Raw genomic sequence first — 87918 nt, 5'->3', positions numbered from 1 at the left:
CATGGCGCGCTCCTACAGGGGGGCATCTGCGCAAGCTGGAACCTATCGCCACCTCGTCTCTTATAGGAGCGGGTTGCGTCCGCGATCGTGCGCATGGGCTGGGCGCCCCCGCGCGTCCTACAGGTTTCTTCCAGCGTCGGCGCGAAAACGCTCCGGCGTCGTCCCGGTAAATCGCTGGAAAGCCCGGTGGAAACTGGTGACGTGTTCGTAGCCGAGCAGGAAGGCGATCTCCTGCAACGCCATCCGGCTGGCCAGCAGGTAACGCTGGGCCAGCGCCATCCGCACCTCCAGCACTATTCCCTTGAAGGTCAGCCCATGCTCGCGCAGCCGACGTTGCAGCGTATGCGGCGGCAGGCGCAGCCAGGCGGCGGTCTGCTCCAGGTCCGGCAGGGGGATGCGCGCGTTCTGCAACAGGTAGTAGCGCACGTCGTCCGGCAGCGCCGGGCCGCGCTCGAAGCTGGCCAGCGTTGCCGCGCCCTGGGCCTGGCACAGCCGGCTCACCGAGGGGTTGGCGGTGGAGAAGGGGCGGTCATGGAATGCCTTTGGCATCCACAGCTCGGCCTGGCCGGCATTGAAATGGCAGGTGCCGGGGAAGAGCTCGCCATACAGCGCCGCATGGGCCGGCGGCGGGTAGGGCAGGTGCAGTTGCATGCCGGCGCAGGTCTCCAGGTCCGGCAGTCGCTGGCACAGCCAGCGCCAGGTGCTGCTCAGCCATTCCTCGCAGAGGGCGATGCGTTCCACCTCGCCGAACGGCGGTAGCTGGAGCGTCAGGCGGATGTGCTCGCCGACTTCCTCGCGATGGGTGTGGATCGGGTGCGGCATCAGGCTCGACGGCTGGCCGAGGGAGATGTCCCAGGAGCGCCGCAGGTTCGCCGCGCTGATCAGCGCGTAGCCGATCACCCCCAGGTCATAGAGGTTGTAGCGCTGGCCCAGGCGCAGGAAGAAGTCGCTGGGGCCAAGCAACCCGGCGGCCTGCTGCAGCAGGCGATAGTAGCGGGCGAAGTTCATGTCGGCGGCGGCCGCTTCGCTGTTGCTGGGCAGCCCGAGACCTCCCAGCAAGGGTGCAAGTGCCGGCAGGGCGGGGCGGGCGCGCCACTCGTCGAGGAAGTGGCGGAACAGCTGGCGCGCGGCGTAATCGATGTCGAAGGAAGCGGTGGGCATTCGCGCGGTCAACCTGTCGTTTAGTGCTAGCGAGTTGTCATCTTGTGCTAGTCAGTGGCTGAAAGTCGAGCCCTATACTGCGCCCACGGACAAGAACAACAAGGGCTTCCCATGACCGCTCCGGACCGCTTCCGCTCCTCCAACTCCCCCACCGGCCGTTTCGCCGAACTGCTGCTGCACAACGGCCGCTTCTACACCCTGGACCCCGCCCAGCCCTGGGCCGAGGCCGTGGCCATCCGCGATGGTCGGCTGCTGGCGGTGGGCCGTCGCGAAGAGATGGAGCACCTGATCGGCCCGGACACCCTGGTGCGCGACCTCGAAGGCGCGTTCTGCATGCCCGGCCTGCACGACATGCACACCCACCCGGACCTGGCGCTGAACCCGCGCTACGCCGACGACCTCGACGTCGGCATCGAGGACCCGACCCCGGAGCAGCTTGCAAAGGCCATTCGGGACTATGCCGACAGCCACCCGGGCGATGGCTGGGTCTACGGCCAGTACTGGGTGCGCTACACCTTCCGCGAAGCCGGGCTGAAGCCGGGCCGCGAGTGGCTCGACAGTATCCTGCCGGATCGCCCCGTGGCGCTGCTCGACCGCATGTGGGGCACCATGATGGTCAACTCCCGGGCACTGGAGCTGGCGGGCATCGACGCCAGCACCGCCGACCCGCGCAACGGTTACCTGGAGCGCGACGAACTGACCGGCGAGCCCAACGGACTGCTGATCGATGGCGCCTACGCGCTGATCCACGCGGCCATGCCGCCGACCCCGGCCAAGGTCCTGCGCCAGTCTTACCGCGAAGGCGTGCACTTCCAGAGCTCGCGCGGCGTCACCGCGGCCAAGTACCTGCACGTCTGCGAGAACCGCCTGGACGCCCTCAAGTACCTCGACGACGCCGGCCAACTGACCCTGCGCGTGGAGGCGGCGATCAGCTGGCAGGACGACATCTTCCCGGTGCGTCGCCGCTGGGAGCTGCTCGCCGGCGAGCGCCACTATTACCGCAGCGCGCGGCTGTCGGCGAACGCGGTGAAATTCCACTTCGACGGCACCGTCGAACCGCGCTCTTCCTTCCTCATCACCCCCTGGCCGGGCGAAGACGCCTGGCGCGGCAAGCTCAACCTGACGCCGGAGCACATCACCGACATGGTGGTGGACATGGATCGCCGCGGCATCCGCGTCATCGCTCACTGCACCGGCGACGCGGCTTCCGACGTGTTCCTCGATGCGGTGGCCGAAGCGCGCCGGCGCAACGGTTTCAGTGGCGTGCGCCATCAGTGCGCGCACAGCACCATCCTGCATCCGGGTAACCTCAAGCGCTTCCGCGAGCTGGAAGTGATCGCCGAGTTTTCCCCGGCGGCCTGGTACCCGACGCCCTTCGCCAGCGGGGCGCGCTCGGGTTACGGCATGGATCGCCTGAAGCGCATCTATGACTTCAAGGGCGTGCTGGCCGCCGGCGGCATTGCGGTGTTCGGCACCGACTGGCCAGTGGCGTCCATCGACCCGTGGCTGGCGCTGGAAACCCTGGTGACTCGGCAGAATCCCTGGAACGACGACCCGGCCTGCTTCGGCGAGCCGATCAGCCTGGAGCAGGCAATCCGCGTGGCGACGCTCAATGGTGCCTATGCCATGGGCCTGGAGAAGCTCACCGGCAGCCTGGAGACGGGCAAGTCGGCGGACTTCATCGTGCTCGACCGCAACCTCTTCGAGCAACCGGCGCGCAACTACATCCATCGCACCGAGGTGCAGCTGACGTTCGTCGAGGGCCGCCCCGTGTATGACCGCCTCGGCCAGTTCAGCGATACCGCCCTGGCAGCGGTGTGGCAAGGCGAGCCGCCGCGCATCGAAGGGGTCAACGCATGAATGCCGCGAGCATCCCGGTGACGGTGGTCGCCGGCTTTCTCGGCGCCGGCAAGACCACGCTGCTGCGCAACCTGCTGGAGCGCTGCGAAGGCAGGCGCCTGGCAGTGATCGTCAATGACTTCGGCGAGCTGAACATCGATGCCGGCATGATCGCCGAGCAGACCGAGGCGGTGTACAGCCTGGAGAACGGCTGCATCTGCTGCAGCGTGCAGGACGATCTGCTGGCGCAGCTGGAACGGCTGGCGAATATGCACCCGCCGCTGGAACAGGTGGTGATCGAGTGCAGCGGGGTGTCCGACCCGCAGCGCATCGTGCAGACGCTGGGCTACCCGAAGCTGCGCCGGCGCCTGCACCTGGATGCGGTGCTGACCGTGGTCGACGCTGCTCGCCGTGAACCGCTGGAAGGCGAGTATGCGCGGCTGGAACGCATGCAGGCCGCCGCCGCCGATCTGCTGCTGCTGAACAAGTGCGACCTGCTCCAAGCCGATGAGCTGGCTGCCCAGCGTGAGCGCTTCGGCCGTGGCGCGCGGGTGCTGGAAACCATCCAGGCACAGATTCCCGATGAGTTGCTGCTGGGCGAGCCGTCGCGCAAGCTCCGGCCCCATGGGCAGGAAGGAGTCGACCATGGCGACCTGTTCGACAGCTGGAGCTGGCAGGGCGATGAGAGCTTCGACGGCGCGCAGCTGAAGCACTGGCTGGAGGCGTTGCCGCGCGGCCTGCTGCGCCTCAAGGGGCTGATTCGCCTGGCGGGGCAGGGAGAGACGGTCTGGCTGCAATACGTGGGCGGGCGCTATCAGTTGCGCCCGGCCACGGCGGCTGAGGCGGCGCAGGGATCGCGGCTGGTGTTCATCGCGGAGAAGGATGCGGGGCTGCGGGCTGATCTTGAGGCTGGCCTGCATAGCTGCTCTTCGTAGGACCGAGGGGGACGCCCAGTCCTTGCTCGCGAACAGCCGAGCGCCGGAGCCGCCGGGAAGTGGTTCGCGAGCAAGCTCGCTCCTACAGGTTTGATCCACCCTGTGCGCGGACAATAAAAAACCGGCCACCAGGGCCGGTTTTTCATGGAACAGCCGAACTCAGCGGTATTCGCAGAGGTAGGCGGTGTCCTGGGCGACTTTCAGCTGGAACTTGCTGTTGGCCGGCACGGTGAAGTTGCTGCCGCCTTCGAAGGTTTCCCAGCTGTCGCTGCCCGGCAGCTTGACGGTCAGCGCGCCGGCGACGACGTGCATCACCTCCAGCTGGCTGGTGCCGAATTCGTATTCGCCGGGAGCCATCACGCCGATGGTGGCGGGGCCTGCGGTCATGTCGAAGGCGATGGATTTGACGGTGCCGTCGAAGTACTCGTTGACCTTGAACATGGGCTTCTCCTGCTAGAGGGGTGAAAAAGGGCCCGCCAGTATGCCCAAGGGCGCAGGCCCCGTCACTAGAGCGGCGCAGGCGACCGTGCGGTCAGTGCCAGGTCGGCGATATTCCGGCCTTTTCAGCCGGCCACGGGCAGGGTCAGCGGCAGCAGGCGGGCGGTATTGCGGGCGTCTTCCAGGGCGCGGTGCGGCTGCCCCTGGAAGTGCAGGCCGGCCAGGTGCAGCGCGGCATTCAGGCCAACCTGACGCTTGAGTTGACGGGCCTGGGCGAAGCGCTGCTTGAGGTTGACGTGGGGGACGCGGGACAGGTGGCTGTCCAGGTGCTGGCGGCGCCATTCCAGTTCCAGCTGGTGGCGGTCGTAGTCGCCCCAACTGGTCCAGCCGGCCAGTCGCGGGCTGTGCTGGGCAAGCCAGCGCTCGAACTGCGGCCAGACCTCGCGCAGCGGTGCGGCGGCATCGACGTTGGCCTGGGTGATGTGGGTGAGTTCGCGACAGAAGGTCGTCAGCAGCGGGCGCCGCTGCGGGCGGACGAAACGCTGGAAATGGTCCAGTTCGCGGCCGTCAGCCTCGGCTACCAGGCTGGCGCCGATCTCGATGATCTCCATTTCCTCGACCGGCCAGCCGCCTTCCTCGGTGGTGGCTTCCAGGTCGATCACCAGCCAGTGGGGCATAGTCGGTGCTCGTGGTTGGGTTCGAAAGTTGGGTTCGAATCGAGTATGGAAGGCGTTTGCGGGACCGGCAAACCGCTGTGCTAGGCTGAGCGACTGGATCGGACAAGGGGACTGCGATGGCGAAAGTGGCTTTTATCGGCCTGGGCGTGATGGGTTACCCCATGGCCGGGCACCTGGCGCGCGAAGGGCATGAGGTGTGCGTCTACAACCGCACCGCGAGCCGCGCCGCCCAGTGGGTCAGGCAGTTCGGCGGCCGCTCGGCCGATACCCCGCGTGATGCCGCGCAGTGGGCCGATTTCGTCATGTGCTGCGTGGGTAACGATGACGACCTGCGCAGTGTGGTGCTGGGCGAGGAGGGCGCGTTGGCCGGCATGCAGCCCGGCTCCGTGCTGGTGGACCACACCACCGCCTCGGCCGAAGTGGCCCGCGAGCTGGCGGTGGCGGCGGCCGAGCGCGAACTGGGCTTCCTCGATGCGCCGGTGTCCGGCGGCCAGGCCGGCGCCGAGAACGGTGCGCTGACGGTGATGGTCGGCGGCGATGCAAGCCTCTACGCCCGCGCGGAGCCGGTGATTACTACCTATTCGCGGATGGTGCGGCGCATGGGGCCGGTGGGCAGCGGTCAACTGACCAAGATGGTCAACCAGATCTGCGTCGGCGGCCTGCTTCAGGGGTTGTCCGAGGCGCTGCACTTCGCCCAGAGCGCTGGCCTCGACGGCATGGCTGCCATGGAAGTGATCAGCAAGGGCGCGGCGCAATCCTGGCAATTGGAGAATCGCCACCAGAGCATGCTGGAAGGGCGCTTCGACTTCGGTTTCGCGGTGGACTGGATGCGCAAGGACCTGGCGATCGTGCTCGACGAGGCTCGCCGCAACGGCGCGCAATTGCCGGTCACGGCGCTGGTCGACCAGTTTTATGCCGAGGTGCAGGCCGCCGGTGGCGGGCGCTGGGATACCTCCAGCCTGATCACTCGCCTCCAGGACTCGCCCGAGTCCTGACCCGCTCTATTCCCCGCAGGTGGCGCCATCGGTCGCAGAGATCGTCGTGCGCTGCTCATGCCCGCCTCAGGCGCGGAAGATAAAGTACACCGCGCCCAGCAGGCACAAGCCGGCCCACAAGTAGTCGAGCTTCAGTGGCTGCTGCATGAAGTACACGCTGAACGGCACGAAGACCGCCAGCGTGATGACCTCCTGCATGATCTTCAGTTGCCCCACCGACATCACCGTGTAGCCGATGCGGTTGGCCGGCACCTGCAATAAATATTCGAAGAGTGCGATGCCCCAGCTGACCAGCGCCGCGATGATCCACGGCTTGCTGCTCAGGGTTTTCAGGTGGCCGTACCAGGCGAAGGTCATGAACAGGTTGGAAAGCGACAAAAGAAACGCGGTTTGCAGCCAGACCGGCATGGCAGAGGCTCCAGAGGGGGACTGCGCCTGAGCCTAGTGGAGCGCCGCGCGACAGCCAAGGGGCGGGATAGTGATCAGATTCTTGTTGCGGGGAGGCGCGGTGTTGCTGGCGCTGGGTGTGCTGGCGTTCGGCGGCTGGAAAGGCTGGCAGTGGTGGCAGCAGCGGCCGGTCTGGGCGCAGCTGACGGTGGCGCCGGCCATGGCAGCCGGGCAGAGCTGGAAGCTGGGCGACTATCGCCTGGAGTGGGACGGCGCATCCTTCGCCCTGCTCGCGGGCGAGCACCCTGCGCAGACGCTGTGGCAGACCCGTGGAGGGTTCCTGGCCGCGGGCATCGGTCGCGTCGAGGCCGAAGAGCATCGCGGCGCGATGTTCATCCACGAACACCGCGAACGGCTGTGCCGCCAGCAACAGTTGACTGCCGTGCGCGCTGAAGCGGACCGGTTGCTGATCTCCGGAACGCTGGGTTGCGCTGACGGCCGACAAGCGCCTTATACACTGGCGCTGCGTGCCGACGGTGAGCGTGGCGTGGTGATGGACGTGAGCCTGGGCGATCCGGCGCTGAACCGTCTTTACCTGGCCTGGGCACGGGAGGCGGACGAGCAGTTCCACGGCTTCGGCGAGCAGTTCACCCGTTTCGACCTGAGCGGGCGCCGTCTGCCGATCCTGGTGCAGGAGCAGGGCGTCGGGCGCGGTTTGCAGCCGATCACCCTGGCGGCCGACCTGAGCGCCCGCGCCGGTGGCGACTGGTGGACCACCTATGCACCGGTGCCTTTCTATCTCACCTCGCGCCTGCACGGCTTCTTCAGCGAGGCGTCGGAGTACCAGGTCTTCGACCTGCGCGACGACCAGCGCGTGGCGCTGGAAGTGCACGCCGGCAAACTCAAGGCGCACTTCTATAAAGGAAACAGTCCCAAGGCACTGATCGAGGCGCACACCTCGGTAGTCGGGCGCATGCCGCCGTTGCCGGCCTGGACGCAGCAGGGGGCGATCCTCGGGCTGCAGGGCGGCACCGAGCGGGTGCGCGGTATCGTCCACCAGCTGGAGCAAGCGAAGGTGCCGCTGGCCGGCGTCTGGGTGCAGGACTGGGTCGGCCAGCGCACTACCAGTTTCGGCAAGCAACTGTGGTGGAACTGGGTGCTCGATGGCGAGCGCTATCCGGGTTGGCTGGCCTTCAATGCCGAGCTCCGGGCCAAGGGCGTTCGCAGCCTGGCTTACGTGAACCCCTTCCTAGTGGACACGGCGGAGAAGGGTGGAGCGACCCGCAATCTCTATCGGGAAGCGCTGGATCATGGCTATCTGACCCTGGATCAGCAGGGGCAACCGCTGCTGTTGCAGAACACCAGCTTCAGCGCGGGTCTGGTCGACCTGACCAATCCCCGGGCGGCTGACTGGCTGCGCGGGGTGATGCGCGAGGAAATGCTCGGTGCGGGCTTCTCCGGCTGGATGGCGGACTTCGGCGAGGCGCTACCCTATGAGGCGAAGCTGGCATCCGGTGAGCCGGCGTCCGTTCTGCATAATCGCTATCCGGAGCTGTGGGCGAAGCTGAACCGGCAACTGGTGGACGCGGAAGGGCCTGGCGAGCTGCTGTTCTTCATGCGCTCCGCCTACAGCCGCAGCCCGGGCCTGACCACCAGCCTGTGGCTGGGCGACCAGCTGGTGACCTGGGACGCCGACGACGGTCTGCACAGTGCGCTGCTGGGGCTACTGTCCGGCGGCGTCTCCGGCTTCAGCCTGAATCACAGCGATACCGGCGGCTACACCACCATCAGCAGCCCGATCCGGAACTACCACCGCAGCGAGGAGCTGCTGCTGCGCTGGATGGAGTTTTCCGCCTTCACCAGCCTGCTGCGCACCCACGAGGGTAATCGCCCGGACGACAACGTGCAGGCCTACAGCGCACCGGCCACCGTGGCGCAGTTGCAGCGCTTCGCCACGGTGTTCCGCGAGCTGGCGCCGTACCGTCGGCGCCTGATGGACGAGGCGGCGCAGCATGGCTGGCCGCTGGTGCGCCCGCTGTGGCTGGAATTCCCCGCTGATCCGGCCAGCTTGGCGGAAACGCCGACGAGCTATATGCTCGGCGACCAATTTCTGGTGGCCCCGGTGCTGGAGCCCGGCGTGCAGCGTCTGAGCGTGACGTTGCCCGAGGGGCGCTGGGTGCACCTGTGGAGCGGCAGCACCTTCGAGGTGGCCTCCGGCGGTGTGGTCGAAGTCCCCGCGCCGATTGGCGAGCCGGCGGTGTTCTACCGCGCTGGCTCCGCCGATGGCGAGCACCTGGTAGAGGCGCTGCGTGAGCAGGGACTGCTGCGCTCCAATCCTTGACGTCGAGTAGAGAGTTCATCCATGCAATGCCGTATCGGCTGTGGCGCCTGCTGCATAGCGCCGTCGATTTCCTCGCCCATCCCCGGCATGCCCGACGGCAAGCCGGCGGGCGTGCGCTGCGTGCAACTGGATGAACGCAATCTGTGCAAACTATTCGGCGATTCGCGGCGTCCAAAGGTCTGTGCGGCCTTCGAGGCGGACGCCGATGCCTGCGGCAGCAGCAACGAGCAGGCCCTGCTGATCCTCACCGAGTGGGAACGCATCACCGCCGCCTGATGTGACTTGGAAGTCACGTTTTCGCGGTCCATACTGACGCCCCGACCCGCTCAAGACCGCGGATTGCGACGGGGCGGCGGCATCTGCTGCCCCCCACGAGACCAAGAATAAAGAGAGGTAAGACGATGCGTGGTGTATTGCGTATGACCCTGCTGGCCACTGCCGTGATGGGCTTTGCCGGTGCTGCCCTGGCGGAAGACTGGAAGCTGGAGAAGGAAGAAGACGGCGTGAAGGTCTTCCTCAGCCCTGTGGCCGGCTCCAAGTACAAGGCCTACCGTGGCGTCGTCGACATCAAGGCCGATGTGGCCAAGATCAACGCCCTGCAGGAAGACGTGGCTGGTTCCTGCAAGTGGATCCACGCCTGCGCCGAAATGCGCCTGCTGAAAACCGAAGGCGACAACTCCTGGACCTACTCGAAGATCGACATGCCCTGGCCGGTGACCGGCCGCGACGTGGTGATCCATGTGACCACCGAGAAGACCGCCGATGGCGGCCTGATCCGTCACCTGAAGGCCGAGCCGACCTACATTCCGGAAGAGAAGGGTGAAATCCGCGTGCCGAAGCTGATCGGCGAGTGGAAGCTGGTACCCAAGGGCGCCGGCGTGACCGAAGTGACTTACCAGGTACAGACCGAGCCGGGCGGCAGCATCCCGTCCTGGCTGGCCAACAGCTTCGTGGTCGATGCCCCGATGAACACCCTGAAGGGCCTGCGCAGCGCTGCCGAGAAGTAAAAGCGCTGCATTCTGACCCACGAAAAGCCGCCTTCGGGCGGCTTTCTCGTTTCTGTATAAACAGGCCATGACCGCGGTCGCGTGCATGGCATGATCCTGCAATCGTGTGCCGGCCGGCTCTTCGTAGGAGCGAGCTTGCTCGCGAATGGGGTTTCCGGCCGCATTGGCGTCAAGGAGTTCGCGAGCAAGCTCGCTCCTACAGAAAAGCCGGGGCAATAAAAAGGCCGCCCGAAGGCGGCCTTTTCTTTTACGCCGTAGCGCTTAGCGGGCCTTGAGGTCCACGAAGTCGCGCTGGGTGGCGCCGGTGTACAGCTGGCGCGGGCGGCCAATCTTGTACGGGCCGGAGAGCATTTCCTGCCAGTGCGAGATCCAGCCCACGGTGCGTGCCAGGGCGAAGATCACGGTGAACATGCTGGTCGGAATGCCGATGGCCTTCAGGATGATGCCGGAGTAGAAGTCCACGTTCGGGTAGAGGTTGCGCTCCACGAAGTAGGGATCGTGGCGGGCGATTTCTTCCAGCTTCATGGCCAGTTCCAGTTGCGGGTCGTTGATGCCCAGCTCCTGGAGAACCTCGTCGCAGGTCTGTTTCATGACCTTGGCGCGTGGGTCGAAGTTCTTGTACACGCGGTGGCCGAAGCCCATCAGCTTGAACGGATCGTTCTTGTCCTTGGCCTTGGCCACGAACTTCTCGATGTTCGATACGTCACCGATTTCGTCCAGCATGCGCAGGACGGCTTCGTTCGCACCGCCGTGAGCCGGTCCCCACAGGGCAGCGATGCCCGAGGCGATACAGGCGAACGGGTTGGCACCCGAGGAGCCCGCCAGGCGCACGGTGGAGGTGGAGGCGTTCTGCTCGTGGTCGGCGTGCAGGATGAAGATGCGGTCCATGGCCTTGGCCAGCACAGGGCTGATCGGCTTGGTCTCGCAAGGGGTGTTGAACATCATATGCAGGAAGTTTTCTGCATAGTTCAGGTCGTTGCGCGGGTACATCATCGGCTCGCCCTTGGAGTACTTGTACACCATGGCAGCGATGGTCGGCATCTTGGCGATCAGACGATGCGCCGAGACTTCCCGGTGCTTCGGATTATTGATGTCCAGGGAGTCGTGGTAGAAGGCGGAGAGGGCACCGATCACGCCGCACATCACGGCCATCGGGTGCGCATCACGGCGGAAACCGTTGAAGAAGGTCTTCAGCTGTTCATGAACCATGGTGTGGTTCTTGATGGTACCGACGAACTTTTCCTTCTGCTCGGCAGTCGGAAGTTCGCCGTTGAGCAGCAGGTAGCAGGTTTCCAGGTAGTCGGACTTTTCGGCGAGCTGTTCGATCGGGTAGCCGCGATGCAGCAGTACACCTTTATCACCGTCGATGTAGGTGATCTTCGACTCGCAGGAGGCGGTGGACATGAAGCCGGGGTCGAAAGTGAAGTGACCCGTGGAGGTCAGGCCCCGCACGTCGACTACATCGGGACCCAGCGTGCCGGAGAGGACGGGCAGTTCGACGGGGGCAGCGCCCTCGATGATCAACTGCGCTTTTTTGTCAGCCATGATGGCCTCCTATTTATGCTTGAAATCATCTGTACGACCCCCCACGCAGGGCCCGCACCACTATAGAGAGATAAATCCGAATGTCAATTTGCACAATCGGAGAAGTTTGGCTCCTCCAAGCCCCTGTTTTGCCGGAAAAATTTGCCTGTTTACGCCTTTTCTGGGGGTGCGGCAATTAGTCCTTAGGTGGAGGTCTTTCCGTTGTCATTAGGAGCCTAACTGTCTATACTCGGCGACCAGCCGCCAAGGGCCGTCCGGCCTCGCTTGATTGGTGGTTGTCACTCCCGAAGGTGATGGGTACCTGACAAGTGCACCTCCCGACAACTAGCCCTGATCCATAGAAGGGCTCTCAGTGTGAAAAAAGCCGTGAATAGCAAACGACCCGTAAACCTAGACCTAAGGACCATCCAACTCCCTATCACTGCTTACACGTCGATTCTCCACCGTATCTCTGGCGTCATTCTGTTCGTGGGCATCGCAGTGCTGCTGTTCGCACTGGATCGTTCCCTCGCTTCGGAAGAAAGCTTCGAGCAGGTGAAGGCGTGTCTGACCCATCCGTTGGTCAAGCTTGTGATCTGGGGCCTGCTGTCTGCGCTCCTGTACCACCTGGTAGCCGGTATTCGTCATCTCGTCATGGACGCAGGTATTGGCGAAACGCTGGAAGGCGGTAAGCGTGGTTCGAAAATCGTCATCGCTGTCGCAGTGGTGCTGATCGTTCTGGCGGGGGTATGGGTATGGTAACTAACGTCACTAACTTGTCGCGTTCGGGTCTCTATGACTGGATGGTCCAGCGCGTCTCCGCGGTCGTTCTCGCGGCTTATGTTCTCTTCCTGCTGGGCTTCCTGATCGCTCACCCGGGTATTACCTACGCCGAGTGGCATGGTCTGTTCTCCCACAGCCTGATGAAGATTTTCAGCCTGTTGACGCTGGTTTCCCTGAGCGTGCACGCGTGGGTTGGTATGTGGACCATCACTACCGACTACCTGACTCCGATGGCGCTGGGCAAGTCCGCGACTGTCGTGCGTTTCCTCGTCCAGGCGGTATGCGGCATGGCCATGTTCGCATTCTTCGTCTGGGGTGTGCAGATTCTCTGGGGTAACTGATCCATGGCTAGCATTCGTACTCTTTCCTTCGACGCAATCATCGTTGGTGGTGGCGGCGCCGGCATGCGCGCTGCGCTGCAACTGGCCCAGGGTGGTCACAAGACTGCCGTGGTGACCAAGGTCTTCCCGACCCGTTCGCACACCGTATCCGCCCAGGGCGGCATCACCTGCGCCATCGCTTCGGCCGACCCGAACGACGATTGGCGCTGGCACATGTACGATACCGTCAAGGGCTCCGACTACATCGGTGACCAGGACGCTATCGAATACATGTGCTCCGTCGGCCCGGAAGCCGTGTTCGAACTGGAACACATGGGCCTGCCGTTCTCCCGTACCGAGCAGGGCCGCATCTACCAGCGTCCGTTCGGTGGCCAGTCCAAGGACTTCGGCAAGGGTGGCCAGGCTGCCCGTACCTGCGCCGCAGCCGACCGTACCGGTCACGCCCTGCTGCACACCCTCTATCAGGCCAACCTGAAGAGCGGTACGTCCTTCCTTAATGAGTGGTACGCCGTTGACCTGGTGAAGAACCAGGACGGTCATGTGGTTGGCGTCATCGCCATCGACATCGAAACCGGCGACACCGTTTATATCCGCTCCAAAGCCGTGGTCCTGGCCACCGGCGGTGCCGGCCGTATCTACGCCTCCACCACCAACGCCCTGATCAACACCGGTGACGGCATCGGTATGGCCCTGCGCGCTGGCGTGCCGGTGCAGGACATCGAGATGTGGCAGTTCCACCCGACCGGCATCGCCGGCGCTGGTGTACTGGTTACCGAAGGCTGCCGCGGTGAAGGTGGCTACCTGATCAACGCCCACGGCGAGCGTTTCATGGAGCGTTACGCTCCGAACGCGAAAGACCTGGCCGGCCGCGACGTGGTTGCCCGTTCCATGGTCAAGGAAGTGATCGCCGGCAACGGCGTGGGCCCGAACAAGGACCACGTACTGCTGAAGCTCGACCACCTCGGCGAAGAAGTTCTGCACAGCCGCCTGCCTGGCATCTGCGAACTGTCCAAGACCTTCGCCCACGTTGACCCGGTTGTCGCTCCGATCCCGGTTATCCCGACCTGCCACTACATGATGGGCGGCGTTGCCACCAACATTCATGGCCAGGCCCTGACCATGGACGCCAACGGCAACGAGCAGATCATCGAAGGCCTGTTCGCCGTAGGCGAAGTGGCTTGCGTATCGGTACACGGCGCCAACCGCCTGGGCGGCAACTCGCTGCTCGACCTGGTTGTGTTCGGTCGTGCCACCGGTCTGCACCTGGAGAAGGCGCTCAAGGATGGTATCGAGCACCGCCAGGCATCCGAGTCCGACCTGGAATCCGCTTTCAAGCGCCTGAACGGCGTGAACGAGCGCACCAGCGGCGAAGAAGTCGCTCCGCTCAAGCGCGAGCTGCAATCCTGCATGCAGAACTACTTCGGTGTATTCCGTACCGGCGAATACATGCAGAAAGGTATCGCTCAGCTGGCTGATCTGCGTGAGCGTATCGCCGCGGTCAAGATCAACGACAAGAGCCAGGCATTCAACACGGCGCGTATCGAAGCGCTGGAACTGCAGAACCTCCTCGAAGTGGCCGAAGCCACTGCGATTGCGGCAGAAGCCCGCAAAGAGTCCCGCGGCGCGCATGCCCGTGAAGACTTCGAGGAGCGCGATGACGAGAACTGGCTGTGCCACACCCTGTACTTCCCGGGTGAGAAGCGTGTAGCCAAGCGTGCCGTCAACTTCGCGCCGAAAACTGTTCCGGCATTCGAACCCAAGGTTCGTACTTACTAAGGGTGCCCGCCATGTTGCAAGTGAGTGTTTACCGCTACAACCCTGAGAAGGACGCTGCACCTTACATGCAGGACTTCCAGGTCGATACCGACGGCAAGGACATCATGGTCCTGGACGTGCTGGCGCTGATCAAGGAACAGGACGAGGGCTTCTCCTACCGTCGTTCCTGCCGTGAAGGCGTGTGCGGTTCCGACGGTATGAACATGAATGGCAAGAACGGCCTGGCCTGCATCACCCCCTTGTCGGCCGTGGGCCTGAAGGGTGGCAAGCTGGTTATTCGCCCGCTGCCCGGCCTGCCGGTCATCCGTGACCTGGTCGTCGACATGCGCATCTTCTACAAGCAGTACGAGAGCGTGAAGCCGTTCCTGCAGAACAAATATGCAGCTCCGGCCATCGAACGTCTGCAAAGCCCGGAAGAGCGCGAGAAGCTGGACGGTCTGTACGAGTGCATCCTGTGCGCCTGCTGCTCGACCTCCTGCCCGTCGTTCTGGTGGAATCCCGACAAGTTCCTGGGTCCCGCCGCACTGCTGCAAGCCTATCGCTTCCTGGCCGACAGCCGTGACACCGAAACTCAGGCGCGCCTGGCGAGCCTGGATGACCCGTTCAGCGTCTTCCGCTGCCGCGGGATCATGAACTGCGTGAACGTCTGCCCGAAGGGTCTGAACCCCACCAAGGCAATCGGTCACATCCGTAACATGCTGCTGCAGAGCGGCACTTGATCTGCGGGCCTTGCGCCCAAAGATCATGAAAGAGCGACACCTGTGCCGCCGGAATATTGTCCGGCGGTACAGTCCCTAGGACCCAAGCCCACAAAGCGGGGGTCCTGTTTTGAAAACGTATATATGACCAGCAGGGGCATCCGGGCTGGTACCCGGACTATCTGCGGGGATCGGTGGCTTGAAGTCGCTGTGTATGACTTCGCGCCAGAGATTCCACAGGTGGAGTCCCCTTACCGAGGGTGACCAAGCATGCACGAAAGCGTAATGCAGCGGATGTGGAACAGTGCCCATCTATCCGGTGGAAACGCTGCCTACGTCGAAGAGCTCTACGAGCTCTACCTGCACGACCCGAACGCTGTGCCAGAAGAGTGGCGCACGTACTTCCAGAAGCTCCCCGCTGACGGCAATCCTGCCCCCGACGTCTCGCATTCCTCTATCCGTGATCATTTCGTACTCCTGGCCAAGAACCAGCGCCGCGCTGCGCCTGTTTCCGCTGGCAGCGTAAGCACCGAGCACGAGAAAAAGCAGGTTGAAGTCCTGCGCCTGATCCTGGCATACCGTCTGCGTGGACATCAGGCAGCATCGCTCGATCCGCTGGGTCTCTGGGTGCGTACCGCTCCCTCCGATCTGTCGCTCGAACACTACGGGCTCACCGCTGCAGACCTCGACACTACTTTCCGTACCGGTGAGCTCTACATCGGCAAGGAAGAAGCGACCCTGCGTGAAATCATCGATGCGCTGAAGCAGACCTACTGCAGCACCATCGGCGCCGAGTTCATGCACATCGTCGATTCCGAACAGCGCCACTGGTTCGCCCAGCGCCTGGAAAGCGTGCGCGGCCGTCCGGCGTACTCCACCGACGCCCGTTCCCACCTGCTCGAGCGCCTCACCGCTGCCGAAGGCCTGGAAAAGTACCTGGGCACCAAGTACCCGGGCACCAAGCGCTTCGGCCTGGAAGGCGGCGAAAGCCTGATCCCGATGGTCGACGAGATCATCCAGCGCTCCGGCTCCTACGGTGTGAAGGAAATCGTCATCGGCATGGCTCACCGCGGCCGTCTGAACGTCCTGGTCAACACCCTGGGCAAGAACCCGCGCGAACTGTTCGACGAGTTCGAAGGCAAGAAGCTGGTCGAGATGGGCTCCGGGGACGTGAAGTACCACCAGGGCTTCTCCTCCAACGTCATGACCACCGGCGGCGAAGTCCACCTGGCCCTCGCGTTCAACCCCTCGCACCTGGAAATCGTTTCCCCGGTGGTCGAGGGTTCGGTACGCGCCCGCCAGGACCGTCGTAAAGACGGCACCGGCGACAAGGTCGTGCCGATCTCCATCCACGGTGATGCCGCCTTCGCGGGGCAGGGCGTGGTCATGGAGACCTTCCAGATGTCGCAGACCCGTGCTTACAAGACGGGCGGCACCATCCACATCGTGATCAACAACCAGGTGGGCTTCACCACCAGCCGCCAGGACGATGCTCGTTCCACCGAGTACGCGACCGACGTGGCGAAGATGATCCAGGCGCCGATCTTCCATGTGAACGGCGACGATCCGGAAGCGGTCCTGTTCGTGACCCAGCTGGCCGTCGACTACCGCATGCAGTTCAAGCGTGACGTGGTCATCGACCTGGTCTGCTACCGCCGTCGCGGCCACAACGAGGCCGACGAGCCGAGCGGCACCCAGCCGCTGATGTACCAGCAGATCGCCAAGCAGCGCACTACCCGTGACCTGTATGCCGACGCGCTGATCGCCGCTGGCGTGCAGACCACCGAACAGGCCCAGGAGAAAGTCGACGAATACCGCGACGCTCTCGACAACGGCCTGCACGTGGTGAAGAGCCTGGTGAAGGAGCCCAACAAGGAGCTCTTCGTCGACTGGCGTCCGTACATCGGCCACGCCTGGACCGCGCGTCACGACACCCGTTGCGATCTGAAGACCCTGCAGGACCTGTCCAACAAGCTGCTGGAAACCCCGGACGGCTTCGTCATGCAGCGTCAGGTACAGAAGATCTACGAAGACCGCGCCAAGATGGCTGCCGGTGGCTTCCCGATCAACTGGGGCTTCGCCGAGAACCTGGCCTACGCCACCCTGCTGTTCGAAGGTCACCCGGTCCGCATGACCGGTCAGGACGTCGGCCGCGGCACCTTCTCGCACCGCCACGCGGCGCTGCACAACCAGAAGGACGACTCGGTCTACATCCCGCTGGCCAACCTGTTCGACGGCCAGCCGCGCGTCAGCCTGTACGACTCCTACCTCTCGGAAGAAGCTGTACTGGCGTTCGAATACGGCTACGCCACCACCACCCCGGATGCACTCGTGGTGTGGGAAGCGCAGTTCGGTGACTTCGCCAACGGTGCACAGGTCGTGATCGACCAGTTCATCACCAGCGGCGAAACCAAGTGGCAACGCCTGTGTGGTCTGACCATGCTGCTGCCGCACGGTTACGAAGGCCAGGGTCCGGAGCACTCCTCCGCGCGTCTGGAGCGTTACCTGCAGCTGTGCGCCGAGCAGAACATCCAGGTCTGCGTGCCGACTACTCCGGCCCAGGTCTACCACATGCTGCGCCGTCAGGTGATCCGTCCGCTGCGCAAGCCGCTGATCGTGATGACTCCGAAGTCGCTGCTGCGTCACAAGCTGGCCATCTCGACCCTGGAAGATCTGGCCGACGGTTCGTTCCAGACTGTGATCAACGAGATCGACAGCCTGGATCCGAAGAAAGTCGACCGCATCGTGCTGTGTAGCGGCAAGGTCTACTACGACCTGCTGGAGAAGCGTCGTGCCGAAGGTCTCGAGAACATCGCGATCGTTCGTCTCGAGCAGCTGTATCCCTTCCCGGAGGACGATCTGGCCGAGGTACTGTCGCAGTACAAGAACCTCAAGCACATCGTCTGGTGCCAGGAAGAGCCGATGAACCAGGGTGCCTGGTTCTGCTCGCAGCACCACATGCGTCGTGTCATCGCCGCGCACAAGAAAGGTCTCAACCTGGAATACGCGGGCCGCGAAGGCTCGGCAGCTCCGGCTTGCGGCTACGCTTCGATGCACGCCGAGCAGCAGGAAAAACTGCTGCAGGACGCCTTCACCGTTTAACGCCAACGCGCAGTTGATACCGAATTTAAGGAAACACACATAATGGCTATCGAAATCAAAGCCCCAACCTTCCCGGAATCGGTTGCCGACGGCACCGTCGCAACCTGGCACAAGAAGGTCGGTGAAGCCGTCAAGCGTGACGAGCTGATCGTCGACATCGAGACCGACAAAGTCGTGATCGAAGTACTGGCCGAGGCCGACGGCGTCCTGGCTGAGATCGTCAAGAACGAAGGCGACACCGTTCTCTCCAACGAACTGCTGGGCAAGCTGAGCGAAGGCGGTGCTGCCGCTGCCGCTCCGGCTGCCGCCTCGGCTCCGGCTGCCGCTCCGGCCGCTGCTGCCCCGGCCGCCGCCGCTGGCGACGACAACATCCTCTCGCCGGCCGCCCGCAAGCTGGCCGAAGAGAACGGCATCGACCCGAACAGCCTGGCCGGTACCGGCAAGGGCGGTCGCGTGACCAAGGAAGACGTCGTAGCTGCCGTTGAAGCCAAGAAGAATGCCCCGGCCGCCGCTCCGGCTGCCAAGGCTGCAGCCCCGGCTGCCGCTGCTCCGGTGTTCGCCGCTGGCGACCGCGTCGAGAAGCGCGTTCCGATGACCCGCCTGCGCGCCAAGGTTGCCGAGCGTCTGGTCGAAGCCCAGTCCTCCATGGCCATGCTGACTACCTTCAACGAAGTCAACATGAAGCCGATCATGGACCTGCGCAACAAGTACAAGGACCTGTTCGAGAAGAAGCACAACGGCGTTCGCCTGGGCTTCATGTCTTTCTTCGTCAAGGCCGCCACCGAAGCCCTGAAGCGCTTCCCGGGCGTCAACGCCTCGATCGACGGCAACGATATCGTCTACCACGGCTACCAGGACATCGGTGTGGCAGTATCCAGCGACCGCGGTCTGGTCGTGCCGGTCCTGCGTAACGCCGAGTTCATGAGCCTGGCCGAGATCGAGAACGGCATCGCCACCTTCGGCAAGAAAGCCAAAGACGGCAAGCTGTCCATCGAAGACATGACCGGTGGTACTTTCACCATTTCCAACGGTGGCGTATTCGGTTCCCTGCTGTCGACTCCGATCGTCAACCCGCCGCAGACCGCCATCCTCGGCATGCACAAGATCCAGGAGCGCCCGATGGCCGTAAACGGCCAGGTCGTGATCCTGCCGATGATGTACCTGGCGCTGTCCTACGATCACCGCATGATCGATGGCAAGGAAGCGGTAAGCTTCCTGGTCACCATGAAGGATCTGCTGGAAGATCCGGCTCGCCTGCTGCTCGACGTCTGATACGTCAGTTCACACGACGGCCCCGTACTACACGACGGCCCCGAAAGGGGCCGTCCGCTTCACCGGAATAAGGATTGAGACATGAGCCAGAAATTCGACGTGGTTGTGATTGGTGCCGGCCCTGGCGGTTACGTAGCCGCCATCCGTGCCGCCCAACTCGGCCTGAAGACCGCTTGCATCGAGAAGTACATCGGTAAAGAGGGCAAGGTCGCCCTCGGCGGTACCTGCCTGAACGTAGGCTGCATTCCGTCCAAGGCGCTGCTGGACAGCTCCTGGAAGTACAAGGAAGCCAAAGAGAGCTTCGACGTTCACGGTATCTCCACTGGCGAAGTGAAGATGGACGTTCCGGCGATGATTGGCCGCAAGGCCAACATCGTGAAGAACCTGACCGGCGGCATCGCCACCCTGTTCAAGGCCAACGGCGTGACCTCCTTCGAAGGCCACGGCAAGGTCCTGGCCAACAAGCAGGTCGAAGTGACCGGCCTGGACGGCAAGACCCAGGTTCTGGAAGCCGACAACATCATCATCGCTTCGGGCTCCAAGCCGGTCGAAATCCCGCCGGCCCCGCTGACCGACGACATCATCGTCGACTCCACCGGCGCCCTGGAATTCCAGAGCGTACCGAAGAAGCTGGGCGTGATCGGCGCTGGCGTCATCGGCCTGGAACTGGGTTCGGTCTGGGCTCGCCTGGGCGCTGAAGTCACCGTCCTGGAAGCCCTGGACAAGTTCCTCCCGGCTGCCGACGAGCAGATCGCCAAGGAAGCCCTGAAGACCCTGACCAAGCAAGGTCTGAACATCCGCCTGGGCGCTCGCGTCACCGGTTCGGACGTGAAGAAGAAGCAGGTCACTGTCACCTTCACCGACGCCAATGGCGAGCAGAAGGAAGTCTTCGACAAGCTGATCGTGGCCGTGGGCCGCCGCCCGGTGACCACCGATCTGCTGGCTGCCGACAGCGGCGTCACCCTGGACGAGCGTGGCTTCATCTTCGTCGACGACCATTGCAAGACCAGCGTTCCGGGCGTCTACGCCATCGGTGACGTGGTCCGCGGCGCCATGCTGGCGCACAAGGCCTCGGAAGAGGGCGTGATGGTTGCCGAGCGCATCGCCGGCCACAAGGCCCAGATGAACTACGACCTGATTCCGTCGGTGATCTACACCCACCCGGAAATCGCATGGGTCGGCAAGACCGAGCAGCAGCTCAAGGGTGAAGGCGTCGAAGTCAACGTCGGTACCTTCCCGTTCGCCGCCAGCGGCCGCGCCATGGCTGCCAACGACACCGGCGGCCTGGTCAAGGTCATCGCCGATGCCAAGACCGACCGCGTACTGGGCGTCCACGTGATCGGCCCGAGCGCCGCCGAGCTGGTTCAGCAAGGCGCGATCGGCATGGAATTCGGCACCAGTGCCGAAGACCTGGGCATGATGGTCTTCTCCCACCCGACTCTGTCCGAAGCGCTGCACGAAGCGGCCCTGGCAGTGAATGGCCACGCCATCCACATCGCCAACCGCAAGAAGCGCTAAGGAACGGGACCACGGCGGGGAGGGCGGCAGTCTTTTGCGAGGGGCTGCCGTCCAGCCCGCCGGATCGTTTCTCCCCCGAGGGGGACTCGGTCACAGGTGGCGTGGTGCCACGAGCGCCGCGCCGAATGCGCAATACCCAAGACGAAAACGGTAGACAAGCATGAATCTCCACGAATATCAGGGTAAGCAGCTGTTCGCTGAGTACGGCCTGCCCGTATCCAAGGGCTTCGCCGTCGACACACCCGAAGAGGCCGCAGAAGCCTGTGAAAAGATCGGTGGTACCGAGTGGGTCGTTAAAGCCCAGGTACACGCTGGTGGCCGCGGTAAAGCGGGCGGTGTGAAGCTGGTCAAGAGCAAAGAGGACGCCAAGGCGTTCGCCGCCAACTGGCTGGGCAAGCGTCTGGTGACTTACCAGACTGACGCCAATGGCCAGCCAGTCAGCAAGATCCTGGTGGAATCCTGCACCGACATCGACAAGGAGCTGTACCTCGGCGCCGTTGTCGACCGTTCCAGCCGTCGCATCGTCTTCATGGCCTCCACCGAAGGTGGCGTGGACATCGAGAAGGTTGCGCACGAGACTCCCGAGAAGATCCTGAAGGCCACCATCGATCCGCTGGTTGGCGCTCAGCCCTACCAGGGCCGCGAGCTGGCTTTCCAGCTGGGCCTGAAAGGCGACCAGATCAAGCAGTTCACCCACATCTTCGTGGGCCTCGCCAAGCTGTTCCAGGACTACGACCTGGCGCTGCTGGAAGTGAACCCGCTGGTGATCAAGAAAGACGGCAACCTGCACTGCCTGGACGCCAAGATCAACATCGACTCCAACGCCATGTACCGTCAGCCCAAGCTGCGCGCCATGCACGACCCGTCCCAGGACGACGCTCGTGAAGCCCATGCGCAGAAGTGGGAGCTGAACTACGTCGCGCTGGAAGGCAACATCGGCTGCATGGTCAACGGCGCTGGCCTGGCCATGGGCACCATGGACATCGTCAACCTGCACGGCGGCAAGCCGGCCAACTTCCTCGACGTTGGCGGCGGTGCCACCAAAGAGCGCGTGACCGAAGCGTTCAAGATCATCCTGTCCGACAGCAACGTCGCTGCCGTTCTGGTGAACATCTTCGGCGGCATCGTTCGCTGCGACATGATTGCCGAAGGCATCATCGGCGCCGTGAAAGAAGTCGGCGTGAAAATCCCGGTTGTCGTTCGTCTGGAAGGCAACAACGCCGACCTCGGCGCCAAGGTCCTGGCCGAAAGCGGTCTGAACATCATCGCGGCGACCAGCCTGACCGACGCTGCCCAGCAAGTCGTCAAGGCCGCGGAGGGTAAGTAATGAGCGTCCTGATCAATAAAGACACCAAAGTCATCTGCCAGGGCTTCACCGGCTCGCAGGGTACCTTCCACTCCGAACAAGCCATCGCCTACGGCACCAAGATGGTTGGCGGCGTGACCCCCGGCAAGGGCGGCACTACCCACCTGGGCCTGCCGGTGTTCAACACCGTCAAGGAAGCCGTGGAAGCTACCGGCGCTGACGCTTCGGTCATCTACGTTCCGGCTCCGTTCTGCAAGGACTCGATCCTGGAAGCGGCCTTCGGCGGCATCAAGCTGATCGTCTGCATCACCGAAGGCATCCCGACCATCGACATGCTGGAAGCCAAGGTCAAGTGCGACGAGCTGGGCGTACGCCTGATCGGCCCGAACTGCCCGGGCGTGATCACTCCCGGCGAGTGCAAGATCGGCATCATGCCGGGTCACATCCACCTGCCGGGCAAGGTAGGCATCGTGTCGCGTTCCGGCACCCTGACCTACGAAGCCGTGAAGCAGACCACCGACGCCGGCTTCGGCCAGTCCACCTGCGTGGGCATCGGTGGTGACCCGATCCCGGGCTCCAACTTCATCGACATCCTGAAGCTGTTCCAGGAAGACCCGAAAACCGAAGCCATCGTCATGATCGGCGAAATCGGTGGTTCGGCCGAAGAAGAAGCAGCTGCCTACATCAAGGCCAACGTGACCAAGCCGGTGGTGTCCTACATCGCTGGTGTCACCGCACCGCCCGGCAAGCGCATGGGCCACGCCGGCGCTATCATCTCCGGCGGCAAGGGCACTGCGGACGAGAAGTTCGCCGCCCTGCAGGACGCTGGTGTGAAAACCGTGCGTTCCCTGGCTGACATCGGCAAGGCCCTGGCCGAGCTGACCGGCTGGCCGGTCAAGTAAGCGCCTCGCTTACTCAACCGTCCGTCCACAGAGGCCACCTTCGGGTGGCCTCTGTCGTTATGGCTGCGTCTACAAAGTGTCGTTCAGGCGACATCGCCGATCATTGCGCGGACGATCTGACGTATGTCAGTGCAGTTCATCGGAATAGATCGTTAGGCTAGCAACTATATGAAGCGTTGCGTTCCCCACAAGGGAAGGCTCGCTCACCGTCAATTCCTACCCGGAAGCGACGGCGATTCCTGACCGGCAAGGATGTCGGGATAACCAGAATGCAGGAGCAAACGGGCCACGAGCCCTTGGAAAACCTCTGCTATCGGACTTCCAAGAACAAATCACCGTACCGATGACAGCAGCATCACAGGATGCGCAGGCTCAGCCGCAGTGAGCCAGCCAGTCCCGTCCGATGCGGCTTTGTCACGTCCGTACGGTGTGCGTGCCTTGGGAGACCACGAAACCGTTTCAGCACTGTGGTATTTCCCTTCATGAAAGTCTTGAAAGGCCAGGACGTCCTGGCATTGGGTTTTATGACCTTCGCGCTGTTCGTCGGCGCGGGCAACATCATCTTCCCGCCGATCGTGGGCCTGCAGTCGGGGCCGCACGTATGGATGGCCGCGCTGGGCTTCCTGATCACCGCGGTCGGCCTGCCGGTGATCACCGTGGTCGCACTGGCCAAGGTCGGTGGTGCGATGGACACCCTGAGCCACCCCATCGGCAAGGTCGCCGGCGGGTTGCTGGCAGCTGTCTGCTACCTGTCGGTCGGGCCGCTGTTCGCCACCCCGCGTACCGCCACCGTTTCCTTCGAAGTCGGCCTGGCGCCGCTGACCGGGGAGGGCGCGCTGCCGCTGTTCCTCTACAGCCTGGTGTACTTCCTGATCGTGCTGGTGATCTCGCTGTATCCGGGCAAGCTGCTGGATACCGTCGGCCGCTTCCTCGCGCCGTTGAAGATCATCGCCCTGGCTGCCCTGGGCATCGCAGCCTTCATGCTGCCGGCCGGCCCCATCGGCGTTGCTGAGCCGGCCTACCAGGCCGCGGCGTTCTCCCAGGGCTTCGTCAATGGCTACCTGACCATGGACACCCTTGGCGCGCTGGTCTTCGGCATCGTCATCGTCAACGCGATCCGCTCCCGTGGTGTGGATTCGCCGCGCCTGATCACCCGCTACGCCATCATTGCTGGCCTGATCGCCGGTGTCGGCCTGGCGCTGGTGTACATCAGCCTGTTCCGCCTGGGCTCGGGCAGCCATGACATCGCTGCCGGTGCCGCCAACGGCGCTGCCGTCCTGCACGCATACGTGCAGCACACCTTCGGCTCGCTGGGCAGCACCTTCCTCGCCGTGCTGATCGCGCTGGCCTGCCTGGTCACCGCTGTGGGCCTGACCTGCGCCTGCGCCGAGTACTTCTGCCGCATCCTGCCGCTGTCCTACCGCAGCCTGGTGGTCATCCTGGCCGGCTTCTCGCTGCTGGTGTCGAACCTGGGCCTGACCAAGCTCATCCAGTTCTCCATCCCGGTGCTGACCGCCATCTACCCGCCGTGCATCGTGCTGGTGGCGCTGAGCTTCTGCGCCAGCCTGTGGCGTTCGCAGACCCGCATCGTTGCCCCGGTGATGGTGATTTCCTTCGTCTTCGGCATCATCGACGCGCTCAAGGGCGCCAAGCTCGACGCCTGGATGCCGGCCTGGATGGAACACCTGCCGCTGGCCGAGCAGGGCCTCGCGTGGCTGATCCCCTCGGTCGTCATGCTGGCCGTGATGGTGGTGATCGACCGCCTGCTGGGCAAACCCCAGGAAGCGCTGGCCTGATATCCCGCCATCGATGAAAAAGGCCGCCCACAAGGCGGCCTTTTTCATGCGGGTCGGTTTATCCCGTTCGCACAAGGTCAGCGGATGCCCTGGTTCCTCAGCGCCGTCGGGGTGTAGTCGACGCTGCTGGCCCTGAAGCCGAATTCCACCTGGGACTTCTCCTGGTTGGTCAGGCCCGAGACCAGGTAGCGGCCATTGATCAGGTCGTAGATGGCTTCCACGCCCAGCCAGGGAATCTGCTTGTCATACAGCGGCGTCATGAAGCTCTCGCCCACGCGCCAGAGGGTACCGCGGCCGTCGTAGTGGTCGGCGAGCACGGCCTGCCAGGTGTCCTCGTCGAGGAACAGCACGCGGCGCGCGTAGATGTGCCGCTCGCCGGCGCGCAGGGTGCCTTCGACTTCCCACACGCGGTGTTTCTCGTAGCGCACCAGGTCCTGGTTGAGGTGGCCGGGCTTGACCAGGTCGTCATAGCGGTGGGCGGTGGAGTCGAGGGCGAAGCTGTTGTAGGGCACGTAGATTTCCTTCTTGCCCACCAGCTTCCAGTCGTAGCGATCCGGCGCGCCGTTGAACATGTCCAGGTTGTCCGCCACGCGCAGGCCGTCCGAGGCCGGGTAGGGGCCGTCGTAGGCAATCTGCGGGGCGCGCCGCACGCGACGCTGGCCGGCGCTGTAGACCCAGGCCATGCGCGGCTCGCGGACCTGGTCGAGGGTCTCGTGGACCAGCACCACGTCACCGGCCAGCCGCGCCGGCGCGGTCACCAGCTGCTTGTAGTAGAAGAGGACGTTGTTGTCCTTGTCCGGGCTGTAGTCGGTGAGCTGGTCGCGGTAGCTGAACTGCTGCTGGAAGTAAGTGGGCGTGTAGGTGCCGTTGGCGGTGGGCGTCGCCTGTACGTGCAGGCGCTGGGCGCTGCCACCGCGGTAGCGGGTGATGTGGTTCCACAGCGCCTCGACGCCGCTCTGCGGAATGGGGAAGGGGATCGCCGTCTGGAAGTCCTTCAGGCCGTTGCCGCCCTCGACCAGGCTGGCATGCCGCGCATTCGCGGCCACGGCTTGCAGCACCGCCGCCGGGTAGGTGGCCGAACGGTGCGCGGGATACACGTTTAGGTGGTAGTCGGGGTAGCGCTTGAGCATCGCCTGCTGGCCGGGCGTGAGGTTAGCCGCGTACTGCGCCATGTTCTGCGCGGTGATGGTGAACAGCGGTTTGTCGGCGGCGAACGGGTCGCTCAGGCGTCCGTCTGCGCCGCGGCTGCCGGCGTTGGTCGGCAGGCCGCCATCCCAGGCGGGAATGCTGCCGTCGGCATTGCCGGCACGCTCCGCGCCCAGGGGCGTGAGGGCGTTGCCGAGTTTCGCCGCTTCCGCTTCGGGAACGGCGGCCTGGAGGTTGAAGGGCAGGGTCAGGAGGAGCAGGGAAGCGCACGCAAGTTTCTTGTTCATCGGGTTCTCTCCGCTTAGAACGACACGCCAAGGCTCAGGGCAAGGAAGTCCCGGTCGGTATTCACGTTGTACTTACCGCCGAAGAAGTTGGTGTAGGAAAGGCTCAGGTTGTAGGTGTTGAGGTAGGTGCCATCGACGCCGACGCTGATCGCCCGCGCGCCCTGGTTGAAGCCCGGTTCCGGGGCATAGCCGTGGACGTCGTGGGACCAGGCCAGGTTGGGCCGCACCGTGGCGCCGTCGATGAGGTCGGCGTACTCCCAGATGGCCCGCGTCTGGTAGCCCCAGGCGGTGCTGGTGACGAAGCCCGAGTCGTTGCAGTACTGCGGCGTGACGCTGTTGCCGGTGCACAGGCTGTTGTCCGGGTACAGCGCCCCCTGGCCGAATACCGGGCTGCGGCCGTAGCGCAGCTCGTCGTCGCCGCCCAGGCCGCCGACATGGGTGACGCCGATCTCGCCGATCAGGGTCAGGCGGTCGGCGCCCATCACCTGATCGAAGAAGTGCGTGGCGGTGACCTGTGCCTGGGTCACTTCCTTGCGCCGGTAGCCCTTGAGGATCGCGTCGTTGGCCGGTGCCGGCGCGTCGCCGTAGACCGGTGTGAGCGCTGGTATGCCCAGGGTCGAGGTGACCAGGTCCACCGGGTTGATCTGCACCGGCATGTTCGGCCGGTAGCTGATCTCGCCGGCCAGGGTGGTGCCGGTGGGCAGGCTGGTGCTGAAGCTCAGGCCGTAGAGCTGGATGTCTTCGGGGTAGTCGGCGAAGTACTGGGCACTGCCCAGGCGATAGGCCTGGGTCAGCTGCTGGCCGGCGCCGCTGCCGATCACCGCGCCGCAGAGGGCATCCGGAATGCCGAGGTTGCCGCACAGCTGCGGGGCGAAGCCCAGGTCGGCGGCGTGCGGGCCGCTGCGTACGCTGAGGTAGGGCTGGCGGCTGTGGTAGTTGATGAAGTAGCCGGCGAATTCGCTGTCCAGCTCCGGGGCGAACCAGCGCAGGGCCGCGCCCCACTGGCCGTCGTCGCGCGCTTCGCGGTCCTTGCCGCGGGGGATGACGATGCCCTCGTCGGTCAGGTTGATCCCCGCCGGTGCCAGGGCCTGGACCGCCAGCGGGTTCTGGTCGATCACCGGGCCGGCGGCCAGGCCATTGCAGCCATCGGCCATCACGTCGGTGGTGGAGAAGAAGGTGCCGCAGTTGTCGATCACGGTCTTCTGCCATTCCAGCTGGTAGAAGGCCTCGGCGGACAGGTGCTCGCTGAAGTTCTGCGAGACGTAGAACATGTTCACCGGGATCAGGCCTTCCTTGATCTCCGAGCCGGGCCGGCGGAAGGCCGCGACGTCGATCGGGTTGATCGCGTTGATGCCGCCCTGGATGAAGGTGCTCTCGCCCCAGCTCACCACTTGCTTGCCCAGGCGCACGGTGCCGGGCAGGTCGCCGATGCTGTAGTTGTGGTACAGGAAGGCATCGAGGAACTCGGCGCCGGAGGCCTTGGCGCCTTCCTCGCGGCCGTGGTCGTCGATGTCCTTGAAGTGCAAGTGCTCGTCCTTGAGCTTGAAGTCGTACCAGTACTTGCCGCGGACGAAGGCTCCGGAGTCGCCGTACTTCAGCTCCAGGTCGTGGATGCCCTTGAACACCTTGGAGAAGGTGTCGCCCTCGCGGAAGTTGCGTTTGCCGTCGTCGGAGCTGTGGCTGTGCAGCAGGCCGGCGTCGGCATTGCGCATGGCCCAGCTGGCGCCGACCGAGAGGCTGGAGTCGAACTGCCCCTCGATCTCGCCGAGGGAGAAGGTGAAGGCCTGCGCGCCGTCGCCGTAAACGGCCAGGCCGATGGCGGCGGGAAGCGCGAGCAGGTGCAAGGCGGGTGATCTGCGGTTCATCTGAAACGACCTCTTGTTGTTGTTCTGTCGTCTGCCGGCCCTTTTTCGGGCGCAGCGGGGCCCGCTGGCCCGCGGCGTGCGGGCCAGTTGATGAAGGTGGTGGTGGAAGGCGCTAGAGGCTCAGGTCGAGGACGTCCTCCCCGAGCGTGATCTCGCCCGAATACTCATCGGCCATGCCACTGACGAACATCCGTCTGGCGAGGAAGTTGTCCGGGGCCGGGATCAGGTGGGTGAGCAGCAGATGGCGCACGCCGGCGCGCTGGGCCATGCGTGCCAGCTCCAGGGTGTCGGCGTGGTAATCGAGTACGCGCACGGCCTGCTGGCCACGGTCCTTCTGCCCGGTGCGTTCGAGCGCGGCGGCGCCCTCGTGCACCAGATGCGCATTGATCGCCTCGTGCACCACCAGGTCGGCATCGCGCATGGCTTCCAGGTAGCGCTCGCTGACGCGGGTATCGCCGCTGATGAACAGCTTCCTGCCCTGGTAGCGCAGCACATAGCCGTACGCGGGTTCCACCGGATGGTGGTCGACGCGGTAGGCATCGATGGTCACGCCGTCCTGGTCATAGACGCGCACCGATTCCTGTCCCTCGGCGATCTCCACCTGGCGCGGCTCGGCGAATGCCAGGCGCCGGTCGGTGGCAGGCAGGGCATGGGCGCTGCGGTAGCTGGCGTCCTGGGCATAGGCCATGGCCAGTCCCTCGACGACCTGCTCCACGCCGGTCGGGCCGTAGACCACGAAGGGTGTCTGCCGGCCGTAGATCCAGCTGTGGTTGATCAGCGCGCCGAGGCCATTGAAATGGTCCGAGTGCCAGTGGGTGATGAACACCTGGTTCAGTGCCTGTATCGGCACGTGGCTGGTCTCCAGGTTGCGCATGGCGTTCTCGCCGGCATCGAAGAGGAACAGCCGGCCGCCAGCGGCCACCAGGGTGCAGGCCTGGCCGCGAGTGGCGTTGACCTGCGGCGTGCCGGTGCCGCAGAGGATGACGCGAATGGCGTTGCCGCCCTGGATCAGGGACTGGTCGGTGTGGTCCTTGACCATGGCATCCAGCGCCGCGTGCTGGATGCGTTCGCAACCGGGCAGGGCGAGGACGAGCAGCAGGGCAAGGGCTCGGGGCAGTCGGGGTCGCATGGCACTTCCTTCGTCTTGTTCTTGTTTTGTGTGCGAGCGCTGTGGTCGGGCTCAGCCGTGCCAGTCCACCGCGAAGCTGTAGCGGCCCAGCGCGCGGGCCAGTTCATCGCGCCCGGAGCCGGCGCGAACCTGCGCCACCAGTCCGCGACGGGCGTCCTGCACCACCTCCACGGCGATGCCGGCCAGACCCTGGTTGTCGGCCTCCTGGCGGATCACCCGGGCGATTTCGCGTTGCTGCAGCGCGGGTTTGAAGATCTTGCCCACCGGCGTGACCGGCAACGCGTCGAGAATCTCGATGCGCTTGGGCACCGCGGCGCGTTCGCTGATCCGCTGGTTGGCGAAATCCAGCAATGCAGCGCTGTCGGCACGTTGGCCGGCGGCGAGCTGCACGTAGGCCACGGGAATCTCGCCGGCGTGCGGGTCGGGGCTGCCCACCGCCGCCACCAGGGCCACTGCCGGGTGCGCCTGCAGCGCTTCCTCGATTTGCTTCGGGTCGATGTTGTGGCCGCCGCGGATGATCAGTTCCTTCTTGCGTCCGGTGAGCCAGAAGTAGCCCTGGGCGTCCTGCCGCCCGAGGTCGCCGGTGTTCAGCCAGCGCCGCCCGCCGATGTCGATCCACAAGCCCTTGTTGTGGCTGTCGTCGAGGTAGCCGAGGAACACGTTGGGGCCGTGGATGGCGATCACCCCGACCTCGTCGGTCTCGGCATCGCGCAGGTAGGCGCCGTGGTCGTCGAGGATCACCGCGCGCATGTCCTGGTAAGCCAGGCGCAGGCCGATGGAGCCGATCGGTCGTTCGCCGTCGGGCGGGTTGCTCGAGGAGACGCACGCGCCTTCGGTGAGACCGTAGCCTTCGAGGATGCGCACACCGACCACCCGCTCGAACTCGCGGAACAGTTCCACCGGCATCGGCGCGGCGCCACACAGTGCGTACTGCAGGCTGGACAGGTCGTGGCCGGCGGCGGGTTGCTGCAGCAGGGCCGAATAGACGGTCGGCACGCCGGAGAAGAAGTTGATGCCGAAGTGCTGGACCATTGCCCAGAAGGCCGGGATCACGCCCTCGCCGCGATAGCCCTGGGGCGTGCCGATGATCACCCGGTCGCCATGGGTCCAGGGCATCAGCCCGGTCACCAGTTGCCCGTTGACGTGGAACAGCGGCAACCCGCAGAAGATCACCTGGCCGCTCTGGCGTGGCTGCATGTTGGCGGCCATCGCCCAGGCGTTGAAGACTTCCGAGCCGTGGCTGCGCCGGGCGATCTTCGGCAGGCCGGTGGTGCCGCCGGTGCAAAAGTAGGAGGAGGGTTCCTCCGCGCGTATGACACGGCCGCTGCTGAGTTGCTTGCCGCTCTCGCGGCACATCAGGCGGCGCAGGTCATGGATGCGCAGGCGCGAGTGGCGCCCGCGTTCGCGTCGGGCCATCCAGCGCAGCGCAAGAGATGCCACGGTGCCGACGTAGGGAGCCATGCTCACCCAGAGCACATCGCGCACGCCGGGCAGGCTGTCGAGCTGGCTGGCCAGCTTGGGCCACAGGTCGCTGCCGGGCGTTGGCGCCAGGGTCACCACCAGCCGCGCATTGGCGGCGCGCAGCAGGTCGCCGATCTGTGCGGCCTCCAGCAGCGGGTTGATCGCCAGGACGATGCCCGCGGCTTCGCCGCCCCAGATGACGAAGTGGGTTTCCGGCAGGTTCGGCAGGAGGAAGGCGACCACGTCCTTCGGCCCGATGCCGAGCCGGTGGAAGGCGTTGGCGGCGCGGGTGATGTCGGCGAACAGCTCGGCGTAGGTCCAGTCGTGGGTGCGGCGGAACTGCTTCGCATCGAGGAAGAAGCTCAGCGCCGTCGACGTGGCATATTCGCCGGCGCAACGGCGCAGCGCTTCGTAGGTGCTGGCGGGCAACTCACGGCGTGCCAGCGCAACGCTTTCCAGCGCCTGGATATCGGCGAGGGTCTGCACGGCCATCAGACTTGCTCCACCACGCGGTTGCGTTGCACGCCCAGGTCGATCACGCCGTCGGCGCTGCGGATGCTGGCCTCGACCACGTCGCCGGCCTTGAGGTACTGACTGCGCCCCGCTTGCGTCTTGAGGAAGGCCTTCCACTTGATGTGCTCGGGCAGCAGCGCGGCGATGCGCTGCTTGGCCGGTGAGGGGACCGACAGCGCACAGCCTGCCGGCGTGCCGGTGGCGATCAGGTCGCCGGCGACGAAATCCTGCACGGCGGACAGCTCGCTCAGGGTCTCCGCCGGGCCGTGCACCAGGTTGGCGGTGCTGTCGCTCTGGCGCACTTCGCCGTTGACCGTCAGGCGCAGCTGCAGCTCCTTCAGGTAGCGCATGTCGTTCTTCTGCAACAGACACAGGTAGGGGCCGACCGGGCCGAAGGTGCGGAAGCTCTTGCCCTTGTAGAACTGCATTTGCGGGATCTGGATGTCGCGCGCCGAATAGTCGTTGACGATCACCACGCCGGCGATGAACTCGTGCAGGTTGGCGTCGTTCACCGCGACCTTGCCGGTGATCTCGCGACGCAGTACCAGGCCCAGCTCGATCTCGTAGTCGAGGAAGCGCACCTGGCGCGGTTTGATCAGGTCGCTGTCGGCGGCAACGATGCAGCTCTGCGCCTTGGTGAAGATCATGTTGAAGTGCTTGGCGTCCGGGTCCATGCCCGACTCGATCATGTGCTGCCGGTAGTTGGCGCCCTGGCAGACGAACTGCTGGTCGCGGGTGATCGGCGAGAGCAGCTTGACCGCTTCCAGCGCCAGTTCGTCGCCACGCAGCTCGGTGAGCTCTTCGACGTCAACCTGGCGGATCAACTCCCCGGTGCTGGCGTAGCGGCCGGGCAGGGGGCTGATGCGCCCCTGGCGCAGCACGCCCCAGCGGGTTTCGTTCTGGTGTTCGAAGCGGACAAGGTGCACGGGCATGGGAGCGACTCCTGGTACTGCGGTGGGCCACGTCGAGGCGGCGATTGTTGTTGTGCTTTGTGTCGGGCTGCCGGTCTAGCCGAACATCCGCGCCAGCGTGATGAGCTTGCGCAGCGTCAGGTCCGGGCTGTGCCGCAGGTTGTGCAGCAGGATGCGCAGCTTCTGCAGGTTCATCGCCGGCTTGGTGAAGCTCTTGGGCATGCGCTGGCCCCACTGCGACATGGCCTCGGGGCTGACGCTGTGCAGCCCGGTGGCGCGCTCGGCAGTGAACAGGTCGCCGTCGCAGTAGTGCTCGTGCTTGTCGCCCCAGGGGTCTTGCCAGTAGTCGAAGATCTGGCTGCCGAGGATGTGCCGGCCGATGCCCCAGGCGTGCTTCCAGCCGCGCTCGCGCAGCACCCGCTGGCCCATGCCGACGGCGTCGGCATCCACCACTTCGTAGGCGCTGTGGCTGTAGGCGGCCATGAAGCCCTGGGCCAGCGCCAGGGTGTGGTGGTCGGCCGGCGTGTCGCCCAGGTCCAGGCGCATGAAAGTCACTGCCGGGGAGCCATCGGGCAGCACCTGCACGTCGCTGGGAATGAAGCCGAAATGCTCGGTGTACCAGGCGCAGGTGGCCTGGTAGTCGGCGACCTCGAGCACCACATGGCCGAGCTTGATGATGTCTGGCGGAGCCACGGGCGGGCGCTGGGTGGCGTTGATCCGCGGCGCCTCGTCGACCTGGTTGAGCGGCAGCGCCAGGCGGTGCGCTAGCGCGCTGGCCGGCTGCTGGCCGTGGATCGCTTCGACGACGAAACCGGAGGGGTCACGCAGGCTCACGCTTTCGCCGCCGCCGGGCGCAGTCGACTGCTGGATCGGCGATGCACCCGGCAGGCGTGCCAGCCGTTGCAGGTCCTCGCGTGTTTCCAAGGCCAGGCCGAAGCCGACAAAGCGTGCCTGTGCCGCCCGCTCCACCCGATAGCAGTAGGGCGCCGGACCAGTGCCTCGCAGGTACAGGCAGTCCGCGTCGCGGCGTGCCAGGGTCAGGCCGAAGTCGCCGAGAAAGCGTTCGGCCTGCTCCAGGTCCGGGCGCTCGAAGATCAGGTGGGCCAGGGCGCGAGCCTTGACCGTCGGCTGCGGATGGCGCGCCGGCTGGGGCGTCGCCAGGGCGGTGGACTGGCTCGCGGAAGGGGGCTGACGGCTCATGTTTGTTGTTCTCCGTGGCTTTCGTCAGGCAAGGCTTCGCCATCGCCCCTGAAAAGGAGCGTTGGCAGGTTCGGGGGGATCAGTCCGCGGGTGGCAACACCGGCAGCTCACCGGTGGACAGGCTGCGCGCTTCGTCCGGCGCTATGCCGAGCGCACGCAGGGTCAGTTCGCCTGCGTCGCTGCCGGCGTCGCGCCAGGTGCGGTGACCTTCCAGCACCAGGAACATGGCGCCGAGCACGGAGCCGGCGATCATCGAGATGACCGAGGGCAGTTGCTCCTGGCGGAAGCTGTAGCGGCCGCCGGTGAGGCCACTGAGCAGGTCGGCGGTGGGCGGGCCGAACCACATGCCGCGCAGCGATTCCTCGCTCATCGAGAAGCGGCTGATGAAGGCGCCCCAGTGCGGTTCCTCGTGGGCCCGGCGGATGAAGAAGCGGATGCCGTTGGCCAGGCGCAGGGCCGGGTCCGAGGTCTCGCCGAAGCTCTTCACCACGCGCTGGTGCATCTCCGCCGCCAGGTGGCTGGCCACGTGCTGGAAGAGGTCGTCGATGGACTGCAGGTTGTTGTAGATCGTGCCCCGGGCCACACCGGCCTCCTGCGCCAGGTCGCTGATGTTCACCTGGCTGGCGCCCTTTTCGGCGAACAGGCGCAGGGCGGCCTGGTGGATGCGGCGTTGTACGGGGTTGAGGGTTTCCATGAAGAGATGGCTCCAAGGTCAAGCTTGGAGCGATTGAACACGTGCGTTCAAAATAAGTCAACAGGGTCCATTGCCCGTCATTTTTCCTGATTTCTCCTCGGTATCTCCCATCTTTCGGGCCTTTCCGGCACGGTGGCGGTGCTCTGGAGAGGCTCTGGCCAGCGGGTTGGGTTAGGCAGGTAGAGTCAAAATTGATCTTCAGTTGACTGAATTGAACACTGATGTTCAAAATGATTCGGCGATGTCTTCCCCTGGAGCAAGCAATGCAAGAGTCCACAACAACAATGACAACCTGCGACGTGATCATCGTCGGCCTCGGCCCAACCGGGGCGGTGCTGGCCAACCTGCTGGGCCGCTACGGCTGGTCAGTGGTCGGCCTGGAGCGCGACGAGGACCTTTACTACGCCCCGCGTGCCGTGCACTTCGACGACGAGATCATGCGCATCTTCCAGTTCGCCGGCCTGGCCGACGACATCGGCCGCACCAGCGAGTCGTTCACCGACATGGAGATCATCCTGCGCCCCGGGCGCAAGCCGGTGACTCGCTCGCGCATCGGCAGCCAGGATCGCCGCTACGGCCATCCCGGCGCCTGGTGGTTCCACCAGCCGACCCTGGAGCGGCACTTCCACGACGGCCTCAAGCGCTACCCCAATGTCACCCCGGTGTACGGCTGCCGCGTTACTGGCGTCGAGCAGGACGCCGAAGGCGTGCGCGCCACCGCCGTGCAGCGTGACGGCAGCGAGCGGGTGTTCCAGGGGCGCTACCTGATCGGCTGCGATGGTGGCAAGAGCTTCGTCCGCCGCGAGGCCGGGCTGCGCCTGGAGTCGGCCGACTTCGACGAAGCCTGGGTGGTGGTCGATACCAAGACCCGTTCCGGCGAGAAGGATGCGCTGCTGCCGGCCAACCACTCGCAGGTGTGCAACCCGGCGCAGCCGGTGACCTACGTGCCGATGGCCGGTCCGTACTATGAATGGCAGTTCATGGTCACCGGCGGCAAGTCCGAGCGCGAGGCCACCGATCCCTACCTGGTGCGCCAGCAGCTGCGCGACTTCGTCGACCTCGACAAGATCGAGATCACCCGCATCGCCTACTACAAGTTCCACGGCCTCTGGGCCAACGACTGGCGCAACGGCCGGATCATCCTGGCCGGCGATTCGGCGCACCAGATGCCGCCGTTCCTCGGCCAGGGCATGTGCTCTGGCGTGCGCGATGCCAGCAGCCTGTGCTGGCGCCTGGACATGGTGCTGCGCGGCGCCGCGCGGGAGAAACTGTTCGACGACTACGAGGCCGAACGCTCGGCCCATGTGCGCGAGATCATCAATGGCGCGATGTTCCTCGGCAACGTCATCCAGACCCGCCACCGCGGCGTGGCTTTCCTGCGCGACTGGCTACTGTTCCGCATCGCCGGCCTGGTGCCTTTCGCCAACAAGGCGTTCGCCGACAAGGCCAATCGCAAGAAGCCGCTGGCCGCCGGTTTCTGCGGCTGGGGGCACCGGCTGTCCGGTCACCTGGCCCTGCAGCCGAAAGTGTTGCGGGACGGGGAGGACGAGCGGCTGCTGCTCGACGAGGCGCTTGGCCACGGCTTTGCCGTGCTCGCCCGACGCGGTTGCCTCGACACCCAGCGAGCCCAACTGGAGCGCCTGGCGCAGCAGGTGGACCTGCGCGTACTGGAGTTCGCCGAAGACCCGTCCGGCCCGGTGCTGGGCGACCCCACCGGCGCGCTGCAGGACTGGTTCGACGAAGCGGACATGGACTTCGTGCTGATCCGCCCCGACCGCTATGTCTTCGATGCCGGCCGCGCCGACCAGCTGGGGCGCGTCGCCGAGCGCTTCCTCGCCGGCCTGTCGCTGGTTCGCCACAGCCATCAACCCCAAGGAGTGGCGGCATGATCGACACCCCCGTTCTCATCAGCGGCGCCGGCCCGGTCGGCCTGACCCTGGCGCTGAACCTCAGCCGCCTGGGCATTCGCTCGGTGCTGCTCAACGATCGCCGGCAGACCACCACGCATCCCAAGCTGGACGTGGTGAACTGCCGTTCCATGGAAATCTTCCGCCAGCTGGGCCTGGCCGAACGCATCCGCGCGGCCGGCAACCCGACCGACGCCAACCAGTATTCGGCGATGGCGGCGTCGGCCAGTGGGCCGTTCTACAGCGTGATGTCCGACCGGCACCTGATCTACCAGCCGGTCAGCCAGGCCGAGCAGGCCATCCGCGCCTGCCGCGACGGCAGTCTGCCGCTGGAGTCGATGCAGCGCATCGCGCAGATGCACCTGGAGCCGGTGCTGATGGCCGAGGTGGAAGCCGACCCGAACATCGAGCTGCGCATGGGCTGGCGGCTGTATGGCTTCGAGCAGGGTTCCACCGGCGTGGTGGCGATGGCCCATGACGTGGAGAGCGGCGAGGCGCAGCAGTTCTTCGCCCAGTACCTGATCGGCTGCGACGGGCCCAACAGCCGCGTGCGCAACTTCCTCAACATCGATTACGACGGCACCCGCGACCTGGTCGGCGAGCTGTTCATCATCCACCTGCGCTCCGATGAGATCGCCGGACTGTTCCCCAACCACCAGCCCTACTGGCATACCTGGCTGACCCGGCCGGGCTTCGCCGGCCTGCTGGTGTCGCCGGACGCCAGCCGCAATGACTACGTGCTGCACCGGCCCTTTGCGCCGCGCCCCGGTGAGTCGCTGGAGAGCGTGGTGGACGCCGCCCTCGGCACCCGGCTGCGCTACGAGATCGTCCAGTCCGGCCCGTGGCGCCCGCAGTTCCTGGTGGCCCGCTCATTCGGCCGGCAGCGGGTGTTCATCGCCGGCGATGCCACCCACCAGTTCATGCCCACCGGCGGGCTGGGGATGAATACCGGGGTCGCCGAGGCGCACAACCTGGCCTGGAAGCTGGCGGCCTGCCTGGCCGGCTGGGGCGGCCCGCGCCTGCTGGAGAGCTACGAGGCGGAGCGCCTGCCGGTGGCCCGGCGCAATCGCGACCACGTGAAGAAGTGCGCGGCGGCGACCTTCGAGGCGCAGATGCGCCGCGACGATGCGCTGCTCGTCGAGGGGGCGGCGGGCGATGCCGCACGGCAGGAAGCCGGGCGCGAATTCGAGCGCAAGGTTTCGCGGCTCTACGAATCGCTGGGCGTGGAGATCGGCTACCGCTACCACGGCTCGCCGGCGATCGAAGCAGACACCGCCAGCGAGCCGGCCTACGAGGAGATTCGCTACACGCCCACCACCTGGTCCGGCGCGCGGCTGCCCAGCGCGTTCCGCGAGGATGGCACGGCGCTGTTCGATCAGCTTGCGCTGGGTGGCTACACCCTGCTGGCGTTCGACGCCGATGCCGAGGCCTGCGCGCCGCTGCAGGAGGCCGCGCAGGAATGCGGCGTACCGCTGAACGTGCTGCCGATCCACGAGAAATACCTGGCGACCCTGTACGAGCGGCGCTTCGTGCTGGTGCGGCCTGACCAGCATGTGTGCTGGCGCGGCCACAGCCTGCCGGCCGATTGCTACTCGCTGTTCAACCGTCTGCGCGGAGCCCGCTGACCATGAGCCTGTTCATCGATTCACTGAAACTGCGCCTGCTGCTGTTGGCGTCCATCCCGTTGCTGCGCCGCGCCGAACGTCGCTCGGCGCGCCTGCGCGAGCTGCTGCACGAGGACTCCTTCGTGCTGCAGATCCGCACGGCCGATGGCGTCGGCGGCTATTACCAGCTGCGCGGCGGGGTGCTCAGCCTGCACCGTGGCGAGCACCGCCGGCCGGACTTCATCCAGCACTGGCAGCGTAGCGCGGATGCGTTGCGGGTGATGCTCAGCCGCGACGAGACTGACATGCTGCGCGCCGTCGAAGGCGGGCAGTGCCAGTTACAGGGGCGCTTCGCGGTGGCCCTGTGGTTCAACGAGGCCATGAAGATTGCCCGTGCTGCCTAGCCCATCCCGGATCACACAAGGACAACAACAATGACGATCCAACAAGGTCGAATCGACGTGCACCACCACATCATCCCGCCGGCCTTCGTCGAGGTCATGGCGAAGAAGGGCCTGGACAGGGTGGCCGGTGCGCCGCTGCCGAAATGGTCGCCACAGAAGTCCATCGAGGTGATGGACCTCAACGGCATCCAGACCGCCATCACCTCGCTGTCGGCGCCGGGCGTGCATTTCGGCGGCGGAGTGGAGCAGGCCCGCGAGCTGGCGATGCGCTGCAACGACTTCGCCGCGCAGATGCGCAGCGATCATCCGGGGCGCTTCGGCAACTTCGCCGTGCTGCCCACGCCCTTCACCGAGGCGGCGTGCCGCGAAGCCATCCGTGCACTGGATGAACTCAAGGCCGAAGGCGTGGTGCTGCTGGGCAGTACCGATGGCGTGTTCCTCGGCGATGAGCGTTTCGATGAACTGATGGCCGAGCTGGACCGCCGGGCGGCCATCGTCTTCGTCCACCCGAACATGCACGAGAGCAGCGAGAAGCTGGGCATCGCCGCGCCGGGCTTCCTGGTCGAATTCCTTTGCGACACCACGCGCGCGGCGGTGAACCTGATTCTCACCGGCACGCTGGAGAAGTACCCGCGCATCCGCTGGATCCTCGCCCATGGCGGTGGCTTCCTGCCCTACGTGGCCTGGCGCGTGTCCCTGGCCAACGCCCTGCCGCAGTTCCAGGACAAGGCCCCGCAGGGGGTGATGACCTACCTCAAGCGCTTCTATTTCGACACGGCGCTGTCGCCGTCGCGCTACTCCATGGCGGCGCTCAAGGAACTGGTGGAGCCCTCGCAGATTCTCTTCGGCAGCGACTTCCCCTTCGCCCCGGCGCCGGTCACCACGCTGTCCTGCCAGACGCTGGAGCAGAACACCCTGTGGTCGGACACGCAGCGCTACGGGATCAACCGCGGCCACGCACTGAGCCTGTTCCCGCAGTACCGGAACGCCCGCGAGCAGGTGGTGCCCGCGCCGATCCATAGTGGCGAGTCGTTCGCCAGCCGGATCAAGCGCAGCCTCACCCGCCCGCTCGGCGCCTATGTCGAGCGCGTGCGCAGTCGTTGAGCCAGGGCCCACTACCGGAGAAGCGAATCCATGAGCACCCTGTTCGAACCGTTGCGCCTGCCCAACGGGCAGGTGATCCGCAACCGCATCGCCAAGGCGGCGATGGAGGAAAACCTCGCCGATGCCGACCACGCTCCCGGCGACACTTTGTTGCGTCTGTACCGAAGCTGGGCCGAGGGCGGCGCCGGGTTGATCATCACCGGCAACGTGATGGTCGATCGCCGCGCGCTCACTGGCCCGGCCGGCGTGGTCCTGGAAGATGACCGCCTGCTGCCGCGTTTCAGGCGCTGGGCCGAGGCGTGCCGCAGCCAGGGCGCGCAGGCCTGGATGCAGATCAACCACCCGGGCCGCCAGCTGATGGCCGACCTGGGCCAGCAAGCCCTGGGGCCTTCGGCCATCGCCGTGGACATTCCCGGGCTGAAGGGTGTCTTCGCGCAGCCGCGTGCGTTGTCCGGCGCGGAAATCGACGGGTTGATCCAGCGTTACCTGAATACCGCGCTGTTGGCCGAGCGCGCGGGGTTCACCGGCGTGCAGGTACACGCTGCGCACGGCTACTTGTTCAGCCAGTTCCTTTCGCCGCTGAGCAACCGGCGCGAAGACGACTGGGGAGGCTGCCTGGAGAACCGCGCGCGCATCCTGGTGCGCACGGTGGAGGCGATCCGCGAGCGGGTGGCACCGGAATTCTGCGTGGCGGTGAAGCTCAACTCGGCTGATTTCCAGCGTGGCGGTTTCGCGGCGGAGGATGCCGAGGCCGTGGTGCGCCTGCTCAATGACCGGGGCGTGGACCTGGTCGAGCTGTCCGGCGGCAGCTATGAGAGCCCGGCGATGCAGGGCCAGACCCGCGACGGCAGCACGCTGGCGCGGGAGGCCTACTTCCTCGAATTTGCCGAGCGCATCGCCGCGACGGCGCGCATGCCGCTCATGGTCACCGGCGGCATTCGCCGGCGCGAGGTCGCCGAGCGTGCCCTGCTGGGGCCGGTGGCGATGGTGGGGATGGCCACCGCGCTGGCGGTCGATCCAGCGCTGCCACGGCGCTGGCAGGCTGGCGAGGGCGCGCAGGTCGAACCGATAGTCGTGGCGTGGAAGAACAAGGCCTTCGCCGCCGTGGCGACCCAGTCGGTGGTGAAGAAGCAGCTGACGCTGCTCGGCCAGGGACGCCCGACCAATCCGCGGACTTCGCCGCTGCTGGCGTTGATCGGCAATCAGCTGAAGTTGCGCAAGCTGTCGCGCCGCTACCGGCGCTGGGTCGCGCAGGCCTGAGGCGCGCTCAGCCCGCCTGCGGCAAGGGCAGGGCGGCTATCTTCGCCGCCCTGGCGGGCGTGGCGCCGAGGGCGCGCAGGACCATCTCGACGAGCAGGATGTCCTGGCCCTCCGGCGCCCGGCCCTCGAGGCTGGCGCGGATGGCCCCGGTGGCGCCGGCAATCACCAGGTCCAGGGCGACGTCTTCGTTCGCGTAGTGGAAGACGCCTTCGGCCAGCCCGCCGCGCAGGTCGTCGCGAACATGCCCGGCCAGCGTCGAATGCATGGCCTGGTCATAGTGGATCACCCGCAGCAGCGCACTGGCCCATTGCGGGTCGGACTGCGCGTGCAGGACGAACATGCGCACGCCGATGGCCAGTCGCCGGGAACCGCTGGAAATACCGACACTGAGCTGGCTGATGGTCTCGGAGAAGTCGCTGGCCAGTGAGATGCCCACCGCCTCGGCCAGCTCCTCCCGCGTCCTGAAGTAGTTGTAGATGGTGCCGGTAGAGACCTGCGCCTCGGCGGCCAGGTCCTGGAACACCGTGGCCGCGATGTCCTGCCGGGCGAACACCCGCAGTGCCGCATCGAGCAGGCCCTGGCGGGTGCGGGCGCGCTTCTTGTGGCCGCGGGTGAGCGGTTCGCTGTCGTCTTCGCGGAGCTGGCGGTCGGTCATGGCGGTCATTCGTCTGCGGGGCTGCGGCGATGATACGGGATGCCCATGGCCGACCGGTACCCGCTCATGGCCGCAGCAGCGCCTGGCAATGGCGCAGCAGCTCGGCGGCCTGCTCGGGCCGGCCCTGGTGCATGATGATGCGGTCCGGGCGCACCACCGCCAGCGCCGGATCGGGCCAGGGTGCGAGCAATGCGCCGTCGAGGGTTTCGGCGAGATCCGCGCGGCTGTCGTCGCGGGCATGGCCGATCTGCAGGAAGCTGCCGCCCAGTTCCAGCCATTGCTGCTGTTGCGCCGCGTCGAGCCAGTGGCGCGGGTCGGTGCCCAGGCCGACCAGTTGCAGGCGGTCGCCCAGCAACTGGTCGCTCAGGCAGATGCGCCCGGCATTGCGTACCCAGCCCTGGGGGAACAGCCCGCCGCTGACCAGCCGCGCACGCCGCGGGCTGGGTACGAACAGGCCGCGGCGGAAGCGGTGCCTGGGCTTGATGTCCAGCTCCTCGAAGTGCCGCCGCGCTGCCGGGATCAGCCGCAGCGTCTTCATCAGGCCGTGGATCAAGACCGCGGCCAGGGCATTGCCGGGCATGACCAGGCGACCCATGAGCTTGGCCAGGTCGATCATCTCCCGCGCGTGGGGCTGGCGCTCCTGATCGTAGCTGTCGAGTATCTGCGGCTTGGCGCGTCCCTGCAGGACCCAGGAAAGTTTCCAGGCCAGGTTGGCCACGTCGCGCAAACCGGCGACCAGTCCCTGGCCGACGAAGGGCGGGGTGATGTGCGCAGCGTCACCGACGAGGAATACCCGGCCCTGCTGGAAGCGTTCGCAGCAGCGGGCGTGGAAGCGATAGACCGCCTGGCGTTCGATCGTCAGCTGCTGCGGTTCGATCCAGGGCGCCAGCAGGGCGCGTATGCGTTCCTGGTCTTCCATCTCGTCGCGGGTTTCGCCGGGGCGGAGCATGAATTCCCAGCGCTCGCGTCCACCGGGGGCAGGCATGTGGGGTGTCGGCCGGCGGTGGTCGCAGAGGAATTCGACGTGGTCGATGGCCTTTCCCTGGCGCGATCCGGCGTCGACGATCAGCCAGTCCTCGGAATAGCTCTGGCCGCTGAACTCCTGGCCGATCAACCCGCGCACCCGCGAACTTGCGCCGTCCGCCCCGACCAGATAGCGGCAACGTACGTGGTGCTGCGCGCCGGCTTCATCGACCAGGGTGGCGCTGACACCGCCGCCGTCCTGGGTGAACGCCTGCAGCTCCAGGCCTCCCAGGCGGCGAAGGTTCCGGTAGTGCCGGGCCTGCCGGCGCATCGCCTGTTCGAGATCCGGCTGGTAGAAGGTCACCAGCTTGTGGTGTCCGTCGATGCGGCCGCTGGTGTTGGCCTGGCCGAACTGGCCGACGATGGGGCAGTGCATCTTCACCTGGGGGATGACCACGGTTTCGAACGCGTCTTCCTCCAGCCCGGCGAGCTGGAGGATGCGCAGCGCTTCGTTGTCCAGGGCAATCGCGCGGGGCATGGGCAGGATGCCGTGGGCCTTGTCGATCACCAGGGCGTCCACGCCATGGCGGCCCAGCAGGGAAGCCAGCGTCGCGCCGACCGGGCCATTGCCGATCACCAGGACGTCGACGGATTCGGGGAGGAACTCGTTGTTGTTATGCATTGGAAGGTCCGCAGCCAGAAAGTGGGCCCGGATGCTGCTGATCCGGGTGGAGCGGAATCTAACAAAAATGATGAAATCGTCAATATTGGTTTTTTATTCAGAAACCCAGATGGCCTGGTCGGTCCTGGAAAGGCAATGCTGGTGGGTGGGCGCTGAGGGCGAGGGGCGTTGTCCCGGGCAGTGGAATTGGTGTCTCGCGGGCAGGATCTGGCGTCTATCGGCTGCGTATTGACTTCATCCCGCCTCGAATCGCAAGGAAATCCATGACCGACGTCGTCGACCTGTTCGACATCCAGTATTTCTGGAACCTGCTCGCCATCCTCTGGTTCCTCTTCTGCTGGATCGGCTACACCCGCTACGCCAAGACCAAGGCCCGCGACACCGCGTGCCTGGCCAGCGTGCTGCACCTTTACCGCCAGGACTGGATGCGCCGCGTGCTGCTACGCGACAACCGCGTGGCCGACGCCAGCGTGATTGGCAACCTGGAGCGCAACGCATCTTTCTTCGCTTCCAGCACCCTGATCATCCTGGCCGGCATCCTCACCCTGCTGGGTTCTGCCGAGCGCACGATCTCCGTGCTGGCCGACCTGCCCTTCGTCACGGCGCCGACCCGCGGCCTGTCGGAGCTCAAGCTGCTGTGCCTGGCGGTGGTGTTCGTCTATGCCTTCTTCACCTTCAGCTGGTGCATGCGCCAGTACAACTTCGCGGCGGTGCTGATCGGGTCGGCGCCCATGGTGGGGGAGCGCAATGTCGGTGAGCTGGAGCGCAAGTCCTTCGCCGAGCGGGCGGCGCGCGTGGTGTCGCTGGCGGCGCACCAGTTCAACCAGGGACTGCGGACCTATTATTTCGCCCTGGCCATGCTCGCCTGGTTCATCAACCCGTGGATCTTCATGCTGGTGACGGCGGGGGTGGTCGGCGTGCTGTACCAGCGTGAATTCCACTCCAGCGTGCTCCACGTGATGGTCTACACGCCGACGCTGCAGGGCGACGCGCCACGGGACAACGACATTCCCCCCAGCGGCTGACCGGTAAACGACAAAAACGACAAGGCCCGCAAAATGCGGGCCTTGTTGTGTGCGGCGGAAGCGCTGTTACTGCTGCTTCTGCTCGCCGGCGGGCTCCTGCGGCGCGGTGGCCGGGGCAGCCGGAGTAGCCGGGGCTGCCTCAGGTGCCGGCGGGGTGGTCGGCGCCGGAGTTGCCGGCTGCTCGGTCGCGGCGGGTGCGGCCGGCGCTTTCGGCTCTTCTTTCTTGTCGCAGGCGGCAAGGCCGAGACCGGCAACGATCAGCAGAGCGAAGGGAAGGGTTTTTTTCATGCGGAGCCTCCATGTGCGGCTTTCCTGGTGTTAGCCCTTTGAACAGAGGTTGTGTGAATTAGTTCAACGAATATTCCGCAGGCCCTTTAATCCATCACTGCAGGAGTGACAACGCACGGGGTATGATGCGGCCCCGTGCAGTCAATCGGTCGACCCCTCCCATGTCCGAAAACCCACTCCTGGAGCGCGCCCAACGCTTCCTGTCGGCGCTGCGCCACTGCCAGTTGCTGGGCATCAGCGCACACGCGGCGGATGCTTCCGGCCTGACCCTGCGGCTTCCCTACAGTGAGGCCATCGTCGGCAATCCGGAGACCGGCGTGATCCACGGCGGCGCCATCACCACGCTGATGGACACCACCTGCGGCATCTCCACCGTCTGCGTGCTGCCGCAATTCGAGATCTGCCCGACCCTGGACCTGCGCATCGACTACATGCACCCGGCGCAGCCGCACAAGGACGTCTACGGGTTTGCCGAGTGCTACCGGGTCACCCCGAACATCATCTTCACCCGCGGCTACGCCTACCAGGACGACCCCTCGGAACCCATCGCCCACGTGGTCGGCACCTTCATGCGCATGGGCAAGGCGGTTTCCGCCGGCGCCGTGAAGCGTGATGTCGATGGAGGCCAGGGATGAGCGCGGTGAATATCGAGGCGATGGTGCGTGCGGCGCACGACAGCAAGAACTACGACCCGCTGCTGGAGATGATTCCCTACGCCAGGCTGCTGGGCATCCGCTGCCTGCGCCTGGGCGACGACGCGATCTTCCACCTGCCGGCCAACCCGGACAACATCGGCAACCCGACGCTGCCGGCCCTGCATGGCGGGGTGATCGCCGGCTTCATGGAGCAATCGGCGTTGCTGCACCTGCTGATGTTCATGGGCATCCCGCACATGCCCAAGATCATCGACTTCTCCATCGACTACCTGCGCGCCGGGCACTTCCGCGATACCTACGCGCAATGCCAGGTCTGGCGCCAGGGCCGGCGCGTGGCCAACGTCGCCATCACCGCCTGGCAGACGACCCGCACCGAGCCCATCGCCACCGCCCGCGCGCACTTCAAGGTCGATGGCGCCTGAATGGACACGTTGCTGATCCTGCTCGGCCTGCTGCTGATCCTCGCTGCGTACGTCTGGCTGATTGCCCGCGCCTTCGAGCGCAGCCTGTTCTGGGGGCTCGCCAGTCTGTTGCCACCGCTGGCGCTGCTGTTCGTCCTGATTCACTGGCGCCACGCCCGCAATGCCGTCGCCCTCGGTGGACTGGGCTGCATTCCGCTGGTGGTCGGGCTGACCCTGCTGGCCAGCCAGGACAGTGCGCGCCTGGAGGCCATTCTTCGCTTCGAATGGCTCAGGCCCGAACCGGTCGTGCAGCCTGAACTGGCGATCGACCTGCGCGGCGAACTCAACGGCAAGCCCTTCGTGCCCGAGCAGGCCGAGTTCATCGATGGCGTGCTCAGCCTGCGCGAAGGGCAGGACTTCTACGCCCACCGCGAAGTCCAGGTGCGCCTGGCCGCACCGGTCAGCGGCCCGGTCCGGCTCGACGTGTTGCCCGACGACAACGGCCGCCTGCCGGAAATCGAAGTCAGCTGGCTCGCCCCAGGCCAGGACCTGCCCGAGGCGGTGCGCCTGCAGCGTGGCTACAGCCTGCACCTGGACCTGAGGCCCAAGGCGCCCAACCGCATGGAAGGCGTCTTCCACCTGGTCCTGCCGGCCCAGATGCAGACCACGCTGTCGGGTAGCATCGAAGTCTTCACCGACCGCCTGCGCTATCGCGATGGCGAGGTGGATACCCGCTTCGATTCCAGCGATACCCTGCGCTATGTGCTGCAGGACTACCTGGAACGCCGCTTCGCCCGACGTGACGTCGCCATTGGCCGCCTGCCCGTCCTGGATACCCAGCGGTCTTTCCAGGAAGTGCCGTTGACCGTCGAGTTGGACGGAGAGACGCAGGACCTGCAGGTGCAGCTGGAGAAGAATCCGATGCGCGGCTGGGGCGTCCGCGGTGACCACTATCCGCGTTTGAAGGCGGCAAGCGTCTCCGCGGCACCGGCTCCCGCACCCGCCGCAGCCAGGACCTCGGCGCCGGCGACAGCGGAAAGCGGCCGGCTGTCCCTGGAGCGCCTGCTGGCCGCACCCCAGCGCTACGCCAACCGCAGCATGCGCGTGACCACCGAGCGCGGGCGCACCGCCGAGGGCGTCTTCGTCGGCCTGAATGCCGACGGTCGTGTTGTCATTCGTCGGGTCATCGAAGGGCCGGGCGAGGCCAGCTACACGCTGCGCCCCAGCGAAATCACCGATATCGAGTTGCCGGCGCAGTGACCGTCCGCCGGCGCTGTGCCGACGATTTTTCGCCAACCCCTTGAATTGGTTCGGGAAGCCCCCATCTCGCTGACATCGGCCGCATGACGCGGCATTTGTCATCCTCGGAGCGAGAAACAATGAGCGCGGAGACTCAAAAAGAAACACTGGGCTTCCAGACCGAAGTGAAGCAGCTGCTTCACCTGATGATTCATTCCCTGTATTCGAACAAGGAAATCTTCCTTCGCGAACTGATTTCCAACGCCTCCGACGCCGCCGACAAGCTGCGGTTCGAAGCGCTGGCCAAGCCGGAGCTGCTCGAAGGCGGCGCCGAGCTGAAAATCCGTGTGAGCTTCGACAAGGACGCCAAGACCGTCACCCTCGAAGACAACGGCATCGGCATGAGCCGCGAGGAAGTCATCGCGCACCTGGGCACCATCGCCAAGTCCGGTACCGCCGACTTCCTGAAGAACCTCTCCGGTGACCAGAAGAAGGATTCCCACCTGATCGGCCAGTTCGGCGTGGGCTTCTACAGTGCCTTCATCGTCGCCGACAAGGTCGACGTCTTCAGCCGTCGTGCCGGTGCACCGGCCAGCGAAGGCGTGCATTGGTCGTCCAGGGGCGAGGGCGAGTTCGAAGTCGCCACCGTCGAGAAAACCGAGCGCGGCACCCGTATCGTCCTGCACCTGAAGGACGGCGAGGACGAGTTCGCCGACGGCTGGCGCCTGCGCAACATCATCAAGAAATACTCCGACCACATCGCGCTGCCCATCGAATTGCCGAAGGAGCACCACGGGGAAGAGGCCGACAAGCCGGCTGAAACCGAGTGGGAAGTGGTCAACCGTGCCAGCGCCCTCTGGACCCGTCCGCGCACCGAGGTGAAGGACGAGGAGTACCAGGAGTTCTACAAGCACATCGCCCATGACTTCGAGAACCCGCTGACCTGGAGCCACAACAAGGTCGAGGGCAAGCTCGAGTACACCTCGCTGCTCTACGTTCCGGCCCGCGCGCCGTTCGACCTGTACCACCGCGAGGCCCCGCGCGGCCTGAAGCTCTACGTGCAGCGCGTGTTCATCATGGACCAGGCCGACCAGTTCCTGCCGCTGTACCTGCGCTTCATCAAGGGCGTGGTGGATTCCAACGACCTGTCGCTGAACGTCTCCCGCGAGATCCTGCAGTCCGGCCCCATCGTCGACTCGATGAAGTCCGCGCTGACCAAGCGCTCCCTGGACATGCTGGAGAAGCTGGCGAGCAACGACGCCGAGGCCTACAAGGGTTTCTGGAAGAACTTCGGCCAGGTGCTGAAAGAAGGCCCGGCCGAGGACTTCGCCAACAAGGACAAGATCGCCGGCCTGCTGCGCTTCTCTTCCACCAGCGACGAGAGCGGCGAGCAGAGCGTTTCCCTGGCCGACTACATCGGTCGCCTGAAGGAAGGCCAGGACAAGATCTACTACCTCACCGGCGAAAGCTTCGCCCAGGTGAAGAACAGCCCGCACCTGGAAGTCTTCCGCAAAAAAGGCATCGAAGTGCTGCTGCTCACCGACCGCATCGACGAGTGGCTGATGAGCTACCTGCCCGAGTTCGACGGCAAGCAGCTGGTCGACGTCGCCCGTGGCGACCTGGACCTGGGCAGCCTGGATTCCGACGAGGACAAGAAGGCCCAGGAAGAGATCGCCAAGGCGAAGGAAGGCTTGGCCGAGCGCCTGAAGGCCGCGCTGGGCGATGAAGTCGCCGAGGTGCGCGTGTCCCACCGCCTGACCGATTCGCCGGCGATCCTCGCCATCGGCGAACAGGACCTGGGCCTGCAGATGCGCCAGATCCTCGAGGCCAGCGGGCAGAAGGTGCCGGAATCCAAGCCGATCTTCGAGTTCAACCCGGCCCACCCGCTGATCGAGAAACTCGACGCGGAAGCCGACGAAGACCGCTTTGGCGAGCTGACCCACATCCTCTTCGACCAGGCCGCCCTGGCCGCGGGGGACAGCCTGAAGGACCCGGCCGCCTACGTGCGCCGCCTGAACAAGCTGCTGGTGGAGCTCTCCGCCTAAAGCCCTGCCAGGGCTCGAACAGACGCCACGATTTCAGTGCTGAAATCGTGGCGTTTTTCATTGAGCCCAGTGACGGGTGGGACGCGCGGCAGCATTGTTCATACCGAGGGCGGCTGCCGCTTCGACGCGGACTACGCGGCCAGGTTGGTTCGTGGCTTGCGGGCGATGAACGAGCCGCCATGACAGATCAGCGATACCGGAGAGTAGGGATGCCCTCAAAGCAGAAGTTCGACTGGAAGGCCCTGGAAAACGCTGCCGTGGACCATGTGGTGAGCGCGGTGCGGCGGATTCGCCAAACCCATCCGGATGAAGCCGTCTACGGCGCGATGTTTCATGAGTTCTATGGCGACGGCTCGGTCCTCTATTGGCCGATGGTGACGATCGGCACCGAAGAGGTCCTGGCCCGGGCGGCCGCCGACTACGGTGATGATGGCGAGGACTTGCGCTGGTCCGGCCCGGACCTGAGCCAGTGCGCCGAGGACCATGGTTTCGAGCCGGGCGATGAGCAAGATCAATGGGCGACGCGGTGCGCCGAGTTCGCGCAAGCCACGGCCGAGGGCAGCTTCAGCGCCTGGGAGGCAGTCCATGAGCGCTTCCTGCACTGCTTCCCCCGTGCGGCCAGACGGGCCCGCGCTCAGTTGCTCAAGGAAGGCCTGGTCGACAAGCGCTTCATCGCCGTCGCAACGGACGAAGCCGGCGACCTGGTGCCGCTCAGCCTGACCCGCGCGCAGTTGCTGCGACATTTCCCGATGTACGACGAGGCTGAGCGCGAACGTGCGCGCATCGCGGCTCTGCCGCTGGAGGAGCAGGTCGCCGAAGTGGTAGCGCAAGCCGTAAGAGCCGTGCCACCTGGACCTTTGCTCGGCGAGTACGACGCACTAGCCCGCACTCTGGGCGAGGCAGCCGTCCCGGCCCTGCTTGATGTGGTCGCTGGGCGCAGCGCTGGCGAAGCCTGGCAGGCGAGCATGCTGCTGGCCGAGATCAACCACTCGACACCCGAAGTCATCGGCACGCTCGAAGCCACCCTGCGCAACACGGAAGCCAACGAAAGCGAGCGTGCCTGGGCCGCGTCAGCACTGGCACGGCTCGACCGCATGGACCTGATTGCCGCGCATCTGAGTGTGCTGCCCACCGAGGTGGCAGCGCGTGGGCTCAGCGCTCCCTATCGCTCCTTCCGCGATCGTGGCAAGCACCATCCGCTGGACTACCGTCCGCTCGAAACGGTGCTGGAGCAGCACCCGGACATTGCGCCCGCAGTCGCCGAAGCATTGGCGCCTGGCTGCGGCTTCTGCACGCTGGAAGCCGCCGAAGTGGTAGCGGCGCAACAGGGTTTGAACTCGAAGTGGGCCTTCATCCGCGAGCATGCCCGCGATGTGCTGGAGGAGTTCGAGCAGCAGTGATGCTCAGCGGACCACAGCGACAAGCCCTGCGACCTCAACGCACACAGGAAGCATCATCATGGGAATCCAGGCCGTCTACCTGAGCGTGGATGACGCCGTGCTCCAGCGCCTCGCCGAAGCACCGGCCGAAGAGTTGTTCGATCTGGTGGAAGAGCTCGAGGAAGCCGGCTGCCCGCAAGTCGGGCTGGACAAACTGTGGGATGGCCTGCACTTCCTGCTCACCGGCGTGTCGGCCAGTTCGCCGATCGAAGGCAACCCGCTCAGCGAGGCCGTGGTCGGCGTGCAGGTCTTCGACGGCGAGGACTTCATTGCCTGCACAAGGAACGACGAACTACCGGCCATCATTGCTGCGCTCGATGCTGTGTCGATCGATGATGTGCTGGCCTCCGCCGATTTCGCCCGGTTCCGCAAGGCCGGGCTCTACCCGAAGATCTGGACGGACGATCCTGCGCAGCTCAAGGCTGAACTGGAGGAGGCCTTCCGGGAACTGCGCGACTTCTATCATGTCTGCGCCACTGGGCAGCGACATGTGCTCGTCAGCATCTACTGAAAGGGCAGGCGCAGCTGAGACAGACGGCTCTGCTGCCGCTTGCCCTGATTGATCTCCTGTCGAAACCCGAGATCGTTGATTAAGGTTACTCTCGGTTCGATAGGCTTCTCCGGCATTTACTCGAGGAACACCCGAATGAGTCAGATCAGCGTGCAACCTGTTGCCTACAGCCTCGATGGCGTGGCTTTCGAAGGCCAACTGGTGTTCGATGCTTCCAGCACCGCTTCGCGTCCAGGCCTGTTGATGGCGCCCAACTGGATGGGCGTCAGCCAGGGCGCGGTGGATATTGCCCGCAAGGTCGCCGAGCGCGGCTATGTGGTGCTGGTAGCCGACCTCTATGGCAAGGACATCCGGCCCAATGGTCCGGAGCAGGCCGGCGCCGCCATGATGCCGCTCAAGAACGACCGTGCATTGCTGCGCAAGCGCATGCAGCTCTCGCTGAAGACCCTGCTGGAACAGGCTGGCAAGGCGCCGCTGGATACCGCCAAGCTGGCCACCTTCGGCTTCTGCTTCGGCGGCTGCTGCTCCCTGGAACTGGCCCGAGACGGTGCGCCAGTGGCCGCTGCGGTGTCCTTCCACGGCACCCTGGATACGCCGAACCCGGCGGACGCGAAGAACATCAAGGGCGCGGTGCTGGTCCTCGACGGGGCCATCGACCCCTTCGTGCCGCGAGAGCAACTGACCGGGTTCGCCAAGGAAATGATCGACGCCGGCGTGGACTGGGCCCTGACCAGTTACGGCGGCGCCGCGCATTCGTTCACCGATCCGCACGCGCAGATCCCCGGCAAGATGCAGTACGACGCCAAGGTGGCGCGCCGCGCTTTTGCCGCGATGTTCGACCTGCTGGAAGAGCGCTTCGGCGCCTGACCGGATCGGGGGAGGGCATCGCGCCGCTCCCCCGCGCCTAACTCAGCGCAGCTTGGCCACCTTGAACTCCAGGTCCGGCCAGGCGGGCAGGCCGGCGAAGTCCTCACGCAGATAGCGCGCCAGCGCGATGATCTGCTCATCGTTCAGGCTGTTGCGGAAGGCCGGCATGAAGCCCAGCTCCGGCCGCGCCGGATCGCCGATGCCATCTAGGATCACCCTCAGCAGATTGTCCGGCGTGACCGCATAGAGGTTGTTGCTCACCGCCAGCGACGGCCGCACACCATTGAGCTTCGGGCTGTCGCCGTCATGGTGGCAGGCCATGCAGGCGCCATTGAATAGCCTTGCGCCAGTGCCGCTGACCGGTTGCAGGGTGCCGTAGGTGCGCTCTCGCAACTCGCGGGCCTGCTTTTGCGGCGAGAAATCGACGGGCTGTTCCGGCCGGAGGCTCGCGAGGTAGCGCGCCATGGCTTGCAGGTCCGCGTCCGGTTGCTGCGCAAGGCCTGCGGCTACCGCAGCCATGGGGCCGGCGGCGGCGCCGTGGTAGCGCGAGAAGCCGTTGCGCAGATAGTCGTACAACGTCGCCTGGGTCCAGGGAATCGCCGTATGGCCGCTGCCGTCCAGGGGGGGCACCTGCCAGCCGTCCACCGTTGCGCCGGCGAAGCGATCCTTGCCGGTGCGCTCGGCGCCCAGCGCGTTGCGCGGCGAGTGGCAGGCGCTGCAATGGCCCAGCCCCTCCACCAGATAGGCGCCACGATTCCAGGCTGCATCGCGCTGCGGTTGCGGCTGGAAGCGGCCCGATTCGAAGTACAGCAGGTTCCAGGTGGCCATCAGCCTGCGCTGGCTGTAGGGGAAGCGCAGGTGGTTGTCCCTGGGCTGCGCCTTCACCGGTGGCCGGCTCATCAGGTAGGCGTAGAGGTCGCGCAGGTCTTCGTCGCCAATGCGGGTGAAGGCGGTGTAGGGGAAGGCCGGGTAGAGGTAGTTGCCCTGCCGCGAGACGCCCTCGCGCATCGCCCGCTCGAAGGCCTCGAAGGACCAGCTGCCCAGCCCGGTATCGCGGTCCGGGGTGAGGTTGCTGGTGTAGAGCGTGCCGAACGGTGTGGCCATGGCGCGGCCACCGCTCAACGGGGCGCCACCTTCACGGGTGTGGCAGACCACGCAGTCGCCCAGGGCCGCCAGTTTCTGCCCGCGGGCGATGGACTCGGCGCCGAAGCTGTCGACGGCCGGCGGGTCGATGGGCGCGATGCTGCCTTTCCAGGTGATGGCCAGCGCTATCAGGCTGGATGCGGCCAGCGCTGCGATGACGCCCAGTGAGTGGTTTTTCATTTGGGTGGTTTCTCGTTCAGGGCGGCCAGTACCCGCTCGGGCGTGAACGGTGGGCGGGTGAAGCGCACGCCGGTAGCGTCGTGCAGGGCATTGGCGATGGCGGCGGCGCTGGGTACCGAGGCAGATTCGCCGGCACCCAGCGGCGGCGTACCGGGGCGGTCGAGCAGCAGCGCGGTAATCCTGGGCACCTGGGGGAATCCGAGGATCGGGTAACCGCCCCATTCCAGGCTGGTGACCCCGCTGCGGTCGAAGGTGGAATGCTCCATCAGGGCGCGGCTGGTGGCCTGGATCACGTTGCCGTGGACCTGGTGGCGCACCCCGTCGGGATTCACCATCTGCCCGCAGTCCTGCGCCACATGGACCTCGGTCACGCGGACGGCGCCGGTGTGCGGCTCGACCTCGACGTCAACTATCCACGCTGCCCAGGCCGCGCCGAACCCCGGGAAGGCGCTGTGGAAGTAGCGCGCATAGGCGAAGCCGCGCCCGACCAGCAGGTTTCCCTGGCGTGCCTGCGGGTTGGGCGACACGCGCGGCTGCCACTGGGCGGCGGTGGCCAGCGCCTTGATCAGCGTTATCGCACGTTCGTCGTGCAGGTAGCGCAGGCGGAACTCGATGGGGTCGGCGTCGGCCATCTGCGCCAGTTCGTCGATGTAGGACTCATGGGCGAAGACGTTGGGCAGTGCCGATACGCCGCGCATCCACGAGGCGCGGACGATGGGGGCGGCGTCGTTGCAGACCACCCGCATGTGCGCGAAGGCGTACTGCGGGACGGCGGTGCGATCGCCCATCTGGGCCACCTGGGGTTTGGCTTCCACCCGCGAGGTGAGCAGCAGGGCCAGGTTGACGCCATTGTTGGAGGGGTAGCAGGTCGAGAAGTCGTAGGCTGCCACGTCGCCGTTCTCATCCAGCCCGCCGCGGACTTCGATCAGCTGCGCCGAACCCTTGGGCTCCCAGCCGTGCTCCTGTTCGCGCATCAACTGCACGCGTACCGGCCGGCCGACCGCCAGCGCGAGCAGCGCGGCGTCGGCGCTGACGTCGTCGGCGCAGTTGCGGCCATAGCAGCCCGACGCTTCCATCCGGATGACCTCGACCTGTTCCGGCTGCATGCCCAGCAGCGTCGCCAGGTCGGCGCGCAGGTCGTGGGGGTTCTGGCTGCCCGACCAGACCTTCATCAGGCCATCCTCGAAATGCGCGAGCGCACAGGACGGGCCGATGGAGGCGTGCTGCTGATAGGGCCAGACGTAGGTGCGCTGCAGTGGGCGGTGGAGCTGCGCCAGCACCGCATCCATCTGCGTGTCGTCCTGGAGCATGCGCGGCTGCCTGGGATGGGCGCGCAGGGTGGATTCCAGCTCGTCCAGGCCCAGGTGTGGCAGGCCGCTCCAGTGCTTCCAGCGTACTTTCAGCTGGCGGGCAATGTAGATCGCCTGCTCTTCGCGCTCGGCTACCACGCCGATGAAGTCACCTATCACCACCAGTCGGACAAAACCGGGCAGGTGGGCTACGGACTGCTCATCCACTTCCGCCCGGCTCCTGCCCAGCGGCGCGCTGACATCCGCACCGGTATAGGGCGGCCGCACCACGCGGCCATGGAGCATGCCCGGCAGGCGCATGTCGTGCACGTAGGTCAATCCGCCCGTGACCTTGGCCGGGATGTCCAGGCGCGGCACCGAGCGGCCGACCACGCGGTAGTCGCTGTGGGCCTTGAGCGGCGCGTTGGCATCGACCTTCAGTTCGAAACGCTCGCCACGCAGCAGTTCGCCGTAGCCGATGCTGCGGGTGGGTTTGCCCCTGACGAAGATTGCCCCGCCGGCGCAGTCGAGCTGGCGAATGTCGACCCTGAGGTGTTGCGCCGCGCGCTGCATCAGGAACTCCCGCGCTTCGGCCGCTGCCCGGCGCAGCGGAATGGCGCTGACCTGGAGGGTCGAACTGGCGATGGTCGGCCCCTGGTCAGGCGTGTAGCGGGTGTCACCCAGCAGCAGGGTGATCTGCTGCAGGTCGACGTTCAACTCCTCGGCGACTATCTGGGTCAGGGCCGTGCGTATGCCGGTGCCGAGGTCGACGTGGCCGCAGGCAGCGGTGATGGTGCCGTTGCCGGCGATGGCGATGAAGCTGTCGACCTCGTCGAGGGGCAGCACGCCCTCGGCGCCTTGCGCCTGCAACGGGCTCGGCAGCTGAGTGCTGACCAGCAGGGCCGCGCTGGCCTTCAGGAACTCACGGCGGCCGAGCAGGCTCATGCCGGGTTTTCCTGGCCGCTGTTGCCGATGCGCTCGGCGGCCCTGCGCACGGCACTGAGGATCTGCACATGGGTGCCGCAGCGGCACAGGTTATAGGCCAGTTCCTGGCGGATCTCCTCGTCGCTGGGCGAACTGTTGCGGGCGAGCAGGGCCGCGCTGGTCATGATCATGCCGTTGCTGCAGTAACCGCACTGCGCCGCCTGCTCGTCGATGAATGCCTGCTGGACCGGGTGCGGAGCCTCCAGCGTGCCGAGGCCTTCCAGGGTGGTGACCTGGCGCCCCACAGCCGCGGAGACCGGCGTGACGCAGGAACGGGTGGCGATGCCGTCGAGATGCACGGTACAGGCGCCGCACTCGCCCAGGCCGCAGCCGAACTTGGGACCGTTGAGCTGCAGGTCGTTGCGCAGGACGTACAGCAGCGGCGTATCGGCGGCCACGGCGAGGTGCCGGGGCTGGCCATTGACGACCAGCGAGAGGGGATCAGCCACGGGGTGTGCTCCTTCCGGGGAAATCGGTCCCTTGCGCCGGAGAGGGTCGGCGGAGGGAAAAGGACGGAAGTCTTCGGGAGCAGCCTGACGCCAGCTAGGGCGAGCAGGCCGAAAGGACTGTAGGAATCAGGTGATAGGGGCGCAGGTACTGCACCCCGTCAGGGATCAGCGTCAGGCGTTGCCGGCGGGGGCCGTGGCGAGTTGGTCGGCGCGATAGCCACGGGCGCCGAACCAGACGATGTACAGGTAGCACACCAGCGGTATGGCGAAGGAGGGCAGCAGGCCGATGCGGTCGGCGAAGAAGGCCTGCACCAGCGGCATCACGGCGCCGCCGACGATGGCCATGCAGAGCAGGCCGGAACCTTTGCTGGTGAGGTTGCCCAGGCCTTCCAGGGCGAGGGAGAAGATGGTCGGGAACATGATCGAATTGAACAGGCCGATCAGGATCAGCGCCCACATCGCCACGTGCCCGCCGATGCTCAGCGCGATGCCGATCAGCACCGCGATGGCCACGGCGTTGAAGGCCAGCAGGCGGTTCGGCGCGATGGCGCGCATCAGGGCGCTGCCGATGAAGCGCCCGACCATGGCACCGCCCCAGTAGAACGACAGGTACTTGCCGGCCTGGTCCGCCGGCAGCCCGGCGATGTCCGGCTGGCCCATCAGGCTGACCAGGTAGCTGCCGATGGATACCTCGGCACCGACATAGCAGAAGATCGCGATGACCCCGAAGATCAGGTGGCGGTGGGCGAAGATCGACTGGCGCCCGGCCACGCCGTCGGTGGGCTCGCCGTGGTGGATCTTTGGCAGGCGGAACAGGGCGATCAGCACGGCGATGGCGAACAGCAGGCCGGCCAGTACCAGGTAGGGTGTCTTCACCGAGTCCGCTTCGCTGGCGGCGGAGCCGCCGATCTGCGAGGCGGCACCGGCGCCGATGGCGAGGATGGTCACCGATCCCACCAGCGGGCCGACCGTCGTGCCCAGGGAATTGAAGGCCTGGGTCAGGTTCAGCCGGCTGGCGGCGGTGTGCGCCGGGCCGAGTATGTTCACGTAGGGGTTGGCCGCGACCTGCAGCAGGGTGATGCCCGAGGCGAGGATGAACAGCGCGGCAAGGAAGAACGGGTAGGACTGCGAGCCAGCCGCCGGGTAGAACAGCAGGCAGCCGATGCCGGCGGTGGCCAGGCCGACGATGATGCCGCTCTTGTAGCCGACCTTTTCCACCAGGCGCCCGGCAGGGAAGGACATGATGAAGTAGGCGCCGAAGAAGCAGAACTGGACCAGCGAGGCCTCCACGTAGGACAGGGTGAAGACTGCCTTGAGGTGCGGCACGAGGATGTCGTTCAGCGAAGTGATCAGGCCCCACATGAAGAACAGCAGGGTCAGCACGGTGAGGGCGCTGGTGTGGCGGTTGGCGGTCGACTGGTCCATCACGGACTCCTTGGGCCAGAAGTAGCGGGCTTGCCGTCGGCAAGGGTTCGGGGCGCGCGATGTTGCGGCAATCCGCTGCGCGAGTCCTCAGGCATTCGCCGGTTTCGACAGCGGGGCGGCGATTTCTGATCGGCTTCTCTGTACGGCTAGCGTGGTAGCTCGATGCGTTCCAGTTCGCCCGGCACCGTTGGCCAGTCGCGGGCGGCCCAGCGTTCGCGAGCACTGTCGATCAGCTCGGGATCGCTGGCGACGAAATTCCAGTTCATCCGCCGGGGACCGTCCAGCGCGTCGCCACCGATGATCACCGCGTGGCAGTCGCCGCAGGCGGAGAGGGTGAAGGTTTCGCCTTCGGGCAGTACCACCAGCTGGTGCAGCGGCAGCGATTCATCGTCCAGCAGCGCTTCGCCTTCGATCAGGTATAGCGCGCGCTCGGGGTGTTCGTCCGGGATCGCCAGGGTCGCGCCGGCGCCGAGTTGCAGGTCGGCGTAGAGCGTCTTCGAACGCACCGGCACCGGCGACTCCAGGCAGAAGCCGGTGCCGGCGATCATGCGGATGCGCACGCCCAGGCTGTCGCTCTCCGGCAGGCTGGCGCTGGCGTGGTGGCTGTAGCTGGGCTCGCAACCTTCCAGCTCGCGCGGCAGGGCCAGCCAGACCTGCAGGCCGTGCAGGCGCGAGCCGCTGTGCAGCAGGTCGGCCGGGGTCCGTTCGACATGGGCGACGCCGCGCCCGGCGGTCATCCAGCTGACGTCGCCGGGCAGCACGAGTTGGTCCGAGCCGAGGCTGTCCTTGTGCTGTACCTGGCCTTCGAACAGGTAGGTGAGAGTGGACAGGCCGATGTGCGGGTGCTGGCGGATGTCCATGCCGTGTTCCGGCGCGAAGCTGCTTTCGAGCATGTGGTCGAAGAACACGAAGGGCCCGACGCTGCGGCGCTGGGCCGAGGGCAGGGGCCGCAGGATCGGCACGCCCTCGACGTCTTCGGCGCGCGGGCGGATGGCTAGCAGGCTGTCGCTCATGATGGTGTCCAGTGGTCCGATCCACGCATGATAGACGCTTGGCGCCGCGCCGACCCGTGCGGCGTCAAGCTGTCATCAGGCTGTCACGGCGATGTCATAGCCTCGCGCGGACCCCAACAAGGAGCGCGACATGTCCATTTCCCGCCTGCCAGCAGTCCTGGCTCTCTCCCTGGCATCTGCCTTCGCGTCCTCGGCCTTTGCCGAAGTGCGCGTCAACGGCCCGGTCGAGTACGGCGTCTTCGTCAGCAACTACAAGGACTACCAGCCGGGTGAGCGCGTGCTCACCCGCAGCGAGCAGGAGATCGAAGCCACCACCCGCGTGCCGGCCAAGCTGGGCACCAAGTTCGGCATGCGCTACCAGCTCAGCGGCAAGCAGGAAGGCGATACCCCGCTGACCCTGCTGTACTTCACCCCCGGCGTGGTGACCCCGGACGGCCAGCGCCACGACAAGCTCGAGGTCGTACAGAAGCTGGTCGTGGGCGCGCCCACCGACGTGATGGCCTACCAGTTCACCGAGAACCACGAGGTTGTCCAGGGCCAGTGGCGCTTCATGGTGTTCCAGGGCGATCGCCTGCTGGCGGAGAAGACCTTCACCGTCGAATAAGTCTCGCTGTATGAAAGAGCCCGGCAATATGCCGGGCTTTTCTTTGCCTGCTGAAAGACACGGATTACATCCTTTCCATTGGCAGGGGGGAAACAGTTTGTTACTTTGCCTGCACGATAGTCCCAACTCCCGGCGTGCAAGCAGAAGAGGAGAGGGGGCCAAAGCGCTCGCAAGCGCTCTGGCAGGAGTGTTACTGCACGGTGGCCCGGCTTGTCCGAGGTCGTCGGCAGCCGAGAAACGAATAAGAACAGCGCCGGCCGCAATGACCGGGGCGATAAATCTTGGCCATGGAGGTAATGCTGTTTATGAACAGTCGATTGGGTGCGCGTTCGTCCATTTTCTGGGCGCCACGTCGGGCGGGGGCGATGATGGGTCTCTTGCCGCTGCTGGTGGCGGGGTCGGCCCAGGCTCTGGAGTTCAAGCTGGCCGAGAACGAGATCACCGGCTCGCTCGACAGCACGCTGTCCTACGGCGCCATGTGGCGCGTGCAGGGCCGCGACAAGAGCAACATCAGCGACATCAACGCCGACGACGGCAACCGCAACTTCGATACCGGCCTGGTTTCCCAGGTCTTCAAGCTCACCTCCGACCTCTCGGCCAAGTACCAGAACTATGGCCTGTTCATGCGTGGCACTGCCTATTACGACACGCAGATCATGGACAAGCGCAACGATTACTACGACACCACCAATGGCGTGGTACGGCCCAGCCAGTCGTACCCGCAGGATGACCACTTCACCGACGACACCCGGCATATCGCCGGCCGCAAGGCCGAGCTGCTGGATGCCTACCTGTCCGGTAGCTGGGATATCGACGAGCACCCGCTGACCGGCCGTGTCGGCCGCCAGGTGCTGAACTGGGGCGAGGGTGTGTTCTATCGTGGTGGCGTCAACACCATCAACCCGGTCGACGCCGCGCGTTTCCACTTGCCGGGTTCCGAACTCAAGGAAGTGCTGGTGCCGGTGGAGGCCCTGAGCTTCAACCTCGGCCTGACCGACGACCTGTCGATGGAAGCCTTCTACCAGTGGAAGTGGAAGGAGACCCGCCTGGACTCGGTTGGCACCTACTTCTCCGACACCGACCTGTTCAGCGATGGTGGCGAGACCGCCTACACCACCGAAACCGACCCGCTGATCAAGGAGCTGCTGGCCGGCTACCCAACGGTCGCCTCCCTCGGCCTGCTGGGCAACGGCCCGCACGGGCCGAACGCCTTCCTCGATCCGAACACCGGCACTTTCAAGGTGGCCAACATCGGCAAGGACATCGAGGCGCGCGACGACGGCCAGTTCGGCGTGGCGTTCCGCTACATCGCCGAGGAGCTCAACTCCACCGAGTTCGGCTTCTACTTCGTCAACTACCACGCCAAGGAGCCGCAGGTCGCGGTCGATCTGCGCGGTTACCAGGGTGTCGATGTCGACGCGTTGAACAACCTGCTTGGTCCGCTGGGCCTGGGCGAAGCGGTGCCCGGCCTGGCCACCCTGGACATGGCGAGCAACGCCGAAGCCCGTCGCGACTATGTCGAAGACATCCGCATGTACGGCCTCAGCTTCAACACCACCCTGGGCGACGCCTCGGTGTCCGGTGAGATCGCCTACCGGCCGAACATGCCCATCAGCATCTCCGCCACCGACGACCTGCTCGGTGACCTGCTGACCCAGGGCGTGCTGGGCCAGACCAACCTCTACGACGGCAGCGTCGCGGCTGGCCAGGCCTGCGCCGAAGTGGCCGGCAAGCAGCTGTGCCGTGGCAGCCTGTTCGAGAACTATGAACGCGCCGAGACCTACAACATCTCGCTGTCGACCATCTACAACTTCGGCCCGCACCTGACCTTCGACTCCATGACCGGCGTGGCGGAACTGGCCTCCGAGCACATCCGCGGCAGCAGCCTGAAGTACACCGCCTGGGACGGCACCGAGCGCAAGTTCGTCGGCGCCCAGGACAAGGCCTACGTCGGCGGCAACGACGACGATGTGCAGATCAGCCGCGACAGCTACGGCTACACCCTGCTGCTCACCGGCAGCTGGAACGACGTCTACGCTGGGGTGAAGCTGTCGCCGTATGCCGTCTACCAGGAGGACTTCAGCGGCAACTCCGACCGCACCGGAAACTTCATCGAAGGCCGCAAGGCCTACACCCTCGGCATCGACGCCAGCTACCTGAACACCTTCGAGGTCGGCACCCAGTACACCAACTACTACGGCGCCGGTTCCAGCAACTCCATGCGTGACCGCGACAACGTCTCGATCACCGCGAAATACTCGTTCTGATCCGGAGAGGACCATGTACAAGAAGAGTTCCCTGATCGTCCTTGCCACGCTGACGGCCCTGGCCGTCACCGATGCGCGTGCTGCCGTCTCGGCCGACCAGGCCGCCCAGCTGAAGAGCAGTCTGACGCCCATGGGCGCGGAGAAGGCCGGCAACTCCGCCGGCAGCATTCCCGCCTGGAGCGGCGGCCTGACCTCGGCACCCGCCGGCTACAAGGGGCCGGGTGCGCACCACGTCGACCCCTTCGCCGGCGAGAAGCCCAAGTTCGTCATCACCAAGGCCAACCTGGACCAGTACAAGGCGAACCTGACGGCGGGGCAGATCGCGTTGTTCAACGCCTACCCGGACACCTACCAGATGCCGGTCTACGAGACCCACCGCACCGGCTCGGCGCCGCAGTGGATCTACGACAACATCTACAAGAACGCCACCAGTGCCAAGCTGGTGGAGGGCGGCAACGGCTTCTCCGACGCCTACGGCGGCGTGCCGTTCCCGATCCCGCAGAGCGGCGTGGAAGCGGTGTGGAACCACATTGCCCGCTACCGTGGCACCTACATCGTGCGGCGTTCTTCCCAGGCCGGTGTGCAGCGCAATGGTGCGTACGCGCTGGTGACCTCGCAGGACGAGGCGCTGTTCCGCTTCTACGACCCCAAGGGCAGCTTCGAGAAGCTCGGCAACACCATGTTCTACTACATGACCTTCACCACCGCCCCGGCCCGCCTGGCGGGTAACGGAGCACTGGTGCAGGAGACCCTCGACCAGGTCAAGGAACCGCGCCAGGCCTGGGGCTACAACCCCGGCCAGCGTCGCGTGCGCCGCGCCCCGACGCTGGCCTACGACACCCCCATCGAAGACTCCGATGGCCTGCGCACCGCCGACGATACCGACATGTACAACGGCGCGCCGGACCGCTACGACTGGACCCTGGTGGGCAAGAAGGAAATCTACATCCCCTACAACAACTACCAGATCACCAGCCCGGAGGTTAAGTACAAGGACCTGCTCACCCCCGGCCACGTCAATCCCAAGTACACCCGCTACGAGCTGCACCGCGTGTGGGTAGTGGACGGCAAGCTGAAACCCGGCGCGCGGCACATCTACTCGCGCCGCACCCTGTACCTCGACGAGGACAGCTGGGGCGCCGCCGTGGTGGACCAGTACGACGGCCGCGGCGAGCTGTGGCGTGTGTCGCTGGCGTACCTGAAGAGCTTCTACGAGCAGCCGATGGTGTGGACCGCGCTGGACACCTTCCATGATCTCCAGGCGCACCGCTACAGCATCCAGTGGCTGGACAACGAAGAACCTGGCACCGCTGACTTCAGCCAGCCGGCGCCGGACGATTCCAACTTCAGCCCCTCGGCGCTGCGCCGCAAGGCATCGCGCTAAGCCCGTAAACGACAAAGGCCCCGCAAGGGGCCTTTTTCATTTGACTGCCGATGGTTCGCGAGCAAGCTCGCTCCTACAGGTCGGGCCAGCGCGCTCTTTGTAGGAGCGAGCTTGCTCGCGAACCGCCGCTTGCCCCCAAAAGCCGTTTCACGCCATCGGCGGCAATCGCCGCTTCACCGGGCTCTTCTTGACGATGGCCGTGTTGGTCTCGGCGAAGCCATTGAGGTGATCCAGGATCTCGTCCAACTGCTCCATGGAGCGCACGCACATCCGCGCGTAGAAGCAATCCTCGCCGGTGACCTTGTCACACTCGGTGAATTCGGGGATCGCCAGGATCTGCTTCTCCACTTCCTGCAATTTCCCCGGCAGCGGGCGCACACGGACGATGGCCTGTAGCTGGTAGCCGAAGGCACGAGGGTCGACGTTCACCGTGTAGCCGGTGATCACCTGGCGCTCTTCGAGCTTGCGCAGGCGTTCGGCGACGCTGGGGGAGCTCAGGCCGCTGGCCTGGGCCAGGGCCTTGAGGGACAGGCGCGAGTCTTCCATCAGTGCGGCGATCAGCAGTTGGTCGATGTCGTCGGTCATCTTGGTCTCGAAAGGTAAAGTCGGAGAATTGCCTTGATAGTAAAGGTGAACGGCCAGCTTTGCCTGCGTCAGGCGATGGAGTGCAGGAATCCACCTGTTCATACTGGTCACCAACAAGCGGAGGTGAACCATGAACGAGCAAATCAGGCGCGGCACCCTGGAAATGATCAGCGCCATGCTGATCTGCGGCACCATCGGCTGGCTGGTGGTGGTCTCGGGCCAGCCGGTGCTGGACGTGGTGTTCTGGCGCTGTGTGTTCGGCGCCGCCACCCTGCTGGTGATCTGCGCGGCCATGGGCTTCCTGCGCCCCGGCATTCTCACCCGCGCCACCTTTGGCCTGGCGCTGCTCAGCGGCGCGGCCATCGTCGGCAACTGGGTGCTGCTGTTCGGTTCCTACTCGCGGGCGTCCATCGCCATCGGCACGGCGGTCTACAACGTGCAGCCGTTCCTGCTGGTGTTGCTGGGCGCGCTGTTCCTCGGCGAGAAGGTCACCGCGCAAAAGCTCGCCTGGCTCGGCGTTTCCTTCGTCGGCATGCTGGCCATCGTCAGCGCGCATGGTGAAGCGGGGCAGGTGGGTAGCGACTATCTGGGCGGCATCGTCCTGGCCCTCGGTGCGGCGGCCCTGTATGCGGTGGCGGCGCTGATCATCAAGCGCCTGACCGGCGTGCCGCCGCACCTGATCGCGCTGATCCAGGCTATGACCGGCATCCTGCTGCTGGCGCCCTGGGCGAACCTCTCTCCGCTGCCGCAGGCCACCAGCGCCTGGGCCAGCCTGGCGACCCTGGGTATCGTGCACACCGGGATCATGTACGTGTTGCTCTATGGCGCGATCCAGAAGCTGCCGACGGCGCTGACCGGCGCGCTGTCGTTCATCTACCCGATTGCCGCGATCTTCGTCGACTGGTTCGCCTTCGGCCACCGCCTGACCCCGTTGCAATGGCTGGGCGTGGTCGCCATTCTGCTGGCCGCCGCCGGCATGCAGCGCGGCTGGAGCCTGAACCTGCGGCGCCTGGCCTGGCGCTGAAATCCGTGCTTGCCTGACAATGCCAGGGAACCTGTGCCGTTGCGCACCGGTCCTGTAGGCGGACTTCAAGCAAGGAACGGACTATGACTGCGGCTGCCCTGACGGCAGATTCACTCAGCCTGAAAAGGCCTTCATCTCGATTCATTCAACTGCTGGGCGTGGCCGCGCTGCTGGCGCTGGCCGGCTGCGGCAGCCGCGCGCCGAGCGTGCCGGAGCCGACGCCGGAAGAGGTGCGCGGCAAGCTGGCCAGGCTGATTCCCGCTGGCGCGTCCGACCGCCAGGGCTGGGCGAAGGACATCCAGGTCGCCTTCACCACCCAGCGTATTCCGGCGACCACCGAAAACCTTTGCTCCGTGGTGGCGATCACCGAGCAGGAGTCCACCTTCAAGGCCGACCCGCCCGTACCGGGGCTGGGCAAGATCGCCCGCGCCGAGATCGACCGGCGTGCGAGCAAGGTCCATGTGCCGGGTTTCCTCATCGATACCGCGCTCGCGCTGAAATCGCCGAACGGCCGCACCTACAGCCAGCGCCTGGCGAGCGCGAAAACCGAGCGGGAGCTGAGCGCGATCTTCGATGACTTCATCGGCGGCGTACCGCTGGGCCAGCAGTTGTTCGGCCGCTTCAACCCGGTCCATACCGGTGGCCCCATGCAGGTCAGCATCGAATTCGCCCAGGCCCATGCCGAGGGTTATCCGTACCCGGTGGACGGCAGCATCCGCCGCGAGGTGTTCAGCCGTCGCGGCGGCATGTACTTCGGCATCGCCCACCTGCTCGGCTACCCGGTGAACTACCCGCGTCAGCTGTACCGTTTCGCCGACTTCAACGCCGGCTGGTACGCCAGCCGCAACGCGGCGTTCCAGCGCGTGGTGGCGGATCTCACCGGTATTACCCTGGCACTGGACGGGGACGTGATCCTCTATGGCAGCCGTGATGCCGGCAGCACCGAGAAGGCGGTGCGCACCCTGGGGCCGAAACTGGGCATGAGCGAGCGGGAAATCCGCCGCGACCTGGAACTGGGCGACAAGCCGGAGTTCACCCAGTCGGAGCTCTACACCAAGGTCTTCGCGCTGGCCGAACGCTCCGCTGGCAAGCCGATGCCGCGGGCGATGCTGCCGGGCATCACGCTGCACAGCCCGAAGATCACCCGCCAGCTCACCACCGCCTGGTTCGCCCAGCGCGTGGACGAGCGCTACCAACGCTGCCTGGGGCGAGCGCCGTAGCGCTTGTTCAGTCGCCCTCGGCGGGGTCGCAGACGCCGCTGTCGCCGTTCGGGCCGGTGTAGGAGACGCTGACGGTGCCGTCGTCGTTGGTGCTGATCTGCACGGTCACACCTTCACCCTTGGCGACCACGGTGCTGTCGGTGTTCTGCGTGACCTTGGCTTCCTGGCCATTGATGTAGACCGGCCCGTTCTCGTCGGTGTGGATCTGGATATCGTTCGGGCAGTCGTAGTTGAGCATGGGGATGGCGGCAAAGGCGGGCTGCACAACGATCATCAGCGATGCGGCGATCAGTAGCGATTTCATGGCGTCTCCCAGACGAATGCAGGCACGGCGCGAAGCCGTGCGGACATTCTCAGATTAGTGCAGCCAGCGCCGGGCGCTACAGCGGCAAGGGGCGCAGGCGTGCGGCCGGCTCCGGCGCAGTGCCGCGCAGGACCAGGCGGGTGATGGTCGCTGCCGCTGCGTCGAAGTCATCGGCCGCGGGCTGCGCCTTTCCGGTGATCATCGCGATCTGCCAGTCGAAATCGACGTAGGTGCGGGTGGCCGCGGAGATGCTCAGCAGCAGGTGCTGCGGGTCTACCGGGGCGAGCAGGCCACGGTCGATCCAGGAGGCGATGCACTCGACGTTGCGGCGCGACTCCGTGCGCAGGCGCTGCAGCCACTCCGGCGGCAGGTGCGGCGCGCCGTGGAGCATCTCGCTGGCGAACACCTTGTAGGCGTGCGGCCACTGCCGGGCGATGTGCAGGCGCGCGCGGATGTGCGCGGGCAGCGCCCAGGCAGGGTCGTCACACTCGCGCAGCAGGGCGGCGGCTTGCAGCACTGCGTCCACCACGTTTTCCAGCAGGCGCAGGTAGAGGTTCTCCTTGCTCTGGAAGTAGTAGTAGACGTTGGATTTAGGGAGTTCGGCGCGGCTGGCGATGTCCTGGGTCTTGGCGGCGGCGAAGCCCTTCTCGGCGAATTCTTCGCCGGCGGCCAGCAGGATGCGCTGGCGGTTGCGGTCACGGATGCTGAGGGCCGGGCGCATTCGGCGGCGCGTCGGGGCAGGCGCGGTCTGGGGCATGGGAAAACATCGGGGCAGTGAAACGAAGATTCAGAATATAACTTTCTATATAGCGCTTGCCACCCACCGGGTTGGCTGACGGATGGCCATTTATCCGCCAGTAGATTGAACCTGCCGCCTGACGAATCTGTCAGAGCCAGTCTGAAACCTGGGAAGGGTCTGAAATGCTGTTCGTAGTCATGCTGGGGGGACGCCATCCGCGCGCGCGGATCGAGGTCCATGACGTGGCCTTCGTCATTGGCGACAACCTGAAATCCACCTACCCGCAATTGCGCGAGGCCTGGTTCGGCAGCCCGGATGGCCTGCACATCGACTCCTGGCTGGAGGTGGACGGTGTCGAGGCCTACCGCGTCGAGTTCAGCGAGGCGATGCCGGCGCCGGGCGAGCAGCGGCTGTTCTTCGTCAACCTGGGCGGCTATGAGCTGGGCAGCTTTGGCGAGGCACACCAGTACGTCCTGGTGGCGGCCCGTGATGCCGCCGATGCCAAGGTGCGCGCCAAGCGGCGCATGCCGCGCAGCTGGGACAAGGCGCACACCGACGCGGTGATCGACGTCGACGACTGCATCGCCGTCGACCAGATCGGCGGGCGCTACGTGCACCTGGTGGAGGGCGAGAGCCGCGGCATCGTGCAGCGCAGCGACTACATCGTGTTGTGAGCCTTCATGCCGCTGACACGGCCCTGTCATAAAACCTGACGTATAAGGGGCGCATAGCCGACCCCGTGCCGAGGTAAAGATGACCGAGAAACGCCGAGTCCTGTTCGTCTGTGTCGCCAACGACGCCCGCTCGCCGATGGCCGAAGCGCTGTTGCGGCACACCGATGGCGAACACTTCGAAGCCTTCAGCGCGGGCATCCGTCCGACCGCCATCGACCCGCGTGCGCGAAACGTGCTGGAGCACGCGGGGATCTCTGCCGAAGGCCTGCGCAGCAAGTCCATCGACGAATTCCACGGCCAGCACTTCGATTACCTGATCGACCTGTGCGACAAGTCCACTGACGAAGGCGACGAGCTGCCGACCTCCAGCGAAGTGATCGTGTGGAACTTCGTCGACCCGGCCCACAGCGAACAGCACGACCCGTTCCGCCACACCCTGCAGGAAATCAGCGACCGCCTGAAGCTCTTCGAAATGGTGAAGAACCGCGACTGACGTATCTGGCGATGACAAAGCAAAAAGCCCGCACGGATGCGGGCTTTTTGCTTCGTAGGCCACAGGATCTCGCCGTTGCCTGGGGAGGAGTATCGGCGGATTCCCGTAGAGATGGGGCGCTGGTCCTTCAGCGCCAGGGCATTCTGGCGGTCTGGCATGACAGCGCGGTGACTGTCCCGTGAACAGGTGATGGCAACGCGCCTGCGCGCCTTTATCACTCGCCGGCATGAGCACTATCGATCCCGACAAGTGGCCAGGCGTGGAGTGCCTCGATAGAGTCACGGTCAAAGTCATGTCCGCGGCGTTGCGTGTAGGCGCTTGCGTGACCCGAATCGGAGTACCTATGAAGTCCCTGTCAGATATTGCCTTCTCCATGCTTGATCTGGTGCCTGTGCGCGACCAGGGCACCGCTGCCGAGGCGTTGCACAACGCCGTCGAGGTTGCCCGGCACGTCGAGCACCTGGGCTTTACCCGCTACTGGCTGGCGGAGCACCACAACATGGACGGGATCGCCAGCTCGGCCACTGCCGTGTTGATCGGCCACATCGCGGGCAAGACCGAGCGCATCCGCGTCGGCTCCGGCGGCGTGATGCTGCCCAACCATCCGCCGCTGGTGGTGGCGGAGAACTTCGGCACCCTGGAAACGCTGTATCCGGGCCGCATCGACCTGGGCCTGGGCCGCGCACCGGGTGCCGACCAGGCGACCATGCGCGCGCTGCGCCGTGACCGCCTGGGCGATGGTGCGGACTTCCCCGAGCAGGTCGCCGAGCTGGAAATGCTCCTCGGCCCGCGCCGTTCCCAGCAGTCGCTGCTGGCGATTCCGGGGGAGGGCACCAACGTGCCGATCTGGCTACTGGGCTCCAGCCTGTTCAGCGCCCATCTGGCCGCGCAGAAAGGCCTGCCTTACGCCTTCGCTTCGCACTTCGCGCCGCGCTACCTGCATGACGCGCTGCGCATCTACCGCGAGAACTTCCAGCCCTCTGCAGTGCTCGACAAGCCCTACGCCATGATTGGTGTGCCGCTGGTGGCCGCGCCGACCGACGAAGAGGCCGAATACCTGGCGACCACCGCCTTCCAGCGTGTGCTGGCGCTGATCCGTGGCGACAGCCTGAAGCAGAAGCCGCCAGTGCCGAGCATGGCCGGGCTGTGGCTACCCCATGAGCAGGATGCTGTCGGCAACTTCTTCGGGCTGGCGGTGATCGGTGGTCCGGAGAAGGTGCGCAGCCGCCTGGAGATCCTGCTGGAGCAGACTGGCGTGGACGAGATCATTTTCACCAGCGATATCTACGACCACGAATTGCGCCTGCGTTCGCTGGAGATCGTTGCCGGCCTGCGCTGAAGTCTCCATCGCGCGGACTGGTTTGTAGGAGCGAGCTTGCTCGCGAAGCGGGTCCGCAGCGGAGGTTGTTCGCGAGCAAGCTCGCTCCTACAGGTGCATGCCCAATGGTGGCCGGTGGGGTAGGAGCGGACTTCGTCCGCGATCGAACCGCCGCCGCTCCAATCGAACAGGGAGCTGGGGGAAGCCATCGCGGACAGAGTCCGCTCCTACAGTGGCGGCGTGGGATTCACGCCTGCCCGTCGTCCTTCTTCTTCAGCAGGTCCGCCAGCCCGGCCAGTCCCTTGTGGGTGACCTTGGGCCCTTTTGCGCCCGCGTCATTGCTGTTCTGGTAATGCAGGTCCACCTGCCGCTGGTGCTCGTTGTCGTGGCAGAACAGGCACAGCAACTCCCAGTTGGAGCCATCCTCGGGGTTGTTGTCGTGATTGTGGTCGCGGTGGTGGACGGTCAGCTCGCGCAGGCGCACGCCGCTGAACTCGCGGGCGCAGCGCCCGCAGATCCAGGGGTACATCTTCAGGGCTTTCTCGCGGTAGCTGGTTTCGCGGCGGCGCTGGGCCTCGGCGAGGACGGCGTCGACTTTGCTGGTGGGCTGGTTCATGGCTCGTGGACAGAATGCAGGATCGGACTTCCAGCATAAGTCCGCTGCCGTGCGCTGGCTACGGCCTGGGCGTATCCGGACGCGACCAGATCCACAGATTGCCAACCGCCATGCCGAGGATCACGGCGTACAGCCAGATACCGTGGGGCAGGGTGATCAGCATGATCGCCAGCGCGGCGAGCATCGCCAGGCTGGCGCTGATCTTGGCGCGGCGGGCAACGGCGCGGCCATTGCGCCAGTTGTGCAGGATGGGACCGAACAGCCGGTGGTTCTCCAGCCAGGCGGACAAGCGCGGCGAACTCTTCGACGCAGCCCAGGCAGCAAGCAGGACGAACTCGGTGGTCGGCAACCCCGGTACCACCAATCCCACCATGCCCACGCCGAGGCTGGTGTACGCCAGCAACGCAAATGCCAGTCGGGCCAGCCGCGAGCGCGCGGGACCGAAAGGAGTGGCGCGCGCCGCATCGGCAGGCGCGCGCTCCAGGGCGTCAGACCGCGGCGGGAGCACTGTCGTAGCTGTGTTGCAGCAGTTGCGAGAAGCGCTCGAAAGCGGCCACGGCGCCGGCTTCGGCTTCGCGCTCCTGGGCTTCGCTCAGCTCCAGGCCGTCGAGGGTACGGGTGAAGCGCTTCCAGCCTTCGGCACGGCCGCCTTCGGGCTCGCCCAGGTGACGGGCGCCGGTGTTCTCGTCCAGGCCCAGCGCGGCGACGCGCTTGATCAGGAAGGCAGCGCCGAGCTTGGAGCCTTCGGAGACGAACAGCCAGCCCAGCGCGTGGGCCTGGGTCGGGTTGCTGATAGCGCCGGCGACCGGTGCGGGCACTTCGGTGTCGAGGTCGGCCAGGTCCAGGCGGGCCTGTTCGGCGCGGCAACGCTGCGGCAGGTCGGGGAAGATCTTGCCCAGCTCGGCGTCCTGGTACAGGGCCTGCAGCTCGGACTGGAACAGGTACTGGGCGACCACGAAGCGGGCGAAACGCTCGCGGCTGGAGAAGGGCTCGCGGGCCTTCACGGCGTGGTCGAGACGCTCGTGGGGGGCGTGGGTCAGCGCGTTCAGGCGCTGCGAGCGCAGGGCGGGGAGTTCCAGGGTGGTCATGTCCAATTCCTTGAAATTACAGGTCTTTACAGACGAGACGAACGAGTTCGGGGAAAGCGTAAAGATAGTCGCGTGTTCAATGGGTGATGCCGGAGCGAGACAGGTTCGCGAGCAAGCTCGCTCCTACGAAGAGCGTCGAAATCTGTAGGAGCGAGCTTGCTCGCGAACGGAGCTGGCACGGGGTTCATCAGGAATCCCGTGCCAATCAGTGCATCAGATATCCCACACCAGGTTGATCGCGAAGTTGCGGCCCGGCTGGGTCAGGCGGTCGAGGTTGGCCGGGGCCAGTACCGAGGCTTCGCCGACGCCGTCGTAGCCGCGCACGTCATCCCACAGCCAGTACTTCTTGTCGGTGAGGTTGTAGAGGCCGGCGTTCAGGGTCGCGGTGACGGTGAGCGGCTGCATCTCGGCAACGGAGGAGAGGTTGCGCTCCAGCACCACGTTGCGCGGGCCGAGCTGGCGCACGGTCAGGCCGGTGCCGCCGAGCAGGTTCTTCAGCGCGCGCTCCGCCGGCAGGCGGCCGCTGACGCCCGGAGACACCACGCCGTCGGCCAGGTCGGCGGCCACGCCAACCTGCCAGCCGGTCACCGCGCTGAACGCGTTCAATGCCTGGGGCAGCGGTTGGCGGGCGATGTCGAAGCTGTAGCCGGCCTGGGTCTGGCTGGCTTCGGCGGCGAGGGCGGAAGTGGCCGGCAGGCTGGCGAGGCCGATGGACAGGGCGAGCAGCGAGATGCTGGCCGGAGCGGACAGCCGGCGCAGAGGGGCACGCGAAGAAGCAATGGTCATCGAAGGGCTCTCTTAGTCAGTCTTTGTTCGCATTCGTAAATGCGAATCTATTGCATTGGCTTCTGACTAAACGAACGAGCCTTTCGAATCGCGTAAAAAAACTTCCTGCTCCGTAACAGGAGGTCAGTTGAGGATCAGCAGTTTCGGGTATTCGTGCAGTTCGGCGGAGGTGATCTGCGCCAGCGAGCGCGCCACGCCCAGCGGGTCGTCCAGGCGCCAGTTGCCGGTGACGCTGACGTTATCCAGGCGTTCGTTGGTGTTGACGATCCAGCCGGGGTAGTAGCGGCGCAATTCGGCCAGCACCTGGCTGAGCGGGCAGTTCTCGAACACCATGCGTCCTTTCACCCAGGCCAGTTGGGATTCGGCCTCGGCGCCGTGCTGGCGCTCGCCGAAGCCCTGCGGACCGACGCGGATGCTGTCGCCGGCGCCGAGGCTGACGCGGGCATCATCCAGGCGCGTGCGCAGGTCCACTTCGCCGCGCTGCACGCTGACTTCCGCCTCGTTGCCCAGGTAGCGCACGGCGAACGCCGTGCCGCGCACCGTGACCTGCACCGGCCCGGCTTCCACCTCGAAGGGGCGACTGCGGTCATGGGCAACGTCGAAGAAGACTTCGCCGCGGTAGAGGCGGGCGACGCGCTGCTGATCATCGACCTTGCTGGAGAACGCGGTGTCGGTGTTGAGCAGCACGTTCGAGCCGTCGGCCAACCGGACTTTCTGGCGTTCGCCGACCGCGGTGAGATGGTCCGCGCGCAGTCGCGTCAGCAGGTCGCCCTGGACCACGACACCGATGGCGAGCACCAGCGCTGCTGCGCTTGCCAGGGGCTTCAGGAAACGTCGTTTGCGATGCAGCGGGCGAACCTTGTCCTGCACCTGCCTGCGTTCCAGGCGCGCGGCGGCGACCGGCAGCAACGGCGACTGCCACGCGTCGCGCACGCGCTGGTAAGCCTGCGCATTGCCTTCGCTGGCAGCGAGCCAGGCTTCGAAGCGCGCGCGGGTGACGGCGTCCATGTCGTCCTCGAGGATCAGCCAGTCGAGGGCTTCGGCCATCTGCTGGTCGTCGGGCGGAGCGGCGTGGGGCAAGGGGCGATCCTCGGGGCGGTGCTGGGGTGGTGAGCCGCGCATTGTTGTCGAATCGGCTGGCGAACGGTAGTCCGTCATACCGATTCCTCGAGGCGGCTGACCAGCCCGACGCAGATCGCCATGATCAGTTTCAGTTCCTTCTGCACCGTGCTGGCCGAGATGTCGAGTTGCTCGGCGATCTCCGCGTAGCCGCAGCCGTGCAGGCGGCTGAGGATGAAGATGCGCTGCTGGCGCTCGCTGAGTTCCTCGAGGGTGGCACCCAGGCGTTCGAGCAGCTTCTCCGCGTGCAACTGGTCCTCGGCGCTGGAGCCGGGCGCCGGCACGGCCTGCACCACGTCGAAAGGCACGTCCTCGAGCATGGTCCGCGACTGCATGCGCAGGTGGCGCAGGTGGTCCAGGGCGAGGTTTCGGCCGGTCTGGAAGAGGAAGGGTTCCAGGTGATCGATGCGGCGTTCGAGCAAGGTGCGGGCGACGCGCAGGTAGGTTTCCTGCACCAGGTCTTCGGCGATGCTCGGGTTCTTCACCATCCGTACGAGCGTGCGCAGCAAAGGCAGGCGCTGGGCCAGGAAGACCGCGTCGAGGTTGGAAGTGCTCACAAGGGCGTCCAGCAGGAATAATTTTCAAATGATAATCAATGTTATTCAGCTGTGACTGATGGCACAAGCCCATCCGTGGTTCCGCGGGTGTACGGGCCAATGAAAAAAGGGCGAGGCGCGCGGGGCGCCTCGCCCATACCCTCAGCCGGCCGGTGAGGGACAAGCGGGACTCAAGAGCGCACGGGGCGTGCGTTCAGGCGGGGTTCGTCGCTGGCGGATTGAGTCTGGCGGGTCGCTTCCGGGCGGCTGTTCCAGTGCGGGATCAGGATGCCGGCGGCGATCAGCGCGGTGACGGTGAAACCGATGAACACGGTGTAGGTGTCGAAGTAGCCCGGCAGCAGGCCGCCGAGGATCGCGCCGATGGAACCGCAGCCGTTGACGAAACCCGCTGCCGTGCCGGCCGCTTCGCCGGTGCCGAAGTCCACGGCGGCCGCGCCGCTGATCATGGAGTCCGGTCCGTAAAGGGTCAGGCCCATCATGAACAGCAGGCCGAGGACCATGAGACTGCTGCCGGTCTGCATCGCCGGGACGAACAGCGCCAGGCACACCGTCAGGCCGAGCAGACTGATCACGCAGGCCGGCATGCGCCGCGCGCCGAAGATGCGGTCCGAGGCGTAGCCGATCAGGATCGGCCCGAGCAGCCCGGCGACTTCGAAGGCTGACGGCAGGATCGCCGCGCCGACCTTGCCCAGCCCCGGCATGCGCTCGTAGACGATCACCGGCCCCCACAACAGGATCGCGTAGCGTGCCGGCTTGAGCAGGAAGTACGCCAGGCCCAGGGTCAGCACGGTGCGGTTGCGCAGCACCTTGCCGAGGATGCGCAGGGACTTGCCGTTTTCGCCCTCGTGCTTGAAGCCGGCGTAGTTCACCGCTTCGGGTTGCTGTACATCGGCTTCCACCGGCGGCAGGCCGACGTCCTGCGGACGGTTGCGTTGCAGCAGCAGGAACAGGATGGCGACCGCACCGACCACGGCGGCGGTGGAGTAGAACGCCGCATGCCAGGTGCCGAACACTTCATAGGCCCACCAGCCGGCGAAGGGCGAGGCGACCAGTCCGCCGAAGGCGTAGCAGGTGCTCCACAGCCCGAGCACGCGGCCGCGTTCGTGGGTGGCGAAGAAGCTGCCGATGTTCTTGCACAGCCCCGACCAGCCGGTGGACTGCGCCAGGCCCTGGACCACCATGCAGGTGGCGAAGATCGGCAGGGTGGCGAAGCTGCCCATCACCAGGGCGGCGGCGGCGGAGATCAGCAGGCCGCCGAACACCACCACGCGCGGGCCATAGCGGTCGGCGAAGACGCCCCAGGTGAACTGGCCTACTGCGTAGGCAGTGAGGTAGATGGCGTCGAGGTTGGCCATCGCGATCTTGTCGAGATGGAAGGAGGGGTCTTCGGCGATGCCGAGCTTGGCCACCGAGAAGGCTTTGCGGGTGAAGTAGAAGGCCGCGTAGGCCAGCCAGGTGATGGCGAAGATCTGCCATTTCCAGCGGGCGAGGGAGGCGCGCGGCGATGCGATGCCGTGAGGGTTGAGCATGGTCTGACCTCGTTGTTGTTGTGCTGTGCCGGCAGTCAGTGGGTAACGCCTGTTTGTTGTTCTTGTTCTGGGAGCACGTCGCACCGTCTTCGCGGTGCGGGTCAGAAACGCTGCAGCTGTTCTGTGCCGCCGCTCCACTGATGGGGGAGAGCGTCGGTGGAGGGATGGAAACAATTTCGAATAAATAACTGAAATCGATTTATCAGATTTCAAAAATAAGCTGGGCTTGTATGACAAGGCGCCATGACGCTAGTGTTTTGCGTGAATGACCTTGTAGTCGCTTTCCGTCTGCTGGCGTGGAGGCGGTCAGAACCTTCCCGCAGAGGCGCTCCCATGTCCGTTTCCCACGCTCAGCTCAAGGCCTTCCATGCCGTCGCCGTGCACGGCAGCTTCACCCGCGCTGCCGAGCGTCTGTTCCTCACCCAGCCGGCGGTTTCCGACCAGGTGCGCAAGCTGGAGGAGCGCTACGGTGTGCTGCTGTTCCACCGCAACAAGCGTTCGGTACGCCTGACCGAACTGGGCGAACGCCTGCTGTCGGTGACCCAGCGGCTGTTCGTGATCGAGGCCGAGGCGCAGGAACTGCTGCAGGAGTCCAGCGCGCTGCAAACCGGCAGCCTGACCCTGGCGGTGGACGCACCCGTACACGTGCTGCCGCAGATAGCCCGCTTCTGCCAACGCCATCCGGGTATCCGCGTGAAGCTGGAGACGGGCAATACCGATGAATCCCTGCAACGGCTGTTCGACTACCAGGCCGACCTCGCGCTGCTGGGGCGTGAAGTCCAGGACGAGCGCCTGCTGACCTTCACCCTGCGTAGCGATCCCATCGTTGCCTTCGTTGGCTGCGGCCATCCGTGGGCCGGGCGCGAGTCCATCCAGCTCGCTGACCTGGATGACACGCCGCTGGTGCTGCGCGAGCAGGGCTCGGTGACCCGGCAGATGCTTGAAGCGGAAATGGCCCGCGCCGGGCTGCGTATTCGTCCGGCCATCGAGGTCGAAGGTCGCGAGGCGTCGCTGGAAGCGGTGGCAGTGGGGATTGGTGTGGGCGTGGTTTCGGCCGCCGAACTGGGCGCGGATGCGCGCGTACACGCGCTGCCGATTCTCGATTGTCACTGGCGCATGAGCGAGACGTTGGTGTGCCTGCGTGAGCAGAGCACGCGGCGGATCGTGGCGACTTTTCTCGATCTGGTGAAGGAAGATTTGCCGGCGGAGTAGGGCATGGCTGTCGGTGGTTCGCGAGCAAGCTCGCTCCTACAGATTGGGCATACGCCGAAGTTTCCCTTGTGGGAGCGAGCTTGCTCGCGAACCGCATCCCGCAGGACCTGAGGTCAGGCTTCCGCCAACTCCAGAAACGCACTCACCACCCGCAACCCCCTGCGCCGTTCCAGGCAGCCGATGGCGTGGCGATTGAGCAGCCCGGCGCCACTCAAGGGAATCGCCTTCACCCGTGGGTCCGGGCTGACCTCCAGCGACGACACGATGCCGATCCCCAGTTCCGCCGCCACCGCTTCGGTCACCGCTTCGCGGCTGTCCAGCTCCAGCAGCACGCGAGGTTCGACCGCTTGGGCTGAACGGGCCGCATCGAAAGTCCGGCGGGTGATCGAGTCGGGCTCGCGCAGGACCATGATCTGCTGGTCCAGCTCGCCCAGCGGCAGCTCGCCAGCGTGCCCGCTCCAGGCATGGCTGGCCGGCACCAGGGCGCAGATGCGCGACTCCACCAGCTCGCGCAGGAACAGCCCGGCGCGCGGCTCCACTTCGGTCAGCACGGCAATATCGACGTGCTCGTCCATCAGTGCGGCGAGGGTTTCCTGCGCGTTGCCCAGGCGCAGGTTGACGGTGATGCCGGGGTAGCGCGCGCGTAGCCGGGCAAGCATAGGCATCACCAGGTGCGGGCCGTCGGCGGCCACCTCGATGCGCCCGGTCACCAGCTCGCGGCTGGCGTCGAGCATGGCTTCGGCTTCCTCTTCCAGGGCGAACAGCGTGCGGCTGATGGCCGACAGGCGTACGCCATCTTCTGTCAGCTCCACGCCGCGCGCGGTGCGGCGGAACAGGTTGACCTGGTAGTGCTCCTCCAGCGCCTTCACGTGGCCGGTGACGGCCGGCTGGCTGATGAACAGGCGCTCGGCGGCACGGGTGAAGCTGCGTTCGCGGGCGACGGCGTCAAAGGCGCGGAGCTGGAAGAGGTTCATGAGGTATATGTCCGACTTATGCAGTGCATCGTGATAAACAATTTGAACGATATCTGCCCGGCCGGCAAGTTATGCCCAGGCCACGGCGAACCCGCCCCGGCCCAACCGAATTCAGCCCTGACGACGTTCCCAAGAAAGAGGAATCGAGCATGAGCACTGCCGAGCGAGCCCCCATCCTGCTGACTCCCGGTCCGCTGACCACGTCTCCCCGCACCCGTCGCGCCATGATGGTCGACTGGGGGTCGTGGGATCGCGACTTCAACGACCTCACCGCCGACGTCTGCAAGCGCCTGCTGGCGATCATCCACGGCGAGGCGAGCCACACCTGCGTGCCCCTGCAGGGTAGCGGCACCTTCTCCGTCGAAGCCGCCATCGGCACCCTGGTGCCGCGTGACGGCAAGGTGCTGGTGCTGATCAACGGCGCCTACGGCAAGCGCCTGGCGAAGATCTGCCAGGTGATCGGCCGCGAGTTCAGCACCTTCGAAACCGAAGAGGACGTGCCGACCACCGCCGCCGACGTCGACCGCCTGCTCAGCGCGGACCCGAGCGTCACCCACGTCGCCCTGATCCACTGCGAAACCAGCACCGGCATCCTCAACCCGCTGCAGGACATCGCCAAGGTCATCGAGGCCCACGGCAAGCGCCTGATCATCGATGCCATGAGCTCCTTCGGCGCGCTGGACATCGACGCCCGCCACATTCCCTTCGACGCGCTGATCGCTGCCTCCGGCAAGTGCCTGGAAGGCGTTCCGGGCATGGGCTTCGTGTTTGCCCGCACGTCCGCGCTGAACGCCAGCGCCGGCAACTGCCACTCGCTGTCCATGGACCTGCAGGACCAGCACGCCTACATGGCCAAGACCGGCCAGTGGCGCTTCACCCCGCCAACCCACGTGGTTGCCGCGCTGCACGAAGCGCTGAGCCAGTACGAGGAAGAGGGCGGTCTCGCGGCCCGTCATCAGCGTTACGCAAACAATTGTCAGACTCTGCTGGCGGAGATGGCCGAGCTCGGGTTCCGCAGCTTCCTGCCGGCGGAAATCCAGGCGCCCATCATCGTCACCTTCCACGCCCCGAGCGATGCCCGCTACAGCTTCACCGAGTTCTACAACCGGGTGCGCGAGAAGGGCTTCATCCTCTACCCGGGCAAGCTGACCCAGGTGGAAACCTTCCGCGTCGGTTGCATCGGCCAGGTCGACGCCAGCGGCATGCGCGCCGCCGTCGCAGCCATCGCCGAGACGCTGAAGGAAATGGAAGTCTTCGAAATCTGACGCCCGCCCGAATTCTCACAGGATTGAACGCCATGAATTACCAGCAACCCCAGCAACTGCAAGCCGTCATCCTCGACTGGGCCGGCACCGTGGTCGACTTTGGCTCCTTCGCGCCGACCCAGATCTTCGTCGAGGCCTTCGCCGAGTTCGGCGTGCAGGTCAGCCTGGAAGAAGCCCGTGGCCCGATGGGCATGGGCAAGTGGGACCACATCCGCACCCTGTGCGACATCCCTGCCATCGCCGAGCGCTACAAGGCCAAGTTCGGCCGTGTGCCGAGCGACGACGATGTCACCGCCATCTATGAGCGTTTCATGCCGCTGCAGATCGAGAAGATCGCCGAGCATTCGGCGTTGATTCCCGGCGCGCTGGACGCCATCGCTGCCGTGCGCAAAGGTGGGCTGAAAGTCGGTTCCTGCTCCGGCTACCCGGCGGTGGTGATGGAGAAGGTCGTCGCCCTGGCCAAGACCAACGGCTACGTCGCCGACCACGTGGTCGCCACCGACGAAGTGCCCAACGGCCGCCCGCACCCGGCCCAGGCGCTGGCCAACGTGATCGCCCTGGGCATCAATGACGTCGCGGCTTGCGTGAAGGTCGACGACACCTGGCCGGGCATCCTCGAAGGCCGCAGCGCCGGCATGTGGACTGTGGCGCTGACCTGCTCGGGCAACGCCCTGGGTCTGACCTACGAGCAGTACAAGGCGCTGCCGGCCCAGAAGCTGGAGCAGGAGCGCCGCCGCATCGGGCAGATGTTCGAGGGCTCGCGGCCGCACTACCTGATCGACACCATCGTTGAACTGCCGGCGGTGATCGCCGATATCAATGCGCGCCTGGCGCGGGGTGAGATGCCGCAGAGCAGCTGACGCTTGGTTTGAGCGAGGAAGGCCCGCTTGTTGCGGGCCTTTTTTGTCTGTATTGGTCGGACCGATGGGGCTCTCTGTAGGAGCGGAGCTTCTCCGCGATGCTCTTGCTTACGGTTAGGTGTGTCTGCGCCGCTGCGGCGTGTGCGCGGACTCCCTGTTTCGCCCCCTCGGGCGAGTTACTTTGGCAAACGACGGATGGCCGCCCCGCCCAAAGTAACCAAAGGTCTTGCCCCGGACATCCGGTTTTTCGCTTGAGGCGAAAAATACCCTCGTCGAATCGAAGTTTCAGGGGCCCGCGGCGAAGGGCCATCCCTGGCCCATCGCCGCTCTCGCGACATCCATGTCGCTCAACCCCTGAAACTCCGCTTCAACGAGGCCTCCTGAACGGGGCATTCGGCGCATGCGGAGGTTTCTCTGGAAATCTTCAAAGCCAAAGCCAAAGCCAAAGCCAAAGCCAAAGCCAAAGCCAAAGCCAAAGCCGCGGAGTGCTCGCTTTCGTAGGAGCGGACTCTGTCCGCGATGATTCCGCCCAGCTCCCTGTTCGGCTGGGCGCGGCGGTGAATCTATCGCGGACAGAGTCCGCTCCTACGCGCCGCCGCAAACGCTGGCGTCGACCTGTAGGAGCAGCCTATGCCCGCGATGAGCCCTGGGAGGCGCAGCTGTAAAGGATTCAATTCACGACGTTGCGCACAAACCGCACCAGCACATCCCCATGGTTCTGATAGGAAAACGGCTGGTTGCTCTTGAACACATGGAAGCCACCGGCCTCGACCTCCACCGTCTCGTCGGCGAGGACGATGGTCAGCCGGCCTTCGATCACGTAGGCCATGTCGTACCAGCCTTCGGCGTCTGGCTCGGCGTTGTAGCGGTCGCCGGGTGCCAGGGACCAATGCCACAGCTCGGCCTGGCGGGTCGCGGGGGTGCTGGCGAGGAGGGTGCCGCGGCTGTCGGCCTGCTGGCCGCCCCAGGCCACCGCGTCGACACGGGTCAGGCCGCCGGTGGAGGGCGGGCGTACCAGGTCGGCGAAGGTGACTTTCAGGGCGGCGGCGATGCGGTCGAGGGTGGCGAGGCTGACATTGGTGTCGCCGCTCTCGATGCCGACCAGCATCCGCCGGCTGACGCCCGAGGCCTTGGCCAGCGCGTCCTGGCTGAAGCCGGCGCTGCGGCGGTGCGTCTTCACGTTATCGGCGACGTGCACCAGGACGCTGGGACGTTCGGAAGGAGTGGGCAGTATATTGCTCATTCTGGCCTTTTTGCGCATTATGTTGCGCATAACAGTCAACCAAGAAATCCCAACCGTTGCAACGCCTGTTCAGGTCCGCACCATGCCTCGCTCTCGCTTTCTGTCCACTGTCTTCCCCATTCTCATCCTGATCGTGTCCATGGCCTCGATCCAGACCGGCGCATCGGTCGCCAAGAGCCTGTTCCCGGTGCTCGGCGCCGAAGGCGTGACCTCCATGCGCCTGATCTTCGCGGCCATCCTCCTGCTGGCGATCCTCCGCCCGTGGCGCACCTCGCTGCGCGGCAAGCCGCTCAAGCCGTTGTTCATCTATGGCGTGACCCTGGGCCTGATGAACCTGACCTTCTACATGGCGCTGCAGACCATCCCGCTGGGTGTCGCCGTGGCCCTGGAGTTCACCGGGCCGCTGGCGGTGGCGCTGTTCTATTCGCGCAAGCCCATCGACTTCCTGTGGATCGCCATCGCGGTGGTCGGCCTTGGCCTGCTGCTGCCGATTGCCGACTTCGGCCACGGCATCGACCCCAAGGGCGCCGCGCTGGCGCTGGGGGCGGGCGTCTGCTGGGGGCTTTACATCATCTTCGGCCAGCGTGCCGGTAACGACCTGGGCGCGCAGGGCGCGGCACTGGGCATCAGCATCGCCGCGATCTGCGTGGCGCCCATCGGTCTCGCGCACAGTGGCATGGCGCTGTTCGATGTCAGCCTGTTCCCGGCATTGCTGGGCGTGGCGATCCTCTCCAGTGCCTTGCCCTACACCTTGGAAATGGTGGCGCTGACCCGCCTGCCGGCGCGTACCTTCGGCACGTTGATGAGCATCGAGCCGGCGTTCGGTGCGTTGTCCGGCCTGTTCTTCCTCGGTGAGCAACTGACCTCGCACCAGTGGATCGCCATCTGCGCCATCATCGTGGCCTCCGTTGGGACGACGCTGAGCAGTCGGCCGAAGCCGGCGCTGGTGACGGACTGATCCCAGGATACGTAACGAAAAAGCCGCCCTCGGGCGGCTTTCTTGCTGTTGTTGGAGCGAGCTTGCTCGCGAACCGCTTGACGCCGATGCCTGAGGGAAATCCGTTCGCGAGCAAGCTCGCTCCTACAGAGTCCTTGCAGTGCGGCGACCAGTTCGTGCGGTGTTTTCCCCGCTGGGTTTCCAAATGAAAAAGCCGCCCGAGGGCGGCTTTTTCGCGTCATGGACGTCAGGCAGCGACGCGCCTCTCGTTCAGCACGATCTGCCGCTTGGCGCTGCGCGACAGGCGGATGCACAGCATCACCGCCGCGCAGGTCAGGCCGACGATCAGGCCTTCCCACAGGCCGCGCGGGCCGGTGGGTTCCTGCAGCCAGTGGGCGAGGCCGAGGCTGTAGCCGACCGGCAGGCCGATGCCCCAGTAGGCGAACAGGGTCATGATCATGGTCGCGCGGGTGTCCTGGTAGCCGCGCAGCGCGCCGGCGGCGGTGACCTGCACGGCGTCGGAAAACTGGAACAGCGCCGAGAAAACCAGCAGCGTCGCCGCCAGCGCCAGTACCTCCGGGTCCTGGGTATAGAGCCCGGCGATGTGTTCGCGCATCAGCAGCATGCCACTGGCGGAAACGCAGGCATACGCCAGCGCCGCGCCCATGCCCACACCGGCAGCGAAACGAGCATCGCGCGGCGCACCGCTGCCGAGCGACTGGCCCACGCGGACAGTCACGGCCATGGCCAGCGAGTAGGGGATCATGAACACCAGCGCGCTGAAGTTCAGCGCCACCTGGTGGCCCGCCACCACTTTCTCGCCGAGCTCACCGATCAGCAGGGCGATCACCGAGAAGATGCTGGACTCGGCGAACACCGCGATGCCGATGGGCAGGCCGACCGCCACCAGGCTGCCGATCACCTTCGGTTGCGGCAGCTCCCAGTGGCGGAACAGTTCGCTGGGCTTGTAGACCTTGGCCCTGTTCACCCACACCAGCATGCCCAGCAGCATGAACCACATCACCGAGCCGGTGGCCCAGCCGCAGCCGGGGCCGCCCAGGGCCGGGAAACCGAGGTGGCCGTAGATCAGCACGTAGTTGATCGGGATGTTCAGCAGCAGTCCGCAGATGCCCAGCACCATGCTCGGCCGTGTGCGCCCCAGGCCGTCGCTGAAGCAGCGCAGCACATGGTACAGCGCCACCGCCGGCAGGCCGCAGGCGATGCCGCGCAGGTAGAAGCAACTGGGTTCGATCAGCGCTTCCTCGACCTTCATCGCGCGCAGCACCGGCTCGGAGAGCAGCCACAGTGTCGCCCCCGCCAGCGGGCCGACCAGCAGTGCCAGCCACAGCGCCTGGCGCACCAGCGGGCCGGTGCCGGCCTGGTCGCCGGCGCCATAACGCTGGGCCACCTTGGCGGTGGTGGCGAGCAGGGTGCCGGTCATCAGCAGGAAGATCGGAATCCAGATCGAGTTGCCCAGCGCCACCGCGGCCAGGTCGCGCGGCCCCACGCTGCCGGCCATCACCGCATCGACGAAGCCCATGGCGGTGGTCGCCAGCTGGGCGATCATGATGGGCGCTGCGAGGGTCAGCAGTTCCTTGAGTTCGGTGGCGGTGCGCCGTCCGCGGGAGACGGGCTGGGTGAGGCTGGTCACGGCTTTCCTTGGCAAGAAGAATTGGCGGGAAGCCGGCCAGTTTAAGGGCTGTCCGCCCGGTCAGCAAAGCCTTGCGTGTGTGGCGCGGGACCGCGCGCAATGGCGCTGGTAAAGTAGCCGGTGACGATTTCTGGAGTCAGCCCATGCGTATCCTTGCCGATGAAAACATTCCCCTGGTCGAAGCCTTCTTCGGCGCCCATGGCGACATCCGGCGCCTGCCCGGACGCGGGATCGACCGCGCCGCCCTGGGCGACGCCGAAGTCCTGCTGGTGCGCTCGGTGACCGACGTCAGCCGCGAGCTGCTCGAGGGCAGCCAGGTCAAGTTCGTCGGCACCTGCACCATCGGCACCGATCACCTGGACCTCGATTACTTCGCCGAGGCCGGCATCGCCTGGTCCAGTGCGCCGGGCTGCAACGCCCGCGGCGTGGTTGATTGGGTGCTGGGCAGCCTGCTGGCGCTGGCCGAAGTGCACGGCGCCAGGCTTTCCGAACGCCGCTATGGCGTGATCGGCGCGGGGCAGGTGGGTGGACGTCTGGTGGATGTGCTGCGCGGATTGGGCTGGGACGTACGCGTCTGCGACCCGCCGCGTGCCGCCGCCGAAGGTGGTGATTTCCGTAGCCTGGAAGAAGTGCTGCGCGAGTGCGACGTGATCAGCCTGCACACGCCGCTGACCCGTGACGGCGAAAACCCGACTCGCCACCTGATCGACGCGCAGCGCCTCAAGGCGCTGCGCCCCGGCACCTGGCTGATCAATGCCAGCCGTGGCGGAGTGGTCGACAACACGGCGCTGCGCATCCACCTGGAATCCGGCGCGGACATCGACGTGGCGCTGGACGTCTGGGAAGGCGAGCCGGAAGTGAACGTGCAACTGGCCCAGCGCTGCCGCATCGCCACCCCGCACATCGCCGGCTACAGCCTCGACGGCAAGCTGCGTGGCACGGCGCAGATCTACGAGGCGTTCTGCGCCTGGCAGCAGCGCGCGCCGGCAGTCGATCTCGACGACCTGCTGCCTGCGCAGTGGCTGGCCGAACTGAGCCTGAAGGAAGAGTGCGATCCGGACTGGGCCCTGGCGATGCTCTGCCGCGCGGTCTACGACCCGCGCAGTGATGACGCCAATTTCCGTCGCAGTCTGATCGGAGACACCCAGACCCGGCGGACGGCCTTCGACGCGCTGCGCAAGCACTACCCGCCGCGCCGGGAAATCACCGGGTTGTGGGTAGACATCCAGGGCGATTCGCCGCGCCTGGAAAGCCTGCTGACGGCGCTGGGCGCCAACCGGGTCGGGGAGTAGGGCGGACGCGCTGCCGCGCTTTTATTCCGCTTGGCGGCGCGGCGGCTCGCAGGTCTTGTCCAGTTCCTGGCAGGCGCGCTGGATCATGTCTTCGGTGATCGGGACTTCACGGCCCTGGGCATCGATGATCGAGCCGCCGACCGGCTGTTGCGGCTGGCGCGGGGTGGGGCGGGGGGCGGATTCACGGTGGGTTTGCAGGCTCATGGCCAATCTCCTCTACATCAGGTTCAAAGCAGTCTAGGCAGATCAGATGAAACCCCGGTGACAGAGGCTGCGCAGGGCAGCGCCGAAGAACCGTCACCGAAGACAGACGACCGTAATACCCTCGCAGATTGCGTGCCAATCGCGAGGTCCCCGGTCGTTTGCTTGTCGTTATAGTGCGTGGAGTTGCCGCTTCCCTGGTCCGACCTGGCATTGCGCCGGTGGTTCGAAGAAGTTTCCCTCGAGGTTGAGTATGGACAGGATTCGCATAGGGCTGATCATCAATCCGCTGGCCGGTATCGGTGGCCCGACCGCGCTAAAGGGCAGCGACGGCGTCGCCGAACTGGCCCTGGCGCGCGGCGCCGAACCTCGGGCGGCGGAGCGCACGCGAGTCGCCCTGGAACACCTGCAGGCGGTGCGCGAACGCCTGGAGTTCCTCACCTTTCCCGGCCCGATGGGCGCCGACCTGCTGGCGGACATGGGCTTTGCCCATCTCCTGGCGGGCGAATTGGAGCAGGCGCAGACCAGCGCGGCGGATACCCGTCACGCCGTGCAGGCGCTGCAGTCGGCCGGCGTGGCGCTGATCCTCTTCGCCGGTGGCGACGGCACCGCGCGGGATGTGGCCGAGGTGGCCCGCGAAGGCCAGCCGGTGCTGGGCATTCCCGCCGGGGTGAAGATCCATTCCGGGGTCTACACCATCAGCCCGCGTGCCGCCGGAGAACTGGCGCGGCGGCTGGTGGACGGCGGGCTGGTGCGCCTGACCCAGGGTGAAGTGCGCGATCTCGACGAGGCTGCGCTGCGCGAGGGTCGTGTCGCCGCGCGCTGGTACGCCGAACTGACGGTGCCCGAGGAAGGCCACTTCATGCAGCACGTGAAGCAGGCCGGCATGGAGACCGAGGAGCTGGTGCTGGCTGATCTCGCTGCCTGGCTGGAGGACAGCTGGGAAAACGACGTGCGCTACGTCTTCGGCCCCGGCTCGACGCTGCATGGGCTGGCCGCCGACCTGCACCTGGACACCACGCTGCTGGGCGTCGACGTGATCGAGAACGGTGAAGTGATTGCCCGCGACGTCACCGAGGCGCAGCTGTTCGAGCTGGTGGACGGGCACCCGGCCTTCCTGCTGGTCACCGCCATCGGTGGGCAGGGGCACATCCTCGGGCGCGGCAACCAGCAGATCAGCCCGCGCGTGCTGCGCGCCATTGGCATCGAACGGCTGCGAGTGATTGCCACCAAGCGCAAGCTCGGCACACTCGAAGGTCGGCCACTGCTGGTGGACAGCGGTGATGCCGAACTGGACGCGAGCTTCCCGGCGGCAGCGCGGGTGTGGGCTGGCTACAAGGAAGAACTGCTTTATCCGCTGGGCTGGGGCAGCGAAGTCTGAAGCACCACTCCTCAGTACGGTGGTGCAGGAGACCGAGCCTGATCTAGACTCCTTCGCTCCGCGAAACCGGAAGAGGGGGCAGGGCATGCATTCGGGCGGTTGTCTGTGCGGCGCGGTGCGCTACGAGATCAGCGGCGAGCTGGCGCCAATCCAGATCTGCCATTGCGGCCAGTGTCGCAAGGCGCAGGGCGGGCCGTTCGCCACCAATGTCCCGGTGGCGCGTGCGGCGTTCCGCCTGCTCAGCGGCGAGTCGGAGCTGGCCGAGTACCGCGCCACGCCGGACAAGAAACGCATGTTCTGCCGCACCTGCGGATCGCCCATCTACAGCGCCCGCGATGCGCTGCCGGACACTTTGCGGGTCCGTGCGGGAACCCTGGACGAGCCCGTGCGGACAAAGCTCGAAGCACATTACTACGTCGACTCCCGCGCCAGGTGGTGGCCGTTGGACGACAATCTGCCCCATCACGGGGGCGCCAAGCCGGGATGAAGGAGCTGGCACCGCCAGCAGCAGTCAGGGAGCAACAGGGTCAGTGGCAATGGAACGGAATTTTCGCGTGCTGGTGTTGGGCGGCTACGGCAACTTCGGCAGCCTGATCGTGCGCCGCCTCAGCGGCATCGACGGCATCCGCGTGCTGGTGGGCGGGCGCGACCAGCGTCGCGCCAATGAACTGGCCGCGCAGGTGGGCGGCGAGGCGGTGTGCCTGGACATGAACCAGCCGACGCTGGCCGGCCGCCTCAATGAGCTGAAGGTCGACCTGGTGATTTCCACCGCCGGGCCTTTCCAGGGACAGGACTACCGTGTCGCCCGCGCCGCCATCGGCGCGCGCGCCCATTACATCGACCTGGCCGACGCCCGCCAGTTCGTCTGCGGCATCCACGAACTCGACCGCGCCGCACGCAGCGCCGGGGTGCTGGTGTGCAGCGGCGCCAGTTCGGTTCCCGCACTGGCTGCCTCGGTGATCGACGAGCTGCTGCCGCGCTTCCAGCGCCTGGACAGCATTCACCATGGCATCAGCTCCTCGGCGAAGATTCCCGGCCAGGCCACGGTCTCCGCGGTGCTGGGCTACTGCGGCAAGCCATTGCGCCAGTGGCGCCAGGGCCGCTGGCAGGATGTGCACGGCTGGCAGGGGCTGCATCGCCACCGCTTTCCCGCACCGCTGGGCAAACGCTGGCTGGCCCACTGCGACGTACCGGACCTCGACCTGTTCCCGCAACGCTACCCCGGCGTGCAGGACGTGCGTTTCTCCGCCGGCCTTGGCCTGGGCCTCACCCAGTTCGGCACCTGGGGCCTGTCGTGGCTGGTGCGCGCCGGCCTGCTGAAGGACGCCGCGCGCCTGGGCGCCGGCCTGCACCGGATGGCCGTGGCGATGGAGCCGTTGGGCGACGGGCGCAGCGGCATGTTCGTCCACCTGCAGGGCGTCGATGGCGATGGCAAACCCCTGGCATTGTGCTGGGAAATACTCGCGCAGCAGGACCACGGGCCCAGCATCCCCTGCATGGCGGCGGTGGCGCTGGCGCGCAAGCTGGCCGCCGGACAACTGCGTCAGCGCGGCGCGACGCCCTGTATCGGCCTGCTCACCACGGACGAATACGTGGCCGAACTCGAAGGCCTGAACATCTCCCACGGCCTGCGCGAACTGGCCGCGCACTGATGGCGCGCTGTTGCCCAGGCAACAGTCGATCAGCAAAGCTGTTGCCTGAGTGACATGAAACGCCGGGAAAACCGGTCGAAGTGCCCGAAAATCATACATTTCCCTGTTGGTACGGCCCTTGCTCAAGGCTTCTGTACCTAGCGCAACAGTCAACAGGGAAAACCCATGACCCGCCCCATCAAAGTGGTCGCCGTTTCCGGCGGCACCTATCGCCCCTCGCGCACCCTCGTGCTCACCCAGGCCGTGGTCGACGCCGTCGGCGAGCAGCTTCCGGTAGAAGCCCGAATCATCGAACTGGCCGACATCGCCCGCCCGCTGGGTGCCGCGCTGTCCCGCCAGGAACTCTCCGCCGAGCTGGAGGCCACCCTGCGCGAGATCGAGACCGCCGACCTGCTGGTCGTCGCCTCGCCGGTCTACCGCGGCTCCTATCCGGGCCTGCTCAAGCACCTGTTCGACCTGGTGGACATGAACGCCCTGATCGACACCCCGGTGCTGCTCGCCGCCACCGGCGGCAGCGAGCGCCACGCCCTGGTTCTCGACCACCAGTTGCGCCCGCTGTTCAGCTTCTTCCAGTCGATCACCCTGCCCATCGGCGTGTACGCCAGCGAGGCGGACTTCGCCAACTACCAGATCACCAGCGACACCCTGCGCGCCCGCATCCAGCTGGCCGCCGAGCGCGCCGCACCGCTGTTCGCCCGCCCGCAACTGCGCAAGACCGCCTGAGGAGCCCTCGATGAACGTTTTCTGGTTCCTGCCCACCCACGGTGACGGTCACTTCCTCGGCACCAGCGAGGGCGCGCGCCCGGTGTCGCTGCCTTACCTGAAGCAGATCGCCCAGGCCGCCGACTCCCTCGGCTACTACGGCGTGCTGATTCCCACCGGCCGCTCCTGCGAGGATTCCTGGGTAGTCGCCTCGGCCCTGGCGCCGCTTACCGAGCGCCTGCGTTATCTCGTCGCGATCCGTCCCGGCATCATCTCGCCGACCGTCTCCGCACGCATGGCCGCGACCCTGGATCGCCTGTCCGGCGGGCGCTTGCTGATCAACGTGGTCACCGGTGGCGACCCGGACGAAAACCGTGGCGACGGCATCCACCTCAGCCATGCCGAGCGCTACGAAGTCACCGACGAATTCCTGCGCATCTGGCGCCGCGTGCTGCAGGGCGAATCGGTGGACTTCGCCGGCAAACACCTGCAGGTGGAGAACGCCAAGGCGCTCTATCCGCCGATCCAGAAGCCCTATCCGCCGCTGTACTTCGGCGGCTCCTCCGCCGAGGCTCACGACCTGGCTGCCGAGCAGGTCGACGTCTACCTGACCTGGGGCGAACCGCCACAAGCGGTCGCGCAGAAAATCGCCGACGTGCGCGAGAAAGCGGCGAAGCAGGGCCGCACCGTCAAGTTCGGCATCC

General features: G+C 65.8%; 80 protein-coding genes and 3 pseudogenes (1 of these 83 only partly in view). 48 read left to right on the top strand and 35 right to left on the bottom strand.

The window, feature by feature from the left end; translation table 11 throughout:
* Positions 1–117: 117 nt before the first annotated feature.
* Positions 118–1161: an AraC family transcriptional regulator gene (locus UB43_RS02420; protein WP_045208055.1), complete on the bottom strand. Its 1044-nt coding sequence runs from the start codon at positions 1159–1161 to the stop codon at positions 118–120.
* Between the two features lie 111 nt (positions 1162–1272).
* Between UB43_RS02420 and UB43_RS02415 the strand changes: the two genes are divergently transcribed.
* Complete coding sequence (locus UB43_RS02415; protein ID WP_045208053.1) at positions 1273–3021, top strand: amidohydrolase; 1749 nt, start codon at positions 1273–1275, stop codon at positions 3019–3021.
* The gene (locus UB43_RS02410) at positions 3018–3935 is read left to right on the top strand and encodes a GTP-binding protein (protein ID WP_045208051.1); all 918 of its coding nucleotides are present in this window, start codon (positions 3018–3020) and stop codon (positions 3933–3935) included. Before UB43_RS02415 ends, UB43_RS02410 begins: the two co-directional genes overlap by 4 nt.
* A 159-nt stretch (positions 3936–4094) precedes the next feature.
* On the opposite strand, the gene UB43_RS02405 is transcribed toward UB43_RS02410, so the two are convergent.
* A complete protein-coding gene (locus tag UB43_RS02405) occupies positions 4095–4376 on the bottom strand; it encodes a pyrimidine/purine nucleoside phosphorylase (protein WP_024765480.1) in 282 nt (93 codons plus the stop codon).
* 122 nt (positions 4377–4498) lie between these two features.
* Positions 4499–5050, bottom strand: coding sequence for an exonuclease domain-containing protein (locus tag UB43_RS02400; RefSeq protein WP_045208048.1), 552 nt, complete (start codon positions 5048–5050; stop codon positions 4499–4501).
* A gap of 107 nt (positions 5051–5157) precedes the next feature.
* Here UB43_RS02400 and UB43_RS02395 point away from each other — a divergent pair.
* Positions 5158–6045 (top strand): annotated as a pseudogene (locus UB43_RS02395) (NAD(P)-dependent oxidoreductase); the annotation flags it as partial.
* A gap of 66 nt (positions 6046–6111) precedes the next feature.
* Here UB43_RS02395 and UB43_RS02390 read toward each other — a convergent pair.
* The gene (locus UB43_RS02390; RefSeq protein ID WP_045208042.1) at positions 6112–6453 is read right to left on the bottom strand and encodes a DMT family protein; all 342 of its coding nucleotides are present in this window, start codon (positions 6451–6453) and stop codon (positions 6112–6114) included.
* Positions 6454–6523: 70 nt separating this feature from the next.
* Here UB43_RS02390 and UB43_RS02385 point away from each other — a divergent pair, with 70 nt between their 5' ends.
* From UB43_RS02385 to UB43_RS02375, 3 genes are all read left to right on the top strand, one after another.
* Positions 6524–8773 carry an alpha-glucosidase gene (locus tag UB43_RS02385; RefSeq protein WP_156160321.1) on the top strand — a complete coding sequence of 750 codons (2250 nt, stop codon included), beginning with the start codon at positions 6524–6526 and terminating at the stop codon, positions 8771–8773.
* 21 nt (positions 8774–8794) lie between these two features.
* Positions 8795–9049: a YkgJ family cysteine cluster protein gene (locus UB43_RS02380; RefSeq protein ID WP_045208039.1), complete on the top strand. Its 255-nt coding sequence runs from the start codon at positions 8795–8797 to the stop codon at positions 9047–9049.
* A 125-nt stretch (positions 9050–9174) separates the two neighbouring features.
* Complete coding sequence (locus UB43_RS02375; RefSeq protein ID WP_045208037.1) at positions 9175–9780, top strand: START domain-containing protein; 606 nt, start codon at positions 9175–9177, stop codon at positions 9778–9780.
* A gap of 261 nt (positions 9781–10041) precedes the next feature.
* On the opposite strand, the gene gltA is transcribed toward UB43_RS02375, so the two are convergent.
* Positions 10042–11325: a citrate synthase gene (gene gltA, locus UB43_RS02370; protein WP_045208034.1), complete on the bottom strand. Its 1284-nt coding sequence runs from the start codon at positions 11323–11325 to the stop codon at positions 10042–10044.
* Between the two features lie 354 nt (positions 11326–11679).
* Between gltA and sdhC the strand changes: the two genes are divergently transcribed.
* From sdhC to brnQ, 10 genes are all read left to right on the top strand, one after another.
* Positions 11680–12066: a succinate dehydrogenase, cytochrome b556 subunit gene (gene sdhC / locus UB43_RS02365; RefSeq protein ID WP_167523168.1), complete on the top strand. Its 387-nt coding sequence runs from the start codon at positions 11680–11682 to the stop codon at positions 12064–12066.
* Entirely contained in the window at positions 12060–12428 is a 369-nt protein-coding gene (gene sdhD / locus UB43_RS02360; protein ID WP_024765472.1) for a succinate dehydrogenase, hydrophobic membrane anchor protein, read from the top strand. The genes sdhC and sdhD overlap by 7 nt, the downstream gene beginning before the upstream one ends.
* A 3-nt stretch (positions 12429–12431) precedes the next feature.
* Positions 12432–14204 carry a succinate dehydrogenase flavoprotein subunit gene (sdhA, locus tag UB43_RS02355; protein WP_045208031.1) on the top strand — a complete coding sequence of 591 codons (1773 nt, stop codon included), beginning with the start codon at positions 12432–12434 and terminating at the stop codon, positions 14202–14204.
* Between the two features lie 11 nt (positions 14205–14215).
* Entirely contained in the window at positions 14216–14923 is a 708-nt protein-coding gene (locus tag UB43_RS02350; RefSeq protein ID WP_045208028.1) for a succinate dehydrogenase iron-sulfur subunit, read from the top strand.
* Between the two features lie 249 nt (positions 14924–15172).
* On the top strand, positions 15173–18004 hold the full coding sequence (locus UB43_RS02345; protein ID WP_045208025.1) for a 2-oxoglutarate dehydrogenase E1 component: 2832 nt from the start codon (positions 15173–15175) through the stop codon (positions 18002–18004).
* A 42-nt stretch (positions 18005–18046) separates the two neighbouring features.
* Positions 18047–19276: a 2-oxoglutarate dehydrogenase complex dihydrolipoyllysine-residue succinyltransferase gene (odhB, locus tag UB43_RS02340; RefSeq protein WP_045208023.1), complete on the top strand. Its 1230-nt coding sequence runs from the start codon at positions 18047–18049 to the stop codon at positions 19274–19276.
* Between the two features lie 81 nt (positions 19277–19357).
* Positions 19358–20794, top strand: a complete 1437-nt coding sequence (gene lpdA, locus UB43_RS02335; RefSeq protein WP_045208021.1) for a dihydrolipoyl dehydrogenase — start codon at positions 19358–19360, stop codon at positions 20792–20794.
* A 160-nt stretch (positions 20795–20954) separates the two neighbouring features.
* Complete coding sequence (gene sucC / locus UB43_RS02330; RefSeq protein WP_015477516.1) at positions 20955–22121, top strand: ADP-forming succinate--CoA ligase subunit beta; 1167 nt, start codon at positions 20955–20957, stop codon at positions 22119–22121.
* Positions 22121–23002, top strand: coding sequence for a succinate--CoA ligase subunit alpha (gene sucD, locus UB43_RS02325; RefSeq protein ID WP_038803160.1), 882 nt, complete (start codon positions 22121–22123; stop codon positions 23000–23002). The genes sucC and sucD overlap by 1 nt, the downstream gene beginning before the upstream one ends.
* Positions 23003–23484: 482 nt before the next feature.
* Positions 23485–24798, top strand: a complete 1314-nt coding sequence (gene brnQ / locus UB43_RS02320; RefSeq protein ID WP_045208008.1) for a branched-chain amino acid transport system II carrier protein — start codon at positions 23485–23487, stop codon at positions 24796–24798.
* A 77-nt stretch (positions 24799–24875) separates the two neighbouring features.
* On the opposite strand, the gene UB43_RS02315 is transcribed toward brnQ, so the two are convergent.
* From UB43_RS02315 to UB43_RS02285, 7 genes are all read right to left on the bottom strand, one after another.
* Positions 24876–26231 carry a DUF1329 domain-containing protein gene (locus UB43_RS02315; RefSeq protein WP_045208007.1) on the bottom strand — a complete coding sequence of 452 codons (1356 nt, stop codon included), beginning with the start codon at positions 26229–26231 and terminating at the stop codon, positions 24876–24878.
* A 14-nt stretch (positions 26232–26245) separates the two neighbouring features.
* Entirely contained in the window at positions 26246–28096 is a 1851-nt protein-coding gene (locus UB43_RS02310; RefSeq protein WP_045208006.1) for a DUF1302 domain-containing protein, read from the bottom strand.
* Between the two features lie 112 nt (positions 28097–28208).
* Positions 28209–29225: an MBL fold metallo-hydrolase gene (locus tag UB43_RS02305; protein WP_052969486.1), complete on the bottom strand. Its 1017-nt coding sequence runs from the start codon at positions 29223–29225 to the stop codon at positions 28209–28211.
* 51 nt (positions 29226–29276) lie between these two features.
* The gene (locus UB43_RS02300; RefSeq protein WP_045208004.1) at positions 29277–31178 is read right to left on the bottom strand and encodes an acyl-CoA synthetase; all 1902 of its coding nucleotides are present in this window, start codon (positions 31176–31178) and stop codon (positions 29277–29279) included.
* Complete coding sequence (locus UB43_RS02295; RefSeq protein ID WP_045208003.1) at positions 31178–32131, bottom strand: fumarylacetoacetate hydrolase family protein; 954 nt, start codon at positions 32129–32131, stop codon at positions 31178–31180. The genes UB43_RS02300 and UB43_RS02295 overlap by 1 nt, the downstream gene beginning before the upstream one ends.
* A 75-nt stretch (positions 32132–32206) precedes the next feature.
* On the bottom strand, positions 32207–33310 hold the full coding sequence (locus tag UB43_RS02290; RefSeq protein WP_045208001.1) for a VOC family protein: 1104 nt from the start codon (positions 33308–33310) through the stop codon (positions 32207–32209).
* Positions 33311–33389: 79 nt separating this feature from the next.
* Positions 33390–34004 carry a TetR/AcrR family transcriptional regulator gene (locus tag UB43_RS02285; protein ID WP_045208000.1) on the bottom strand — a complete coding sequence of 205 codons (615 nt, stop codon included), beginning with the start codon at positions 34002–34004 and terminating at the stop codon, positions 33390–33392.
* Positions 34005–34288: 284 nt separating this feature from the next.
* On the opposite strand from UB43_RS02285, the gene UB43_RS02280 reads away from it, so the two are divergent.
* The 5 genes from UB43_RS02280 to UB43_RS02260 are packed head-to-tail and all read left to right on the top strand — an operon-like array spanning position 34289 to position 40283.
* Positions 34289–35893 carry a bifunctional 3-(3-hydroxy-phenyl)propionate/3-hydroxycinnamic acid hydroxylase gene (locus UB43_RS02280; RefSeq protein ID WP_045207999.1) on the top strand — a complete coding sequence of 535 codons (1605 nt, stop codon included), beginning with the start codon at positions 34289–34291 and terminating at the stop codon, positions 35891–35893.
* Entirely contained in the window at positions 35890–37536 is a 1647-nt protein-coding gene (locus UB43_RS02275; protein ID WP_052969485.1) for an FAD-dependent monooxygenase, read from the top strand. The genes UB43_RS02280 and UB43_RS02275 overlap by 4 nt, the downstream gene beginning before the upstream one ends.
* Before the next feature lie 2 nt (positions 37537–37538).
* Positions 37539–37919 carry a hypothetical protein gene (locus tag UB43_RS02270; protein ID WP_045207997.1) on the top strand — a complete coding sequence of 127 codons (381 nt, stop codon included), beginning with the start codon at positions 37539–37541 and terminating at the stop codon, positions 37917–37919.
* A 30-nt stretch (positions 37920–37949) separates the two neighbouring features.
* Positions 37950–39023 carry an amidohydrolase family protein gene (locus tag UB43_RS02265; protein WP_045207995.1) on the top strand — a complete coding sequence of 358 codons (1074 nt, stop codon included), beginning with the start codon at positions 37950–37952 and terminating at the stop codon, positions 39021–39023.
* A 30-nt stretch (positions 39024–39053) separates the two neighbouring features.
* Positions 39054–40283: an NADH:flavin oxidoreductase/NADH oxidase family protein gene (locus tag UB43_RS02260; RefSeq protein WP_045207993.1), complete on the top strand. Its 1230-nt coding sequence runs from the start codon at positions 39054–39056 to the stop codon at positions 40281–40283.
* Between the two features lie 7 nt (positions 40284–40290).
* On the opposite strand, the gene UB43_RS02255 is transcribed toward UB43_RS02260, so the two are convergent.
* On the bottom strand, positions 40291–40938 hold the full coding sequence (locus UB43_RS02255) for a TetR/AcrR family transcriptional regulator (RefSeq protein ID WP_156160320.1): 648 nt from the start codon (positions 40936–40938) through the stop codon (positions 40291–40293).
* A gap of 64 nt (positions 40939–41002) precedes the next feature.
* Positions 41003–42583 (bottom strand): bifunctional 3-(3-hydroxy-phenyl)propionate/3-hydroxycinnamic acid hydroxylase, encoded by a 1581-nt coding sequence (locus tag UB43_RS02250; protein WP_045207989.1) that lies wholly within the window; start codon positions 42581–42583, stop codon positions 41003–41005.
* Here UB43_RS02250 and UB43_RS29470 point away from each other — a divergent pair.
* The gene (locus UB43_RS29470; protein WP_156160319.1) at positions 42578–42739 is read left to right on the top strand and encodes a hypothetical protein; all 162 of its coding nucleotides are present in this window, start codon (positions 42578–42580) and stop codon (positions 42737–42739) included. The genes UB43_RS02250 and UB43_RS29470 overlap by 6 nt on opposite strands.
* A gap of 107 nt (positions 42740–42846) precedes the next feature.
* Positions 42847–43608, top strand: a complete 762-nt coding sequence (locus UB43_RS02245) for a DUF599 domain-containing protein (RefSeq protein ID WP_045207986.1) — start codon at positions 42847–42849, stop codon at positions 43606–43608.
* Between the two features lie 66 nt (positions 43609–43674).
* Here the strand turns inward: UB43_RS02245 and UB43_RS02240 are convergent, their stop codons facing one another.
* Positions 43675–43896 carry a hypothetical protein gene (locus UB43_RS02240; RefSeq protein WP_045207983.1) on the bottom strand — a complete coding sequence of 74 codons (222 nt, stop codon included), beginning with the start codon at positions 43894–43896 and terminating at the stop codon, positions 43675–43677.
* A 161-nt stretch (positions 43897–44057) separates the two neighbouring features.
* Here UB43_RS02240 and UB43_RS02235 point away from each other — a divergent pair, with 161 nt between their 5' ends.
* The 7 genes from UB43_RS02235 (at position 44058) to UB43_RS02205 (ending at position 51054) form a co-directional block, all read left to right on the top strand.
* Entirely contained in the window at positions 44058–44531 is a 474-nt protein-coding gene (locus UB43_RS02235) for a PaaI family thioesterase (protein WP_045207981.1), read from the top strand.
* The gene (locus UB43_RS02230; protein WP_045207979.1) at positions 44528–44974 is read left to right on the top strand and encodes a PaaI family thioesterase; all 447 of its coding nucleotides are present in this window, start codon (positions 44528–44530) and stop codon (positions 44972–44974) included. The genes UB43_RS02235 and UB43_RS02230 overlap by 4 nt, the downstream gene beginning before the upstream one ends.
* The gene (locus UB43_RS02225) at positions 44975–46213 is read left to right on the top strand and encodes a hypothetical protein (RefSeq protein WP_045207976.1); all 1239 of its coding nucleotides are present in this window, start codon (positions 44975–44977) and stop codon (positions 46211–46213) included. It abuts the gene before it with no gap.
* Positions 46214–46332: 119 nt separating this feature from the next.
* Positions 46333–48237, top strand: a complete 1905-nt coding sequence (gene htpG, locus UB43_RS02220; RefSeq protein WP_045207974.1) for a molecular chaperone HtpG — start codon at positions 46333–46335, stop codon at positions 48235–48237.
* Positions 48238–48446: 209 nt separating this feature from the next.
* On the top strand, positions 48447–49637 hold the full coding sequence (locus tag UB43_RS02215; RefSeq protein WP_045207972.1) for a DUF4303 domain-containing protein: 1191 nt from the start codon (positions 48447–48449) through the stop codon (positions 49635–49637).
* Positions 49638–49695: 58 nt separating this feature from the next.
* Positions 49696–50187, top strand: coding sequence for a YfbM family protein (locus tag UB43_RS02210; RefSeq protein ID WP_045207970.1), 492 nt, complete (start codon positions 49696–49698; stop codon positions 50185–50187).
* 135 nt (positions 50188–50322) lie between these two features.
* On the top strand, positions 50323–51054 hold the full coding sequence (locus UB43_RS02205; protein ID WP_045207969.1) for a dienelactone hydrolase family protein: 732 nt from the start codon (positions 50323–50325) through the stop codon (positions 51052–51054).
* A 42-nt stretch (positions 51055–51096) separates the two neighbouring features.
* Here the strand turns inward: UB43_RS02205 and UB43_RS02200 are convergent, their stop codons facing one another.
* The 5 genes from UB43_RS02200 to UB43_RS02180 all read right to left on the bottom strand — a co-directional run bounded on the left by UB43_RS02200 (position 51097) and on the right by UB43_RS02180 (position 57537).
* Positions 51097–52377: a cytochrome c gene (locus tag UB43_RS02200; protein WP_045207966.1), complete on the bottom strand. Its 1281-nt coding sequence runs from the start codon at positions 52375–52377 to the stop codon at positions 51097–51099.
* Complete coding sequence (locus UB43_RS02195) at positions 52374–54611, bottom strand: molybdopterin cofactor-binding domain-containing protein (protein WP_045207963.1); 2238 nt, start codon at positions 54609–54611, stop codon at positions 52374–52376. Before UB43_RS02195 ends, UB43_RS02200 begins: the two co-directional genes overlap by 4 nt.
* Positions 54608–55099: a (2Fe-2S)-binding protein gene (locus UB43_RS02190; protein ID WP_045207962.1), complete on the bottom strand. Its 492-nt coding sequence runs from the start codon at positions 55097–55099 to the stop codon at positions 54608–54610. Before UB43_RS02190 ends, UB43_RS02195 begins: the two co-directional genes overlap by 4 nt.
* A 171-nt stretch (positions 55100–55270) precedes the next feature.
* Entirely contained in the window at positions 55271–56524 is a 1254-nt protein-coding gene (locus UB43_RS02185) for a sugar MFS transporter (protein ID WP_045207959.1), read from the bottom strand.
* Between the two features lie 146 nt (positions 56525–56670).
* Positions 56671–57537 carry a pirin family protein gene (locus tag UB43_RS02180; protein WP_045207957.1) on the bottom strand — a complete coding sequence of 289 codons (867 nt, stop codon included), beginning with the start codon at positions 57535–57537 and terminating at the stop codon, positions 56671–56673.
* 130 nt (positions 57538–57667) lie between these two features.
* Here UB43_RS02180 and UB43_RS02175 point away from each other — a divergent pair, with 130 nt between their 5' ends.
* The 3 genes from UB43_RS02175 (at position 57668) to UB43_RS02165 (ending at position 61792) form a co-directional block, all read left to right on the top strand.
* A complete protein-coding gene (locus tag UB43_RS02175; RefSeq protein WP_045207954.1) occupies positions 57668–58141 on the top strand; it encodes a DUF3859 domain-containing protein in 474 nt (157 codons plus the stop codon).
* Between the two features lie 305 nt (positions 58142–58446).
* Positions 58447–60408 carry a DUF1302 domain-containing protein gene (locus UB43_RS02170; protein WP_156160318.1) on the top strand — a complete coding sequence of 654 codons (1962 nt, stop codon included), beginning with the start codon at positions 58447–58449 and terminating at the stop codon, positions 60406–60408.
* Between the two features lie 13 nt (positions 60409–60421).
* The gene (locus UB43_RS02165) at positions 60422–61792 is read left to right on the top strand and encodes a DUF1329 domain-containing protein (protein ID WP_045207950.1); all 1371 of its coding nucleotides are present in this window, start codon (positions 60422–60424) and stop codon (positions 61790–61792) included.
* Positions 61793–61939: 147 nt separating this feature from the next.
* Here UB43_RS02165 and UB43_RS02160 read toward each other — a convergent pair whose 3' ends face one another.
* Positions 61940–62377 (bottom strand): Lrp/AsnC family transcriptional regulator, encoded by a 438-nt coding sequence (locus UB43_RS02160; RefSeq protein WP_045207948.1) that lies wholly within the window; start codon positions 62375–62377, stop codon positions 61940–61942.
* 130 nt (positions 62378–62507) lie between these two features.
* On the opposite strand from UB43_RS02160, the gene UB43_RS02155 reads away from it, so the two are divergent.
* Together UB43_RS02155 and UB43_RS02150 are read left to right on the top strand one after the other, a co-directional pair.
* On the top strand, positions 62508–63401 hold the full coding sequence (locus tag UB43_RS02155) for a DMT family transporter (protein WP_045207945.1): 894 nt from the start codon (positions 62508–62510) through the stop codon (positions 63399–63401).
* A gap of 83 nt (positions 63402–63484) precedes the next feature.
* On the top strand, positions 63485–64621 hold the full coding sequence (locus UB43_RS02150; RefSeq protein WP_371318984.1) for a DUF1615 domain-containing protein: 1137 nt from the start codon (positions 63485–63487) through the stop codon (positions 64619–64621).
* Between the two features lie 7 nt (positions 64622–64628).
* Here the strand turns inward: UB43_RS02150 and UB43_RS02145 are convergent, their stop codons facing one another.
* Positions 64629–64925 (bottom strand): hypothetical protein, encoded by a 297-nt coding sequence (locus tag UB43_RS02145; RefSeq protein WP_045207943.1) that lies wholly within the window; start codon positions 64923–64925, stop codon positions 64629–64631.
* Between the two features lie 76 nt (positions 64926–65001).
* Entirely contained in the window at positions 65002–65646 is a 645-nt protein-coding gene (locus UB43_RS02140; protein ID WP_045207940.1) for a TetR/AcrR family transcriptional regulator, read from the bottom strand.
* Positions 65647–65846: 200 nt separating this feature from the next.
* Between UB43_RS02140 and UB43_RS02135 the strand changes: the two genes are divergently transcribed.
* The 3 genes from UB43_RS02135 to UB43_RS02125 all read left to right on the top strand — a co-directional run bounded on the left by UB43_RS02135 (position 65847) and on the right by UB43_RS02125 (position 68170).
* The gene (locus UB43_RS02135) at positions 65847–66338 is read left to right on the top strand and encodes a DUF1543 domain-containing protein (RefSeq protein ID WP_045207937.1); all 492 of its coding nucleotides are present in this window, start codon (positions 65847–65849) and stop codon (positions 66336–66338) included.
* A 79-nt stretch (positions 66339–66417) separates the two neighbouring features.
* Positions 66418–66831: an arsenate reductase ArsC gene (locus UB43_RS02130; RefSeq protein WP_045207935.1), complete on the top strand. Its 414-nt coding sequence runs from the start codon at positions 66418–66420 to the stop codon at positions 66829–66831.
* Positions 66832–67174: 343 nt separating this feature from the next.
* Positions 67175–68170, top strand: coding sequence for an LLM class flavin-dependent oxidoreductase (locus UB43_RS02125; protein ID WP_045207932.1), 996 nt, complete (start codon positions 67175–67177; stop codon positions 68168–68170).
* Positions 68171–68396: 226 nt separating this feature from the next.
* On the opposite strand, the gene UB43_RS02120 is transcribed toward UB43_RS02125, so the two are convergent.
* From UB43_RS02120 to UB43_RS02090, 8 genes and pseudogenes are all read right to left on the bottom strand, one after another.
* Positions 68397–68765 carry a YajD family HNH nuclease gene (locus UB43_RS02120; protein ID WP_045207929.1) on the bottom strand — a complete coding sequence of 123 codons (369 nt, stop codon included), beginning with the start codon at positions 68763–68765 and terminating at the stop codon, positions 68397–68399.
* A 58-nt stretch (positions 68766–68823) separates the two neighbouring features.
* Positions 68824–69189, bottom strand: coding sequence for a YbaN family protein (locus UB43_RS02115; RefSeq protein ID WP_256204889.1), 366 nt, complete (start codon positions 69187–69189; stop codon positions 68824–68826).
* A 64-nt stretch (positions 69190–69253) separates the two neighbouring features.
* Positions 69254–69853: a biliverdin-producing heme oxygenase gene (locus UB43_RS02110; protein ID WP_045207926.1), complete on the bottom strand. Its 600-nt coding sequence runs from the start codon at positions 69851–69853 to the stop codon at positions 69254–69256.
* 213 nt (positions 69854–70066) lie between these two features.
* Positions 70067–70249, bottom strand: a pseudogene (locus tag UB43_RS29990) (hypothetical protein); the annotation flags it as partial.
* Between the two features lie 42 nt (positions 70250–70291).
* Positions 70292–70639: pseudogene (locus UB43_RS30230) on the bottom strand (STN domain-containing protein); the annotation flags it as partial.
* A 123-nt stretch (positions 70640–70762) separates the two neighbouring features.
* Positions 70763–71686: a FecR domain-containing protein gene (locus tag UB43_RS02100; RefSeq protein ID WP_045208870.1), complete on the bottom strand. Its 924-nt coding sequence runs from the start codon at positions 71684–71686 to the stop codon at positions 70763–70765.
* Positions 71687–71793: 107 nt separating this feature from the next.
* Positions 71794–72315 (bottom strand): RNA polymerase sigma factor, encoded by a 522-nt coding sequence (locus UB43_RS02095; RefSeq protein ID WP_045207920.1) that lies wholly within the window; start codon positions 72313–72315, stop codon positions 71794–71796.
* A 170-nt stretch (positions 72316–72485) separates the two neighbouring features.
* The gene (locus UB43_RS02090) at positions 72486–73844 is read right to left on the bottom strand and encodes an MFS transporter (RefSeq protein ID WP_045207918.1); all 1359 of its coding nucleotides are present in this window, start codon (positions 73842–73844) and stop codon (positions 72486–72488) included.
* Positions 73845–74177: 333 nt separating this feature from the next.
* Here UB43_RS02090 and UB43_RS02085 point away from each other — a divergent pair, with 333 nt between their 5' ends.
* The gene (locus UB43_RS02085) at positions 74178–75056 is read left to right on the top strand and encodes a LysR substrate-binding domain-containing protein (protein ID WP_045207916.1); all 879 of its coding nucleotides are present in this window, start codon (positions 74178–74180) and stop codon (positions 75054–75056) included.
* A 113-nt stretch (positions 75057–75169) separates the two neighbouring features.
* On the opposite strand, the gene UB43_RS02080 is transcribed toward UB43_RS02085, so the two are convergent.
* Entirely contained in the window at positions 75170–76030 is an 861-nt protein-coding gene (locus UB43_RS02080; protein WP_045207914.1) for a LysR substrate-binding domain-containing protein, read from the bottom strand.
* Between the two features lie 149 nt (positions 76031–76179).
* Here UB43_RS02080 and UB43_RS02075 point away from each other — a divergent pair, with 149 nt between their 5' ends.
* Both UB43_RS02075 and phnX read left to right on the top strand, forming a co-directional pair.
* On the top strand, positions 76180–77295 hold the full coding sequence (locus UB43_RS02075) for a 2-aminoethylphosphonate--pyruvate transaminase (RefSeq protein WP_045207912.1): 1116 nt from the start codon (positions 76180–76182) through the stop codon (positions 77293–77295).
* Positions 77296–77327: 32 nt separating this feature from the next.
* Positions 77328–78155 carry a phosphonoacetaldehyde hydrolase gene (gene phnX, locus UB43_RS02070; protein ID WP_045207909.1) on the top strand — a complete coding sequence of 276 codons (828 nt, stop codon included), beginning with the start codon at positions 77328–77330 and terminating at the stop codon, positions 78153–78155.
* Between the two features lie 670 nt (positions 78156–78825).
* Here the strand turns inward: phnX and UB43_RS02065 are convergent.
* Complete coding sequence (locus tag UB43_RS02065) at positions 78826–79428, bottom strand: helix-turn-helix domain-containing protein (protein WP_045207906.1); 603 nt, start codon at positions 79426–79428, stop codon at positions 78826–78828.
* A gap of 52 nt (positions 79429–79480) precedes the next feature.
* On the opposite strand from UB43_RS02065, the gene rhtA reads away from it, so the two are divergent.
* Positions 79481–80356 (top strand): threonine/homoserine exporter RhtA, encoded by an 876-nt coding sequence (gene rhtA / locus UB43_RS02060; protein WP_045207903.1) that lies wholly within the window; start codon positions 79481–79483, stop codon positions 80354–80356.
* 226 nt (positions 80357–80582) lie between these two features.
* On the opposite strand, the gene UB43_RS02055 is transcribed toward rhtA, so the two are convergent.
* A complete protein-coding gene (locus tag UB43_RS02055) occupies positions 80583–81986 on the bottom strand; it encodes an MATE family efflux transporter (protein WP_045207900.1) in 1404 nt (467 codons plus the stop codon).
* 143 nt (positions 81987–82129) lie between these two features.
* Between UB43_RS02055 and pdxB the strand changes: the two genes are divergently transcribed.
* Positions 82130–83278: a 4-phosphoerythronate dehydrogenase PdxB gene (gene pdxB, locus UB43_RS02050; RefSeq protein ID WP_045207898.1), complete on the top strand. Its 1149-nt coding sequence runs from the start codon at positions 82130–82132 to the stop codon at positions 83276–83278.
* A 21-nt stretch (positions 83279–83299) separates the two neighbouring features.
* On the opposite strand, the gene UB43_RS02045 is transcribed toward pdxB, so the two are convergent.
* Positions 83300–83482, bottom strand: a complete 183-nt coding sequence (locus UB43_RS02045) for a PA1571 family protein (protein ID WP_045207896.1) — start codon at positions 83480–83482, stop codon at positions 83300–83302.
* Positions 83483–83732: 250 nt separating this feature from the next.
* On the opposite strand from UB43_RS02045, the gene UB43_RS02040 reads away from it, so the two are divergent.
* From UB43_RS02040 to ssuD, 5 genes are all read left to right on the top strand, one after another.
* Complete coding sequence (locus UB43_RS02040) at positions 83733–84860, top strand: ATP-NAD kinase family protein (RefSeq protein ID WP_045207895.1); 1128 nt, start codon at positions 83733–83735, stop codon at positions 84858–84860.
* Positions 84861–84945: 85 nt separating this feature from the next.
* A complete protein-coding gene (locus UB43_RS02035) occupies positions 84946–85347 on the top strand; it encodes a GFA family protein (RefSeq protein WP_045207893.1) in 402 nt (133 codons plus the stop codon).
* A 49-nt stretch (positions 85348–85396) separates the two neighbouring features.
* A complete protein-coding gene (locus UB43_RS02030; RefSeq protein WP_045207891.1) occupies positions 85397–86512 on the top strand; it encodes a saccharopine dehydrogenase family protein in 1116 nt (371 codons plus the stop codon).
* 165 nt (positions 86513–86677) lie between these two features.
* Positions 86678–87235 carry an FMN reductase gene (msuE, locus tag UB43_RS02025; RefSeq protein WP_045207889.1) on the top strand — a complete coding sequence of 186 codons (558 nt, stop codon included), beginning with the start codon at positions 86678–86680 and terminating at the stop codon, positions 87233–87235.
* Positions 87236–87245: 10 nt separating this feature from the next.
* Positions 87246–87918, top strand: the 5' portion of a protein-coding gene (gene ssuD / locus UB43_RS02020) for an FMNH2-dependent alkanesulfonate monooxygenase (RefSeq protein ID WP_045207887.1). It continues 473 nt past the right edge of the window; 673 of the gene's 1146 nt are visible here — the first part of the coding sequence; it begins with the start codon at positions 87246–87248; its stop codon lies beyond the right edge, outside the window.

Source organism: Pseudomonas sp. 21 (assembly GCF_000955805.1).
Taxonomy (GTDB): domain Bacteria; phylum Pseudomonadota; class Gammaproteobacteria; order Pseudomonadales; family Pseudomonadaceae; genus Pseudomonas.
The sequence above is the reverse complement of the archived record's forward strand: the minus strand, read 5'-3'. Positions and strand labels throughout refer to the sequence as shown.

Coding starts and splice junctions, on each gene's coding strand:
- UB43_RS02125 (WP_045207932.1), top strand. CDS start 67,175: ATGAAGTCCCTGTCAGATATTGCCTTCTCCATGCTTGATCTGGTGCCT.
- UB43_RS02160 (WP_045207948.1), bottom strand. CDS start 62,377: ATGACCGACGACATCGACCAACTGCTGATCGCCGCACTGATGGAAGAC.
- pdxB (WP_045207898.1), top strand. CDS start 82,130: ATGCGTATCCTTGCCGATGAAAACATTCCCCTGGTCGAAGCCTTCTTC.
- UB43_RS02210 (WP_045207970.1), top strand. CDS start 49,696: ATGGGAATCCAGGCCGTCTACCTGAGCGTGGATGACGCCGTGCTCCAG.
- UB43_RS02405 (WP_024765480.1), bottom strand. CDS start 4,376: ATGTTCAAGGTCAACGAGTACTTCGACGGCACCGTCAAATCCATCGCC.
- UB43_RS02265 (WP_045207995.1), top strand. CDS start 37,950: ATGACGATCCAACAAGGTCGAATCGACGTGCACCACCACATCATCCCG.
- UB43_RS02305 (WP_052969486.1), bottom strand. CDS start 29,225: ATGCGACCCCGACTGCCCCGAGCCCTTGCCCTGCTGCTCGTCCTCGCC.
- sucD (WP_038803160.1), top strand. CDS start 22,121: ATGAGCGTCCTGATCAATAAAGACACCAAAGTCATCTGCCAGGGCTTC.
- UB43_RS02245 (WP_045207986.1), top strand. CDS start 42,847: ATGACCGACGTCGTCGACCTGTTCGACATCCAGTATTTCTGGAACCTG.
- UB43_RS02310 (WP_045208006.1), bottom strand. CDS start 28,096: ATGAACCGCAGATCACCCGCCTTGCACCTGCTCGCGCTTCCCGCCGCC.
- UB43_RS02390 (WP_045208042.1), bottom strand. CDS start 6,453: ATGCCGGTCTGGCTGCAAACCGCGTTTCTTTTGTCGCTTTCCAACCTG.
- UB43_RS02400 (WP_045208048.1), bottom strand. CDS start 5,050: ATGCCCCACTGGCTGGTGATCGACCTGGAAGCCACCACCGAGGAAGGC.
- UB43_RS02180 (WP_045207957.1), bottom strand. CDS start 57,537: ATGAGCGACAGCCTGCTAGCCATCCGCCCGCGCGCCGAAGACGTCGAG.
- UB43_RS02350 (WP_045208028.1), top strand. CDS start 14,216: ATGTTGCAAGTGAGTGTTTACCGCTACAACCCTGAGAAGGACGCTGCA.
- UB43_RS02285 (WP_045208000.1), bottom strand. CDS start 34,004: ATGGAAACCCTCAACCCCGTACAACGCCGCATCCACCAGGCCGCCCTG.
- UB43_RS02345 (WP_045208025.1), top strand. CDS start 15,173: ATGCACGAAAGCGTAATGCAGCGGATGTGGAACAGTGCCCATCTATCC.
- UB43_RS02135 (WP_045207937.1), top strand. CDS start 65,847: ATGCTGTTCGTAGTCATGCTGGGGGGACGCCATCCGCGCGCGCGGATC.
- UB43_RS02065 (WP_045207906.1), bottom strand. CDS start 79,428: ATGCGCAACATAATGCGCAAAAAGGCCAGAATGAGCAATATACTGCCC.
- UB43_RS02030 (WP_045207891.1), top strand. CDS start 85,397: ATGGAACGGAATTTTCGCGTGCTGGTGTTGGGCGGCTACGGCAACTTC.
- UB43_RS02140 (WP_045207940.1), bottom strand. CDS start 65,646: ATGCGCCCGGCCCTCAGCATCCGTGACCGCAACCGCCAGCGCATCCTG.
- UB43_RS02200 (WP_045207966.1), bottom strand. CDS start 52,377: ATGAAAAACCACTCACTGGGCGTCATCGCAGCGCTGGCCGCATCCAGC.
- UB43_RS02120 (WP_045207929.1), bottom strand. CDS start 68,765: ATGAACCAGCCCACCAGCAAAGTCGACGCCGTCCTCGCCGAGGCCCAG.
- UB43_RS02420 (WP_045208055.1), bottom strand. CDS start 1,161: ATGCCCACCGCTTCCTTCGACATCGATTACGCCGCGCGCCAGCTGTTC.
- UB43_RS02215 (WP_045207972.1), top strand. CDS start 48,447: ATGCCCTCAAAGCAGAAGTTCGACTGGAAGGCCCTGGAAAACGCTGCC.
- UB43_RS02295 (WP_045208003.1), bottom strand. CDS start 32,131: ATGCCCGTGCACCTTGTCCGCTTCGAACACCAGAACGAAACCCGCTGG.
- UB43_RS02235 (WP_045207981.1), top strand. CDS start 44,058: ATGTCCGAAAACCCACTCCTGGAGCGCGCCCAACGCTTCCTGTCGGCG.
- UB43_RS02380 (WP_045208039.1), top strand. CDS start 8,795: ATGCAATGCCGTATCGGCTGTGGCGCCTGCTGCATAGCGCCGTCGATT.
- UB43_RS02035 (WP_045207893.1), top strand. CDS start 84,946: ATGCATTCGGGCGGTTGTCTGTGCGGCGCGGTGCGCTACGAGATCAGC.
- UB43_RS02165 (WP_045207950.1), top strand. CDS start 60,422: ATGTACAAGAAGAGTTCCCTGATCGTCCTTGCCACGCTGACGGCCCTG.
- UB43_RS29470 (WP_156160319.1), top strand. CDS start 42,578: ATGCATTGGAAGGTCCGCAGCCAGAAAGTGGGCCCGGATGCTGCTGAT.
- rhtA (WP_045207903.1), top strand. CDS start 79,481: ATGCCTCGCTCTCGCTTTCTGTCCACTGTCTTCCCCATTCTCATCCTG.
- gltA (WP_045208034.1), bottom strand. CDS start 11,325: ATGGCTGACAAAAAAGCGCAGTTGATCATCGAGGGCGCTGCCCCCGTC.
- UB43_RS02255 (WP_156160320.1), bottom strand. CDS start 40,938: ATGACCGACCGCCAGCTCCGCGAAGACGACAGCGAACCGCTCACCCGC.
- sucC (WP_015477516.1), top strand. CDS start 20,955: ATGAATCTCCACGAATATCAGGGTAAGCAGCTGTTCGCTGAGTACGGC.
- UB43_RS02075 (WP_045207912.1), top strand. CDS start 76,180: ATGAGCACTGCCGAGCGAGCCCCCATCCTGCTGACTCCCGGTCCGCTG.
- UB43_RS02090 (WP_045207918.1), bottom strand. CDS start 73,844: ATGCTCAACCCTCACGGCATCGCATCGCCGCGCGCCTCCCTCGCCCGC.
- UB43_RS02230 (WP_045207979.1), top strand. CDS start 44,528: ATGAGCGCGGTGAATATCGAGGCGATGGTGCGTGCGGCGCACGACAGC.
- UB43_RS02410 (WP_045208051.1), top strand. CDS start 3,018: ATGAATGCCGCGAGCATCCCGGTGACGGTGGTCGCCGGCTTTCTCGGC.
- UB43_RS02080 (WP_045207914.1), bottom strand. CDS start 76,030: ATGAACCTCTTCCAGCTCCGCGCCTTTGACGCCGTCGCCCGCGAACGC.
- UB43_RS02240 (WP_045207983.1), bottom strand. CDS start 43,896: ATGAAAAAAACCCTTCCCTTCGCTCTGCTGATCGTTGCCGGTCTCGGC.
- UB43_RS02300 (WP_045208004.1), bottom strand. CDS start 31,178: ATGGCCGTGCAGACCCTCGCCGATATCCAGGCGCTGGAAAGCGTTGCG.
- UB43_RS02040 (WP_045207895.1), top strand. CDS start 83,733: ATGGACAGGATTCGCATAGGGCTGATCATCAATCCGCTGGCCGGTATC.
- phnX (WP_045207909.1), top strand. CDS start 77,328: ATGAATTACCAGCAACCCCAGCAACTGCAAGCCGTCATCCTCGACTGG.
- UB43_RS02175 (WP_045207954.1), top strand. CDS start 57,668: ATGTCCATTTCCCGCCTGCCAGCAGTCCTGGCTCTCTCCCTGGCATCT.
- UB43_RS02260 (WP_045207993.1), top strand. CDS start 39,054: ATGAGCACCCTGTTCGAACCGTTGCGCCTGCCCAACGGGCAGGTGATC.
- UB43_RS02375 (WP_045208037.1), top strand. CDS start 9,175: ATGCGTGGTGTATTGCGTATGACCCTGCTGGCCACTGCCGTGATGGGC.
- brnQ (WP_045208008.1), top strand. CDS start 23,485: ATGAAAGTCTTGAAAGGCCAGGACGTCCTGGCATTGGGTTTTATGACC.
- UB43_RS02185 (WP_045207959.1), bottom strand. CDS start 56,524: ATGGACCAGTCGACCGCCAACCGCCACACCAGCGCCCTCACCGTGCTG.
- sdhD (WP_024765472.1), top strand. CDS start 12,060: ATGGTAACTAACGTCACTAACTTGTCGCGTTCGGGTCTCTATGACTGG.
- UB43_RS02170 (WP_156160318.1), top strand. CDS start 58,447: ATGAACAGTCGATTGGGTGCGCGTTCGTCCATTTTCTGGGCGCCACGT.
- UB43_RS02100 (WP_045208870.1), bottom strand. CDS start 71,686: ATGGCCGAAGCCCTCGACTGGCTGATCCTCGAGGACGACATGGACGCC.
- htpG (WP_045207974.1), top strand. CDS start 46,333: ATGAGCGCGGAGACTCAAAAAGAAACACTGGGCTTCCAGACCGAAGTG.
- msuE (WP_045207889.1), top strand. CDS start 86,678: ATGACCCGCCCCATCAAAGTGGTCGCCGTTTCCGGCGGCACCTATCGC.
- UB43_RS02270 (WP_045207997.1), top strand. CDS start 37,539: ATGAGCCTGTTCATCGATTCACTGAAACTGCGCCTGCTGCTGTTGGCG.
- UB43_RS02205 (WP_045207969.1), top strand. CDS start 50,323: ATGAGTCAGATCAGCGTGCAACCTGTTGCCTACAGCCTCGATGGCGTG.
- sdhA (WP_045208031.1), top strand. CDS start 12,432: ATGGCTAGCATTCGTACTCTTTCCTTCGACGCAATCATCGTTGGTGGT.
- UB43_RS02280 (WP_045207999.1), top strand. CDS start 34,289: ATGACAACCTGCGACGTGATCATCGTCGGCCTCGGCCCAACCGGGGCG.
- lpdA (WP_045208021.1), top strand. CDS start 19,358: ATGAGCCAGAAATTCGACGTGGTTGTGATTGGTGCCGGCCCTGGCGGT.
- UB43_RS02225 (WP_045207976.1), top strand. CDS start 44,975: ATGGACACGTTGCTGATCCTGCTCGGCCTGCTGCTGATCCTCGCTGCG.
- UB43_RS02250 (WP_045207989.1), bottom strand. CDS start 42,583: ATGCATAACAACAACGAGTTCCTCCCCGAATCCGTCGACGTCCTGGTG.
- UB43_RS02290 (WP_045208001.1), bottom strand. CDS start 33,310: ATGAGCCGTCAGCCCCCTTCCGCGAGCCAGTCCACCGCCCTGGCGACG.
- odhB (WP_045208023.1), top strand. CDS start 18,047: ATGGCTATCGAAATCAAAGCCCCAACCTTCCCGGAATCGGTTGCCGAC.
- UB43_RS02195 (WP_045207963.1), bottom strand. CDS start 54,611: ATGAGCCTGCTCGGCCGCCGTGAGTTCCTGAAGGCCAGCGCGGCCCTG.
- UB43_RS02315 (WP_045208007.1), bottom strand. CDS start 26,231: ATGAACAAGAAACTTGCGTGCGCTTCCCTGCTCCTCCTGACCCTGCCC.
- UB43_RS02130 (WP_045207935.1), top strand. CDS start 66,418: ATGACCGAGAAACGCCGAGTCCTGTTCGTCTGTGTCGCCAACGACGCC.
- UB43_RS02110 (WP_045207926.1), bottom strand. CDS start 69,853: ATGACCACCCTGGAACTCCCCGCCCTGCGCTCGCAGCGCCTGAACGCG.
- UB43_RS02275 (WP_052969485.1), top strand. CDS start 35,890: ATGATCGACACCCCCGTTCTCATCAGCGGCGCCGGCCCGGTCGGCCTG.
- UB43_RS02085 (WP_045207916.1), top strand. CDS start 74,178: ATGTCCGTTTCCCACGCTCAGCTCAAGGCCTTCCATGCCGTCGCCGTG.
- UB43_RS02150 (WP_371318984.1), top strand. CDS start 63,485: ATGACTGCGGCTGCCCTGACGGCAGATTCACTCAGCCTGAAAAGGCCT.
- UB43_RS02045 (WP_045207896.1), bottom strand. CDS start 83,482: ATGAGCCTGCAAACCCACCGTGAATCCGCCCCCCGCCCCACCCCGCGC.
- UB43_RS02415 (WP_045208053.1), top strand. CDS start 1,273: ATGACCGCTCCGGACCGCTTCCGCTCCTCCAACTCCCCCACCGGCCGT.
- UB43_RS02145 (WP_045207943.1), bottom strand. CDS start 64,925: ATGAAATCGCTACTGATCGCCGCATCGCTGATGATCGTTGTGCAGCCC.
- UB43_RS02155 (WP_045207945.1), top strand. CDS start 62,508: ATGAACGAGCAAATCAGGCGCGGCACCCTGGAAATGATCAGCGCCATG.